Annotated in this window: 95 protein-coding genes and 2 pseudogenes; 41 read left to right on the top strand and 56 right to left on the bottom strand. The window is 49.6% G+C overall.

Features of this window, described 5'->3' with window-relative positions:
* Positions 1-133: 133 nt before the first annotated feature.
* A complete protein-coding gene (locus R6242_RS13180; protein WP_318427525.1) occupies positions 134-1,261 on the bottom strand; it encodes a GNAT family N-acetyltransferase in 1,128 nt (375 codons plus the stop codon).
* Between the two features lie 384 nt (positions 1,262-1,645).
* Here R6242_RS13180 and R6242_RS13175 point away from each other — a divergent pair, with 384 nt between their 5' ends.
* The 10 genes from R6242_RS13175 to nagA all read left to right on the top strand — a co-directional run bounded on the left by R6242_RS13175 (position 1,646) and on the right by nagA (position 10,660).
* Positions 1,646-2,698, top strand: a complete 1,053-nt coding sequence (locus R6242_RS13175) for an oxidoreductase (RefSeq protein WP_318427524.1) — start codon at positions 1,646-1,648, stop codon at positions 2,696-2,698.
* Positions 2,691-3,155 carry a CreA family protein gene (locus R6242_RS13170; protein WP_293938083.1) on the top strand — a complete coding sequence of 155 codons (465 nt, stop codon included), beginning with the start codon at positions 2,691-2,693 and terminating at the stop codon, positions 3,153-3,155. Before R6242_RS13175 ends, R6242_RS13170 begins: the two co-directional genes overlap by 8 nt.
* 451 nt (positions 3,156-3,606) lie before the next feature.
* Positions 3,607-4,395: a transcriptional repressor AgaR gene (agaR, locus tag R6242_RS13165; RefSeq protein ID WP_318427523.1), complete on the top strand. Its 789-nt coding sequence runs from the start codon at positions 3,607-3,609 to the stop codon at positions 4,393-4,395.
* Positions 4,396-4,419: 24 nt separating this feature from the next.
* Positions 4,420-5,709 carry a D-tagatose-bisphosphate aldolase, class II, non-catalytic subunit gene (locus R6242_RS13160; RefSeq protein ID WP_318427522.1) on the top strand — a complete coding sequence of 430 codons (1,290 nt, stop codon included), beginning with the start codon at positions 4,420-4,422 and terminating at the stop codon, positions 5,707-5,709.
* On the top strand, positions 5,706-6,866 hold the full coding sequence (locus tag R6242_RS13155; protein ID WP_318427521.1) for an SIS domain-containing protein: 1,161 nt from the start codon (positions 5,706-5,708) through the stop codon (positions 6,864-6,866). The genes R6242_RS13160 and R6242_RS13155 overlap by 4 nt, the downstream gene beginning before the upstream one ends.
* 18 nt (positions 6,867-6,884) lie before the next feature.
* Positions 6,885-7,364, top strand: coding sequence for a PTS N-acetylgalactosamine transporter subunit IIB (gene agaV / locus R6242_RS13150; RefSeq protein WP_318427520.1), 480 nt, complete (start codon positions 6,885-6,887; stop codon positions 7,362-7,364).
* Positions 7,365-7,383: 19 nt separating this feature from the next.
* Positions 7,384-8,151 (top strand): PTS N-acetylgalactosamine transporter subunit IIC, encoded by a 768-nt coding sequence (gene agaW / locus R6242_RS13145; RefSeq protein ID WP_318427519.1) that lies wholly within the window; start codon positions 7,384-7,386, stop codon positions 8,149-8,151.
* Positions 8,138-9,034 (top strand): PTS system mannose/fructose/sorbose family transporter subunit IID, encoded by an 897-nt coding sequence (locus R6242_RS13140; RefSeq protein WP_318427518.1) that lies wholly within the window; start codon positions 8,138-8,140, stop codon positions 9,032-9,034. Before agaW ends, R6242_RS13140 begins: the two co-directional genes overlap by 14 nt.
* A gap of 62 nt (positions 9,035-9,096) precedes the next feature.
* Positions 9,097-9,528 carry a PTS galactosamine/N-acetylgalactosamine transporter subunit IIA gene (gene agaF / locus R6242_RS13135; RefSeq protein WP_318427517.1) on the top strand — a complete coding sequence of 144 codons (432 nt, stop codon included), beginning with the start codon at positions 9,097-9,099 and terminating at the stop codon, positions 9,526-9,528.
* The gene (gene nagA / locus R6242_RS13130; RefSeq protein ID WP_318427516.1) at positions 9,518-10,660 is read left to right on the top strand and encodes an N-acetylglucosamine-6-phosphate deacetylase; all 1,143 of its coding nucleotides are present in this window, start codon (positions 9,518-9,520) and stop codon (positions 10,658-10,660) included. Before agaF ends, nagA begins: the two co-directional genes overlap by 11 nt.
* 70 nt (positions 10,661-10,730) lie before the next feature.
* Here nagA and R6242_RS13125 read toward each other — a convergent pair whose 3' ends face one another.
* The 4 genes from R6242_RS13125 to dapA all read right to left on the bottom strand — a co-directional run bounded on the left by R6242_RS13125 (position 10,731) and on the right by dapA (position 14,178).
* A complete protein-coding gene (locus R6242_RS13125; RefSeq protein WP_318427515.1) occupies positions 10,731-11,711 on the bottom strand; it encodes a serine/threonine protein kinase in 981 nt (326 codons plus the stop codon).
* Between the two features lie 44 nt (positions 11,712-11,755).
* A complete protein-coding gene (locus R6242_RS13120) occupies positions 11,756-11,974 on the bottom strand; it encodes a Lar family restriction alleviation protein (RefSeq protein ID WP_130108070.1) in 219 nt (72 codons plus the stop codon).
* 163 nt (positions 11,975-12,137) lie between these two features.
* Positions 12,138-13,289, bottom strand: a complete 1,152-nt coding sequence (gene bamC / locus R6242_RS13115; RefSeq protein WP_318427511.1) for an outer membrane protein assembly factor BamC — start codon at positions 13,287-13,289, stop codon at positions 12,138-12,140.
* A 10-nt stretch (positions 13,290-13,299) separates the two neighbouring features.
* A complete protein-coding gene (gene dapA, locus R6242_RS13110) occupies positions 13,300-14,178 on the bottom strand; it encodes a 4-hydroxy-tetrahydrodipicolinate synthase (RefSeq protein ID WP_318427509.1) in 879 nt (292 codons plus the stop codon).
* Positions 14,179-14,836: 658 nt separating this feature from the next.
* Between dapA and R6242_RS13105 the strand changes: the two genes are divergently transcribed.
* Positions 14,837-17,458, top strand: coding sequence for a diguanylate cyclase domain-containing protein (locus R6242_RS13105; RefSeq protein ID WP_318427507.1), 2,622 nt, complete (start codon positions 14,837-14,839; stop codon positions 17,456-17,458).
* Positions 17,459-17,598: 140 nt separating this feature from the next.
* On the opposite strand, the gene R6242_RS13100 is transcribed toward R6242_RS13105, so the two are convergent.
* Positions 17,599-18,222: a LysE/ArgO family amino acid transporter gene (locus R6242_RS13100; RefSeq protein WP_293938055.1), complete on the bottom strand. Its 624-nt coding sequence runs from the start codon at positions 18,220-18,222 to the stop codon at positions 17,599-17,601.
* Here R6242_RS13100 and R6242_RS13095 point away from each other — a divergent pair.
* From R6242_RS13095 to R6242_RS13080, 4 genes are read left to right on the top strand one after another with little or no spacing between them, the layout of a single operon-like run.
* Positions 18,221-18,502: a hypothetical protein gene (locus R6242_RS13095; protein WP_318427505.1), complete on the top strand. Its 282-nt coding sequence runs from the start codon at positions 18,221-18,223 to the stop codon at positions 18,500-18,502. The genes R6242_RS13100 and R6242_RS13095 overlap by 2 nt on opposite strands.
* On the top strand, positions 18,483-19,166 hold the full coding sequence (locus R6242_RS13090; RefSeq protein WP_318427503.1) for an energy transducer TonB: 684 nt from the start codon (positions 18,483-18,485) through the stop codon (positions 19,164-19,166). Before R6242_RS13095 ends, R6242_RS13090 begins: the two co-directional genes overlap by 20 nt.
* Positions 19,167-19,196: 30 nt before the next feature.
* Positions 19,197-19,874, top strand: a complete 678-nt coding sequence (locus R6242_RS13085; protein WP_293938051.1) for a MotA/TolQ/ExbB proton channel family protein — start codon at positions 19,197-19,199, stop codon at positions 19,872-19,874.
* A gap of 2 nt (positions 19,875-19,876) precedes the next feature.
* Positions 19,877-20,287 (top strand): ExbD/TolR family protein, encoded by a 411-nt coding sequence (locus R6242_RS13080; protein ID WP_293938049.1) that lies wholly within the window; start codon positions 19,877-19,879, stop codon positions 20,285-20,287.
* 61 nt (positions 20,288-20,348) lie between these two features.
* Here the strand turns inward: R6242_RS13080 and R6242_RS13075 are convergent, their stop codons facing one another.
* Together R6242_RS13075 and R6242_RS13070 are read right to left on the bottom strand one after the other, a co-directional pair.
* Positions 20,349-21,311 (bottom strand): imelysin family protein, encoded by a 963-nt coding sequence (locus R6242_RS13075; protein WP_318427498.1) that lies wholly within the window; start codon positions 21,309-21,311, stop codon positions 20,349-20,351.
* An 18-nt stretch (positions 21,312-21,329) separates the two neighbouring features.
* On the bottom strand, positions 21,330-21,659 hold the full coding sequence (locus R6242_RS13070; protein ID WP_318427497.1) for a cupredoxin domain-containing protein: 330 nt from the start codon (positions 21,657-21,659) through the stop codon (positions 21,330-21,332).
* Between the two features lie 170 nt (positions 21,660-21,829).
* Here R6242_RS13070 and R6242_RS13065 point away from each other — a divergent pair, with 170 nt between their 5' ends.
* The 4 genes from R6242_RS13065 (at position 21,830) to R6242_RS13050 (ending at position 25,113) form a co-directional block, all read left to right on the top strand.
* The gene (locus tag R6242_RS13065) at positions 21,830-22,042 is read left to right on the top strand and encodes an FmdB family zinc ribbon protein (protein WP_130108310.1); all 213 of its coding nucleotides are present in this window, start codon (positions 21,830-21,832) and stop codon (positions 22,040-22,042) included.
* A gap of 7 nt (positions 22,043-22,049) precedes the next feature.
* Entirely contained in the window at positions 22,050-22,706 is a 657-nt protein-coding gene (locus tag R6242_RS13060) for a DUF502 domain-containing protein (RefSeq protein ID WP_412100133.1), read from the top strand.
* 20 nt (positions 22,707-22,726) lie between these two features.
* On the top strand, positions 22,727-24,532 hold the full coding sequence (aspS, locus tag R6242_RS13055; RefSeq protein ID WP_318427494.1) for an aspartate--tRNA ligase: 1,806 nt from the start codon (positions 22,727-22,729) through the stop codon (positions 24,530-24,532).
* A 98-nt stretch (positions 24,533-24,630) separates the two neighbouring features.
* Complete coding sequence (locus R6242_RS13050) at positions 24,631-25,113, top strand: hypothetical protein (protein ID WP_293938038.1); 483 nt, start codon at positions 24,631-24,633, stop codon at positions 25,111-25,113.
* Positions 25,114-25,222: 109 nt separating this feature from the next.
* Here R6242_RS13050 and glnE read toward each other — a convergent pair whose 3' ends face one another.
* Positions 25,223-27,916, bottom strand: coding sequence for a bifunctional [glutamate--ammonia ligase]-adenylyl-L-tyrosine phosphorylase/[glutamate--ammonia-ligase] adenylyltransferase (glnE, locus tag R6242_RS13045; RefSeq protein WP_318427491.1), 2,694 nt, complete (start codon positions 27,914-27,916; stop codon positions 25,223-25,225).
* A gap of 125 nt (positions 27,917-28,041) precedes the next feature.
* On the opposite strand from glnE, the gene R6242_RS13040 reads away from it, so the two are divergent.
* The 12 genes from R6242_RS13040 (at position 28,042) to R6242_RS12985 (ending at position 44,690) form a co-directional block, all read left to right on the top strand.
* Positions 28,042-31,896, top strand: a complete 3,855-nt coding sequence (locus tag R6242_RS13040; protein WP_318427488.1) for a YhdP family protein — start codon at positions 28,042-28,044, stop codon at positions 31,894-31,896.
* 6 nt (positions 31,897-31,902) lie between these two features.
* Positions 31,903-32,709, top strand: coding sequence for a carbon-nitrogen hydrolase family protein (locus R6242_RS13035; protein WP_412100130.1), 807 nt, complete (start codon positions 31,903-31,905; stop codon positions 32,707-32,709).
* Between the two features lie 195 nt (positions 32,710-32,904).
* Entirely contained in the window at positions 32,905-34,344 is a 1,440-nt protein-coding gene (tldD, locus tag R6242_RS13030; protein ID WP_318427486.1) for a metalloprotease TldD, read from the top strand.
* Positions 34,345-34,711: 367 nt separating this feature from the next.
* Positions 34,712-35,779, top strand: a complete 1,068-nt coding sequence (locus R6242_RS13025) for an enoyl-CoA hydratase/isomerase family protein (protein WP_318427484.1) — start codon at positions 34,712-34,714, stop codon at positions 35,777-35,779.
* A 68-nt stretch (positions 35,780-35,847) separates the two neighbouring features.
* Complete coding sequence (locus tag R6242_RS13020) at positions 35,848-36,528, top strand: Bax inhibitor-1/YccA family protein (RefSeq protein ID WP_293938028.1); 681 nt, start codon at positions 35,848-35,850, stop codon at positions 36,526-36,528.
* Between the two features lie 151 nt (positions 36,529-36,679).
* A complete protein-coding gene (locus tag R6242_RS13015) occupies positions 36,680-38,947 on the top strand; it encodes a PAS domain-containing sensor histidine kinase (RefSeq protein ID WP_293938026.1) in 2,268 nt (755 codons plus the stop codon).
* A gap of 103 nt (positions 38,948-39,050) precedes the next feature.
* Positions 39,051-39,659 (top strand): response regulator transcription factor, encoded by a 609-nt coding sequence (locus tag R6242_RS13010; protein WP_293938024.1) that lies wholly within the window; start codon positions 39,051-39,053, stop codon positions 39,657-39,659.
* A 301-nt stretch (positions 39,660-39,960) separates the two neighbouring features.
* Entirely contained in the window at positions 39,961-41,208 is a 1,248-nt protein-coding gene (locus R6242_RS13005; protein WP_318427481.1) for an ABC transporter substrate-binding protein, read from the top strand.
* A 67-nt stretch (positions 41,209-41,275) separates the two neighbouring features.
* Entirely contained in the window at positions 41,276-42,175 is a 900-nt protein-coding gene (locus R6242_RS13000; protein ID WP_293938020.1) for a carbohydrate ABC transporter permease, read from the top strand.
* Complete coding sequence (locus tag R6242_RS12995) at positions 42,168-43,019, top strand: carbohydrate ABC transporter permease (protein ID WP_293938018.1); 852 nt, start codon at positions 42,168-42,170, stop codon at positions 43,017-43,019. The genes R6242_RS13000 and R6242_RS12995 overlap by 8 nt, the downstream gene beginning before the upstream one ends.
* 76 nt (positions 43,020-43,095) lie before the next feature.
* The gene (locus R6242_RS12990) at positions 43,096-44,187 is read left to right on the top strand and encodes a sn-glycerol-3-phosphate ABC transporter ATP-binding protein UgpC (protein ID WP_318427476.1); all 1,092 of its coding nucleotides are present in this window, start codon (positions 43,096-43,098) and stop codon (positions 44,185-44,187) included.
* Between the two features lie 170 nt (positions 44,188-44,357).
* Positions 44,358-44,690, top strand: coding sequence for a DMT family transporter (locus R6242_RS12985; RefSeq protein WP_318427474.1), 333 nt, complete (start codon positions 44,358-44,360; stop codon positions 44,688-44,690).
* Here the strand turns inward: R6242_RS12985 and recR are convergent, their stop codons facing one another.
* From recR to dnaX, 3 genes are all read right to left on the bottom strand, one after another.
* Entirely contained in the window at positions 44,691-45,287 is a 597-nt protein-coding gene (recR, locus tag R6242_RS12980) for a recombination mediator RecR (RefSeq protein ID WP_318427472.1), read from the bottom strand.
* A 201-nt stretch (positions 45,288-45,488) separates the two neighbouring features.
* Positions 45,489-45,818 carry a YbaB/EbfC family nucleoid-associated protein gene (locus tag R6242_RS12975; protein WP_293938014.1) on the bottom strand — a complete coding sequence of 110 codons (330 nt, stop codon included), beginning with the start codon at positions 45,816-45,818 and terminating at the stop codon, positions 45,489-45,491.
* 102 nt (positions 45,819-45,920) lie between these two features.
* Positions 45,921-47,696, bottom strand: a complete 1,776-nt coding sequence (gene dnaX, locus R6242_RS12970) for a DNA polymerase III subunit gamma/tau (RefSeq protein ID WP_318427469.1) — start codon at positions 47,694-47,696, stop codon at positions 45,921-45,923.
* 14 nt (positions 47,697-47,710) lie between these two features.
* Here dnaX and R6242_RS12965 point away from each other — a divergent pair, with 14 nt between their 5' ends.
* The 5 genes from R6242_RS12965 (at position 47,711) to R6242_RS12945 (ending at position 54,467) form a co-directional block, all read left to right on the top strand.
* A complete protein-coding gene (locus tag R6242_RS12965; protein WP_293938010.1) occupies positions 47,711-47,911 on the top strand; it encodes an oxidoreductase-like domain-containing protein in 201 nt (66 codons plus the stop codon).
* 50 nt (positions 47,912-47,961) lie between these two features.
* Positions 47,962-49,341, top strand: coding sequence for a D-alanyl-D-alanine carboxypeptidase/D-alanyl-D-alanine-endopeptidase (gene dacB, locus R6242_RS12960; RefSeq protein ID WP_318427466.1), 1,380 nt, complete (start codon positions 47,962-47,964; stop codon positions 49,339-49,341).
* Between the two features lie 504 nt (positions 49,342-49,845).
* A complete protein-coding gene (locus R6242_RS12955; protein WP_318427464.1) occupies positions 49,846-51,834 on the top strand; it encodes an ATP-dependent DNA helicase in 1,989 nt (662 codons plus the stop codon).
* Between the two features lie 254 nt (positions 51,835-52,088).
* Positions 52,089-53,108 (top strand): endolytic transglycosylase MltG, encoded by a 1,020-nt coding sequence (gene mltG, locus R6242_RS12950; RefSeq protein ID WP_318427462.1) that lies wholly within the window; start codon positions 52,089-52,091, stop codon positions 53,106-53,108.
* A 123-nt stretch (positions 53,109-53,231) separates the two neighbouring features.
* Positions 53,232-54,467 (top strand): hypothetical protein, encoded by a 1,236-nt coding sequence (locus R6242_RS12945; RefSeq protein ID WP_318427460.1) that lies wholly within the window; start codon positions 53,232-53,234, stop codon positions 54,465-54,467.
* 156 nt (positions 54,468-54,623) lie between these two features.
* Here the strand turns inward: R6242_RS12945 and R6242_RS12940 are convergent, their stop codons facing one another.
* From R6242_RS12940 to R6242_RS12885, 12 genes are all read right to left on the bottom strand, one after another.
* A complete protein-coding gene (locus tag R6242_RS12940) occupies positions 54,624-55,865 on the bottom strand; it encodes a porin (RefSeq protein WP_293938000.1) in 1,242 nt (413 codons plus the stop codon).
* Between the two features lie 298 nt (positions 55,866-56,163).
* Entirely contained in the window at positions 56,164-56,979 is an 816-nt protein-coding gene (gene trpC, locus R6242_RS12935) for an indole-3-glycerol phosphate synthase TrpC (RefSeq protein ID WP_318427457.1), read from the bottom strand.
* A 98-nt stretch (positions 56,980-57,077) separates the two neighbouring features.
* Positions 57,078-58,100: an anthranilate phosphoribosyltransferase gene (gene trpD, locus R6242_RS12930; protein WP_318427455.1), complete on the bottom strand. Its 1,023-nt coding sequence runs from the start codon at positions 58,098-58,100 to the stop codon at positions 57,078-57,080.
* 30 nt (positions 58,101-58,130) lie between these two features.
* On the bottom strand, positions 58,131-58,526 hold the full coding sequence (locus tag R6242_RS12925; RefSeq protein WP_318427453.1) for a lysozyme inhibitor LprI family protein: 396 nt from the start codon (positions 58,524-58,526) through the stop codon (positions 58,131-58,133).
* 204 nt (positions 58,527-58,730) lie between these two features.
* Positions 58,731-59,300, bottom strand: coding sequence for an aminodeoxychorismate/anthranilate synthase component II (locus R6242_RS12920; protein ID WP_318427451.1), 570 nt, complete (start codon positions 59,298-59,300; stop codon positions 58,731-58,733).
* A gap of 170 nt (positions 59,301-59,470) precedes the next feature.
* The gene (locus R6242_RS12915) at positions 59,471-59,731 is read right to left on the bottom strand and encodes a helix-turn-helix transcriptional regulator (protein ID WP_318427449.1); all 261 of its coding nucleotides are present in this window, start codon (positions 59,729-59,731) and stop codon (positions 59,471-59,473) included.
* A gap of 169 nt (positions 59,732-59,900) precedes the next feature.
* Complete coding sequence (locus R6242_RS12910) at positions 59,901-60,956, bottom strand: DNA cytosine methyltransferase (RefSeq protein WP_318427447.1); 1,056 nt, start codon at positions 60,954-60,956, stop codon at positions 59,901-59,903.
* On the bottom strand, positions 60,956-61,213 hold the full coding sequence (locus tag R6242_RS12905) for a hypothetical protein (RefSeq protein ID WP_318427445.1): 258 nt from the start codon (positions 61,211-61,213) through the stop codon (positions 60,956-60,958). The genes R6242_RS12910 and R6242_RS12905 overlap by 1 nt, the downstream gene beginning before the upstream one ends.
* 88 nt (positions 61,214-61,301) lie before the next feature.
* Positions 61,302-63,212 (bottom strand): replication endonuclease, encoded by a 1,911-nt coding sequence (locus tag R6242_RS12900; protein ID WP_318427443.1) that lies wholly within the window; start codon positions 63,210-63,212, stop codon positions 61,302-61,304.
* The gene (locus tag R6242_RS12895) at positions 63,209-63,673 is read right to left on the bottom strand and encodes a hypothetical protein (protein WP_318427441.1); all 465 of its coding nucleotides are present in this window, start codon (positions 63,671-63,673) and stop codon (positions 63,209-63,211) included. The genes R6242_RS12900 and R6242_RS12895 overlap by 4 nt, the downstream gene beginning before the upstream one ends.
* Before the next feature lie 83 nt (positions 63,674-63,756).
* Positions 63,757-64,008 carry an ogr/Delta-like zinc finger family protein gene (locus R6242_RS12890; RefSeq protein ID WP_318427439.1) on the bottom strand — a complete coding sequence of 84 codons (252 nt, stop codon included), beginning with the start codon at positions 64,006-64,008 and terminating at the stop codon, positions 63,757-63,759.
* A 110-nt stretch (positions 64,009-64,118) separates the two neighbouring features.
* Positions 64,119-64,355 (bottom strand): hypothetical protein, encoded by a 237-nt coding sequence (locus R6242_RS12885; RefSeq protein ID WP_318427437.1) that lies wholly within the window; start codon positions 64,353-64,355, stop codon positions 64,119-64,121.
* Positions 64,356-64,492: 137 nt separating this feature from the next.
* Here R6242_RS12885 and R6242_RS12880 point away from each other — a divergent pair, with 137 nt between their 5' ends.
* The gene (locus R6242_RS12880; RefSeq protein ID WP_318427435.1) at positions 64,493-64,915 is read left to right on the top strand and encodes a helix-turn-helix domain-containing protein; all 423 of its coding nucleotides are present in this window, start codon (positions 64,493-64,495) and stop codon (positions 64,913-64,915) included.
* Between the two features lie 95 nt (positions 64,916-65,010).
* Positions 65,011-65,265 (top strand): hypothetical protein, encoded by a 255-nt coding sequence (locus tag R6242_RS12875; RefSeq protein WP_318427433.1) that lies wholly within the window; start codon positions 65,011-65,013, stop codon positions 65,263-65,265.
* Positions 65,266-65,324: 59 nt separating this feature from the next.
* Here R6242_RS12875 and R6242_RS12870 read toward each other — a convergent pair whose 3' ends face one another.
* From R6242_RS12870 to R6242_RS12845, 6 genes are all read right to left on the bottom strand, one after another.
* Positions 65,325-65,594, bottom strand: a complete 270-nt coding sequence (locus R6242_RS12870; RefSeq protein ID WP_318427431.1) for a type II toxin-antitoxin system RelE/ParE family toxin — start codon at positions 65,592-65,594, stop codon at positions 65,325-65,327.
* Positions 65,578-65,802, bottom strand: coding sequence for a TraY domain-containing protein (locus tag R6242_RS12865; protein ID WP_318427429.1), 225 nt, complete (start codon positions 65,800-65,802; stop codon positions 65,578-65,580). The genes R6242_RS12870 and R6242_RS12865 overlap by 17 nt, the downstream gene beginning before the upstream one ends.
* Positions 65,803-65,920: 118 nt before the next feature.
* Positions 65,921-66,091 (bottom strand): hypothetical protein, encoded by a 171-nt coding sequence (locus R6242_RS12860; protein ID WP_318427427.1) that lies wholly within the window; start codon positions 66,089-66,091, stop codon positions 65,921-65,923.
* 25 nt (positions 66,092-66,116) lie between these two features.
* Positions 66,117-66,467: an HTH domain-containing protein gene (locus R6242_RS12855; RefSeq protein ID WP_318427425.1), complete on the bottom strand. Its 351-nt coding sequence runs from the start codon at positions 66,465-66,467 to the stop codon at positions 66,117-66,119.
* A 35-nt stretch (positions 66,468-66,502) separates the two neighbouring features.
* On the bottom strand, positions 66,503-66,889 hold the full coding sequence (locus R6242_RS12850; RefSeq protein WP_318427423.1) for a type II toxin-antitoxin system VapC family toxin: 387 nt from the start codon (positions 66,887-66,889) through the stop codon (positions 66,503-66,505).
* Positions 66,886-67,128 carry a type II toxin-antitoxin system prevent-host-death family antitoxin gene (locus tag R6242_RS12845; protein ID WP_318427421.1) on the bottom strand — a complete coding sequence of 81 codons (243 nt, stop codon included), beginning with the start codon at positions 67,126-67,128 and terminating at the stop codon, positions 66,886-66,888. The genes R6242_RS12850 and R6242_RS12845 overlap by 4 nt, the downstream gene beginning before the upstream one ends.
* 277 nt (positions 67,129-67,405) lie before the next feature.
* Here R6242_RS12845 and R6242_RS12840 point away from each other — a divergent pair, with 277 nt between their 5' ends.
* Positions 67,406-67,702 carry a type II toxin-antitoxin system RelE/ParE family toxin gene (locus tag R6242_RS12840; protein WP_318427419.1) on the top strand — a complete coding sequence of 99 codons (297 nt, stop codon included), beginning with the start codon at positions 67,406-67,408 and terminating at the stop codon, positions 67,700-67,702.
* Positions 67,703-67,705: 3 nt separating this feature from the next.
* Positions 67,706-67,990 carry an addiction module antidote protein gene (locus R6242_RS12835; protein WP_115225741.1) on the top strand — a complete coding sequence of 95 codons (285 nt, stop codon included), beginning with the start codon at positions 67,706-67,708 and terminating at the stop codon, positions 67,988-67,990.
* Between the two features lie 46 nt (positions 67,991-68,036).
* Here R6242_RS12835 and R6242_RS12830 read toward each other — a convergent pair whose 3' ends face one another.
* From R6242_RS12830 to R6242_RS12765, 14 genes are all read right to left on the bottom strand, one after another.
* Positions 68,037-69,098 (bottom strand): phage late control D family protein, encoded by a 1,062-nt coding sequence (locus R6242_RS12830; protein WP_318427415.1) that lies wholly within the window; start codon positions 69,096-69,098, stop codon positions 68,037-68,039.
* Positions 69,095-69,502, bottom strand: coding sequence for a phage tail protein (locus R6242_RS12825; protein ID WP_318427412.1), 408 nt, complete (start codon positions 69,500-69,502; stop codon positions 69,095-69,097). The genes R6242_RS12830 and R6242_RS12825 overlap by 4 nt, the downstream gene beginning before the upstream one ends.
* Positions 69,502-72,528, bottom strand: a complete 3,027-nt coding sequence (locus R6242_RS12820; RefSeq protein ID WP_318427410.1) for a phage tail tape measure protein — start codon at positions 72,526-72,528, stop codon at positions 69,502-69,504. The genes R6242_RS12825 and R6242_RS12820 overlap by 1 nt, the downstream gene beginning before the upstream one ends.
* On the bottom strand, positions 72,528-73,250 hold the full coding sequence (locus R6242_RS12815) for a site-specific DNA-methyltransferase (RefSeq protein ID WP_318427408.1): 723 nt from the start codon (positions 73,248-73,250) through the stop codon (positions 72,528-72,530). The genes R6242_RS12820 and R6242_RS12815 overlap by 1 nt, the downstream gene beginning before the upstream one ends.
* Complete coding sequence (locus R6242_RS12810) at positions 73,247-73,363, bottom strand: GpE family phage tail protein (protein WP_318427406.1); 117 nt, start codon at positions 73,361-73,363, stop codon at positions 73,247-73,249. The genes R6242_RS12815 and R6242_RS12810 overlap by 4 nt, the downstream gene beginning before the upstream one ends.
* An 8-nt stretch (positions 73,364-73,371) precedes the next feature.
* Entirely contained in the window at positions 73,372-73,692 is a 321-nt protein-coding gene (locus tag R6242_RS12805; protein WP_318427404.1) for a phage tail assembly protein, read from the bottom strand.
* A 19-nt stretch (positions 73,693-73,711) separates the two neighbouring features.
* Positions 73,712-74,221 (bottom strand): phage major tail tube protein, encoded by a 510-nt coding sequence (locus R6242_RS12800; RefSeq protein WP_318427402.1) that lies wholly within the window; start codon positions 74,219-74,221, stop codon positions 73,712-73,714.
* A gap of 12 nt (positions 74,222-74,233) precedes the next feature.
* Positions 74,234-75,409: a phage tail sheath protein gene (locus R6242_RS12795; protein WP_412100141.1), complete on the bottom strand. Its 1,176-nt coding sequence runs from the start codon at positions 75,407-75,409 to the stop codon at positions 74,234-74,236.
* 91 nt (positions 75,410-75,500) lie between these two features.
* Positions 75,501-76,061 (bottom strand): hypothetical protein, encoded by a 561-nt coding sequence (locus R6242_RS12790; protein ID WP_318427398.1) that lies wholly within the window; start codon positions 76,059-76,061, stop codon positions 75,501-75,503.
* A gap of 4 nt (positions 76,062-76,065) precedes the next feature.
* Positions 76,066-78,816, bottom strand: a complete 2,751-nt coding sequence (locus R6242_RS12785) for a phage tail protein (RefSeq protein WP_318427396.1) — start codon at positions 78,814-78,816, stop codon at positions 76,066-76,068.
* 2 nt (positions 78,817-78,818) lie between these two features.
* Positions 78,819-79,361, bottom strand: coding sequence for a phage tail protein I (locus tag R6242_RS12780; protein ID WP_318427394.1), 543 nt, complete (start codon positions 79,359-79,361; stop codon positions 78,819-78,821).
* Positions 79,354-80,253 carry a baseplate J/gp47 family protein gene (locus R6242_RS12775; protein WP_318427392.1) on the bottom strand — a complete coding sequence of 300 codons (900 nt, stop codon included), beginning with the start codon at positions 80,251-80,253 and terminating at the stop codon, positions 79,354-79,356. The genes R6242_RS12780 and R6242_RS12775 overlap by 8 nt, the downstream gene beginning before the upstream one ends.
* 3 nt (positions 80,254-80,256) lie before the next feature.
* Positions 80,257-80,607 carry a GPW/gp25 family protein gene (locus tag R6242_RS12770; protein ID WP_318427390.1) on the bottom strand — a complete coding sequence of 117 codons (351 nt, stop codon included), beginning with the start codon at positions 80,605-80,607 and terminating at the stop codon, positions 80,257-80,259.
* Positions 80,607-81,284 (bottom strand): phage baseplate assembly protein V, encoded by a 678-nt coding sequence (locus R6242_RS12765; protein WP_318427388.1) that lies wholly within the window; start codon positions 81,282-81,284, stop codon positions 80,607-80,609. Before R6242_RS12765 ends, R6242_RS12770 begins: the two co-directional genes overlap by 1 nt.
* Positions 81,285-81,494: 210 nt before the next feature.
* Here R6242_RS12765 and R6242_RS12760 point away from each other — a divergent pair, with 210 nt between their 5' ends.
* Positions 81,495-81,962 carry a hypothetical protein gene (locus R6242_RS12760; RefSeq protein ID WP_318427386.1) on the top strand — a complete coding sequence of 156 codons (468 nt, stop codon included), beginning with the start codon at positions 81,495-81,497 and terminating at the stop codon, positions 81,960-81,962.
* 46 nt (positions 81,963-82,008) lie between these two features.
* Here R6242_RS12760 and R6242_RS12755 read toward each other — a convergent pair whose 3' ends face one another.
* The 12 genes and pseudogenes from R6242_RS12755 to R6242_RS12710 all read right to left on the bottom strand — a co-directional run.
* Positions 82,009-82,461 carry a phage virion morphogenesis protein gene (locus tag R6242_RS12755; protein ID WP_318427384.1) on the bottom strand — a complete coding sequence of 151 codons (453 nt, stop codon included), beginning with the start codon at positions 82,459-82,461 and terminating at the stop codon, positions 82,009-82,011.
* On the bottom strand, positions 82,458-82,919 hold the full coding sequence (locus tag R6242_RS12750; RefSeq protein WP_318427382.1) for a phage tail protein: 462 nt from the start codon (positions 82,917-82,919) through the stop codon (positions 82,458-82,460). Before R6242_RS12750 ends, R6242_RS12755 begins: the two co-directional genes overlap by 4 nt.
* Entirely contained in the window at positions 82,916-83,134 is a 219-nt protein-coding gene (gene lysC / locus R6242_RS22295) for an Rz1-like lysis system protein LysC (RefSeq protein ID WP_412100110.1), read from the bottom strand. The genes R6242_RS12750 and lysC overlap by 4 nt, the downstream gene beginning before the upstream one ends.
* Positions 83,061-83,450, bottom strand: a pseudogene (locus R6242_RS12745) (hypothetical protein); the annotation flags it as partial. The pseudogene R6242_RS12745 and the gene lysC, both read right to left, overlap by 74 nt.
* The gene (locus tag R6242_RS12740; protein ID WP_318427377.1) at positions 83,447-83,914 is read right to left on the bottom strand and encodes a YcbK family protein; all 468 of its coding nucleotides are present in this window, start codon (positions 83,912-83,914) and stop codon (positions 83,447-83,449) included. The pseudogene R6242_RS12745 and the gene R6242_RS12740, both read right to left, overlap by 4 nt.
* A 64-nt stretch (positions 83,915-83,978) precedes the next feature.
* A pseudogene (locus R6242_RS22290) lies at positions 83,979-84,215 on the bottom strand (phage holin family protein); the annotation flags it as partial.
* Positions 84,212-84,580, bottom strand: coding sequence for a putative holin (locus tag R6242_RS12735; protein WP_318427375.1), 369 nt, complete (start codon positions 84,578-84,580; stop codon positions 84,212-84,214). The gene R6242_RS12735 and the pseudogene R6242_RS22290, both read right to left, overlap by 4 nt.
* A 4-nt stretch (positions 84,581-84,584) precedes the next feature.
* Positions 84,585-84,791, bottom strand: a complete 207-nt coding sequence (locus tag R6242_RS12730) for a tail protein X (RefSeq protein WP_318427373.1) — start codon at positions 84,789-84,791, stop codon at positions 84,585-84,587.
* On the bottom strand, positions 84,791-85,258 hold the full coding sequence (locus R6242_RS12725; RefSeq protein ID WP_318427371.1) for a head completion/stabilization protein: 468 nt from the start codon (positions 85,256-85,258) through the stop codon (positions 84,791-84,793). The genes R6242_RS12730 and R6242_RS12725 overlap by 1 nt, the downstream gene beginning before the upstream one ends.
* A gap of 90 nt (positions 85,259-85,348) precedes the next feature.
* Positions 85,349-86,008 (bottom strand): phage terminase small subunit, encoded by a 660-nt coding sequence (gene gpM, locus R6242_RS12720; protein WP_318427369.1) that lies wholly within the window; start codon positions 86,006-86,008, stop codon positions 85,349-85,351.
* On the bottom strand, positions 86,005-87,096 hold the full coding sequence (locus R6242_RS12715; protein WP_318427367.1) for a phage major capsid protein, P2 family: 1,092 nt from the start codon (positions 87,094-87,096) through the stop codon (positions 86,005-86,007). The genes gpM and R6242_RS12715 overlap by 4 nt, the downstream gene beginning before the upstream one ends.
* 56 nt (positions 87,097-87,152) lie before the next feature.
* Positions 87,153-87,445, bottom strand: a 293-nt coding sequence (locus tag R6242_RS12710) for a GPO family capsid scaffolding protein (protein ID WP_318427365.1), incomplete at its 5' end; no start/stop codon positions are given.

Raw genomic sequence — 87,445 nt, 5'->3', positions numbered from 1 at the left:
GTTTCAATCGTCGAGCAGACCTGTGCGCTCTGATTCCTCGATTACTCAAAGCCGTGATGCAGGCTAAACCTTGTCCAAGAGGGGTATTTCAAGCCTCAATTGAGCAAGAGACATAATCAGGTACGCTTTTGCGCTAACGCTTAAAGGGTTGGTGCTGTGCTAGCTCGCTTTGCCATTGGTTTACGGCAAGACGCTCTTTGGCTAGGTGTTGATCAATGGCATCCGCAAAGCCAGCGTGGGCCAGCCAGTGCGCCGATTGAGTGCTAACCGGTACAAAGCCACGGGCCAGTTTATGTGCGCCCTGTGCACCCCCTTCAAATGCATCTAAGCCTGCCTCCAAAGCAAATTCAATGCCTTGGTAAAAGCACAACTCAAAATGTAGATTGGCCACAAACCCCGCTGGCCCCCATGCCGCGCCCCAATAACGCCCATATAGCCGATCTGGGCCAACAATATTCAGCGCTGCTGCAATCGGTTGGCCTGCTTGGTAAGCTAATACCAGTAAGCAAGCTTGCGGCATGCTGCTGGCGATTTGTAAGAAAAAAGCCAAACTTAAATAAGGTGTTGAGCGATGTTCCATATAGGTGTTGCTGTAGCAGCGGTAAAAAAAATGCCAGTCTGCCTCACTGATCTCGCTGCCGCGCTTACGGATAATCTTTACTCCCGCATCGCTCACCTTGCGCCGTTCTTGCCGCAGCTTTTTGCGTTTATCGCGGGTGAGTGCGTCGCTAAAATCGGCGTAATCGCGCCAATCGCCACGTAGCCAATGAAACTGCACATCGCAGCGCGGGATAAGGCCACTTTGCAGCGCCAGAGTGGCTTCATTGGCCTCAGGAAACAATAGATGAAACGATGAATCGCCCGCTTCTTGCGCAATTGCCACGGCGGCGGCAAGCAAAATTTGCCGCGTGGCATCGTCGTTTGCCAGCAGCCTAGGGCCAGTAATTGGCGTAAAGGGAATCGCGCTGATCAGCTTGGGGTAATAATCTAAGCCATGGCGCTGATATGCATCGGCCCAAGCCCAATCGAACACATATTCGCCATAGGAATGGGTTTTTCGATATAAAGGCATTGCACCAATGAGCTGCTGTGCTTCATCTCTTACGGCTAGATGGCAAGGCTCCCAGCCGCTACGCCCACCCACGGCCGCCGTTTGCTCTAGTGCGGCTAGATAGGCGTGGCTTACAAAAGGTTGCGTGCCAGCCAGCGCATCCCATTCAGTGGCTGCAAGCTCTGTAATCTGCGAGTGAAGGCGAATCATGCCGTTTCCATGTGGGTGATTGTGGGATTGGACGTCGCTATCAACTAAATAACAACTATTGCCAGCCCTTATACATAAAGGAGGGGGCAGAGTACATAAATAGGCGAGTCTACAAGCGAAGCAACATCATAAATAAGGAGGAGGGCTGCTTGCTGCGCCCAAGATAAAGCAGCGCCCTCCATTTTGCCTACGAAGTGATGGCTGTGGCTTTTTGTTTTAATGGTGAAAGATTGTGTTTTTATTTTGTAGTCATAAGGTAAGCTATTTTTTGTGCTTAAATCTTGCTGTTTTACGAGCTGTATAGGTTGAATAGGGTGGGGTAATTCCACCGGTCCACAGGTAATATGGATTAGGCCGCTGTGTGGATAAAATAAGGGGAAAAACATGCAACAGAATTTAGCAGTAGGTTTGGTTGGTTTTGGCTATGCGGGGCAGACTTTTCATGCGCCGCTGATTACAGCCACGCCAGGCTTAGATTTGTGTGCGGTGGCATCTAGCCAGCCGCAGTTGGTAGCAGATCGCTATTCCGCAGCAAGGGTGTTACCCGATGCGCTGGCGCTGATTAATGATCCTCAGATTGATTTGGTGGTATTGGCCACGCCGAATGCTAGCCACTATCCCTTGGCTTGTGAAGCTTTGGAAGCGGGCAAGCATGTGGTGGTGGATAAGCCCTTTACCTTGACCGTGGCTCAGGCGACAGAACTAGCGCTGCGGGCAAAAGACTCAGGAAAGATTTTGTCGATTTTTCATAATCGCCGCTGGGATGCCGATTTCTTAGGCTTAAAAGCGCTACTTGCCAGTGGTCGCCTTGGGCAAATCGCCCAGTTTGATAGCCAATTTGATCGCTATCGCCCGCAAACGCGTGATCGCTGGCGAGAAAATACCGAGCTGGGTAGCGGCCTGTGGTTTGATCTTGGCCCACATCTGATCGATCAAACTCTACAGCTATTTGGCATGCCCCAAGCCGTGTTTGCCGATTTGCAACAGCGCCGAGCCGGTGCGCAAGCCGTGGACGATTTTCATGTGCTGCTGCGCTATCCAACCATGCGGGTAAAATTATCGGCCAGCTGTTTAGTCAGTGGCGGTGCGCCGCGTTATATGCTGCACGGCAGTTCGGCAAGTTTTGAAAAGCATGGCTTAGACACGCAAGAGAGCCAGCTTAAAGCCGGTTTATTGCCAGACGCAGTAGGCTTTGGGCTGGATCCACTGCCTGGTTTATTGCATCACAGCGTGAATGATCTGGTGAGTAGTGAAGAAATTGTCATGCCGCTGGGGCAATATACAGATTATTACGCTGCGGTTCGCGATGCGGTGCTGGGCTTGGCTAAAAACCCAGTTACGCCGGAAGAAGGCGTATTTATTATGCAAGTACTAGAAGCGGCGCAACAAAGCGCAGCAATCGGGGCTTGGCAATCTATGGGGGCATTTAATGAATAAATGGTGGCTGGTTTTAGCCAGCTTAATGATCAGTAACGTGAGCTTGGCAGAAGAAGTAGGCTCGGTGACCACCGCGTTTAAACTTATCGGCCGCAATCACCGGGTGCAGGTCGATGCCTTTGACGATCCAAAGGTAGAAGGCGTGACTTGTTATATGTCGCGGGCTAAAACCGGCGGTATAAAAGGCTCGTTAGGCCTTGCCGAGGATAAGGCCGAGTTCTCTATTGCTTGCCGCCAGATTGGCAAACTTACCTTTAAAAAACCACTGCCGTTAAAAGAAGAGGTATTTTCTGAATCGGCATCGCTGTTTTTTAAACAAGTGCAGGTGGTACGGATGGTGGACGTAAAGCGCAACGCGCTCATCTACCTCACCTATTCTGACCGCCTAATCGATGGCAGCCCACAAAACAGCGTGACGGCAGTGTCGGCGGGTGAAGTGAAGATTCCGGTGAAGTAGGGGCATGGACTAACTAGCACATCTTAATAAGAAAAAAGCGCGGCGCAAGTCGCGCTTTTTTTTGTAAAAAATACACGGATTTTATGGATTGAAACGAAAGTTTTTAATGTGTAGTGCTTTCGTTTTGGTTTCATTGTAATTGGCTTTTATATTTGCAGCTTAGCTGAAAATTTATGTAGTTTTACTTCTTTTTGATATAGGTACTGCTGATAGTTCTTGGTTTTTTTCATAAATACTCTGTGTTTATCCTGTTCTTTTGCTGTATTTTTTACGTATTAATCCTACATTTATCGTGATTTATTCACTATCTACCTTATGCTAACTAGAAAATATCCACCTTTTAAGTCGCAAATTAATTCGTTGACACGCTTTGTAGTGAAGGAATAGATTGTATTTACTTTCTGCCTGACTTTACTTTTAGCGGCTCAGAAAATGAGCAATAGAGATTGCAATGTCGGATAAAAAATTACCCATAAAACGCATGCAAACGCGGCATGAAAAAATTGTGGATTTATTGCGCCAGCATGCCAGTTGCAATGTTAGCGTGCTGGCCAATGAATTGGGCGTGTCTGCCGTTACTATTCGGCATGATTTAGATGAATTAGAAAAAAGTGGTTGTATTAGCCGCTCATATGGTAGGGCAACGCTTTCTCAAAATTTTTCTTTTGAGCTTGAATTCAGAGAAAAAGAAAATATTCGTTCAGAATCAAAACAATTAATTGCCCAGAGAGCGGCAGAGCTGGTAGACGATGGCGATTCCATTATCGTGGATTCAGGCTCTACCGTAGCTTTATTGGCCCGCCATATTGCCAACAATAAAAAAATTACTTTAATGACCAATGCTTTAAATCTGGCCAGCGAATTAGTTGCTGATACGCGCTTTACCGTCATGATGACGGGTGGCACGTTGCGGGTAGATTCTTATTCTTTATGTGGGCCAGAGGCTGAACAGGCCGTTAGATTACATCACTTTAATAAATTATTTATTGGTGCAGATGGTATTGATTTGCTCGCTGGCGTAAGCACCACCAACGCTCAGGATGCGCAATTAAACCGTGCCATGTTGGCGGCTTGTGATCAAATTATTTTATTGGCTGATTCTAGTAAATTTGGCAAGCGTAGTTTTTGCGTCATTTGCAAAATGCCACGAGTGGATATTTTGGTTACAGACAGTGGGATTAGCGATGAATACCGGCAGGCACTGATAAAGATGGGTGTAACCGTGATTGTGGCGGAATAAAGTTTTTTAAAGGAGTAAGCCTTTATGTCTTATTTAACAAAATTAATTAACCAGCATAAACAAGGGCAGTCAAATGGGATTTATTCTATTTGCTCGGCCCACCCGCTGGTTTTAGAAGCGGCACTGCGCCAAGGTTTGCAAGACGATAGTTATGTCTTAATTGAAGCTACCTCAAATCAGGTGAATCAATTTGGTGGCTATACCGGAATGAAACCGGCTAATTTTAAAGATTATGTATTTGCAATTGCCGATAAAGTGGGCTTTGCAAAGGCTCGCATTATTTTAGGCGGGGATCATTTAGGCCCTAATGCATGGCAGAAAGAGCCTGCCGCGCAGGCCATGGCAAAAGCCGCCGAAATGGTCAGTGCTTATGTGCTGGCAGGCTTTCGCAAAATTCATTTAGATTGCTCGATGTCTTGCGCTGGTGATCCGGTGCCGTTAAGCGATGCCACAGTGGCAAAACGTGCCGCAGCTTTGTGTCAGGTTGCTGAAGGTGCATGGCAAATGGCGGGCGGGGAAGCGCCTGTGTATGTGATTGGCACCGAAGTGCCCGTGCCGGGCGGAGCGCAAGAATCATTAGATGGGGTGGAGGTGACTTCGCCTGCGGCGGCGGCGCAAACCTTGGCCGTGCATCAGCAGGTGTTTGCCGATGCAGGCTGTGCAGCGGCTTGGTCTAGGGTGATTGCCATGGTGGTGCAGCCAGGGGTGGAATTTGATAACCATAAAGTGGTGCGTTATCAGCGTGATAAGGCCGCTGCGTTGAGCCATTTTATCACTACCCAGCCTATGGTCTATGAAGCGCACTCTACAGATTATCAAAGTGAGGCGTCTTTACAGAAGCTGGTGCAAGATCACTTTGCCATTCTAAAAGTAGGCCCGGGTTTAACGTTTGCACTGCGCGAAGCCATGTTTGCATTAGATGCGATCGAGCGTGAGGCCATTGGCGAATTTGCGGCGTCCCATCTAAAAGACACGCTAAGCCAAGTCATGAAAGAGGAACCAGATTACTGGCTGGCTTATTACGAGCAAGCGGGGCATCAGCAATATCTAGATCGCAATTACAGCTTATCAGACCGGATTCGCTATTACTGGCCGCACCCAGAAGTAAGCGCTGCGGTGGCTAAGTTGTTTGATAATCTGCGCCGCCAGCCGCCTCTGCCTACCCTCATCAGCCAGTACTTGCCTGAGCAAGCTAAAAAAATCAGCGCAGGATTATTATCGGCAAGCCCCGAGGCATGGGTGGTGGACAAAATTATGGAAGTCACCGGCCTCTATGCTCGAGCCTGCGGTATGGCGCAGGAGGTGAAAGCATGAAGTACCTTGCTTATGAGCCAAGTAGCCTTGCAGATCTTGGCGCCTTACATACCGCCCGTGAAATTAGCCAGCAAGCTAGGCTATGGCGTGAGCTAACTCATGGGCTGATCCAAAGCAAGCTGGAGTGGAAAAGCTGGATGCTAGATGTGCTTTCTACCCCCAGCCTGCGGATTATCTTATGCGGGGCAGGCACTTCTGCCTTTGCTGGCCGCGCTTTGGAGCCGTGGTTACGCGCGAGTTTTGGTTTATCTGTTGAGGCGGTGTCGACCACCGATATTGTGAGTAAACCGCTGGCGTTTTTAGACCCCGCACGGCCCACGCTGATGGTGTCTTTTGCGCGCTCCGGTAATAGCCCAGAAAGCGTAGCCGCCGTAAAGCTTGCCGATCAGCTCTTGCCTTATTGCCGCCATTTGGTGCTGACGTGTAATCCAGAGGGCGAGCTGGCGCGCTATAGCGTGGCTAATCCGCATGCGTATTGTGTGCTGATGCCTGAGGGCTCAAATGATCAGAGCTTTGCTATGACTTCTAGCTTTAGCTGCATGTTTGTGGCTGCTGCCATGATGCTTTCGCCAGGGATATTGCTAAGCCGGGCGAAAGAGCAAATTGAAAGCGTGGCGGCTTTTTGTGAGGCGCAGCTAGATAGCTGGGCCGTGCAGGCCAAAGCGTTGGCGGGCCAAGGGTTTAAGCGGGTGATTTATCTGGGTAGCGCCGAGATGGCAGGGCTGGCAGAAGAAGCCGCGCTCAAAATGCTGGAGCTCACTGCTGGCCGTATTGCTACTCGGTTTGATTCCACGCTTGGCGTGCGTCACGGCCCTAAATTTATGATCGACGCCCAAAGCTGTGTGGTGATGTTTATGGCTCCAGCCAAATCAGACACCCGCCGCTACGACGATGATTTGCACGCAGAGCTCATCACCAATGGCATAGCCCAGCAGGTGCTGGCTTTAGGGGCAAAAAGCAGCGCAAATCTGCCGCTGTTGGAGATCGATATTGCTGGGCTAGATGATATTTATTACGCCCTGCCTTATCTACTCTTTGCCCAGCTCTTTGCCTTTGAAAGCGCGCTGGCGCTGGGTCTGGCCCCAGATAATCCTTGCCCAACAGGCGAAGTGAATCGCGTGGTGCAGGGGGTAAAAATCTACTCCCATGTGGTCTAAAAAAATTAGGAGAACAACATGGCTGGGCCAAATATTTTACTAACCCGTATTGATAACCGCCTGGTACACGGTCAAGTAGGGGTGACTTGGGTGGGTAGCCTTGGGGCTAATTTGCTACTGGTAGCAAATGACGCTGCGGCGGCCGATCCGATCCAGCAAAACTTAATGGATATGGTGGTGGCAGAAGGGGTGCAAACCCGTTATTTCACGCTGCAAAAAACCATCGATGTGATTCATAACGCGGCGAGCCACCAAAAGATTTTGCTGGTGTGTAAAACCCCGCAAGACGTACTGACTCTGATTAAAGGCGGGGTGCCGGTTAGCGCGGTAAATGTGGGCAATATGCATTTTGCTGAAGGAAAACGTCAGATTCACAAAACAGTGTCGGTGGATGCTGCTGATGTGGAAGCATTTCGCGAGCTCGCTGCGCGGCATGTGATTTGTGAGATTCGCCGCGTACCGGATGAATCAGGCGAACTTGTTTCTAAGCTGCTGTAACCATCAGGGGAGTGACATCATGTTGTTCGAAGCTTTATTGATTGCGCTGTTGGCAGGGGTGGCGGGGGTCGATTTATTCGATGGCCTAACGCATATGCACCGGCCGGTGGTGATTGGCCCCTTAGTGGGGATGATTTTGGGTGATGTGCAAACGGGGTTGCTGGTAGGTGGGACTTTAGAGTTGGTTTGGATGGGCATGGTGCCGCTAGCGGGGGCGCAGCCGCCTAATGTGGTGATCGGCGGCATTATTGGCACGGCTTTTGCCATTTTAACCAAGGCAGAGCCAACGGTAGCCATTGGCGTAGCAGTGCCGTTTTCGATTGCGGTGCAAGGCTGCATTACCGTGCTGTTTACCGCCTTTTCGCCAATGATGCACAAGTGCGACAAGATGGTAAAAGAGGCTAATTGGCGGGGCATTGAATGGGTAAATTACCTAGGTATGCTCACCCTGTTTGTCTTTTATTTTGTGATGGCTTTTTTGCCGATTTACTTTGGCGCAGAAGCAGCCGGTGCCGTGGTGCAAAAAGCACCTAAATGGGTGCTTGATGGCCTAAGTGTGGCTGGCGGCATGATGCCTGCGATTGGTTTTGCTCTGCTGATGAAAATCATGCTGAAAGTCAATTACATCGCTTATTTCATCATGGGTTTTGTGGCAGTGACTTACCTAAAAATGCCAATTTTGGCCGTGGCATTAGGCGCTTTGGCGATCGCAATGGCAGATTACTTTAATACTAATCGCGCACAGCCTCAGGCTGCCCGCAGTGTGGAGGTGGATGATGGGATTTAATGATACCGAAGCCGCCAGCGCGGCCAAAGCCGAGCTACGCATGCAGCAAGCCTTGGCCAGTAGCCAAGTAGAGCGCGATGATTATATCGACGCTACTCCAGCCGAGCCCTTAAGTAAGCGAGATATCAATCGCATGGCGTGGCGCTCCCTTGCCCTGCAGGCCTCTTTTAATTATGAGCGGATGCAGGCGGGTGGCTGGTTGTTCACGATTTTGCCCGCTTTACGCAAAATCCATAAAAACCCTGATGATTTGCGCAACTCGGCACAAATGCATATGGAGTTTTTAAATGTGCATCCCTTTGACGTGACTTTTTTATCTGGCCTTGTGCTGGCTATGGAGCAGAATAAGGAAAAAATCTCCACTATTCGCGCGGTAAAGGTGGCGCTGATGGGCCCCTTGGGGGGGATTGGTGATGCGATGTTTTGGCTAACTTGGTTGCCTATCTGTGCGGGGATTGGCGCGGCGCTGGCATTAGAAGGCAGCTTGTTTGGCCCTGTGGTGTTTTTATTGCTATTTAATGCGCTGCACTTTGGTTTGCGATTTGGGCTGGCGCATTACGGCTACCGCGCTGGCTTGGGGGCGATCAGCGCCTTAAAAAACAGTACCAAAAAAATATCGCATGCCGCATCCATTGTTGGGATGACGGTGATTGGTGCGCTGGTGGCCTCTTATGTGCGGCTTGCTACCCCTTTAGAGATTCACGCGGGTAAGGCCAAGATTCTGCTGCAGACCGATGTGCTGGATAAGCTGATGCCTAATCTGCTGCCACTGCTGTTTACTTTATTGATGTATGGCTTGATGAAAAAAGGCTATTCACCCGTGAAGCTGATTGGCGTAACGGTATTGTTTGGTTTGGCCGGTAAATTGCTTGGCTTTTTGTAATCGACGTTTGATCTAGGCGTTGGCCCCGTATGGGTTAACGCCTGCTTTAAAAGGAAGAGAAAATGATTGCCTTAATTTTAACGGGCCATGGCCGTATCGCCAGTGGCATGCAAGAAGCCATTATTCAGGTGTTTGGCGAGCAGGCGGCCTTATGCGCGGTTGATTTTCCTGAAGGCAATAGCACCGCAGTGCTAGAGGCCACATTAAGGCAAGCCATCACCAGCGTGGATCAAGGTGAGGGGGTGGTGTTTGTAGCAGATCTGCTGGGTGGCTCGCCGTTTCGTATCGCAAGCACCATTGCTCAGGAGCACAGCGATATCGAAGTGGTTGCGGGGCTTAATTTACAAATGTTTGCTGAAATGCTGTTTGAGCGTGATGAGATTCACGATGTGGCCCAGTTTCGCCAGCGGCTGGTGGCAGCAGGTAAAAGCGGTGTAACCAGCCTTGCCGAGCGCTTAGCCCGCAAGCGGGAGGGGGCGGCTAATGCCTTGTAAAACGCAGCGTTTACGGGCGGCAAGGATATTAAGCGAGCACGGCTGGCTGGAAAACGCCGTGCTTGAGATCGCGGCCGATGGCAAGATCGCGGCCTTATTAGTGGGGGGCGATTTTGATCTTGATCTGGGTGACAACTGGCTGATGCCCGCGCTGATTGATAGCCATGTGCACGGTGCTGCGGGGTTTGACACCATGGACGCCAGCAGCAATGCACTGGATGAAATCTCTATGCATTTTGCCCGCTTTGGTGTGGGGGCCTTTTTGGCCACTACGGTGACCGCACCGATGCCAGCCATTGCGGCCGCTTTAACTGAAATTCGCCGCAGCCGCGAGCGGGGTTTGCCTGGGGCAGAGTTGCTAGGCAGCTATTTGGAAGGCCCCTATTTTACCGCCAAGTGCTGTGGTGCTCATCCGGTGCAATGGATGCGGCCCTTGGATATGAGCGAGCTACAATCTTGGCTGGATATTGCGGGTGATTCCCTGCATACGGTTGCGCTGGCACCAGAATTGGCAGGTTCGGATGAGGCCATTGCATGGCTGCGCCGCAAAGGCGTGCGAGTACTGATTGGCCATAGCGACGCCAGCTACGATCAAACCTTGCACGCTTTACAGATGGGCGCGCAGGGTATTGTGCATTGCTATAACGGCATGCGTGGCCTACATCACCGTGATCCTGGTGTAGTTGGCGCAGGGCTTACCACCGATGGCTGCGATGTAGAGATGATTGCCGATGGACATCATGTGCATCCTGCTGCAGTTAAAATTGCGCTCTCTTGCTGTGGAGAAGAGCGCCTACTGCTGATTACCGATGCCATGCGCGCCACCGGCATGAGCGATGGCGCGTATCAGCTGGGTGAAATGCAGGTGACTATGCAAAATGGCGTGGTGCGTACTGAAGCGGGCGGGCTGGCAGGCAGTACCCTGCATCTGATCGACGCCGTGCGCCACGCCCAAAAATGGTTGGGTTTGCCGCTAGAGCGTGCATGGGCACTGGCCAGCCGTAACCCCGCCAGATCACTGGGGCTGGCCGATTTGGGCAGTATCGCCATAGGTAAAAAAGCCAGCTTAACGCTGATTAGCCCAGACTTAGCCGTGGTTGGTACATGGGTGCAGGGGCGGCGGGTGGTGTAAGGTGCATGGACTGGTGCTTTGTTATTTAGATCCCATCCCCTTTGTTAAAAGGCTGATGGGATCTGCTGGCTTAAACCACTAAGGTGGGTTCATCCATTAGGGCAATCTGTTCACGCAATTCTAAGATGCGATCTTGCCAGTAGTGCTCGGTATTAAACCAAGGAAAGGCGGCGGGGAAGGCGGGATCGTGCCAGCGGCGGGCTAACCAGCCGGAGTAATGAATCAGTCGTAGCGTGCGCAGCGCTTCAATTAAATGCAGCTCACGCGGGTCAAAATCGCAAAAGTCTTCGTAGCCGATTAAGATATCAATCAGTTGTCGCGTCATTTCGCTGCGATCGCCCGATAGCAGCATCCATAAATCCTGAATAGCAGGGGCGCTGCGGCTGTCGTCAAAGTCTACAAAATGCGGGCCAGCATCGGTCCAGAGCACATTGCCAATATGGCAATCACCATGCAGACGGATTTGCGCCACATCGCCAGCGCGATCAAAGCTGCGGCGAACACCTTCTAATGCCAAGGCAATAGCGCTTTCCCATGCGGGTTTGAGCGAGGCAGGGATAAAGTCGTGGCTAAGCAAGAAGTCCCTTGGGCCAATACCAAAGGTGTCGATATTCAGAGCAGGGCGATGGGCAAAGGGCTTTAGCGCGCCAACGGCATGAATGCGGCCAATAAAACGCCCCATCCATTCTAAGGTGGAGGCCGATTCCAGCTCGGGTGCACGGCCGCCGTGCTTATTGAAAATGGCAAATTGAAAGCCTGCAAATTGATGCAGAGTTTGGCCCTGATGAATAATTGGCGGCACCACCGGCAGCTCTCGCCCAGCCAGATCCAGTGTAAAGGCGTGCTCTTCTAAAATAGCCTCGCTACTCCAGCGCTCAGGGCGGTAAAACTTAGCGACCAAGGGCGGGCCATCATCTTGGCCCACTTGATACACGCGGTTTTCATAGCTATTAAGCGCAAGCAGCCTGCCGTCGCAAGGCAGGCCAAGGCTATCGATTGCATTCATGACGCAATCGGGGGTTAAATTTGCGAATGGAGGTATCGTATTCATCCCCTGATTGTACGGCTAAAGCGAACATCGCGGGGAGGAGTGGCTTATTTCAGCTTGTTCCACAGCACAATAGCTTCTTTTTTAGTGGTGCCTTGCTGAGAGATGGCGCTGCAATTACCGTTTTTGCCAAACTTAGAGCATTGCACCCAGCAGCGGTTAGATCCCGCTTTAGTAACTTCGGGTTTAGAGCCGCATTTTGGGCAAGGCTGTGGTTCGCTATCGTTGGTGGATGGCTTGCTTTGATATGGCCTTGAATTGAGCATGGAGGTCGCGCCTTAAGGTAAAAAGAAAAATGCCCGCAGCGGCGGGCATGGGTTTAGCGAGATACCGCTTTAAATAATACTAGTTCAGCCAAGCGCACAAATAGCAATCAAAGCGCATCCAGTCTGGATGATCGTTGCCGTGCTATTTGCGCGCTGGCGGCGCTTATTTTAACTCGCTGAGCAGTGCAGAAATGATCTTGCCATTGTCGTCGCCTTTGATTTTTGAAGTCACGGTCAACTTGGTCTGGTTTAGGCCTTCGGTGAGGTGCACTTCATATTCATGCGCTTGTTTTTGCTCTGGCGCAGCGTCTTTTTTCCAGAAAGCCAGCTTGCTTAAGAAGCTGCTATTGTCTTCGCCACCGATATCCGTATCCGCACGGCGAATCATGTAAACGCCTTTGCTGCGATCACGGTCATACACCACATAGCCAGAGCGATCTAGCGCCAAGCCAACACGACGCCAAGCACGATCAAAGTTGTCGGCGATGGTCAGTGCTTTGCCATTGTCGATCAAGCTAGCACTGGCGGGCGCTTGGTAAGGTTTTGCAACTACGGCTTGCGCGGTGGCTTGGTCTAGGCCAAAGCGTTGTAGCAGCAAGGAAAGCATTTCAACTTCCATTTCTGGCTCAGGCTTTCTTTGGGTCCAGATGGTTTTAGCATCATCACTATTTTTAGTGATTTTGGCGTCGCTGCTGCCGTCCTTGCTATAAACCTCGAGCATGCCGCGGTGCGAGATGTAGATCTCGGTGGTGCCAGGCTCACTGCCACGCTCGACGCGGGTGCGATAACGGTCTAGTTCACCGGTAGACAGGATGCGGTCTGATATTTTAGACAGCATACGGGTCACCAAGTCTTTAGGCAGCTTGGCACGGTTTTCTAGCCAATCTGTTTCCATAATTCCAATGGCGGGGTTATCTAAAGTGAGCAAAAAGCCGTTATCTAGCCAAAATTCATGGATTTCTGGCCAAAGTTTTTCTGGGTCACCTTTTACAACTAACCAACGTTGATTACCCGCCTGCACAATCTTGGCACGGCTGCTGTCCCCTAGTACGGCGGCTGGGGCTGCACTGTTGGTCGTGCTCGGTGCGGCGGTGGTGCTGCCTAAAACCGTATTGGCTTGCACATTAAAATGGCTATTGCTTGCTGGCGCGGTGAGTTCTGGCGGGAGCTCTAGGGTGTTTTTGCCAATATTGTCACTGCCACTGCGGTAATCCACTTTCTTTTGCATCATCAGTTGATCTGAGCTGCAACCTGCCAAAGCAATGCACAGGCCTAATCCAATAAGACGTGAGGATGTTTTTAATTGATGCATCATTGGCTTCTTATCAGTGGGTTAGTCCGGCGGCAGTCATGGCATCAGATACCAAGGCTTGCGCACTGTGTGAAAGGGGAGTGAGAGGCAAACGAATACCGGCTTGAATGAAGCCCATTTGCTCTACCGCCCATTTCACTGGAATAGGGTTGGCTTCAATAAATAAGTGCTTATGCAAATCTTGCAGTGGATCATTCAGTGCGCGTGCACCTGCTGCATCGCCTTCAATGGCTTTTTTACAGAGTAAATGCATTTGTTTGGGGGCGATATTACCTGTAACAGTAATCACGCCATGCCCACCGATCAGCATAAAAGCCATGGCAGAGGCATCGTCGCCAGTGTAAAGCGCAAAGTCTGCTGGAGCACGTTTTACTAAATCGGCAGCGCGTTCTAAATTGCCCGTGGCATCTTTAATCCCAACGACAAACGGCAATTGAGCTAAGCGAAGCGCAGTATCGTTGGATAAATCGGCAACGGTACGCCCTGGCACGTTATAAAGAATGGTGGGCAGCTCACTGGCTTCAGTGATTGCTTTAAAGTGCTGGAACATGCCTTCTTGAGTTGGGCGGTTGTAATAAGGCACAACCGATAGACCATAATTTGCGCCTGCAGCCTTGGCGCGTAGCGATAGGTTAATCGCTTCGCGGGTGGAGTTAGCGCCTGTGCCTGCAATCACAGGGACACGGCCAGCAGCTTGCTCAACCACAACCCGTATAATTTCAATATGCTCGTCTACATCAACCGTTGGCGATTCTCCCGTAGTCCCTACGGCAACAATGCCGTCGGTACCTTGCTCGATATGCCAGTCGACGAGTTTTCTAAGACTCGCGAAATCGAGGCTTCCATCCTCGAACATGGGGGTGACAATCGCCACCAGACTACCTGTCAACATGAGCCTGTAATCCAGTCAATTAAAACAAAGGCCTATTCTAACGTAACGAGGAAGCTGCAGGAAACCTGTCAGTGATGGCTTTCTGTATGATTTATGTATCCTTTGTGAGGACTTAGCGCTCGTTTTTGGCTTCCCCCCTATAAAATCCAAGGCTTAGCAGGCTCATGGATTTATCTCTGCAAATGTCTATTTCAAAATTTTTCATAAAAATTGCCATGATTAGCCCACGTTTTTCTCATTTTTTACGCAAATATTGAGCGGTGTCTTACACGTTTTCTTTAAAAAAAAGCGAAAAAGTGAAGGGAAGCGATTTGTTTTTATTTATCTATACTGACACTAGGGTCTGTTGACGTTTCATTCACGGCTGCGTTGGCTGTAGTTTTGGGACTGAACAAGGTCATTAACGCGGTGTGGCACCAAACTACAGCTAACAGGCTGGCTTTACAGTCACTATTTAATGGGGCATCTGCTTGGCTTAGCGTAGCTGAATCAAACGTCAACAGAGCGCCTAGGCTTTGTGAAACAGGGCGGGATTGTGGTGTGGGTCATTAAAGCTTTGCGATATTTAGGGTGGCGGGAGGCGTTGGGCTTATGCGCTCTACTGCTCCTTTATGCTTTGCATATACGTTCTTGGCCTGTGTATGGCTTGTTTTGTGCGATGTATTTTCTGTTGCGCTGGCAGGCGCGCCCCGCTTTTCCCACTACGGCTTATAACACGCTGGCCTTGGCGGTGTTATTACTGGATCAAAAAGCAAACTGCTGTTACGCCAATCCACAATTTTGCACCTTGGCAGCGCTTTCTCAATCAGACGCTTTAGGAGATGGTTGGTTAGCCGCCATCCATCCAGAGGATCAAGCGAGCGTGTTGGCTGCGCAGATTAATCTGCAGCAAGAGCTTCCTTCTGTGGTTGAATTTCGCCTGCTTGATCAGAGTGGCCGTATCCGTTGGGTTTCCTCCTTTATGCACGCTGTGGCAGGCTGTACGGATGTGGCTTATCAGATGATTTTATTTGATTACACCGAGTTTAAACAGACGCTCATTGAGGCAAGGGTGTTCTTAGAAGAGCAAAGACACAGAAGCTTAGATCTAGAAAGTATCTTGAATAGCTCAAAAGATCCTATTGCAGTTTTGGATTTACAGTTTAATTTTTCATTTTTTAATCAGGCCTATGCAGATCTTTTTTTTGCTTTGTATGGAATTATTTTAGCAAAAAATGATTGCTTTTTATTATGTGAATTTAGCTCTGCAGATGATCGATCTAATCTAATTACTTTTTGGGGGAGAGCATTACAGGGTGAATCTTTTTCGACGCGTAGCGAGCTATATGGTGAATCTTTTGTATCTGCAACTAATGTGCAAGGGAAACGTGCGGCTTTATTGGTGTTTGATATGTCTTTTAACCCGCAGTTTAATGATGCAGGTGAACAGGTTGGGGCGGTTAGTGTTTTACATGATGTTACGCTCTCCTCTAAAACTGAGTTAGCCCTGCTTCGTAGTGAAGAGTTATTTAAAGCTGCGACTCAATCTAGTTTGAATGCGATTTATGTTTTAGAAGTAATAAAAGATGAAAGTTGGAATGTGAAAGATTTTCAAATAACCGATGTAAATCCAAACGGGTTTGACTTTTTTTGCTTTAAAAAACAAAAAACACCAGACTGTTTGTTGCTAGAAGCATTAAAAAATATCAATGCCGCTCACTTATACCCAATATGTTGTGAAGTTTTTTTAACTAAAAAAATGGTAATGAGCGAAGAGTTTAGTCTGAATCCTTTTTTCTATGGGGCATGGTTTAATTATCAAATAGTTGCTGTTTCTAATGGAGTGGTCTTAACCATTACCGATGTAAGTCAGCGCAAAAAATCAGACTTGGCGATGGCGGCGTATAGCGATTTGCAAAAAGCAATTCTAGATTCAGCAGGCTCGGCCATTATTGTGACTGATCTTAATAATACTATCCGTTTATTTAATCGTGCTGCCGAAAAAATGTTGGGTTATCAATCCCACGAATTAATTGCTAAAGAAAAACCAGCGCTTTTTCACCAATCCACTGCAGCGGCTGAGTTGCTGGCTGATTTTTGCAAGGAAATAGGGGAGGAGCCGAGCGAGTACTTTGATGCGTTTGCTCAGCAAGCAAAGCGATATGTCCAAAGGGATTGGATTTATCAGCATCGTGATGGGCATTGCTTCCCAGTTGAGCTAACTATGAATGTGGTGCGTGATTTGCGTGGAGAAATCACTGGCTATATGGGAATCGCTAATGATATTAGCATACGAAAATTGGCAGAAAGAAAGCTACAGCAAAGTGAGTCACGCACTTCCGCCATCTTAGATAGTCTGCATGATTGTGTATTGATGATGGGTTTTGATGGTGTCATTAGGGATGCAAATCCTGCTGCGTTAAAGTTGTTTGCTTTTGATCAGCTAAAGGGCTGCTCTTTAAGCGCTTTGTTTCCTACTTTGGGTGAAATTAATAGTAAGCGCGGCGTGGCCAAAGAATTATTTGTACGCTTGGGGGTAGATACGCGGCGGGTGAGTGAGGTGGTTGCCGTGAATAAAGATGGCTTAGAAATGGTGATGGATATGGCGCTGGCTGTAGTAGAGGTGGATGGTGAGCGTGTGTATATCGCCACCTTGCATGACCTTACTCAGCACAAGCTTGATGAGCAAAAAATGCAAGATACCATCGAAGAACTGGAAGCTTTGCAGGTGAGTTTAAGTGCAAGTCATGAGCAATTATCATCTGCTAATGCAGAGTTATCTAGATTGGCGCATATGGATGGTTTAACGGGCTTGGCTAATCGGCGTTTATTTGATCAAACCTTGGCTCAAGAATGGGCGAGGGCAGCTAGGAGTGGGGCACGTCTTGCCTTGGTGATGCTCGATGTGGATTACTTTAAACGATATAACGATCATTTTGGCCATCAGGCAGGCGATGAATGCTTAAAACAAGTCAGTGCGGCTTTAACTGCCGCATTGCATCGCCCAGGTGATTTTGTCGCGCGCTATGGGGGGGAGGAATTTGTGCTGGTGCTGCCAAACACCGATCAAGACGGCGCAATTCAGGTGGTTGAGATGGTGTTAAACCAAATTCGTAATTTACAAATTGCGCATCAGACCTCTGATGCGGCAAAAGTGGTAACTATGAGCGCGGGTATTGCGGTGATGTTGCCATTGCAGGGAGTTGATTTTTATTGTCTTGTGGAGGCGGCAGATCAAGCCCTTTATCAAGCCAAGCATTTGGGGCGTAATCGTTATTTTGTGGCTGGCAATAAAGCTTGAGTGGCTTTGCTGAATCCTTCACAAGATAAGGGGATAGTGCGGTGTGTGACTTGTGGATAAGTCCTGTAAGGTATTGATCTTGAAGGGCTTGAGTGTGGCTGATTAATTTTTAATCAGCCACACTTTTTTTATGGCCTATTTTAGAGTAAACCCGTCATTTTTATCAGTGAATAGGCGATTGCTAACATCATAAAGCCAATGGCGATATCCAGAATACGCCAAGCTTTGGGGCTGCTAAACAAATGGCTTAGCTTGCTAGAGCCATAAGCTAATGAAAAAAACCAAATCGCAGAAAAGCCGACGGCGCCCATAACAAAAAATGGCCGCTCACTGGCGAGCTGTTGCGCCCCAATCGAGCCAACGAGTACCACCGTATCAAGTAGGGAGTGGGGGTTGAGAAATGAAAATGCCAGCCCTGCCAAAATAACCTTGCTTGGCGTACCAAAGGCGCGCTCACGGTGATCGTCAGCCAGCGTGCTGGGGTGCAGTGCATTTTTAAAGGCATTAAAGCCATACCAAAGTACAAAAACCGTACCAAAAATGGCCATCCAGCGTTGTAAATTGGGCATGGCGGCTAATAGGTGCCCCATTCCTGCAACGCCGAGCGACATTAAAAATAAGTCGCATAGCGTGCACATTAATGCAGTTAAGAAAATATGCTGTCGAGTGAGACCTTGGCGCAGTACAAATGTGTTTTGCGCGCCAATGGCCATAATCAGGCTGGCTGATAATGCCGCACCGTTTAGGATGGTGGCGATGGTCATGTTGGTGCCTGCTGATAGGTTGGATAATGCTCTGGGTGGTGTTGATGGCGTTTTGTATTGCTTTCAAACAAGCTTACTTAAAGTATTGTTTATCCGTCAATGTGAGGGATTCTATATAGGCGCAAGAATGAGGACTGTGGATGTGCTTAAAAGCGGTTGTAACTGGCCAAATTTGGCGTGTTTTAGTGTGAATTTTTTTGTGCTGTTTTTATTTATTCATGCAAGTAATTCTTGTATGAAGGATCGTTCTCGATTAATATATGAGAATGATTATCAATAAAACACTCACTGTTGCGGTGGCGCTACTCGGTCACGCTGCTCTGCTTTATGGCCTGACAACAATGTCGAGTAGCCCAAAAAAGCCTGAGCAGGTGGTGATGTTGCTCGCTCCTGCTCCAATCCCTATGGGGGAGGACGTGCCGCCATCACCCGCTGCAAAGCCTCGGGTGCTTACACCGGCTGCTAAGCCGATGCCGGCTCGGCCTGCTGCGCCAGCCGTGATTAAAAAAATCAGCCCTGCCGAAGCGCCGATCCAGCAAGCAACAGGACAAATGGACGCTGCAGTTGCGGTGGCAGCAGCGGCCCCTGCGCCTGCCGCCCCAGCTGAAAGTGCCGCCGTAGCTGCGGGTAGCAAATCAAGTAAGCAGCTTAGTGATGAAGCGCCTGTGACTTCTCCTCTGTTTAACGCGGCTTACTTAGCCAATCCACGCCCTGCCTATCCATCTCAATCGATGGCCTTGGGAGAAAAGGGGCGAGTGCTGCTGCGGGTAAAAGTAAGCGAAGCAGGCCTGCCTTTAGAGATTGAATTGGCGCATAGCAGTGGCTATCGCCGCTTGGATGATGCTGCAAAAAAAGCCGTTGAGCGTTGGAAGTTTGTACCTGGCCGCCGTGGTGATACCGCCATTGTGATGAGTGCCATGGTGCCTGTTGATTTTGTTATTTAATTATTTGTATTTTTATAAAGAGAAATGGCAATGAATTTGGCTTTAATTTGGCAGTCTGGCGATCCAGTATTAGTTTCTGTATTTGGCTTATTGTTGCTGATGTCGGTTGTCAGCTGGTGCTTGATTTTATTGCGCAGTAGCTTGCTGATTCGTATTAAACACGGGCAAAAACTGTTTTTAGCTGCGTTTTGGAAAGCCTCTGACTGGAGCGAGGCAACTGGCCTTGCTGCCCATGCTATTGCACCAGAGGCGAAGCTAGCCCGTGCGGGGTGGGAAGGCTTAAGCCATTACCGTAGTAATGCAGGTAAAGGCCTTGGCCTAGCTGTGTCACTGGATGACTTTTTGGTACGCACGCTACGTACCCGTTTAAGCAAAGAAAACGCACGTCTTGAGCTGGGTTTGTCATGGCTGGCAACAGTGGGTTCTGTTTCTCCTTTTGTGGGCTTGTTTGGCACGGTCTGGGGTATTTATCACGCGCTGGTGGCCATCGCAACCAAAGGCGATGCGTCTCTTGCAACGGTGGCAGGCCCAATTGGTGAGGCGCTGGTTGCCACTGCCGCTGGCTTGGCTGTGGCGATCCCTGCAGTGGTAGCCTACAACGCGTTTGTACGAGCTAACCGTGTGATTGCGCAGGGCCTGGATGGCTTTGCCCATGATCTACATGCTCAGCTACTCAGCGCTGCTGCTGTTGAAAAAGAAGGTAAATAAGCATGGCTTTTGGTGGTTTTGATCAAAACGATAATGCCCCGATGTCAGAAATCAATACCACGCCTTTAGTGGATGTGATGCTGGTGCTGCTGGTGGTATTTATTGTAACTGCGCCGGTCATGACGCATTCGATTCGGGTGGATTTGCCCAAGGCAAAAGCTGAAGTGACACAAGTCCCGCCTGCGGTGCTGCGCGTGACGCTAACAGCAGAGGGGCAAATTGAATGGGAGAAAACCCCGATTAAAGCGGAAGAATTGCCGATTCGATTTGCCACCGCAATGGCTAAAGACTCCCAAACCGAGTTACATTTACTGGCAGATAAAAGCGTGCGCTATGAGTTGATTGCACAAACCATGTCGGCTGCAAGGCTGGCGGGATTGAGTAAAATTGGCTTGCTGACCGATGGCAACTGATAAATAGTAAAAAAGGGTGGCCGTGAGGCCACCCTTTTTTTGCCAAGTAAGGCCGCCAAGCTTAATCTCCGTCAGATTCAGCTAGGCTTAGGTTTAACTCTAGTGATTGAGCAACTTCATTCTGCAGCCGTTGGCTGATTTGTGTAATGGCTTTACTGCAAGGGATGCGTTGCCGGGGCTGGCTGAATTCAAGCTTGCTTGGTAGGGCATGGCACTGTTGCTGGGCTTGGTGTAAATCCGTAGCAAAGCGCTGTGCCAGTGCGGCGTCTCCTCTATCCTTTATTCGTTTAATTATGGCGTTTTGGGCAAGGGTAAAGCCATCTAGCTGGGCCAGTAATTGGGTCTTGCTGCTGCCTGAACGCCACTCTGCATATTGCTGGGCTACCGCGCTACTAGGTAGGCGTTTTAGCATGCTGGCTAGGCTTGTCAGCATCAAGTTGTTGTTCTCTAGTAGCAGGTTTTGGCGAAAGAAAGGATTCTCAGCGGCCAGCTGCTCACGGTAGAGTTGCCAGCCCGCATCCAGTGTATGGGTATTGCTGGCTACTTGTTCAGCCAGTTTAACTAGATATGCGCAGCGCTCTGTTTGTTTAAGCCTAGTTAACTGCTGCTTGGGCTGAGCATTGCCCCATAGTAGATACTCGATGGCAGGCAAGCCGCGTGTGGCGGCGTTGCTGCTGTCTCCCCCCTTAATTGCCGATTCAATATCATCTGGGCGGGTGGGGCGAAAATCTATTTTTCTGCCTAAGCGCTCAAGTAGCATCGGCCCACCAGGCGCGCCGTCCATGCTGCGCCAAGCGTGGCTACTGGCCAGCCAGCTAAGCCTTACCTTGCTTAGTGTCTTGTTGTCCTGTTGCTGGCAGAATGCTGCTGTGTTTTCTGCAAGTTGATCGGCAGTCTGGCTTAGGGCTTGATGACGGGGAAGATAGGCCTGATCCAGCCAACTTTGCGCCCAATCTGCATCAGGGGTGGTCTCAGCACTAGCCCATGTACTCATTAATAATGCGGCAAGGAAAATGCGTCGCACAGCAAGCTCCAGTGGGGGTTATTTAATGAGTAGCGTGCCTTGAGCGGATGGCTGCGTTTCATGGAACTCATCCACAAATTTATAACTGCCCGCCGTAAGCGCTTTAATTTTTATTTCTTTGGTTTTACCCGCTGCCACTACTTTTTCAATTTTCAATGGTTTGCTTTCAAACTCCATCGCCGATTTGCCTGCATTAATAATCACTAACGTAATAGCTTTACCTGCGGGAGCTTCCAGTGTGAGTGGTTCAAGCACGCCATCGGTAGAGGTCAGTTTGAGTATTACCGCATTGTCAGCCAAAGCAAGGCCCGCCTGTAGCAGCATCAGTGCGATCAGGTATTTTTTCATTAGCAGTGCCCCGTAATATGCGAAATGAGAACTGGAATTATAGTCAAGTAGCTTGAATGCGCCAGTAGTAAGGCATAAGAGCAATATAATTTGCATTCTGATGCCCAGTCACTTCGACCAGAGGTGCTGGACGCGGTATAATCGGCGTTTTTTGTGTGAGCTAACACGTAATGCCTATTTATGCTTATCGCTGTGCAGCTTGCGGTCATTCTGACGAGCATATTCAGAAGATGTCGGATGATGCGCTGATTGTATGCCCGACTTGCCACGCGCCTTCCTATGAAAAACAGCTGACGGCAGCCGGTTTTCAATTAAAAGGCAATGGCTGGTATGTGACAGACTTTAAAGGCGGATCGCCCGCTAAATCGCCTTCAGATGGCTGATAAATCCATGCTAATGACGCATTTTAAAAAATACTTGCTGACAGGATTACTGGTGTGGGTGCCGTTGGCCATCACACTCTGGGTTTTGCAGCTGATTATTGGCACGATGGATCAGATCAGCGCCTTGCTGCCCGCTTCGATGCGGCCTGATTCATGGCTATTACATGCTTTACAGGGGCCATTGCCGTTTTTAGAGGGCTCGCACCATATTCCTGGTTTTGGCGTTATTTTAACGGTATTGGTGCTGTTGCTAACCGGTGTTTTTGCGACCAATGTATTGGGTTTGCGTTTATTACTGGTGGGCGAAAAGCTGCTGAATCGCATCCCCATTGTCAGATCTATTTATAGCAGCGTGAAGCAGGTATCAGACACGCTTTTTTCTGATTCTGGTCAAGCATTTCGTCAGGCGCTTTTGGTGCGGTTTCCGCATGCAGATGCTTGGACTATTGCTTTTATGACGGGGGTGCCAGGTGGCGAAGTGGCCACGGTATTGGAAGGCGAGTATGTCAGTGTGTATGTGCCGACTACGCCTAATCCAACCTCGGGCTATTTTATAATGGTAAAAAAAGCCGACGTGATTGAGCTGGATATGAGTGTCGATGAAGCTTTAAAGTATGTTATTTCTATGGGTGTGGTCACGCCTAGTATGAAAAACACTGATTAAAATTAACACGAGAAAACTAAATGCGTACTGATTACTGTGGTCTTATTGATAGCCGTTACCTTGGGCAAACTGTCACCATTAAAGGTTGGGCGCATCGTCGTCGTGACCACGGTGGCGTGATCTTTATCGACTTGCGTGACCGTGAAGGCTTGGTGCAAGTGGTGATTAACCCAGACACTGCAGAAGCCTTTGCCATTGCTGATTCTTCACGTAATGAATACGTATTGGAAATCACTGGTCTGGTTCGCACTCGCCCTGAAGGCGCGGCTAATAAAAACCTGATTTCTGGCGAAATTGAAATTGTTGCCACAGATATCAAAATCCTGAATACCGCTGTAACGCCTCCTTTCCAGATCGATGATGAAAATCTCTCTGAAAATGTGCGCCTGCAAAACCGTGTGATCGATTTACGCCGTCCAGTCATGCAAAAAAACCTGCGCCTGCGCTATCGCATCGCCATGCTGATCCGTAATTACTTGGATGGCCTTGGTTTTATTGATATCGAAACCCCAATGCTCACCCGCTCCACTCCAGAAGGCGCGCGTGATTATCTGGTGCCTAGCCGTGTGCACGATGGTCAGTTTTTTGCTTTGCCACAATCGCCGCAGCTGTTTAAACAGCTATTGATGGTGGCGGGTTTTGATCGCTACTATCAGATCGTTAAGTGTTTCCGTGATGAAGATCTGCGTGCTGATCGTCAGCCAGAATTCACTCAGATCGATATCGAAACATCGTTCCTGAATGAACACGAAATCATGGACATCACTGAATCGATGGCCAAGCACGTGTTTAAAGAAGGGATTGATGTTGAGCTAACAGATTTTCCACGTATGACTTACGCAGATGCCATGCGTTTATACGGTTCAGATAAGCCAGATCTGCGAGTCACTTTGCAGTTCGTTGAGCTGACCGATATGATGAAAAACGAAGAATTCAAAGTCTTCCGTGGTGCTGCCGACATGCCAAATGGCCGTGTGGTTGCGCTGCGTGTGCCAGGTGGTGCTGCGATTAGCCGTAAGGAAATCGACGAGTACACCAAGTTTGTGGCGATTTATGGCGCTAAGGGCTTAGCTTACATCAAAGTAAACGATGTAACTAAACTGACTAACACTGAAGACTCTGGCTTGCAGTCGCCGATTGTGAAGTTCTTGTCTGAAGCGGGCCTAAAAGAAATTATCGCGCGCACTGGTGCAGAAAACGGCGATTTGATTTTCTTTGGTGCAGATAAAGCCAAGGTGGTGAATGAAGCCATTGGTGCACTGCGTATTAAAGTGGGCCACGAGAAGGGCGAGGCGGGTGGTTTCTTTGCCCAAGGCTGGAAGCCAATGTGGGTGATTGATTTCCCAATGTTTGAGCACGATGAAGAAGCCGATCGCTGGACTGCATGTCACCATCCGTTTACCGCGCCGCAAGACGGCCACGAAGATATGCTGGATACCGATCCAGGTGCATGTATCGCCAAAGCCTACGATATGGTGCTGAATGGTTCTGAAATCGGTGGTGGCTCGATCCGTATCTACCGTGAAGAAATGCAGTCTAAAGTGTTCCGTGCTTTGAAGATTGATGCAGAAGAAGCACAAAACAAGTTTGGTTTCTTGCTAGAAAACCTGCAATTTGGTGCACCTCCGCACGGTGGTTTAGCTTTTGGTCTGGATCGTTTGGTGACTTTAATGGTGGGTGCAGAATCTATCCGTGATGTCATCGCCTTCCCTAAAACGCAACGTGCTCAGTGTCTGCTGACTGATGCGCCAAATAGCGTGGACGAAAAGCAATTGCGTGAGTTGCATATTCGCTTACGTCAGAAAGCAGAAGTTGCTGCGAGCTAAGTCGTTGATTGTTGTAAGAAAAGCATCCATATTCAGTGGGTGCTTTTTTTTGGATTAAACTATAGTATATTAATCTTTGCTTTCACATTCGGTGCAAAATGGAAAGATTTGGGGCAGATTCGTTCCATAGTTGTGGGCATCCAATCTTACCTTTGGCTGATGTTGCTGGGGATGAGAGTGAGTATGCACCGCGCTCTGGTTTTTTTTGCAGCCGCTGTATGCAAGCGGCGCAAGTGCCATTTGACACCCATATTTATGTGAATTTGCAGCAAGTTGCACCTGGAATGGCCGCTTTTGTTTTGGAAGTGACGCATAGTGGGCCAGAATTTGCGGAGTTTTTGGCCGCCTTAGGTTTTGCGTTTCGCCAAGCCTCAATAAACGAGTTGGAGCCTGGTGGAGAGGTCGGTTTGCAGCCAGTTTGGCGCAAAGAGTTTTGGTTTGAAGTGAATCTTCAAGCCCATTATGTGATTGCCCTGATGGCACGCATTAAGGAGGAGGCCTACTTGCTGGCTGATTACCTACCTAACGGCACTGCTGCCGTGCATTTTTCGGATTTCCCCGCCGTATATGAAGACGTTTAAAGTTTGTTTAATCGCTGTCAATGTATTGTATTTTTTTTAGGGCGGGAGCCAGCCGCCATCTTTTTTGCAAATGCCAGTTCTGGCAGCAAGCCCCCGCGCTAAAACAGTATTAGCTCTGCTCGATAAGCTCTCCAAATAATGTTTGCCAAAGTAGCCTTACCGCCGCCAGCTGTGGCTGGATGGGGAGCAGCATCTTGGGGGTGAGCTCGGTGCCATTAAGGCGGCTGCTGTGTTGCAAGCGGCGTAATTCTCGATAGCCATCGGCGGCTAAATGCGCCGCGTCTAAGGGGATAAGTCCTTGCTGTGCGGCGGTGGCTAATAGCGCGATATTGCCGCTGTTGAGGCAAAATTCCTGATGCTCTTTGGCGTGTGCAAGGATCAGGTATTGCATGATAAATTCGATATCTACAATGCCGCCACGCACATGTTTTACATCCTCTGGGTGGGCGGGGTGCGTTTCTAGCATGCGGTCCCGCATGGTGCGCACATCAAAGCGTAGTTTTTCTAGATCTCGTGGCGCGCATAAAATATCTTCTCTAATCGCTTCAAAAGCGTTGCCTACCACTTTATCGCCAGCGCAGTAGCGGGCACGGGTGAGAGCCTGATGCTCCCACACCCAGGCCGATTCTCTTTGATATTGTGAGAATGTACCAATGCTAGAAACCAACAGCCCCGAAGCGCCATTAGGGCGTAGCCTTAGGTCGATATCATAAAGATGGCCTGCAGGTGTAAGCGCGGTGAGCCAGTTGACCACCCGTTTGGCAAATTTTGCATAGATCTCGGTGGCGTTAGGATGATCGTCTTCATAGAGATAAACGATGTCTAAATCCGAGGCAAAGCCCAGCTCTTTACCTCCCAACTTGCCATAGCCAATTACGGCAAATTGGGGCTTAGGGCGGTGCTTATTGGGTAATTCTTGCCAAACTTGCTCTAAAGTGACGGTCAGCATTAAATCAGCTAAGTCAGATAAATGATCAGATAAGGTTTCTAAAACCAGTAAGCCACCTAAGTCTTGATTCACTAATCTAAATATTTGCGCGTGCTGAAAATGGCGTAAGCAATCCATTTTGGCTTCGGTGTCATCGCTTAAGCCGTTAAGCTCTTGCCGCAGAATTTTGCCAAGCTTAGGCCAATCGGGTAGTTCTTCTAGTAGGCGGAAATCGAGTAACTCATCCAATAAAATAGGGTGACGTGTCAAATATTGGGATACCCAAGGGCTGGCACTGTAAAGGCTGGCCAAGCGTTTTAGGGTTTGTGGATGCTCAGCTAAAAGGGCTAAATAAGACTCGCGGCGGCTGATGGCTTCGAGTAAATCTAAAATGCGGGTAAAGGTGGCGTCTGGGTTATGAAAACCAGCCGACACTTTAATTAAGGGAGGCAAGATGCTGTCAACGCGTTTGCGGCAGCGATCTGGCATTTGTAAATAGCGGTTGCTGCTTTGTAAAGCGGCCAAACGGCGGTTAATTTCAGTGGGGTTTTCAAAGCCTAATGCGGCTAAATCGCTGCTATCACCGTCTTGGGCGGATTGCCAAATAGCCGCTTGGGGGTGGGCATCTCCTTCGTCAGGCGGCAGCACAAATACTTGCTCAAAATGCTGCGAAACTCGGTTGCGATAGAGCGCTAGCTGCTCGCTAAATTGTGCCCAATCAGTAAACTGCATACTGTGCGCGATACGGGCTTGGTCTTCTTCATTTAAGGGCAGCATCTGGGTTTGTGCATCGTCCAGATACATTAAGCGATGTTCTAAATTGCGTAAAAAACAATAAGCTTCTTGTAGCTCTGCCACGGCGGCATGGCTAAGCGTGCCTTGCTGAGCGAGCTCATCTAAAATGGCTTGCGTGGGGCGAAGCTGCAGGTTTTTATTGCGCCCACCACGGATTAGCTGAAAAACTTGGCCAATAAATTCTATTTCACGAATACCACCTGGCCCTAGCTTAATATTGTCGATTTTGTCTTTGCGTGCTACTTCGCGGCGGATCTGGCTGTGCAGTTCACGCATCGAATGGTAGGCGCCGTAATCTAGGTATTTGCGATAGATAAAGGGGATGACTAGCTGCATCAAGCCCGCTTCATCTCCCGATAGGGCGCGCGCTTTAATCCATGCGTATCGCTCCCATTCGCGCCCTTGGGTGAGTAGATAGTTCTCCAGAGAATCAAAGCTGCAAGCCAGTGGGCCAACGCTACCAAAAGGGCGCAGCCGCATATCTACTCTAAATACAAAACCATCCTCGCTGATATCGCCAATCAGGCTGATGAGACGTTTGCCAATGAGGGCAAAGTATTCTGAATTACTGATCTTGCGTGGGCCGGTGGTTTGGCCGTCTTCAGGGAAAATAAAAATAAGATCAATATCAGAAGAAACATTCAGCTCGCGCCCGCCCAGCTTACCCATGCCAACGATAATCAATTCTTGAACTTGGCCCGATGCTTCACCTATTGGCTGGCCATAGCGTGCGTCTGCTTGCGATACCCAAGCTAGGGCGGCGCTGAGGCTGACTTCGGCCAAATCACTGATGGTGTGCATCACCTCTTGCAGCGTGGCTAGCTTGGCTAGTTCACGGCTGATGAGTCTTGCCATCACGGCTTGCCGTAAGCGGCGTAAATGCTGCTTAAGGGCGTTGTCATCTAAATCTTGCAAGTGGCTTAGCGCTTGTTCCATCGCTTGCCTTGTGAAGGGCTGGGCAATATTTGCCAGCGTGGCCTCGGCTAAATCTGGATGCCGTAGGAATAGTTGTTGCAGGTATCGACTATGGGCCAAGGCAGGGGCAAGTAAGGAATTCGCATTTTGCATGAGATCATTCATCGGTAGCTGCTCAAAAACGGTTAAAATCATAATTCCCTAACTGATGGGCTCTGTTGACTCTTGGCTTACTGCTTAAATCTTAACAAAGCCTGACTAAGCCTAACATAGCACTGCCATATTTTGGCATGCCCGAGTCGCTCGAAATGCCTGTTTTCTCTCCTTATTTGCAACGCTTCATCTCTTTTATGCACTGGCATTACCGCCTTTTGCTGCGCCTGCTTGCTGCAGCGGGTTTGTTACTGCTTGCGGTTATTTTGGCTTGGCAGTTTTATGTTTTGCCTCGCCTCGATGAGTATCGGCCATGGCTGGTGCAAAAGCTGGAAAACGCGACGGCAAGCCAAATCAGTATGGGGCGTTTGTCCGGTGGCTGGCACGGTATTCATCCTTTTGTGCGGATTGACGAGTTTAAAGTGCATAAAGGCAACCTACCTGGCTTGCAGCTCACCTCGGTCGATGCGGATCTATCCTGGTGGTCTTTGCTGCGCGGAGAGTTGTTATTTAGCCGCTTGGCCACCGTTGCGCCGCAGCTTACTTTACGCCGAGATCAAGCGGACACGTGGTTTGTTGCGGGTTTTCAGGTGCAAGCGGGGGCCGCTAAAGACGACAATCGCTTTATTAATTGGTTGCTAGCACAGGGCGAGTTAACCATCACGGGCGGCCAGCTTAGTTGGCTGGACGAGAAAACCAGTGCGAGCAAACAAGTCTTCACCGCTCTAGATTTAGATATCAAACAACGATTTGGTCGGCACCAATTTGAGGTTTCCGTAAAACCACCCGTAGCCCTTGCAGATACTCTGGCTTTGTCGGGTAATTGGCGTGGCAATGACGTGGGTGAATGGCGGGATTGGTCGGGCCAGCTCAAGCTCGATTTCCCGCGTGTGGATTTAAAACAACTCTTTGAGCAATTGCCCGCGCCGTGGCTGAGCCGTTTGACGGGGGAGGGGGGCGTGCGAGCCACGCTGCATTTTGCGCAAGCGCGCATTGAAAAAATTGATACGCAATTAAAGCTTAATCAACTCGCTGTGGCTTGGCCCGATGCTCCACAAGCTTTGTATTTGCCTATTTTTGAGGGCGGTTTTATTTGGCAGGATGATCAGCGCGAGCAGTCCTTACGTTTAAAGGCCGCGCATATCGCAACCTCTAGCGGTGATCTTTGCCAAACGTGTAGCGTGAACTATCGGCGCGATAAGGCGGGTATGCAGTATTTAGATGGCCAATCCGTCCGCCTCAATGGATTGGCAGCGCTATCGGCATGGTTGCCCGCTGATTTTCAAGACGCCAGCCTAAAGGGAAAAGTGGATCAGTTTAGTGCCCGCTGGCAAGGCCCATGGCAGAGCGCCAAGCTATTTAGTGCAGAAATCGATGCCAAACACTTAGAGCTAGCTTTGCCACAACTGGGGCTGCCTCAGCTAGGCCGCTTTGATTTAAGCGCAAAGTTTGATCAAGCAGGCGGTAAGGGCAGCCTAACGAGTAATGATCTATCGCTGACGATTCCAGCGCAATTTCTGGAGCCTTTACACTTTGATAAGGCGGGGTTCGCTGCTTCTTGGCAGCGAGCAGGTAAGGGCTGGAAGCTGGATGTGGCTAAGGCAGCCTTTGCTAATGGCGACACGGATATTCGTGCCAATGCCCAATATCTATGGCCAGGCTCCGGCTTAGGTTACTTAGATTTAAAAGGTGATATTCGTGAGCTGCCAGCTAAACGTGCCTATCTCTATTTGCCTAGAGCCGCAGGAGATGAAACCTTAGCGTGGTTAAAAACATCGCTATTGAGCGGCAAGGCGGTGAATGGCCGTGCCCAATTGCGCGGTAATTTGCAAGATTTTCCTTTCCGTAATCCAAAAGATGGTGTGTTTAGAATTACTGCCGATGCAAAGGATGTGGGGCTTTCCTATGCAGATGATTGGCCAAGCATTGAGCATATTGATGCTGCGCTCGATTTTCATGGGGCGGCGATGGACATCCACGCTAAAAAAGGCAAGATTTTTGGCGCAGAGCTACGTGATGTGGCGGTATCGATTGCGGATATGGATAGCGATTCGCCGCTATTAAAAGTGAAAGGTAAGGCGCAGGGGCCAACGAGCGAGTTTCTACAGTTTGTGCATCAAAGCCCCGTCAAAGAAAGTACCTCAGGCTTTACTGATGATTTAAAGGCGAGTGGCAATGGCGAGCTGGTTTTGGAGTTGTCCTTACCCTTAGAAAACACCGATGCAAGCAAGATTACTGGCGAATACCACTTTGTAGATAATCAGCTCGATTTTGGCGGAGCCGTGCCTTTGCTGGCTAAAGCGGCGGGGCGGATTGCATTTACTGAACACACGCTCACGATTAAAGACGCAAAAGCGCAGGCTTTAGGCGGGGCACTAAAGCTCTCTGGTGCTAGCAACGCCCAAGGTAATTTACTGCTGAATATGAATGGACAGGCCGAGATCCAAGACGTGGCTGATCGCTATGGCTTGCCATTTAAGCAGCGCTTACACGGTAAAGTGCCCTATCAGGCAAGCCTGAGTGCAGGGCAATCGCAGTTTGCCTTAAGTGTTCAGTCTCCCTTGCAAGGCTTGGCTGTTGATTTACCTGCACCTATGGCAAAAACGAGTGGGGAGAGCAGGCCAATGCGTTTGCGTATTAAAGGGGGGACGCAAGAGGCAACTCAACTTGAATGGGCTTACGATAAAAGCCTGCAATTACAATTATTACTGGGTAATCCGCCAGCACAAGCTGCGTTGGGAAACCAGCCGCCGATAGAGGCTGTTAGTAAGCTGAAAGGGCAATTGGTGTTGGGCGCGGGGGCTTTGCCCGCCATGCCTAAGGCAGGGATCAGTGTGTCTGGGAACTTGCCTGAGCTGAATGTGCAAGCTTGGCTCGATTTAGCGGACGAGATTAAAGCAGAGCCAGCAGGGGCGCGCCCCTCACCTTTTGCTGTGGATCTACGCATTAATCGTCTGATGGGCTGGGGAAGACAGCTTAATGAATTTAAGCTCAAAGCGCAGGAGCAGAACGATGCAAGCTGGAAAGGCTCGGTTGATAGTAAAGAGTTGGCGGGCGCTTTTGACTGGAGTGCAAAAGATAAGGGCAAGTTAAGTAGCCGATTAAGCAAGCTTTGGTTGCCTTTCCCTGTTTATGGCACGGTGTCCCTTGCTACGCCTTTACAGCAGTTGCCTGCCCTTGATTTGGCCGTGAACGATTTCCGGTATAAAAATTTTATTCTGGGTAAGCTGGATGTGAATGCAGTTCAGCAAGGAGAAAACTGGCGTTTGAATGGGGTGAGCATCAGTAATCCAGACGGTAAGCTAAACATGAGCGGCGTCTGGGCAAAAAGCCTGAGCCGCACCAGCGGTAATTTTTCGATTGAAACTGAAAATTTTGGCAAACTACTTACCCGCCTAGGCGTGCCGGACACCATGCGCCGTGCTCCCGCTAAATTAAGTGGCGACGTGGCGTGGGATGGCGAGCTGTTTCCACCAGATTTGTCCACCTTGCAAGGTAAGCTGCGGGTGGATGTAGAAGCGGGTCAGTTCGCTAAGATTGATCCTGGTGTGGGGCGCTTATTATCGATCTTAAGCCTGCAATCCTTGGCGCGCCGCGTGCAGCTCGATTTTAGAGACGTGTTTTCGGAGGGGTTTGAATTCGATTCCATTCGGGGCGATAGCGTGATCGACCGAGGCGTGGCGCACACCGATAATTTGGTGATTGCAGGCCCAGCAGCACAAGTATTATTTAGAGGGGATGCTAACTTTATGGCCGCCACACAAAATTTACGTGTGCGGATTGTGCCGGTGATTGGGGATAGCGTGGCGGTGGCGACAACGATTATTAACCCTGTAATAGGGGTGGCAACTTTCTTACTGCAAAGGGTGTTTAAAGACCCACTCGGCCAGTTGGTGGCTTACGAGTACGACATTACCGGCAGTATGTTAGACCCACAAATTAAAGGGGTAAGCAGCCCATTAAGTCGCCTGCCCTTTGCCAGAAATAAATAGGAGCCAATGATGAATACACTGATTGCAGCAGCGATTCAAATGGTCTCTGGGCCTGAAGTAAAGGCCAATTTAGCCACTGCCGCACGCTTAATCGGCGAGGCCGCTCAGCGTGGGGCGCAGTTGGTGGTGCTGCCTGAGTATTTTGCCATTATGGGCAAGCAAGATAGCGATAAGCTGGCGGTTAGAGAGCCGTTTGGTGATGGCCCCATCCAATCCTTTTTGGCCCAAGCCGCCATAGAGCACAATATTTGGCTAGTTGGCGGTACCGTGCCATTGGTGTGCGATGATGTTAGCCGCGTAAATAATAGCTGCCTTGTGTATTCGCCCGCAGGGGAATGTGTGGCGCGCTATGACAAGATGCATTTATTTGGTTTTGATAACGGCACTGAGCGTTTTTGTGAGGCCGATACCATTGCCGCAGGCCATCAGCCAGTGGCTTTTGATACGCCATTTGGTCGCATTGGTTTATCGGTTTGTTATGACTTACGTTTTCCTGAGTTTTTTCGCGCTATGTTGCCGCTCGATTTTATTATCCTGCCTGCGGCTTTTACCCAAACGACCGGTGAAGCGCATTGGGAAGTGCTGCTGCGCGCCCGTGCTATCGAAAATCAATGCTATGTGATTGCCTCAGGGCAAGGCGGCGAGCACATTACCGGCCGCCATACCTTTGGTCATAGCATGCTGATCGATCCATGGGGCAAGGTGCTTGCCTGCCAAGCCAAGGGCGAAGGCGTAGTGCTGGCTGAATTAAAATCGAGCCAAATGGATAGAGTAAGACGCATCCTGCCGGCGCTGACGCATCGCTTGCTTTGAATTGAATAGCAAAAGGGGTTTGGATGCAGAGCATACAAAGATCACAGGAAAAAAAACTTAAGCCTTCCCTGTGTGCCTATTATCTTGTGCCTACAGATCTTTTTTGCCTTAGAGGGATTTCTCGCCTTCCCTGCCTCTTGAAGATAGTGTGTAATACCTTTCAATAATCTGATTCACCCTTTGCGATGACACTCAATGACTCATTTAGAAACCGCCCGCCAGACGCTGCTCACCCCTTTTAACCTTGATGATGCCAAGCTAGATCAAGTATTTGGGCAGATGCTAACGCACGATATTGATTACGCTGACCTGTATTTTCAATATAGCCGCAGCGAGGCATGGAGCTTAGATGAAGGTATTGTGAAGTCAGGTAGCTTTAATATTGATACCGGCGTGGGGATTCGTGCCGTTTCGGGTGAAAAAACCGCTTTTGCCTATTCTGACGATATCAGCATGGCCGCCTTAAGCCAAGCGGCTACGGCAACGCGAGCGATTGGCCGCCAAGGCGGGCAAAATACCGTGGCGTTGACGCGTGATGTGCTAGGCCATGCCTTGTATCAGCCCGTTGACCCGCTGGCCAGCCTTGATGAGCTGGCTAAAGTGGCCTTGTTAGAAAAACTAGAGCGTACCGCCCGTAGCTTAGATAAACGCGTGGTGCAAGTGATGGCCAGCCTAGCTTCTGAGTTTGAAGTGGTTTACGTAGCGCGCCACGATGGGCATCGCGCGGCCGATGTGCGCCCAATGTGCCGTCTTTCTATTCAAGTGATTGTGGAAGAAAACGGCCTGCGTGAGCAGGGTAGCGCAGGCGGTGGTGGCCGTTTTGCTTATGGCTACTTTGACGATGCTGTGGTGCTGGATTACGCTAAAAAAGCCGTGGATCAAGCGGTGCTCAACTTACACGCTCGCCCAGCACCAGCGGGTGAAATGACCGTAGTGTTAGGCTCGGGCTGGCCGGGTATTTTATTACACGAAGCCATCGGTCATGGTTTAGAAGGCGATTTTAACCGTAAGGGCTCATCGGCTTTTAGTGGCAAGATTGGTCAGCAAGTTGCGGCAAAAGGCGTCACCGTGGTGGACGATGGCACGATTACTGATCGCCGTGGCTCGCTCAATATCGACGATGAAGGCAATCCAACCCAGCGCACCGTCTTGATTGAAGACGGCATCTTAAAAGGCTATTTGCAAGACAGCCTGAATGCTCGCCTGATGGATATGCCGCTAACAGGTAATGGCCGTCGTGAAAGCTTTGCTCATCTGCCTATGCCACGCATGACCAATACCCTAATGGAAGGCGGCAGCGTGCCACCCGAAGAAATCATCGCTTCGATCAAGCGTGGTCTGTATGCCGCTAATTTTGGTGGTGGGCAGGTGGATATCACCAGCGGCAAGTTTGTATTCTCTGCCGCCGAAGCTTGGTGGGTAGAAGACGGCAAGCTGATGTATCCAGTGAAAGGCGCAACGCTGATTGGTAATGGCCCTGATGTACTCACCCGCGTATCGATGATTGGTAACGATATGGCGCTAGATCCTGGCGTGGGCACCTGTGGCAAAGAAGGCCAAAGCGTGCCCGTTGGCGTGGGCCAGCCAACCTTACGTATTGATGGCGGGCTAACCGTAGGTGGCACGGGAGGCTGATCTATTTTTTAAGACCAGTACATCGCAGTGGCAATTAGCGGGAGCCTCGAAAAACCCATCTTTCGTCATAATACTGCGTTGCGTTTTAAAAAAATCTCCTTACATATCAAACATATGCAGCGTCGGTTTTTTTAAAATGCGCCTTGTCTTATTTAGAAATATAGGTTTTTCGAGGCCCCCTAGCCTCTAGCCAAAACCCAAATTTTGAAACACAGAGGGCACAGAGAACACGGAGTTTCACGGAGAAAAATTAGTTTTCTCGTATGTTTTTCTCCGTGGCACTCTGTGTTCTCCCTTTCCTCCGTGGTTTAAGGTTTGGGTTTTATATTGGGCAGCACTCCCCCTTGTTTTAAAGAGAGATATAAAGATGGTGCATTTTCAGCAGATCGCGCTGAGCAATGGTTTGTTCTTAGGTGAAATTTTATTGGCGTCAGCGAGGTTGAATGCGCAAAGCCTAGCCATGGTGTTAAAGATTCGTGAGCAAATAGAAAGCTGGCGTCATGATGAAAAAGTTGTGGCGGTGTTGGTGCGTGGTGAAGGCGAGCGGGCTTTTTGTGCGGGAGGCGATATTCGTGCACTTTACCATGCCATGAGCGACGCGGCTTTTGTGCATGAGGGGGATGATTTTTTTCGCCATGAATACGATCTTTGCCGTGAGTTACACCGCTTTCCAAAGCCAGTACTCGCTTGGGGAAATGGCATTGTGATGGGCGGGGGCTGGGGTATTTTTGCGGCTGCCAGCCATCGTATCGTTACCGAATCTAGCATTTTGGCGATGCCAGAGATCAGCATTGGCCTGTTCCCTGACGTGGGTGCCAGTTTTTGGCTACAGAAATTAGAAGGCAAGATTGGGTGCTTACTTGCGCTAACCGGTAGCCGCTTAAATGCGGCTGATGCGCTGGCATTTGGCGCGGCGGAGTTTGCTCTGCCAGCAGCTACGTTTGATTCACTAATAGGCGTGCTGCAAGATTTACCGTGGAGCGGGCAAGGCAAGCAAGATGCAGAGCTGGCCAGTGGCGCTTTATCGGCGCTTTCTGCCGCATGGCCTTGCTCCTTGCCTGCATCGGTGTGGTTGCCGCTGGCCGATGAGGTGGAACGCATCTGTGCGGGAGATGATTTGCTCGCTATTTGTGAACGCATTCAAGCTTATCAAGGGGATGCTCCTGCCTTACGCCTTGCCGCTGAGCTGCAAGCGGCAGGCTCGCCGACTTCTATTTTTCTGACTTGGGAAATGGCGCGGCGAGCACAGACACTTTCTTACGATGAAGTGGTAGAAATGGAATGGCTAGGTGCAAGAAATTGTTTGCGCCACGGTGATTTTCATGAAGGTGTGCGTGCTAAACTGATCGACAGAGATGATCAGCCAAATTGGTCACCTAAAAAATTATCCCAAGTTAAATTGGCCGATATCGAAAGTTTCTTTAACGCAGCTTGAAACTTTTTTCAATCATACCAATCTACCTGACATACGCGGCCAGTCCGTGAGAATGGAGACACACGATAATGGAATTAAATAGCGTAGGCTATGGCAGCTCAGTACTGTCAACCGAGCGTAATCGCGTATTACGTAACACTTATTTTATGTTGGCGCTGACCATGGTGCCAACCGCAATTGGCGCTTACTTAGGTGTTGCCATGCAATTCCGCATGTCGCCAATGATGGGCTTTATTGTTTTTATGGCTGTTAGCTTTGGTTCTTTTTATGCCATTGAAAAAACCAAAGAAAGTGCAGCAGGGGTATTTATTCTGCTGGGCTATACCGGTTTTATGGGCTTGTGGTTATCGCAAATGCTGCAAAGGGCATTAAGCTTTAGCAATGGCGCAGAAATGATAGGTTTAGCTGCAATTGGCACGGGTGCTATTTTCTTTACCTTGGCCACAATTGCAACCGTTACCAAGAAAGATTTTTCCTTTATGGGGAAATTCTTGATGATTGGTTTGGTCGTGATCATCTTGGCGGCTCTGGCTAATATCTTTTTCCAAATCCCTGCGCTGTCGCTGACTATTTCAGCTGTAGCGGTGATGATTTTCTCTGGCTTTATTTTGTATGACGTTAGCCGCATCGTAAATGGTGGCGAAACCAATTATGTTAGCGCCACACTGAGCCTTTATCTGAATGTCTACAATCTATTTACTAGCCTGTTGCATTTAATTATGGCTTTTACTGGTAATAGCCGCGATTAATTTACATGGCTTTGTTTTTACTGAAATCTAAGTTTTAAAAAATGCCGGAGCAGTGTTTGCTCCGGCATTTTTTTGTTATAAATCAGTGGGCTTTTACGCTCAGGGTTTTACCCTATGGGGGAATAAGCACAATGCACCCTATCCTCCACGCATGATTTCTTCCTTAATTCGCCGAATTGGCCAACATTGGCTCTGGTGGCTCGCTTATATATCGATCATTTTGGTCTTGTTGGCGTTGGCTAGCTTTGTTTGGTTAGATTATCGACAAGCGCGTAATGCTCAAGATACCGTCTTGTCCCAGGATTTACTTTGGCAGGAACAAGGTTTGCGTTTGCATTTACAAACCAATCAAAATGCGATCGAAAACCTAGCCTATGGCATTGCCGCCAATGCATTACGTGAAGAAGATTTTAGGGCAAGGGCGGATAGCTTATTGCGCGCATCACCAGAAATGCTTTCGGTTGATTATGTTAGTTCATCCGGTAATCGGGTTTGGGGGTTGCCTGCATATAGCTCGCGCCCTCAAAGCTTGGTGCCGCTGGATGATCCAATATTGCTTGAAGTGCTCGATGGCGCTGCAACCTTAGGCTATGTGTTGTATTCAAATGTGATTATGGCGGGCGAGCCTAAAGTCGCTCAGATTGTGTTGGTGGTTCCGGCATTTCGTGGCACGGTTTATTTAGGCTCGGTTTTAGCCTCCTATGCCTTACCCGCTATTTTGCAGCAGCGCGTGCCATGGTGGATGGTGCAGCGCTACGATTTATCCTTGTTAGATAGTAGTGGTAATGTGCTTGCTCCCCGTGATGCTCGCCTCAGTATGTCGGGTGTTAGCCGCTCAGTAGGCTTTGAGCCATTGGGGCATGGGCTTAAATTACGCGCCAGTGTGCGGCATGAAAAAACCTCGGTAACGCAGCTTTGGCTGCTCGGTGTGGTGTTTGCTTTATTGGTGGCATTGATTTTTGCGCTGCGTTTACTTAGAAAACGCATGCAGCAACGCCAACAAGCGGAAGACGCACTGCGTGATGAAATGCGTTTTCGTGCGGCAATGGAAGACTCCTTAACCACCGGCTTATTGGCGATTAATCCGGCTGGGCATTTAATTTATGCCAATTTGGCTTTTTGTAGCATGGTGGGACGCAGCCAAGTTGAATTGCTAGGCAAGGCCTCGCCTATGCCGTATTGGGCCCCTGAAGAGCTCAGTGTCTGTGCTAGTGCATGGCAATCTTTATTGTCGGGAGAATGCCCAAGTAATGGTTTTGCCTTGCGCTTTATGCGTCGAGATGGCGAGCGTTTTGATGTGCGGCTTTATTCATCACGCTTGGTAGATGGCCGAGGCGAGCATCGTGGTTGGATGGCCTCTTTATATGATGTAACAGAAATCAAGCGTGAGCGTGAGGCGCTGGCAGAATCACGTAAACAGCTGCTTACGGTACTGGAAGGCTTAGACGCTGCGGTGTCCGTCTTTGATGTGAGCAGTGGCGTGGTGCGCTATCGTAATCGTCACCATAGCGATACCTTCCCGCTGTTTGCCGATGGCGAGTGCTGTATGTGGCCGCTGCTGCCGCAGGGCGTATCAGAAGCGGAACGGCTTGATCCCGTAAGTGGGCGCTGGTTTTTAGTGCAGCGCCGCCGAATTCAATGGGTAGATGGTCATGTAGTGTGGCTAGAGATTGCGGCAGATATTACTGAAAGGCGGCTAGCAGCAGAAGAGGACCGTAGCCGTGAAGAAAAATTACAGCATACCGCCAGATTAGTCAGCATGGGCGAGCTTGCTTCTAGCCTTGCACATGAGCTGAATCAACCTCTGGCCGCGATTGCGGGCTATGCTGCAGCAGGTGAAGAGATATTATCGCGGGATGAAAAAAATTCGGTACGGCATATCTTGGTCAAAATGGGCGAGCAAGCACGTAGGGCGGGGCAAATTATTAGCGGGATTCGTAATTTCTCATCAAGACGTGCATCTAAAAGTGAGGTGTGTGATTTTACTGAATTATTAGCCGTGCCAATACAGCTATTAGAGCCCATGGCCAGAAAATACCATAGTCGGATCCTGATTGATTTAGATGATGATTTGCCCAAAGTGATGGGTGATGGCGTGATGTTGGAGCAAGTGCTGTTTAATTTATTAAAAAATGGCATGGAAGCGATGCTTGATACCCCAGTAGCGCTGAGGGAGATCAGAGTCAGTGCCGAGGTCGGTAAAGATTGGCTAGAGGTGTGTGTGGCTGATCGTGGTTCAGGGATTTCAGATCCTAGTAAATTGTTTCAATCTTTTTACACCAGTAAACCCGAGGGGATGGGGATTGGCTTGAATATTTGCCGCTCTGTGATTGAGCAGCATCAAGGGCATTTAAAGATTCAAGCGAATCCTGGTGGCGGCAGTTGCTTTATTTTTCGCCTCCCTATTGTTTTGTCTTAATCACTGATTGAGCTTTTACATATAGATTGAATAATTATGTGAGAAGTGATTACGTTTATTTTCTTGAGCTTTCGAATTATTACTATCTATTAAAGGTAATTGTATGCGACCTATTGCTGTAATTGATGATGACTCTGCTGTACGTGATGCACTACAAATTTTATTTGAAGCGCATCAATGGCCGGTGTTTGGTTTTGAGTCTGCAGAGCACTTTCTGAATGACGCCGATGCGGCAGATTATAGTTGCTTAATTATTGATGTTCGTATGACTGGCATGAGTGGTCTGGAGCTGTATAGCGAGCTAAAAACGTCCTTTTATTTGCCGCCAGTTATTTTCTTAACGGGCCATGCCGATGTACCCATGGCCGTTGCTGCAGTAAAAGACGGGGTAATGGATTTCTTGGAAAAGCCATGTGACTATGGCTTGTTGGTTTCTAGAATTGAAGCATGCTTGGCAAGGGATGAAGAGGCGCGTAGTGCTTGGAATGCCCGCCAATCCTTGGATGAGCGCTTAGAAAGTCTTACTCCGCGTGAGCGTGAGGTATTGCGCGAGCTATTAACTGGGCGGCTCAATAAGCAAATAGCCGATGAATTAGAAATCAGTATTAAAACGGTTGAAGTACATCGTGCCCGTATCTATACCAAGCTAAAAGTGCGCTCAGCAGGAGGCTTAGCCGCCTCTTTAAAAGGGGTGCAAATTTCTGAGATTTAAGCCTGGGCCTACGGTTCGTGTTGTTGCTTATTAGTGAAGCGCAATAACGCGAACTGCTTTAAATATGCCGACTTAATAGGTGTAGCTTGGTGTTGTTAAACGAAGCCCAACAATATGTAAAGTCCCAAGCTAGTCATTTATATTCACATTCAAAATAAACTTTACTCCAACTTTAATAGGGTGTTCGCCCTAGGTTTATTGCCCAATCGTATTTTGCCTCATTTGAATTACTCTTGCCGTTGGCATAAAGTAAGTCCAGCGTACAGATGCACTTAAGTGCGTATTCAACAAGAGGAAATCGATGATGAAAAAACTGAAGGTGAGTTTACTGGCTGCTAGTTTTTCAATTGCATTTTCTGTGCACGCTGCCGATGTAGAGGTCTTGCATTGGTGGACTTCTGGCGGAGAAGCTAAAGCCGCCGTAGAACTTAAAAAAATGCTTGAGGCCAAAGGCCACAAGTGGAAAGATTTTGCAGTAGCAGGTGGGGCAGGGGATAACGCCATGACGGCGCTTAAAACCCGTGTGGTATCTGGGCAGCCACCGGCTGCAGCACAAATTAAAGGCCCATCGATTCAAGAATGGGGCGACGAAGGCGTATTAGCATCCCTAGATGATGTCGCAAAAAAAGAAGGCTGGGATAAGCTTCTTCCTCCTGTTGTGGCAAATGTGATGAAATATAAAGGCAGCTATGTTGCCGCGCCAGTTAATGTGCATCGGGTCAATTGGCTGTGGGTGAACCCTGATTTACTCAAAAAAGCCAATGCCAAAGTGCCAACAACGTGGGATGAGTTTTTTAAAACCGCCGATGCCTTGCAAAAAGCGGGTATTCAGCCCTTGGCCTATGGCGGCCAGCCTTGGCAGGATGCTACCGTGTTTGAAGCCGTTGCACTGGGCGTTGGTGGCAGTGATTTCTACAAAAAAGCTTTTATTCAGCTTGACCCCGCCACGCTACAAAGCGCCAATATGATTAAGGCGCTTACAACCTACAAAAAACTAAAACCTTATACCGATAAAAATGCGCCTGGCCGTGAATGGAATCTAGCCACGTCTATGGTGATTAATGGCAAGGCCGCGATGCAAATTATGGGTGACTGGGCTAAGGGTGAGTTTTTAGCGGCAGGCAAAGTACCTGGTAAAGATTTCCTCTGTGTTCCAGCGCCTGGTACAGCGGCGGCATATACCTTCAATATCGATAGCTTTGCGATGTTTAAATTGCCGAATAAAGAGGCTGAAAAAGGGCAAAAAGATTTGGCGGTTACCTTGATGAGCCCAGAATTTCAAGAAATATTTAACTTAAATAAAGGCTCGATTCCGGTGCGCCAAGGCATGAATATGAGTAAGTTTGATGATTGCGGTAAAAAATCTGCCGAAGATTTTAAAGCAAGCTCTGCTAAAGGATCTTTACTACCATCTTGGGCACACGGTATGGCAATGCATTCTGCTACGCAGGGTGCGGTGGCTGATGTGATTTCGCAATTTTGGAATAATGATGCGATGACTGCTCAGCAAGCAAGCGTTAAATTGGCTGCGGCAGCAAAAACAAAGTAAACATGTAGACCCAAGGGGCGGCAATGCTGCCCCTTGCTGATTGCATTATTCGCTGCTGGAGAATCCCATGTCTATATCGGCTCAAGAGGCGCATTACGGCTTCACAGAGCGCTGGCTGCCGCGCCTCGTTTTAGCGCCATCCTTTTTATTAACGCTAATCTTTCTATATGGCTTTATTGTTTGGAATGGTTATTTATCATTTACCACTTCGCGCTTAATGCCCAATTTAACTTGGGCAGGATTAGCGCAATATCAAATACTGTTTGAAAATGAGCGTTGGTGGGTTGCAGTTAAAAATCTATTTATTTTTGCGAGCTTGTTTATTGGTAGTGGCATGGCGATTGGTATTGGTTTGGCTATTTTTCTAGATCAAAAAATACGCGGTGAAGGCGCATTGCGTACTATTTATTTGTATCCAATGGCTTTATCTTTTGTGGTAACGGGTACGGCTTGGAAATGGATGTTAAATCCTGGCTTGGGTTTAGAAAAACTCATGCACGATTGGGGATTCACCAATTTTACTTTCGATTGGTTGGTCAATTCAGATATGTCGATTTACACCGTGGTGATTGCAGGGGTATGGCAATCGTCTGGATTTGTCATGGCCTTGTTTTTGGCAGGTTTGCGTGGGGTTGATGATTCAATTTTAAAAGCAGCGCAAATTGATGGGGCATCTTTGCCCAGAATATATTGGAAAATAATTCTCCCCGCTTTAAGGCCCGTATTTTTTTCTACCTTAATGATTTTATCGCATATCGCAATTAAAAGTTTTGATTTGGTCATGGCCTTAACGGGGGGGGGGCCAGGGTTTTCGTCCGATGTGCCCGCCACCTTTATGTATGCTATGGCATTTACCCGCGGGCAAATGGGAGTGGGCGCGGCCAGCTCAATGATGATGCTGGCTACGGTAGCAGCCTTAGTAGTGCCTTATCTTTATTCCGAATTGCGAGGTAAAAGAAATGGCTAATACACTGGGCCGAACCCTGCTTTATAGCGTGCTGTGTCTTGCTGCTTTTTATTATCTATTGCCACTCTATGTGATGTTTATTACTTCAGTTAAAGGGCTGGAAGAAATAAGAAGTGGTAATTTACTTTCTTTTCCTACGGCCATTTCTTTTGCGGCTTGGGGTAAGGCATGGTCATCCGCTTGTACAGGGGTAGAATGCCGCGGTTTATCTTCTTATTTCTTTAATTCAGTACGAATGGTGATTCCTGGCGTATTAATCTCTACCACTCTTGGAGCGATTAATGGTTATGTATTGGCTAAGTGGCGCTTTAAAGGTTCTGAAATTATATTTGCCATGATTTTATTTGGCGTATTTATGCCGTTTCAAGTATTGCTGCTGCCTATGGCGCAGACCTTAGGCTGGATGGGGATTGCTAGCTCTACAACGGGGCTGGTGTTTGTGCATGTGGTCTGTGGATTAGCCTCCACTACTTTATTTTTTAGAAATTACTACGTGGGTATTCCTGATGAGCTGATTAAAGCTGCACGGCTAGATGGTGCTGGATTTTGGCGAATATTCTTTAAGATTGTTTTGCCCATGTCGACTCCTATTATTATGGTAACGCTGATTTGGCAGTTTACTAATATTTGGAATGATTTTTTATTTGGCGTAGTCTTTTCGGCTGGGGATAGCCAGCCGATTACTGTGGGTTTAAATAATCTGGCGAACACTTCAACTTCGGTTAAAGAATACAACGTAGATATGGCCGCTGCCATTATTGCCGCCTTGCCCACCATTTTGGTGTATGTCTTTGCTGGTAAATATTTTGTGCGTGGTTTAACCGCCGGTGCAGTAAAAGGGTGATGTTTTTAATCATAGAGGATGGGCAAGGTTTATTTGCCCACGCGGCACGGTAATTTAATACCGGAAGGATTTAATAATGGGCGCACTGGCAATTAAAAACATCATCAAAAGTTTTGGTGATATTGATATTTTAAAAGGCATTGATATTGCCATTGAAGCAGGCGAATTTCTAATCTTAGTGGGGCCTTCTGGCTGTGGAAAATCCACGCTAATGAATATTATTGCTGGCTTAGAAGCGCCAACCAGTGGCGAAATTTATATTGCGGGGCGAAAAGTAAACAATGTCCCGCCAAAAGATCGGGATATTGCGATGGTGTTTCAAAGCTACGCGCTTTATCCCACCATGAGTGTAAGACAGAATATTGCATTTGGTTTAGAAACACGGGGCGTGCCTAAAGCAGAGCAGGATGAAATTATTGAGCGTGTATCTAAAATGCTGCAAATCACCCCGCTTTTACATAGAAAACCAGCTGAGTTATCGGGCGGGCAGCGGCAGCGGGTGGCAATGGGCCGTGCTTTGGCTAGAAACCCAATTCTATTTTTATTTGATGAACCATTATCCAATTTAGACGCTAAATTACGCGTGGAAATGCGCACAGAAATTAAGCAATTACATCAACGTTTAAAAACCACCATTGTTTATGTAACGCATGATCAAATAGAGGCGATGACGTTAGGTGATAAAATTGCAGTAATGAAAGATGGGGTGATTCAGCAGTTTGGTAGCCCACAAGATATTTACGAAAAACCTACAAATTTATTTGTGGCGGGCTTTATTGGTTCACCTTCAATGAATTTTATTCCCTGCCATTTGGCCGAGCAAGACGGTGTAATTGGGGTGAGTTTGCAGTCAGAAAGTGATATTCAATTTTTAGCCGTTAAACAGAGTGCAGAATTACAAAATAGAGTAGGGCAAAAGATATTATTAGGTATTCGGCCTGAGCAATTGGATGTAGCAGAAAGGGAAGCCAACGGCTTGGACTGTCTGGTGCAATTAACCGAGCCAACAGGGCCGGATACCATGATCTTTACTGAAATAAACCACAGCCCCGTTGTGGCTCGTGTGCATCCAAGAGCTGTTAAACGGCCAGGCGAGACGCTGCGTTTATCTTTGGATATGAGTAAGGCGGTGATTTTTGATTCGGAAAGCGGATTAAGAATTGAGTAGCATGGTAGCTTGTTGGACTTAACCGCCGCTACTGAAACGGCGGATTAGGCTAGACATGTGCCCTGTCTTCGTTATAGAAGCTTCAGTTAAGCAGCCGGCTAGTAATTATTCGCCCATTACAACAAGCTCACTTATCGTAAGATGGTGGGCTTGTTTTTTGGTGTTTATCTATGAATGCATATTTATTATTAGCGCTGGCAATTGTGGCGGAGGTGGTGGCCACTTCGGCGTTAAAGGCGACTGAAGGCTTTAGCCGCTTGATGCCTAGTTTGGTAGTGGTGATTGGCTATGGCGTGGCGTTTTGGCTGCTGTCTATGGTGCTAAAAAGTGTGCCAGTGGGGATGGCTTATGCCATATGGTCGGGGATGGGTATTGTGCTGGTGACGGTGGTGGCCATGTTGCTCTATGGGCAAAAGCCAGATTGGCCCGCGATTATTGGTTTAAGTTTGATTGTGAGCGGCGTGGTGGTGCTACAGCTGTTTTCTAAAATGTCGACGCATTAGTTAAACGCTGCGCCGCTCTAACATGGCTTGGGCTAGCGTACCTGCATCGACGTGCTCTAGTTCGCCGCCAACTGGCATGCCACGGGCGATACGGCTGACTTTTAGCCCGCGTGCGCGCAACATTTCGGCTAAATAGTGGGCGGTGGCTTCGCCTTCGGTGGTGAAATTGGTGGCTAAAATCACTTCTTCTACAATGCCATCGCTGGCGCGCTCTAGCAGCCTTTGCAAGGCAATATCGCTAGGGCCAATGCCATCCAGCGGGCTAAGTCGGCCCATCAATACAAAGTAGCGGCCATGAAAAGCCAGTGTTTGCTCCAGCATCATCAGATCCGTTGGCATTTCAACCACGCAAAGCAGATTGTGCTGGCGTTTATCATCGCTACAGATATCGCACAGATCCACTTCGGCAAAGGTATTACACAGGCTACAGTGCTTGAGTTTGCCCAGTGCATTATTCAGCGCCGTGGCTAAATCCGCCGCGCCTTTTTGATCGCGCTGCATCAAATAAAAAGCCATCCTTTGCGCGGATTTTGGGCCAATGCCAGGCAGGGTTTTTAAAGCACTGATAAGTGCATGCAGCGATGGAGGCGTGGACATAGTGCTCTTTACGTGCAAAAAAATATGAATGAGTAAAGTCTAAATACAAAACCCAAATCTTGAACCAAAGAGGGCACGGAGAGCATGGAGTTTCACGGAGAAACAACCGTTTATTTTGGGTTGCTCCGTGGGCCTCTATGTCCTCCTTTTTCTCCGTGGTTCAAGACTTGGGTTTTAATTCTTTCGGCTGCTTAATAAGGATTAAAACGGCATTTTAAAGCCGGGTGGCAGTTGCATGCCGGCGGTAAAGCCCGCCATTTTGGCTGCAGATGTGGTTTCTGCCTTACGCACTGCATCGTTAAAGGCTGCGGCGATCAGGTCTTCTAGCATGTCTTTATCATCGCTAAGCAGGCTGTCATCCAAGCTGACGCGTTTGACCACATTGGCGCAAGTTATTACCACTTTAACCATGCCTGCTCCGGCTTGGCCTTCTACTTCGACTGTTGCCAACTCGTTCTTGGCTTTTTCCATGTTTTCTTGCATTTGTTGGGCTTGTTTCATCAGATTGCCCATGCCGGCTTTACCAAACATTGTTGTTACTCCTTGGTTAAACTGCTTACAGAAATTAAATAAATTGCTGCGTGGGCAAGAGCCCACCCTACAAAATCTTTACAGCATATGTTGCTAATTGCTTTATAAGGGCTTGATTGAATCAGGGATCACCGTTGCGCCAAAATCCCGAACTACTGATTGTACAAAGGGATCGTTTTGAATCGATTGCGTTGCGCTGGCAAGGCGTGCCATTTTCTCCCTTAAGGCGATGGCTGCAGGGGTGTCGCCACTGGCCGAGCCAAGGGTGATGGTCAGTAAAATATCCTTGCCAAAGTGATTGCTGAGCGCTTCACGTAGCTTTTCTTGATAAGCACGGCTTGCTACTGCGATGTGCTCTTCACCTACTAATAATTCGATCGAGCTATCGGTATAACCCAGCAATTCGGCGTTTTGCGCGAGCATCCCTGCGGCACCCAGCTTAAGCTGCAAGATGAGTGCACGCCAGTCGCCTTTAAAAGGGGCGGCTTGAGCGGCGGGTGCTGGCGCGGCGTGTTCTTCCTCGTGCCAAGGCGGTGCATCGTAATGCGGCTCATCGCTGATCGGTGGGCGTGGCGCTGCTTGCTGCGGGGCAGGTGTAGCTGGGCTTAGGCGTGGTGCCAGGGGGGCGGTTTGCTCTGGCTGCTCTACATTTGCCGGAGGTATTTGATTAGGTGTTGAAGCCGCTGTTTGGCTCGATGTCACAGAAGATGCTTGATTAGCCGCCGCTGGCGATATCAAATTAGGTGCTACTGGCGATATTTGACTAGCCACCGCTGGCGATATCAAACTAGCCGCCGCAGGCGCGAAGGCCAGCATGCGCAGTAGCGTCATGCTAAAGCCCGCGTATTCATCGGGGGCAAGCGGCAAATCACGGCGGCCATGCAGGGCAATCTGGTAATAGAGCTGCGTGTCTTCGGGACTCATGGCCAGGGCAAGTGCGGCAATTTGCTCACGCTGGGGCAAATCGTCTGCCAATGCTTTAGGCACGGCTTGGGCCACGGCAATTTGATGCAGCAAATGGGCTAGCTCATGCAGCGCAGATTCGTAGGATAAACCTCGGCCAGCAATGGCATCGGCGCTGGCTAAAACCGCTGCGCCATCTCCCTTGATCAGTGCTTCTAAAATATCAAATAAATAACTTTGGTCCACCGCGCCTAGCATGGCGCGCACAGCTAATTCGCCCACATCGCCGCCACCATAGGCAATGGCTTGATCTAATAGGCTGAGCGCATCGCGCATCGAGCCATTGGCCGCATGGCCTAGAATATTCAGCGCACCCTGCTCAAAAGGGATGTTTTCTGCACCTAATACCTGTTGCAAATGGCCGGAAACTTGCTGTGGCGTCATTTGGCGCAGGGAGAATTGTAAACAGCGGCTTAATACCGTGATGGGGACTTTTTGCGGATCCGTAGTGGCTAAAATAAATTTAACGTGGGCAGGCGGCTCTTCCAGCGTTTTAAGCATGGCGTTAAATGCATTTTTTGACAGCATGTGTACTTCGTCGATGATGTACACTTTGAACCGCCCGGCGGTCGGCGAATACTGCGCGTTGTCGAGCACTTCGCGAATATTGTCGATACCGGTGTTGGAAGCCGCGTCAATCTCCAGTAAATCAACAAAGCGCCCTGCATCGATCTGCGTACACGCCGAGCACACACCGCAGGGTGTGGCGGTGACGCCGGTTTCACAGTTCAGCGCTTTTGCCATAATCCGCGCGATGGTGGTTTTACCCACGCCGCGTGTGCCGGTTAAGAGATAGGCGTGATGTAATCGATCATTTTCGAAGGCATTTGCCAACGCTTTGATCACGTGTTCTTGCCCAACCAGTTGGGAGAATGATTTGGGCCGCCATTTGCGTGCCAGTACTTGATAAGCCATAGATGAATTCTACCATGATGCAGCCACTTGATAATCAGTTCGAAAACGATCCACCACCCGAAGCGCCGATAGAGCCAGAGTTTGAATCCTGCTGTGGAAGCGGCTGTGGGGATAGCTGTGTCTTTGATATTTATTATGTTTTACGCGCTCAATACCTTGTTGATTATGCCGCTTGGCAAGCGCGTCAGGCCGCTCACAAAAAGGGATCTTCTTGAAAAATACCCAAATAAGCTTAAAAAAATTATTTCTCTTTTGCGCGCTAAGCATGGGTCAAGCCCACGCTGCCGAGCTACCTGCTGAAATTTTAAGCGCCCTTAAGGCGGCTAAATTGCCCGCTGAGGCTTTAAGTTTGGCGATTGTACCGCTGCAATCGTCTTTACCGGCACTCTATTATCAGGGTGATAAGCCCGCCAGCCCAGCATCTACGATGAAACTGGTGACAAGCTACGCTGGATTGTCGCTTTTAGGCCCAGCTTATCAGTGGAATACGGAAGTCTACTCAAGCGCCAAGCCGGTAAATGGCATTTTAAACGGCGATCTTTACATAAAGGGGTACGGCGATCCAAAACTGAATTTAGAGCGGTTTTGGCTAATGCTGCGCGATTTAAAGATCGCAGGTGTCAGAGAGATCAGGGGCGATTTAGTTCTTGACCGCAGCTATTTTAGCCAAGGCGCAGATACAAGCGCCTATGACGATGATGGCGAAGAGCCGTATCGGCCTTTTTTAGTCACGCCTGATAGCTTACTTAGTAATTTAAAAAGTGTGCGCCTGTCCTTACGTAGCGAGGCCAGTGGGGTTGTTGCATCGCTAGAGCCTAATTTGGCCACCGTGCAATTAGATAACCGCCTCAGTAGCGGCCCTGCGGGTAATTGTGCCGCATTAAAAAGCAAACTCCAGCTCAACATCGATAACCAAGGCAGTAGCGCCAAAATTAGCTTAAGGGGCAGCATGCCTATGGGCTGCAGCACTGAGCGCTATTTGGCGCTGCTCGATCACCCTAGCTATACCGCCAGCTTATTTCGCAGCCTATGGGCGGAGCAGGGTGGAGTAATTACGGGGGTGAATCGGGCTGGCGTAGTGCCAAGTGATGCGCAACTCTTATTAACGAATCGCTCGCCAGATTTGGCCAGCGTGATTCGCGATATTAATAAATTTAGCAATAACACCATGGCGCGGCAGCTTTACCTGAGTTTGGGCGCTGGCGAGGTTGGGAAAGATTCTTCCGCCAAATCTTTTGCGGCGATAAGCCGCTGGCTAAGCAGCCGTGGCAAAACATTTGATGAGCTAAAGATGGAAAACGGCTCGGGTTTATCTAGGCAAGAGCAAATCAGTGCACGGCATATGGCGGATTTACTCATTGATGCTTGGCAAGGCCCATACGCCGCAGAGTTTATTTCCTCCATGCCGCTGGTGGCGCTAGATGGCACGATGAAAAAACGCCTCGCTAGTATGGCCGGTGAAGCGCATATCAAAACCGGCACTTTGCGCGATGTTCGCGCTGCAGCGGGTTTTGTAAGAGACAACAAAGGCCAAACTTCGGTGGTGGTGGTGTTTATTAATCATCCACAAGCGGCAGCGGGGCTGCCGGTGATCGATGCGGTGCTGCGCTTTGCGCATCTTAGGGCAGATGAAAATAAGCATTAAATTAGTAGCGATAAGCATGTAGCGATCCGTGCAAGCGCCGTTGGCGTGGCTTAGCGCAAGCTATTCACATTCATGTGTTTTTTATTGAGTCACTGATGTTACGCAACAAGATCCAAAAATAAGTAGTCCACTAAAAACACAAAAAGCACAAACAGATGCCGTATGGCCATTGTTTTTGAATTGATTTGGATCATGATATTTAATATCACATAGTGATTAAGCAACTCATCTACGCATCATGCTAAAAAAACAGAAGGAAATTATCCTTGTTTGACCCATTTTTTCGTGAATATAGTGTTTTTCGTGAACAAGTAGTCTTTATGCGTAACATCCGTTAGCCATTAAAATGAAGTGCTTATTAGGGTCTGTTGACGTTTGAAGAGTATGCGTGGTTATTTTTTTCATGGACTAAATGTCCTTGTGCGTAACATCAGTTAGTAATCAATTTACAGGCAAGTGCCGTCATCTTGTTACAATCCTGTCTTTGCTTTTTGGTTTTCATTTATGTCCCTTGATGCGGTTTTTGCCGACGACGGCCCCTTTGCCGATGCTTTTCCCGGCTATAAATTGCGCACGCAGCAATTAGAAATGGCGCAGGCCGTGGAAACTGCCATCAAGAACCAAGGCCAGTTGATTGCTGAGGCGGGTACTGGCACGGGCAAAACCTTTGCTTATTTGGTGCCCGCACTGCTGTCTGGGGGCAAGGTGATTGTGTCTACGGGGACTAAAACACTGCAAGATCAGTTGTTTGCCCGTGATATTCCAACGGTGCGTAAAGTGTTGCAGGTGCCGGTGACGATTGCCTTATTAAAGGGTCGTTCGAATTATGTTTGCCATTATCATTTGGCGCGCACCGAGCAAGAAGGACGCTTTATGCGCAAAGAAGATATTGCCGATTTAGTGAAAGTGCAGCGCTATACCAAGACGGCTATTTCCGGCGACAAGGCTGCCTGCCCAGGGGTTGCAGAAAACGCGCCGATTTGGGGCCATGTTACTTCTACGCGGGATAATTGCTTAGGCCAAGAGTGTCCAAGCCACAAAGATTGCTTTGTGCTAAAAGCGCGTAAAGATGCGCAAGAGGCCGATGTGGTGGTGGTAAACCACCATCTATTCTTTGCCGATGTGTGGTTAAAAGATGAAGGCGCGGGAGAGCTGCTCCCCGCCTGTAATACCGTTATTTTTGATGAGGCGCATCAGTTGCCTGAAGTCGCCAGCCTATTTTTTGGTGAAACACTGACTTCGGGGCAACTGGTTGATTTAGCCAGGGATTCGCGGGCTGAGGCGCTGGTGGCGGCCAAAGATTTTATTCTGCTCCCCGCTGCGGCAGAGGCTTTAGAAAAAGCGGTTAAAGATTTGCGCTTGGTGTTTAAGTCCGATGCAACGCGCTCGCCACTGCATCAGTTGCAGCAGCAAAATCCAGAATTTATGCCTGCTTTAGAGCTTGTTGCTGAAAAGCTGGCCATGCTCTGCGATTTGCTTGGTAAGCAATCTGAGCGGGCAGAAGGGCTAGAAAATTGCCAGATTCGGGCGCTAGAAAGCGTGGCGATTCTCAAACGCTGGATGGCTGGGGATGATGAAGAAAGCGTGCATTGGGTGGATGTGTTGCAGCATGGCTTGATCTTGCATGCCACGCCGCTGAATATCGCCCAGTTGTTTCAAAAGCAACTTAAATCTCACCCGCGTGCTTGGGTGTTTGCCTCGGCCACTTTGGCGGTAAATGGGCATTTCAACCATTTTAAGCACGAGCTGGGGCTTTGGGATGCGGTTGAAGCCACTTGGGAAAGCCCTTTTGATTACAAGCAACAAGCCGTGCTGTATGTGCCGCAAGATATGCCGGAGCCCAATGCGCCAGATTTTACCAAACAGGTGATGGAAAAAGCTTGGCCGCTGTTGTTGACTACCCAAGGCCATGCCTTCTTGCTGTTTACCAGCTTACGCGCGATGCGTGAGGCGCATGAAATTGTGCAAGAAAAGCTAAAGGCTGCAGGGCTAGATTGGCCGGTGTTTCTGCAAGGCCAAGGCTCGCGTACCGAGCTTCTGGATAAGTTTCGCCTAGCACCCAATGCTATCTTAGTAGCGAGCCAAACGTTTTGGGAAGGTATCGATGTAAAAGGTGAGCAGCTTTCCTTAGTCGTGATTGATAAGCTGCCCTTTAGCCCGCCGGATGATCCGGTGCTGTCGGCGCGGATTGAGCAGATTAATAAATCGGGCCGCAGTGCCTTTATGGATTATCAAGTGCCGCATGCGGCGATTACCCTAAAACAGGGCGCGGGGCGGTTGATTCGGGATGAAACCGATATTGGTATTTTGATGATTGCGGATAAGCGCTTAGTTGAAAAACAATACGGAAAAATGATTTGGAAAAGCTTGCCGCCGATGTTTAGATCTAGGGAATTGGCAACGGTACAACGATTTTTTGAAGTGAAACGTCAGCAAGGCTTAGAAGCAACAGAAGTAAAGGGCCCGACGCCTGCCACAGACAGCTCGGAGTAAAAAATGCCCTAAAGCTGATTCATGGCGGGTTTATGCAGCATTCTATCAATTTACCTGAGTTATGCCTCTTGCTCATTGTTGTGGTTTACCTGAGATGATCGATATGAAGGGATATATGCAATATATGGCTTTGTTTGAGCAAGAGACATCATTAGGTCAATTTAAGCTGGATATAACACCCCTCGCCCTTTGTGGGAGAGGATTGGGTTTAAGCAGGTCACTCTAAATAACAATATTTAAGGTAAATTGCCAGAATGGCTGTAAAGAAAAAACCACAGGGCGGATTTGCTCGTTTACTTGGGCGCTTAATGCTGCTGTTAATTGGCTTGGCCTGCGCTATTGGCGTGTGGATATATCAATACGCCAGCACGCCGCTTGTATATAAAACGCCGCAAGACTTTGTTATTGAATCGGGCGGGGTAAAAAAGGTAGCCGATCAACTGGTCAGGCAAGGAGTGATTGATCAGCCCATCCTCTTTTTGCTGCTAGCCCGCATAAGCGGTAAAGATAAGCAGCTTAAAGCGGGGAGTTATAATTTAAGCACCGTGCTGAGCCCGTGGCAGCTATTAGAAAAGCTGAGCAATGGCGACACCACCACGCTGACGTTTACTTTGATTGAAGGGGCAAACTGGCGTGATCTGCGCAAGTCACTAAATAATAATCCGCATCTACGCCATGATACGGCCCTATTAAGTGATGCAGAATTGTTGGCAGAGCTGGGTGTGAGCGCAATTAGCCCAGAAGGCTTGTTTTTTCCTGACACCTATCATGTGGATAAGGGCAGCTCAGATTTGAAACTGCTGGCCAGATCCCATCAGCGCATGCAAGCTAAATTAGATAAAGCGTGGGCAGAGCGCTCCGCCAATGTGCAGCTTAAAACACCTTATGAAGCCTTGATTTTAGCTTCTTTAGTCGAAAAAGAAACCGGCCGCGCCAGTGATCGGCCCTTGGTGGCGGGTGTATTTGTGAACCGTTTGCGTATTGGCATGCGCTTGCAAACCGACCCCGCCGTGATCTATGGCGTGGGGGAGTCACTGGATGGACGTTTACGCAAAGTAGATTTACTCACGGATACGCCGTACAACACGTACACCCGTAGTGGCTTGCCACCCACCCCGATTGCTATGGTAGGGGATGCTGCACTTAAAGCTGCACTCAATCCTGCGCCCACAACGGCCCTTTATTTTGTAGCAAAAGGCGATGGTAGCTCGGTGTTTTCTAATACTTTAGACGAGCACAATAGTGCAGTGCGTAAGTATATTTTAAGCAAGTAGGGGCGCGGCATGCCGTGCCTGCACGTCGTGCCTTCCCAGCCTCTCTCTTTTATTGCCCCAGCAATGGCTTGATTTTTGCACTGCAGCATCTAAAACAGATACATATTGTTTTGGAGCACAGCCATGCAAGCCACCCCTCGTATTTTGTCTCTGATTCTTTGCTCTGCTTGGACGCTAAATAGCCAAGCAGGCGTATTTGATTTTACTGCCACGATGAATGGCCAAGTTGGGCAGGGTAGCTTTGCCACTGCCGAAGAAGCCGCCAATGTTTATTATGAAGACAAGCTAAAAACCATTTTCCCTAGCTATCAGGGCAATGAGGCGATTAATAGCGTGCTTAATTTTCGTGGTATGCCCATTCAATTGGCGTTCCCTCAGCAGGGTAAAACCACGTTGACTTTCCAAATCCCCGCATTGGAAATCAATGAATCATTTACCGGCAATACACGTAACGAAAGCCGAGATTTATTAAAAGAATATCTAAAAAATCATACTGATTTATTAGAGAAAATGGTGCACCATTTAGTCTCTGTATCCCCCGTTGATCCTATTGCAGGCAATCCAAATAGTTTAATGTCGCGTGCTGTGGCAAATGATGCCAAGCTAATGTGGTTTGGTGCCAGAAATACGACTGCGGTGGTGGCGCAAGGCGCTGAAGGAAGCCACCGCTTTGGTATTGGCGCTAATTTCAAACATATGCGAAGTGATGCCGTTGGCAACGCCAAAGAGATGGAAAGCGATAGCTACAACCTGCCTATTACTTACGCTTATCAATTCCCTGAAGCGAATCATGAATTAATTATTGATCTGCCGCTAGGCTATACCTCAACCGATGGAGCAACGGGCTACGATGGCAGCCTAGGTGTTTTTTATCGTCGGCCGATCTTTGAAAACTGGGTAGTGAGTATTACTGGCTCGGGGCGGGGTACGTTTTCTAGGGAATTAGCTGGTGCAGCTGTAATGGGCTCTGGGGCAATTGGCTCTAGCTATGTATGGCGTGGGGATGATTATGCAATTACCTTGGGTAATATGCTTGGCTATTACAAGGCATTGCAAATCACTGTAGATGGTAAATCATTTGATCCTGGAATTGCCAATACGGTATTTAATAATGGCCTACTTTATTCTCGGGATAGCCCTTGGCGCTTTGGCGCTGACCCACTGACTTGGGAGGCTTATATCGTGGATAGCCGATATAGCGGCACAGCGTTATTTAGTAATTATCAAACTGAGGTTGGTTTTACTTTTGGCACCATGCGCCCAGCGCATTCTAAAGATGCGGATTTAAGAATTGGTTTGAGTTTTACTAAGGGTGAAAATGTGCAAGCTTGGCAGGCTAATTTTGGGGCGTGGTTTTAAGGGATAGCAATCTAAATAGTTAAAAGCCTTAAATCAGTACACGAAAGGGCAAAGAAGCGACAAGCTTAAATTTGATTTTGATTGATTTATAACAAAAAAGACCTCCAAGCGAATTGGAGGTCTTTTGATTGATAACTTTCGATTTAATCTTAGTTCTTAGAACTTACCAACCAGACCCAGTGCAAACTGATTCATACCGTTGCTTTTAGCTAAAGCAAAGCCAGATGCTGAAGTGAAGCTAGCATTAGTTTGGTTGTGTACTTTAGTGAAAGAAGCGACTGCTTGTACATATTTGTGAACTTGATAACCTACAGCAACACTCGCTTGTTGGCCGCCAGTTGCTGTTGTTGTTGTACCATCTACATCATTGGCTTTAGCGTACTGAACTTGAACTTCCAAAGCATCTTTTTTGTAGCCAGCGATCAAACCAAATACATTTTGTGTTTGATCAAAGTTCTTAGCAGCAGTTTGGCCGCTTACGCTGGACGATGTGCGTTCGAATACTGCACCCGCGCTAAAGTCCATATAGTTAACTTGACCACCAAGTTGGTAAGCTTCAAGTTTTTGCGTGCCACCTAGGCTGGATGAAGCCAGATTTTGCGCTTTAGCGCCGCTTGAACCATCCAACTTCCACGCTGCATTGCTCAGCGATGTGTAACCAAAGCCAACATTGAACATGCTGTGCTTGTAAGCAATACCTAGAGCAACTTGGCCCATTAGGTCTGTTGCAGGTGTATTGCTTGGAACAACCACTTTAGAAATGGTAGCTGGCGTTGTGGTGGTGGATAAAGCAAACTCAGTTGAACCAGAAGAGATCGAGTTAGTTGAGTCTTTACCAAAGTTGTAGCTTAAGTTACCGCTGAAACCAGACCAATCTGGTGTTTCGTAAGCAACCATATCACCTTGACGTGCACCTAAGCGATTCAGAATTTGCTTAGAGCCGTAAGTTGATGATGCATCATTCAGATTGCCGTATAGGGTAGGAACAATTTGTTTTAAAGACAATTTGTAAGCATTGTCATAACGACCCAGACGCAAAGTACCTACTTGCTTGCCGCCGATCCCTACAAATGTATTACGGCTACCGATTTCTGCCTTGTCATCGGTGTTGTCACCGTTATTGCCAAGGTAAAAACGGCTTTCTACTTGTGCAAGAGCAAAAAAATCATTGCCTAAGTCGTATTTAGCTTTAAAACCCAACTTTGATGTTTGATCCATCAGGCGGGTTTGGCTGTCTGCAGTGGGTGCCAGATTCTTGCCCGTGTTGTTTTCTACTGAGATTACTTCAACTGCAGTAGCTGCAGTGCCGTAAATGCTGAATGGGCCAAGTTCGACATCCGCAAATGCTACAGGTGCGGTAAATGCTGCAGCAACGGCAAGGGCGATAATCTTTTTCATAATCTGTACTACTCCCAAAAAAACAAGTGATAGAAATGGCGTGACCATTTCTGCATTTACAAAGATCACGGCACTTTTATTAAAAAAAGCCATTTTTTATTCTTTGGCGGCATTACGACGTCAGTTTATCTGTCTTACCGGCTAAGCCTTTTTAAGGGCAAAGTATAAAAAAGAAAATATTCATGAACGACTAATGCACGCATTTAGAAAGCAGCTGTCCGTTTGGAGCAACAAACTGCTTTCGAACAATGCCAAGTTTAGGGGAGATTTATTAAAAATATATGACAAAAATATAAGTTTAAGCCCTTACGAAGCCTTTGTAAGTAGGGCCAAACGTAGTATCTATGCAGCTTCCAGGGTGTTCGGCACGCATAAAGGTTTCACCGACCAAAAAGTTGTTTACGTGATTTTGTTGCATAAGAGCAACATCACTAGGGGTAACAATCCCGCTTTCAGTAATCACAATTCGGTGGCTATCTATCAAGGGAAGTAGCTTTAGGGTGTTTTGTAAGGACACTTCAAAGCTACGCAGATCACGATTATTAATGCCTAAAAGAGGCGTTTTGAGTTGCTGTGCCAGCTCCAGCTCAGCTTCGTTATGCACCTCTACCAGTACAGCCATGCCTAGAGCTTGTGCGATGGCTTCAAAATCTTGCAACTGCACTAAGCTTAGCTCGGCGGCGATTAGCAAAATACAATCAGCGCTCCATGCCCGTGCTTCAAAGAGTTGGTATTCATCAACCATAAAATCTTTGCGTAGCACCGGTAGGCTGCAGGCGGCGCGGGCGGCTTGCAGGTAATCCAAATGGCCTTGAAAGTAAGGCTCATCGGTAAGTACGGAAAGGCAGGCCGCACCGTGTGCAGCGTAATCTTGCGCATGCTCCGCCGGTTGAAAATCAGCCCGAATCACGCCTTTAGATGGGCTGGCTTTTTTGATTTCCGCAATAATACCCGGATGGCCAAGTGCATTTTTGCTGCGTAAGGCGGCGGTAAAATCACGTAGATCAGTATTGGCTTCTGCTTGCTTACGGATTTCATTTAGCGGCAGTATTTTGCTGGCGGCCGCGACTTCTTGGTATTTGGTGGCCCAGATTTTTTTTAAGATGTCGGACATGAGTGGCTCTTTTTTAGGCATGTAAGGGGCGTGAATAGTGATATGAGAGCTGGTCTTTTGTGTGCATAGGGCGCGCAGCAAGGGGCGCCCCTAAGTATTTAAAAAGTGTGGCTAAATTGCACTAAGGCATCGAGTTTGGCGCGGGCGCTGCCATTGGCAAGCATTTGCCCAGCCAATTCAATGCCGCTTGCTAGCGTATCGGCTTTGCCTGCGGCGTAAATAGCGGCCCCCGCATTCAGCTGAACAATGTCGCGGCAAGGGCTGGTGGTGTTGGCGAGTACTTGTTCGATGATTTGTTTAGATTGCTGTGCATCGTTCGCGTGCAGCGTTTTAATGTCGGCAAGTTCAAAACCAAAATCGCGCGGATCAATTTCAAACTCGTTAATTTGGCCATTTTTTAGCTCGGCCACTAGAGTTGGCCCAGAGATAGAGATCTCATCCATACCATCTTTGCCGTGCACAATCAGCACATGCTTACTGCCTAATTGTTGTAAAACACGCGCCTGAATGCCGACCAAATCAGGGTGAAAAACACCCATCAACTGGTTTTCTGCACCGGCTGGATTGGTCAGTGGGCCAAGGATGTTAAAAATGGTCCGCACCCCTAGTTCGCGACGAATCGGGGCAACGTATTTCATGGCGCTATGGTGATTGGGGGCGAACATAAAGCCCAAGCCAATCTCATCAATAGAGCGGCCAACTTGCTCGGCATTTAGGTTTAAATTAACGCCAAAAGCCTCTAGTACATCAGCAGAACCTGAGCTGGAAGAAACCGAACGCCCGCCGTGCTTGGCGACTTTTGCCCCCGCTGCAGCCACCACAAAAGCGGCGCAGGTCGAGATATTAAAGGTGTGCGCACCATCGCCACCGGTGCCACAGGTATCAATTAAATGGCTGCGATCTTGCACTGCAACATGGGTGGATAGCTCGCGCATTACGGTGGCTGAAGCCGCAATTTCGGAAACGCTTTCTACTTTTGTGCGTAGACCAATCAGTAGGGCGGCGGTTTGTACGGGCGTCATTTCCCCCGTCATGATTTGCCGCATTAAATACAGCATTTCGTCATAAAACAATTCATTGTTATCGATCAGGCGATTCAGTGCGGCTTGAATGGTAATCATCAAAGTATCCTTGGCTAGCCAGAAGGCGGCTTATTGCACATAAAAGCGCGACAACTCGTCTGCGCGGGCTCGGTCTAGATCAATTCGGCAAGACTGCTCTGCCACTCCCGCACCGCTGCCGCCAGCAAAACTTTTGCCTATCCATGCGCAATGGGCGTGTTGGTAGCTGCGATAAGCTTTGCTGGCTTGATTAAATGCGGGCAAAGCTTCAGGGCGGCCAGTCACGCGGTCTAGGTTCTTCATCATTGCGCGGGCGGCGGTTTCTGCATTTTTACGGTCTTGCTCGGCCTGTGGCGCAAGTTTAGCCAAGCAGTCTTTAAGTGCGATTTGATTGGCGGCTTGACACTCAACTTGCGCTGGGGGAGAAGTCTCAGCTTGTACGCTGAGCGCGACCAGGGTGAAAGTAAGGGCAAAAATAATGCGCATGCTCATCCTTATCTGATGGGGGGCGGTATGGAGAGTGAAAAACGTAGCCTACGAAAATCACAACAAACGCGAACAACCCTCGCAAATTTGCGATCCAGTTCAATGACTTATAGAGCTGGGGCTATTCAAGCCTGCAAAATTGCTTAAGCAAAGGTTGTGAGTATTAAACTTTTTCGCGGCTAAACGTTTGTTTGATGATGCGGATTACGCCCACTCTTTAATGAAGTGATCAAGCATCGCATGGCCGTGTTCAGTCAGAATGGATTCAGGATGGAACTGCACGCCTTCAATCGGCAGCGTTTTATGCCGCACCCCCATAATCTCGCCATCGTCTGTCCACGCCGTGATTTCTAAGCAATCAGGCAAGCTAGCGCGCTCAATGGCGAGCGAGTGGTAGCGGGTGACGGTAAATGGGGAGGGTAGGCCGCTGAAAACGCCAGTGTTGTTATGTTGCAGTGCGGAAACTTTGCCGTGCATCAGGGTCTGCGCATGCACAACCTTGCCACCAAAAGCTTGGCCAATGGCCTGATGGCCGAGGCAAACGCCCAAGATGGGCAATTTACCCGCAAAATGATGGATCGCCGCAAGCGAAATGCCCGCTTCAGAGGGCGAACAAGGGCCAGGGGAAACTACAAGATATTTAGGTTTTAGCGCTGTAATTTCTTCAATAGTGATTTCATCATTGCGATGCACCACCACCTCTTGACCTAGCTCGCCAAAGTATTGCACTAGGTTGTAGGTAAACGAGTCGTAGTTATCTAGCATAAGCAGCATGATGGGGTTAAGTCCTTGATTTTATTGGTCTGAGTTTAAATGCTGCTTATTTGTTATCCGGTATTTTATCCGGTTATTTTTATTTTAAGCTTCTGGACGGCGGTGTACGCCCCTGTCTTGTAAATTATCGCAGCACAGGGGCGGGTCGTCCAGCGCACAGGGAAATTGACTTATTTTGTTGAGTCAGTATTTCGCTGGGCATTAACCTGTTTATAAATACAATCTGTAATTTCACCTTCAAGCCAGCCACTCACTCGCCCTAGCTTTGTTGGTTTTGGAAAGATCCCTTCTTTGACCTTATTGTAAAAACTGCTTCTGCATAACCCAACCATTTCAAGAACGGCAGGGAGGCGGATAATTCTTACTCTTGGGTCGGTATGAATTGGGGTGTGATTGATGTTTGAGTTATTGAGCATATTAGTGACTTCCATTTAAGTTGCCGGGTTGAGGGATTGGCCCTGCGAATTCAAAACCCGCAATGCCGTAAGTTAATCTTTCAGGGTTGGCGATATATAAAATCTGCCAGCTTTGTGTTGGAGTAGCGCGCCACCAGTAGTGGCCGCTCTCGGTTAGATCCTTTATCCGCAATATATCCATTACCTACCTGCGATTTTTTTGGCCTTTCTTTACTAGGAGTTCTTCACCATTAAAAGATGGACGTCCTAAGATATGTTGTGCTGTTGCTGCCACTCGCGGAACTTGTCCATTCCCAAGGGCTTTAATTCTGTCCACCCGATAGGCCAGCCCATTAACCACTCGACCCACTCGGGGTTCAGTTGGCCACTCTCTGCTGATACACACATTGATAGGCCTATTTGTTTTTTTATTGCTATTCGACGTTGGATGCACGGGTTGGAAAGATTCCCCCTGTCGTGATGATCGCTGGCGGTTGGTGTAGGCCACATTTTCACCGCCGTTTGAAGATCTATTCGATTGCCTACTCTTGATGGCCCAGATCCGTTCTTGCTTGAAACGCGTGGCGTTGGCCACTTTGTAGGTGTATTTACTTGTTGAGCTAGGCTTATCCCGTTCATCCCCTTTGTTATTTTTCCTCCCCTCGCCCCATCGGGTGCTGATGGAGTGCTCCACATTTTCACTGCACTTGCTAATCCCATGCCGGCATTCTTTGAGCTGCCCGGACGATTGTAATTTCCACATACTGTTGGAGTGGGCCAGAATCCAGATGCGGTCGCGCTTATGGGGCGCATCAAGGTCGGATGCTGATATACAACCCCATTGCGCGTCATACCCCATTTTGGCAAGATCACTGATGACCAAGGCAAGGCCTCTGGAAACAAGCATTGGTGAGTTCTCCACGAGGACGAAGCTAGGTCGTACTTCACTGATAATTCGTGCCATTTCTCGCCAGAGTCCAGACCGTTCCCCATCAATTCCAGTTCCAGATCCCGCTGCGGATATATCCTGGCACGGGAATCCGCCAGATATGACGCCAACAATTCCCTGCCACGGTCGTCCGTCAAAACTACACACGTCAGACCAAATTGGGAAAGGCGCGAGGCAGCCATCATTTTGTCGTTGCGCCAGAACTTGTGCGGCGTAGGCATCACGCTCAACGGCGCAGACAGTGCGCCATCCGAGCAATTTACCCCCGAGTATTCCGCCACCAGCGCCTGCGAAAAGAGCCAGCTCATTCATTAGCCCTGCCTATAAATTTTGTGTCCGGCTATGCGCTGGGCTTTTTGTTTCATGGCGTTATGCCCTTGCCAGTCCTTGGCGCACTCCTCGCAGCAGAACACCGCATCATTGACGGCGACCGCGCTGCACCAGCGGCATTCCCCGCTTGGCTGAGGGGTTTTATCTTTGTTTAGCTTTGCGCTGGCGTAGTGGGCCGCTATGGCGTTGCAGCGCATCAGCTCTGATACATCGCTGGCTTGGTCTATCTTGTCGCTCATGGTTCAGATTCCTGTTTAGATCGATGAATGATTAAGCTGCATACGTCATGCTTGATGTGGTAGGCGTAGCAGTGCCTTGGTCGTGCGTTTAGTTTTGGTTTTTGGCGTCTATGTAGGCCTGTGCAGCGTACTTTTGGGCGTTTAATCTGGCCCGCTCTCTTAAGTCGGGTGGGGCAGGCTCTCGTTTTATTCCGATATCATTTAATGATTGATCCAAGGATGCGGAAACAGTTAAAGCCACATGACCTAGGGTCGAAGGCTTCGCCCTCTCCCGACGCTTGCGCTTCGCTTCAGCGAGAGAAACAACACCTAAAAACAAGGTTTCTTGTTTGGCTTTTTGTTGTTGCTTGATGCTGGCCACTTCGGCAGGGCTGTATTCTTTATGTGTTGCGCCTTTAAGCCCACCTTTCTTGGCGGTGCAGTCTTTACCTAGCCGCGCTTTGCCTTTTGCGCCCCATTGCACCGTCCAGCCTTCTTGATGTGTCAGCACTTGGCCACGGATGCTTTGCACCCCGCAAATGACTTTAACCACTTCACCGTAGCCATTGACTTGCTCACGCTTCACCAGCTCGAGTGGGTCTTTTTCCATTGCGAGCATATATGCGCCAAAGTCGCCTATATTGGCCGCTGCCCAAGCATCGCCTAAAACACGAGTCGGGCAGGTGATCGCGCCGCCAAGATGTAAGTCCCTTAAATTGGTCAGCGCACCCAATACGTCGGCACGGCCTGTGCGCATGGCTTGCATGGCCTCGGCTATACAAGGTTGAATATCGCCATCAAGCAAGCCCTTGGCCGCTTCAATGACTGCGGGTGATGAATCATGGGCAATCAGTTGCTCTAATACGGCTTCGGTATCCTTTTGCACACGGCGGGCTTCGCGGTAATGTGTAACCGGTGCAGTACCAAATAATTGAAACTGCCTCCGTCCTAAAATCCTCGCCCAAATGGTGGCGCGTTGAGCACCATTGATGGCGTCTAAACATGCCTCGATATCCCAATCGACCTTATAACCGTCGATGTTTTTTGCAATGTAGGCAATGGCATACGCCACAGCGGCGTAAGCCATATCCTGCCCCTTGCGTGGCTTGATTGGGTCGATTTTGACGCGCACTTGTTGTGCTTTTTTTTCGTGCGCTTCGGCGTGCAGATACTTGTCGCGGATGATCTTTAAGGCTTCGCTGGCCTGCTGTGGTTTGACGAAGAAAACCAAGTGCCAATGCGGCGTGCCGTCTTTGTGTGGCTCTAAAGTACGCAGCCCCATAAAGTGGATATCTGCCTTGCTAAACTGAGTGCGGCATTGCGCCCAGCAGGTAGTCAAATAGCTGGCGGTTTGTTGCTGGCTAAAACCATTCCATTTTTTATTGAGGATCAGTTTTAATTGCGGTTTTTCACCCACGCTGGTGCAGCGGTGGTAGCAGCCTGGCGCGGTTAAAGTAATGGCATAAGCGCGGTAGCCTAGGGCTTGGGCACGTTCGGCCATGCCCTTTGTTCTTACGATTAACTCGGTACGCTTGTTTTTACCGTTGGCCATGCTGCCTTCCATCACGTCGGCCATATCAATGACTTCACCATCGGGCGAAATAATCACTGTTTCAGCAATGGCGGCGGCGCTTTGTTGAGCACGCACCACCATGCGCTCTAAATTCCAAGGGCTGACATAGGCTTGGCTTTTGCCTAAGCCGATACCGTAGGAGTAAGCGCGGGCTTCTGCGGCACGAATGGCGAGCGTGCGTAAACGGCGGCTCCACCACTTGTCACTCTTAAGGCGGGCGGCCAGCTCGATAGCGTGGCAGCGCTGGGCGGGTTTCATGGTTGGATAATCTAAGTGCTTTACGCCGTGCTCTGGGAGCGTGATCCAGCCACGCGCTACCACCATTTCTAATAATTCGAGCGGTGCTTCAATACCGGCACAGCGGGCGGCAAATTCTTTAGCCTTAGCACGGCATTGCTTATCGTCGGCGGTTTCTAGCCATTCTTGCATATTGAACAACTGGCTCATTTCATCACCGCCTTGGCATACCAAGCGTTTTGCTGGGCAACATCACCCTCGGCAATTAAGCCTCCAAGCAAACTACGCACTTGCGGCAGAACGCTGGCATCCAGCGGCAGCTCATATTGGCTTAGGCGTGTGATCCGGCCCCTGATGGCTGTATCTAATTCTCTTAACCAAGCAAGATGATTTAATAGCTCGGCCTCTTCTTCGGCATTTAAACGGGGTAGGGGGCGGGCAGCTTGGGGCTTGATGGAAGCGAGGACTTCTTCGCCATCGTCTGCATAGCTAAAAGCTGGCCGCTCTTTTGGGCTATCACCTTTGGGCATGGCTGGATAACAACTCACCATCGCCAACACCATCTCACGTCCTTCGACGTGAATCTTCTTTGCATTGCAGCGTTTAGGCTCCAATGTATTGATGACTCTGGGTGTAAAGGGTTGGGCTAATTGCTCTGCGGTGGCGGCCATCGTTTTATCCAGACGTAACAAAGCCCTGATGGCTGTTTAACAGGCATCAGGAGACTTATTGAATGTGGGGTTTTATTGCTGCTTTATAGTGCTAGGGGGAGTTGGTCTTGCTTAAACTTATCGTCGTTGGCCGGTGGGAATTCCGTCCATTTAAAGACTTCAAAATCTTCGTTGTACTTAGGCATCCAGGCCTCGGTGATCTGGAAACCAACTTTTAATCGAGCGCCGCAACTTCGGCAGCTAATTTGGGCGGTGGTGGCAGTTGGAGTAATCCGGACGCTGGTTCGTGTGTGGGTTTTAGAATTACAGTATGGGCAATGAATCTCTACGGCCATGATGATTACTCCAAAGCTAACAAAAATTACAAAAGCAAAGTGGGGAGCCACAAACGACTACCATTCGTCGGGTAAAGCGCTTATATTTCATTGCGTCACTTAGGCAGGCGTTAAACCATTGCCGCTTGTTCTACATGGGTTAAGATTGTGTCTTCGATGTTTTCTAGCTCTTCTTCGGGTATTTCGATCCCGCGAAATGCCAGCCCATCTAAGATAAGTAAGCGGCACATAGAAGCAACAGATCTTGATTCTTGCTTTGCGATAGAACCCACAACGGGGTGCTCAATTTCTTTTAATCGTAAATTAATGCCTCGGCGGCTGAGTAGGCCGCGCGGCGCTCTGGGCATCGTCTGATCACCTGCCTCGTTTTCTATCATTGTTTAAGTTACCATTAAGGTTGTTTAGAGTGTCACTAAGCGATACATCAGAATTTATGAATTCATTATCCACAGCATCCTCAGGGTCGTCAACAGAAAGCGATCGAATGAATTTGGTTTCTGCTCGACTGAGAGAGGAGAGAAAGCGTCTAGGCTTATCTCAAGAAGTGGCTGCAAAGGCGCTTGGAGTCTCAGTTGGCTCTCTTTATACATATGAAAAGAGCAGAGCTAATCCCCCTGTTTCGGTACTTTTGCCATTTTCTGATTTAGGTGCTGATGTTCAGTACATTGTGACGGGAGTGCGTAGCTCTGCGAACTTGCCTGATACTGAGCAAAAGTTAATTTCTGCTTTTCGTGCAGCACCTGAGCCGGTGCAAGCTGGCATCTTGGCCATGCTTCAAGTCGTCCCTGCTGCCGATGAGGCTACCTCAGAGAAGACACAAGACGTAAATCCAAAATTCATGGGTAAGGTAGGGCAGGTTATTGAAGGTAATGTGAAGGTAAAAGGTAAGCAAACCTTTAAATTTTAAATATGCATGGCTAAATAACGGCTACCTGATCGTAAGCACTGCCGTTGAAGCGATCAAACCCGCAATCTTGCGGGTTTTTTTGTGGTTTAAATAAAATGAAAGATCAATCATTCTTGGGTGAAGTGGGTATGGTGGCATTTAAAAACATAAAGATTGAGCACAAGCATTTTCACTATGCGGCCTCCCCCCGATTACTCTTGGTCGCCTGTATATTGCTGTCTTTTGCGCTGGGTGTGGTGACAGGTAGGGACTATCTCCCTGTTCGGTATTCGCCAGAGGACAAGCCCGCCATGACAGAGCAAAAGGTTGACTCACTGGTACTTACAATCAATGCGAGTTCTGCGGTATAGGTCGCAGGCAAAAAAATAGCCCCTTTTATAAAAAGGGGCTTTGTGGTTTTATTCAGAGGCTATTTGTAAACTTCACGTCGGTTGCCTATCTTCACAACGAGGATGCGCAGTGCGCCATCTTCTATACTGCTAATAAGCCGGTAATCACCGACGCGATACTTCCAGAACTCGCCCAGTTTAGAGCCTTTTAAGGCTTCACCTATACTGCGCGGATCATCTAGAGTTGCTACTCGTTCTCGTAAAAAAGCCGTAATCCGTCGTGCGACTTGCTTATCCAGCTTTGCCAGATCTTTTAGAGCTTCGTCATCCAGTTTAATCAGCCAAGCCAAGTTTGTGCTCCACTTCTTCTAAGCTATAGGTTTTACTTTCCCCTGAGCGTATGGCAATTAAGCGTTGTTCGGCCAGATAGAGGTCTTCTAAGTCATCCAAATGTTGGAGGATGGCCTCTTTGGCGTAAAATGTTTTAGTTCTGCCGGTACTCTTCGCTAAAAAATCTAAGCGGCTTTCGATCTCGGCAGGCAGTCTGATTGCTAACATCGCTTTCGTCCTTTAGAGTTTGCTATACATATATAGCACAGGTTTGACTTAAGCTCTAGTCTGGTTTTTACCTGCTTATTTCACGGGTTTGTTAGGTGCCAACATAGATGGCTTCTGATCATGTTCCTAGCTCTGTAATAAGCTGCTCTGTGAGCATTAAGGCAGTATCAATTTGTTTCTGTGATTCGGCGTGATAGCGCTGTGCCTCTTCCGGCGCAAAGCCAAGCTCAGCAAACAAGTTGGCACCAACTGGGGTCATATGTTGAATTGTGGTGTCAATATTTTTCATGGCGTTGTTTTCCTTGATTGAACCATTAGGCAACCAGTCGAGCTGCCGTTGCATCAACGTGTACGGCATCGAATGCACAGTAAAGACCTCGGCCATCCTCTCCCGCTTCAATAATCCCTGCATCGCGTAGCTTTGTAGCATCTCGATGTACCGCTTTGACCTCTCGATCTAATTTTTTGGATAGCTCGCGCACAGATAGCTTGTCGGATTCAAGCAAGGCATGGAGTAATGCCCAGCGGCCACCGCCCAAAGTATCAAACAATTCTTCTGCACTATTGAAGGCGACAATCTCGCCTTGAACTTCACCATTCATTGCAGCAATGGCGCGGCGCGTGATTTCCGCGCTGTCCATTATGGTGATTGTTAGTGTCTTCATATTTGGCGTGCTTCAACAGTGATTGCAGTCATTACTTAAACTTTAAGTATTGGCGCTGGGTATTGAGCAATAGAGCTATCTGCCGTAATGAGCGTGATTCCCTCAACTGTTGCTTGAGCAATGAGGATGCGATCAAACGGGTCTTTATGAATGGCGGGCAAGTTATCTACAGAAACGGCATGCTCGCTGTAAATGGGTAATTCTTGATAGCCATTATCAAGCAGGCCACGGCGTAAAACGCGTGCGTTTACTCTAAAATCTTCCCTACCTAATCCATTTTTAATGGTAATTTCCCATAACGACGCGGCACTAAAGAAGAGTTGGTTTTTTTCATCACTCAATAGGACGCGTGCGCTCTCAGGTAGTTTTTCGGGAGCGCTTGCTGCCCATAGCAGGATATGCGTATCCAACAAATACTTCACTCGTCAGCCCCACCGAATAAAAGCTCAATTTCTTTTGCAGCCATCGTGTCGAAGTCATCCGGCACCAAAAACTGCCCAGACATAAACCCTAACCTTTGCATGGTTGGCGGGGCATCAAGGGGCGTGACTTTGACTAGCGGTTTTCCGGCTTTCGCAATAATAAAGCCCCCACTCATTTTGGCTTGATCGACCAGCTTGGATAAGTTGGTCTTCGCTTCGTGCATATTGATCGTTAGCATAAGTACCTCATCTTTTTAAACTAAGCTTAGTTAGTCTAGTTTAATGGTTAACGAAGTACAAGTGAACAAAGGCTTACCCGTTTACTTCACTGGCTTTCACTTCCAGCTCCAAAGCCGTGGTGTAGTCGCTGTCGCTTAAGCTATGCACTACGCGGGTAATGATCCAGTCTTGCTTATGATAAAAAGGGGCTTGGTTTGAGTATCAAGCTTAAGCATTTATATTTTCCATTGATCGACTTCCCTTGCTGTTTTGTATCCAATTGAATACACTCAATTGATGAACACATTTTACAGCTCTGATGAATTCAATAAGTGGCTGGCTTCTTTGAAAGACAAGCTAGGTAAGGCCAAAATATTACAACGTATTCGCCGTGCTACGAATGGCAACTTTGGTGACTGTGAGCCGGTTGGCGGTGGGGTCTCTGAGATGAAGGTCGATTATGGCCCTGGCTACCGTGTTTACTTTACTCGGCGTGGTGCAGTCATTTATTTATTGCTGCTGGGTGGAGATAAGTCCACACAACCACGTGACATTGAGCGTGCCAAGGTAATGGCCGCAAGCCTTGAGGAATAAATCATGACTATTTTTACCCCATTTGATGTAGTAGATCATCTTGATGATGAAGAAACTATCAGCGCTTATTTATCTGAAGCACTTGCTGATCCTGATCCCGCCATGTTTTTACTGGCCATCAAAGACGTGGCTCGCGCCCGTGGCATGACGCAACTTGCTAAGGACTCAGGATTAGGCAGAGAGAGCTTATACAAAGCGCTTGCTCCAGGGAGCAAACCCCGCTATGAAACGATCATGAAACTTTTACATGGTTTGGGCATTAAATTAAATGCAACACCTGCTGCATGATAAAAGAGTAAGTGTAAAACGGCGGCCAGATGGTCGCCGTTTTTGTTTACTCGCTCACTTCACTGGCTTTGACTTCCAACTCCAAAGCCGTGGTGTAGCCGCTGTCGCTTAAGCTATGCACCACACGGGTGATGATCCAGTCTTGCTGGTCGATGATGGGCTTAAAGCCTGACACGCTGGCGGGCAGTTCTGGAAACAACTCGGGGCGGCCATAGGCTAGCGTTAAGGAGAATTGCGCTACACCACGTTGCAGTTTTTCCCATTCGGCTTTTGCGGCGCGTTCGGCATTAGTTTTGCTGGCGTAAACGTGTCTTAATGTTTTGACGTTATCGTCCGCGCCTTGGATGACTTCGCCTTGCCCTGGGCCTGCGGGTTTCTTTTTTCTGGGTTTGCGTTTGACCGTGGTGCTTTCTTTCTTGGCGGTTTTGGTGTTTTGCCATGTGGCTTTTACGCCGCTATACGCGCCTCGATCCGCAATACCAAAGCGGTGGCCGTCGCCAGATTGGCGGGTGATCTGTACTTTGCCTAGCGGTTTGCCCCTGGCGGTGGTGGCTTGGCCCGCTTTCATAAAAATTAGGCGGCTATTTTTTACTGTGGCAATGGCATCAAACATTTTAGCGATGCGGCTTAAGAAGCTGGCGTCGCTTTCATTGGTTTGGTCAATATGGCTGATGGCCTGATTGGCTAGGCTGGGGCCGATGCTGTGCTCAATCTTATTTTGCTTGCTGATGGTTTCTACAATCTGCCCCAGCGTGGTTTTATGCCACGATCTTTCTTTTTTAACGGATAGGCCAGCGCGTAAATCGGCACTACGGGCGCGAATGGTAAGCTGATCCGGTGCGCCGCTGTGCTCGACTTCATCCACCGTATATTGGCCTTTATCGACTAGGCCACTATCCGACCAGCCTAGCGACACGGTAACGATGGCACCGCGTGGCGGGATATCGAGCAGGCCGTCGCTATCGTCCAGCACTAAATCTAGTTGATCCGCTTCAAAGCCTCGGTTATCTGTCAGGCTAATTGATACCAGCCTATCGTTGATCAGCTTAGTAATATCCTTTGCGCCGACCATGATTTTAAACAGCGGTGTTTTATGGTTTTCGCTCATGGCTGCCCAATGGTTTCTTCGAGCTGATCAGCAGTGATCCGCTTTAGGCTTAGGTTGAATTCAATTTGACGGGCGCTGCCATCTTTGTAAAACAGGCTGCGGGTGGTTTTAATCGATTCGATGACGTACTCGCCATAAATCCAGCCTGTGCCCTCAATTAAAAAATACGCCTCTCCCGTATCGGCCATTTCTTCCAGTGCCAGCAAAGAAACCTCGCCCGCGTTGAGTTCTTCGTACAGCGTGCCGCTGAGTGTGATGGTTTCTGCATCTGGCCCTAAGAACTGATTGGCGGGGCCAATGCCGATACGCGTCTGGCTGGCGTGCCGCCATGATTTGGATTGCTCCAAACTTTGGTAAGGCGCGCTGGCCAGCTCAAATACAAACATGCCTAAGACCATCATCATTAGTCGCTATCTCCTAAGCGTGAACGGCTACGCACCTGCTTCTGGCGCTCGGCTTTGGCAATCTCTCTGGCCACGAGCTGGGCGAGCTTTTGTTCGTCCATGCCAGGGGCGGCGTTGATCGTGATCTGGATTGGCGCTGCTTGGCTGGGGGCATAGCTGCTTTGTACAGACATGGGCGGGCGCTGATCTAGCTTGACGTCAGCCATCGCCCCCAGACTGGTGCCGCCAATGATTAAACCGCTGGCCGCGCTTATCATTTGGCTAGTGATATTCTTTATGGTGGCCAGCGGTGCATCTTTACCGTCGGTTAAGCCTTGATCCAAACCCGCCACGGTATGCCGCCCGATCTGGGCAAAGACGCGGGAAGGTGAGTGGATATCGAGCGCCTTTTGTACTGGCTCGGGTAGCATCTTGGCTAGCTCAAAGAACTTCCCTTTTAGCCAGTCCCACTTACCGGCGATGCCTTGCCATAAGCCTTCAACAATTTGTATCCCAATGGTCACGATTTTAATGGGCAGGCTAATAAAGGCGGCCAGCACTTCTGCGACAATCACAACAATATTGGCGAGGAATTTACCAAAGCCACTCCCGCTCTTGCTTGCGCCGTCTAAGCTTTCTTTCGTGGATTGAATCGGGGTAAAGAGCTTACTTACCCATTCCCAAGCCATCTTAAAAGCGCCCACCATCCAATCCCATATCGGCATAAGCGGCTGTAATGCCGCCATTAATGGCGTAAAAGTTTGTACAAATAGGGCTTTTAAGGGGGCGATCCCTTCCATAAAGCCTTGCCATAGGCCAGTAAAGAAGGCTTTGATGGGTTCCCAATATTTGTAAATGAGGAGTGCCGCTAAGGCGATGCCCGTCAAGATTAAGCCGATAGGGGTGGTGAGTGCCAGACGGCCAACAAAAGCCAAGGCTTGACCAAATTGCATGAGGGCTTTAATGGGCAGCTTGATTAGACCTATCCCCCCATTCAGTAAGCCTTTTCCCCCTTTTACGGCAAGGTTAGCCCCACCCTTTGCCGCGTCCTTGCTCATTCCACCTAGACCGGCAGTCCGTGCGTATTGCATGGCCCCCGAGGCTTTACTGGCCGCCATTGCACCTTGTGCACGAATGGCCCGCCAAATAGAGGCGGTATATCCTTTGACGGCGGTATTGGCTCGGCCCATTGATCCGGTCATAGACTGGAATATGGCTTTGGGGCTGGTCTGGTTCAGTGCTTTCAATGTGGCACTTAATTTTCCATAGCTGAGGGTGGCGGCTTTGACTAATTGTGTGCCCAAGCCCATTTTGATATTCAGCAAGCTAAGCCCGTAGCGCAGCATCACCATTGGCCCCAGCGCGGCGGCCAAGGCTAAAGTAAAGCCGCCCATAACCAGTAATGCTGCCGAAATGATGGCAAATAGCCTGACTAGCTTTTCTGTTAATTCTGGGTTTTCTTGCGTCCATTTTTTAACCGCACCCACCACCTCGGTTATTTTTTGGATGACGCCACGCAAGGGGCCGTCGTTTGTTTCATAAAGTTGAATATTCAGGTCTTCCCACGCCGAGCTTAATTTCTTTACATCGCCGCTGGCATTGTCTGACATGATTTTGGCGACCTGAGCCGCCGTGCCCTTTGCGTTTTCTAACACTTTGATGTACTCATCAAGCGCACCAATGCCTTGCTTCTCAATGAGTTCAGACACGCCTGTGCCCGCTTCAGTGCCAAAGACTTGGCTTAAAATAGAGAGCTGATCAGCCGTCCCCATTTTTTGAGTGGCTACTGCAACCTCTTTTAAAAGGCGTGGAATAGGCCGTACATTGCCTTGTGCATCTTTGTACTGCACATTCAGCGCTTTCATTGTTGCCGCCGCTTTGCGGGTGGGCGCTGCAATTCTATTTAACATGGCACGCAGCGTGGTTCCTGCTTGACTGGCTTTAATCCCCACATTACCCAACAGCCCCGCCATAGCCGCCGTTTCTTCAAGCCCCATCCCGGCTTTAGTGGCAATCGGCCCTACGTACTTCATGGTTTCGCCTAGCATTTCTAGGTTTGTATTAGACGTTGTGAAAGTCAGGGTTAAGACGTCGGCGACTCGTTGCATTTCTGAGGATTTGATTTTAAAACCACTCATAATGTCGGAGGCAATATCTGAGGTGCGGCCCAGATCCGTTCCGCCTGCCAGTGCCATATCTAAAACGCTGGGCATGGCGGCTTGGATATCTTTAGATTTAAAGCCCGCCATTGCCAAATAGCCTTGGCCTTGTGCCGCTTCTGTGGCGGTAAATTGAGTGTCAGCCCCTAATTGGCGGGCTTGCTGGCGCAAAGCTTTTTGTTCTGGTGAGTTTTTGTCTTGCCGTGTCAGTGCCTGCACGCGTGACATTTGAGCGTCAAAGTCCATTCCGACGCCTAATACTTTACTCATGCCGTATAAAGCGCCACCACCTGCTGCGGCCATACCGGCACCGGCCCCCGCCATTTGATTGCGTACATTCATGCCTTTTTCATAAGAGGCTTTGGCGGCGTGCATGCGCTGAGATTGCTTGCCTAGGCGTTCAAGCTGCTGTTGTTCTCTTTGCAGGGCCGCTGTTGTGCTGACTGCATCTCGTCTTAGTTCACGCTGATGTTGTGAAAGTCGCTCCATCGGCACCCCTGCGACACGTAACGCGGTGCCAAGCTGTTGCTGCTTGGTAATCAGCTGAGTGTGTTTTTCGGCCAATTGGGCGGCCTCTTTTTTTGCGCGCTCAAATTCGGCCCGCATTTTTTTAGTGGGTTTTTCTGTTGCGGCGAGACTGGCCCCTAGCAGGGCGGCTCGCTCTTGCGCGGCCTTCATCTTGCCGGAGGCCTGTGTCATATCTACTGATAATTGTCTGAAAGATTTAATGCTAGATTGGGTTTTATCCAAGTCTTTCATTTTGTTTTTAAGCTCGCCAACTTGCTTAGATACCGCCTTACTTTGCGTGAGCACGCCTTTAAATGGCGCGGTAAATTTATCAATGGCCTTTAAAACGACTTCGAGTTGTAAATTCCGCGCCGCGCTCATTAGTGCTCCTTCAATTCTGCTAAGCGTTCCAATGCAATATCTTTGTATTCCTCGCTCAGTTCACAGCCCAGCCAGTCGTAGCCCGCTGATTCAGCGGCAAGCAAGGTGGAGCCTGAACCGGCGAAAGGGTCAAGAATGACGCCGCCAGCGGGGCAGATTTTAATGAGGTCGCGCATTAAATCGGTGGGCTTGCCGGTGACGTGGAACTTGTCTTTTTGCTTCACCACTTCTTTGTAAACACCGCGCAATACCCCGACGCCTCGATCCAGCGGCATATCGCCCTTGCTGCCCCAAACGATGTATTCCGCTTGATTTCTAAAGCGCCCCATCTGAGGGCGCACGCCTTCGCCCTTGTCCCAGACAGCAATGCCGCGCCAAGTAAACCCTGCCACCTGTAAAGCGTCGGTGGTGAGCGGCAATTGTCGCCAGTCGGTAAATAGGCAAATGGGCGCACCGTCTTTCATGACGCGCAGGCACTCAGACAGCCAAAGCGTCATCCAGCGCAGGTGGGCGCGTTGGTCACGGTGATCGCCGGTAAATTCTGGGTAGTGTCGCGCCGTGCCGCCGTTCTGATATTTGTCTGAGGTGTTGCGGTTTTTAGAGCCAATATGCACGCCACCCGATGCGTAAGGTGGGTCAGTAATCAGCGCATTCACCGATAAGGCGGGCAAGCGTTCTAAAAAGGGCAGGCAGTCTCCCGCGTGTAATTTATTTTTAATCATGAATCTGGGCTTTGCCTTTTTCTGGCGGCTTCACGCCATTCTATTAATTCCGATATCTCCATGCCGTCCATAGCCGAAGGCGGCCAGTGGAACACCATCGCGATATCGGCCATTGCATCATTTACGCAAGCGGGTAATCCGGTTTGCTGGCCTTCGGCAATAAAAAACCAGCCGCTATCCCTGCCAGTTGCAAGAGGTCGGCGGGGTCTAAGTTGTTGACGTCTTGTGTGGTTAACGTGGGGGAGCTAATGCGCGGCAATACCTTGGCCAGCGTTTCCACATCCATCTGCAATAGCTCGCCCAGCTTTACGCCGCGCAACTCACCGGCCTTGGGTTTGCGTAAAGTAATGGCGCTGATGGTTTGGCTGCCCCGCGTAAGAGGGGTGTCTAGCTCGACGGTGTTTTCTGGGGCTTCGATGCTTTTATTTTCTGGGGTGGTCATGGTTTATTTTTTCCTAGGTTTACAGGCCAATCGCGGCGCGTAGTTTGGCGAGGCGGTCGGTGCTGCCGATGGTTTCAATCATGTTGACCAGATCAATCTCGATCAGCATTTCGCCGTTCATTTCAAACTTGTAATAGCTTAAAGAGCTGGAGACTTTGAACTCGGTATCGTCGCCAGGCTTTGCGCCGCCCATATCAATTTCTTTGTGACGACCGCGCACGGTAACTTCCACCGCGTCCACTTCTTCCGAGTCTTCCCGCTGGTAAGCACCGGCAAAGCGCAGCAGCTCGGCGTCGTGGGTGGCCGCGCCAAAGCTGAGCAGAATCTCGCGCATCATGCCGCCGCAAGTGAACTCCATTTCGAGCTTTTCCATTCCCAGATCAATATCAATCGGGCCGCTCATGCCGCCGCCTCGGTACTCTTCCATCTTGCGGCTGAGTTTGGGCAGGGTGACTTCGGTTACTTGCCCAACAAAGTTTTCTCCATTGAGGAATAAATTAAACAGTTTTAACTTACGGGGTAATGCCATGCTGTTCTCCCTTTAGCGGCCTACGTTGGCGGCAAAGTCCATCAGGTATTTGTCGGTAATGCGCTGGATAAAGGTCAGGTCTTCCAGCGGTGGCATCGGCGTGTAGTCGTAATCAATGGTTAACTTGCCCGCCTTAAGCGCTTCCTTATCGTTGGCATCGATATCTAGCCAGGCATTGAAGCCCATCAAATACCCAGCAGAGACTAAGGCACGGCCTTTGGCGTTTAGCCCTTCTAAAATATCCTTGGCAAGACTCGGCGTCATCGGCTTATCAACTGCCCACATATGCGCCTCGGCCATCGTGTCGGCCAGCACTTGGGCGGTGCGGGTGTAGCTTTCAAACTTGAACAGTGGGTCGGCGCTGAGGGTGTGGCTGCCCCAAAAAATAAAGCCTTTGGCGCGCACCAGCGTGGTGAGGTCGGCGGCATTTAGTAAGCCTGCATCGGTATCAGGGTCTTGCAAGTCCCAGAACACGTCTTGGCTTAAGCCGGTGACGCCGTTAATCACCACATTAGAAAGGGTTTTGTGCCAGCCGGTTTCTTTGTCGATCTTGGCGCGTAAGCCCATCGCGTAGGCCACCGCCAGATCTAAGCCCTGATCGCCCTTACCATCAAAAAGAGGATTGCTAAAGTCTGGCCAGATCAGCATCAGCTCGCGCTGGCCAAAGTTTTTGCGATACTCAAGGGCGGCTTCTAGGCTATTGCAGCCTCGGGCGCTGATATAGGCGAAGGCACGTAGCTTCTGGCAGATGGTTGCCAGCTCGTTGGCCACCAGCAAAGTGTCGTAGCCTGGCACGCCTAAGATGCGCGGCTTAACGTGGACAGTGCTGTTAGCCGATAGCAACGCTTGCAAGCCAGTGAAGCGGCCTTGTTCATCGGTGCCGCCGATGATGTTCTTCTCGGTTTCTTTTTCGTCTGCACCTTCTTCTACCCGCACCATCACAATAATCGGGCTGGTTTGTTTAGAGATGGCGCGTAAGGTGCGTAGCAGCGTGCCTTTGCTTCCGGCTTTACCAATGGCTTTTTGTACGTTGGTAATCAGTACGGCTTGATTGAGCGGGAAGAAGTCTTTGTCGGCATCGGATGCCGTGCAGACCGCACCAATCACAGCGGTGCTAATGGTTTGAATGGTGCGCGTGCCTTCGTTGACTTCGAGAACGCGCACACCATGGTGGAATGAATCGCCCATGATTTCCTCGGTTTGAATTGACCGAGCCATGATGGGCGATTCTGTTTTATTTGGCTTTCACTGGGGATTGTGAAGCCTTGAACGACAACGCTTAGGCGGGTGTTTCGCTTAAAACCTGCGCCAGCAAGCTTTCAAGTCGTTCTATTTTCTGATTTAAGGCGAGCAATGGATCGTCAGCGGTGGCCGCCGGTGGGTCTAAAACCAGCGGGATGGGCTGAGCGCCTATGATCCATTTTTTACCATTCCATACCGCCCCTTCAAAATACGGCAGCAGGGTAAAACCTTCGGGGATAGGGCCTAATGTATCCAGCAAACGCGCCGCACCGTCGCTGGTTTGGTAAGCAATCATCTTTCGGTAATCTTCAATCAGCGCCCAGCACTGATCTGCCTTATTCCGAATAATGGCCTTGTTTTTAGCGGGCCTGAGCTTAGGCGCATCCAGCACCGCCCCAGCGGGCAAGCCGCAATCTTTAGACACCCACATTTCAGCCTTACCTATATATTCCAGCGTGCGGGTGTCGTGGCAAAAGCAAGCCACGATGCCGTCATGGCTGGCAAAACCGTCTTGATCGAAAGAGACCGGCTGCGCGGGAAGTGTTTCTGGCTGCTGGTCTGGGCGGGTGTTGTTTGGTTTGATTGTATTTTTAAGCATTGGATTATCCCCACCGAACGATGTAATTGAAGGCAATATTGTCTGGGTGTGTTCGGCCTGTTGGCCCATCGACCGTGGCCCTTGCCCTCGCTATCACATAATTAACACCTGGCTGCCCGCCGCCGCCTGAGTAGGACAGCCAACCGCCATCATCAAAAGGCACCGTGTGTTGGTGCTCGCCCACATTGGCGGCTTGATAGCTCAACACTTCCCGCCCTGGATCAATGCCGCGCCCCGCGTCCCAGCCTGAGATATACATGCCGCGTAGATCGGGAAGGGTTGCACCGTATAGCGAAGCGAGGACGGGCGCTTCGGCTGGATTAATGCCTTGGCCCTGTAAAAAAATCCAGCCAGAAGGCGGGGTATTACTGGGCCATGGAACGGGAACGCCAACGGGCAAACCGAAAGAGCCATCGACGAGCCTGTCAGCAGACCGGCAAGAGTCCACGCGCACGCCAAAGGTATTGACGCCATTCCAGCCCATGATGGCGGGCTGTGCGTTGACCCATGGCATTTCTGCATCTCGGTTATTAACTGCTGAGCCAGAGGGAGACTGACTGGCACTTGCATCAAAAATAACGTGCCCTCCGCCGTAATTTTTCCAGCGCAGATTGTGAACGACTCCGTCAAAGTCCCGTGCTGGGTCTGCAATGCTGCCCGCTGGGTCGCGCGACTTCAGGTAATAGGTATGCAGTTGGCTGGTGAGCACACGGCCATCGCTGATCGACATAATTTTAGGCGGCATTTCGCCTGTGCCATTTGTGGTAATACCAAAGTGCAATTCTCCCCAGTTTGCCGCCTCGCCCGCGCCTTCTGCCCAGATGGCGGCAACATTGGAGACGGCGGAAACATCCCTGAACGTATCCCAAGTAATCGCCCCTAAAATTTGGGAAGCGGCGGAGGGGTCTTTTTTTTCAAACTTAATAACAGAGTGATCCCCATTCCCTGCTGTTCGGGTCAGAGTAAGGTGTTTAGAGGTGAACGCGCCACCTTTGGCCTCCATTGTCCAAGTGCCCAGAGGTAAGCTCGCTTCCCCAACGTGCTGAAAAATCATGCTGCCAAAATAATCAAACCCCGCTCTATAAACACCAATCTTGCTCATGATTGAATACCCGTTGCTGTATTGGGTATTGATTGAAGTAAGCCACGCTGTTTTATCGTCTAGAAGGGCGGGTTGATTACTGTTATGGAAAACGCCTTGTATCCAATCATGGTTCGCCCGTTCAGAGATTTGTCCTGTTGCGCTGGAGTTAAAGCAGCCAGTCAGTGATAAGCCTTTGCCACCTACGTCTGTCAATATTGGGTATCTTTCATCCGCTTCACTTTTGAGTGTGTAGGTATTTGCTAGCTTGCCACCTAATCGCGCCGCATCATAGGAGACGCCTTGTCGATCTGTGGTCACTAAAGCCCAATTCAGATTCCATGTGCCATTGTAAGCAGCACGAGTAAACACGCGGGCATCGTTGTATAGCGTGTATCGCTGAATGGTGATTTTTGACCCCGCTGTAAAAACCTCCAGCACGCCAGCGAAAGGCGCAGGGTAGTTTTTCCCTGAAATAGCCCCCGCATTTCCAGCCTGATACCAAACACCATCTGCGTTATATTCATTTAAGTCAGCGGTTGAAGGCAGTGATTGCATGCCTTTTTGATAAGGCTGGAGTTTTTTATTGACCCATCTAGCGGACACTTTAAACAAATCGTCTGCGGTAGGGCTGGGGTCTGGTGCAGAAATAGGCACAGACACGGCCAGCGCTGAGGATGTCAGGTTAGAGGTGCCTAGCTTGCCGTCTCGATCTCTTACTTCTGTTTGCAGGCGTACACGCCCTTTATTGTCAATTCGGCAAACGGTGGTGGATGCTGTCCTTTCTGCGCCTGTCGCCGTGTCACAAGCAAGATTATTCAGGGAGCCGACTTCGCGGCTGGCCCCGTCGACAATGGCCCCAACCGCATCTAAAGTAAGGTCTTGGTTTGCGATGTGTAGGTAGGGCGCAAACGGGGCCTGATTTCTGCGAATCACCAGCCGATAACCCAAAATCGCTTCCTGTGCGACGTTTAGATTTTCAACGGCGGTTTTGGGGCCGGTAAACGTCTTATTGCCTGCAATACTTTGATTGCCGGTTAAGGCGACTTTGTTGTCGTCCGCGTATTTTTTCGCTTCATCGCGTCCACGGCTGCCCTCTTTGACGGCGGCGGCGGTGAGGTCTTTCTTTAGGCCCGCGTTGGTTTTATCGGTGATTTTTTTATTGTAGTAATCTTTTGAATGCGGGTCGTCATCGGCAATATGCTTCTTCATGGTTTCTTCGACCAGCTCAATGCTGGCAATGCCAATATCTTGGCTAACGCTGATCGTAACGGCGGCGGTGTTGCTGACAACAAACACCATGCGCAAAGTTTGCACCTTGCCCGAACCTTCGGCTAATTGCGGCTTATAGCTGGCGGGGCAATTGGCCACGGCGATTAAGCCGCCTTTGTCGTCATACAGGCCCATTTCTCGAATCCACCAGCCGCCGACGTTTTCTTTAATGATGAGTTCAGCAATCACCGTATTTTTGCCCGCTTCGGATTTAAGCGAGTTTAAAGCGCTGCGGTAGTTTTCTTTGATGAGTTTGGTTTGCTTGTCATTGGGGACGGTGTCTTTGCCCGCGCCATCACCCACGGCCATTGTTTCAATATGGATGGTCTTTTTTTGCGCGGTGGCTTCGACAATCTGGGCCGCGCCGTAGGTGGTTAGGATTGCAAAGTATTGTTGGCTCATGGTTATGCGGCTGCCTTGGGGTAAATGTTGATGACTTCGCCTTGGTATTGGCCGACGCCGATGTAAATGAAGCCGCGTGGCTCGACGCTGATATTCATTTCTATTAAATGGCGTGATAGCGGCTTGGCTTCGTCAATTAAATAGTTCAGCTCGATCTGGGTTTCTTCGGTCATCCCCTGGTCTATGGTTTTGACTTCGAGTTTGAAAGTGCCACGCGGGCCAAGTGGCTGCTCTTCCCACCATTCGGTGATCTCTAGGCGATAGCCCAGCGGCTCGACGATGCGTTTGAGTGCGCCGATGGTGCCCTTGTGCTGATGCACAAAGAACGATTGGCGGATGACTTCGCGTTGGGTTTCTTCTGGCCACTTTTCGTCCCATCTGTCTACTGAAAATGCCCACGCCAGATAAGGCAGCGCTGTCTTGGGGCAGGTGTCGGCATTCCAAAGCGCAGCCAGTAGAATCGGCAGCTCTTGCCCAGGGATACAGCTTTCAGCGATAGCGCGTTCTAGCTTGCTAGAGCCAGAAGGCAATAAGGATTTAGTCATCGATGCCGCCGACGCTGATCTCGGTTGCGGTGCAGTGCGCGGCTTGGGTTTCATCAAGCACCACATCTTTAGCCGGCGACACGAGTTCAACACGCTGCACGCCTTCCACATGCAGTGCGGCAAAGATGGCGGATTGGCGAATATCGCGGCCCATGCGGCGCTGGGTACTGATGTATTTTTTAAGCTGGGCGTGGGCGGCTTCTAAAATCGGGCCTTTTTCTGGGCCTTGATAAAGATATAAAACGGCAGTGACGGCGTAATTGACGATGCGGGCCGACTGCACACTGAGCCGGTCGCCCACGGGGCGCACGTCTTCACCCGATAGCAGCAGCCTGACTTTAGTCAGTAAATCAGCGGGGGCGCTGCCGTCGCCATCATTCGCCAGTACGCTAACGACCACTTCGCAGGGTTCGGGGCTGATAGCACTGGCGTCGGCCACGCGGGCGTCAGCTGATAAAGCATGAAAGATATAGGCCGATCTTGGCCCCGCCACGCTTAAGCCTTCAAAAGCCCGCTGGCCGCGTGCGCGGAGTGAATCATCGGTTTCTAAAACCGCATCGGTAGGAGGCACGGCGTTTGGATTGGCGGGCGTAATGACAAAGCGCTGCACATTAAAATTAGCCACCAGATGGTCTAAATCATTCCCCTGGCTAAACGCCAACATGCAGGCCGCGCCGCGCTCGTTAATCTTTTGCCGCTGGATGAGTTCGCGGTAAGCGTTTTCTTGTAACAGCTTGGTGAGCGGTTCAGATTCCAGACTCAGTACGGCGGCTGCATCGGGATAGAGCGCCAGCAGCGCCGCTTTGCGCTCCTTAAAAATCGTTTCAAAATCCAGCGCCTCGATCAGGTTCGGCGGGGGCAGGCGGGAGAGGTCTACTTCTTGGCTTTTCATGGCTTAGGCTCGTAGAGGAATAGAAAGCGCCACCGGCTGCTGGCCGCGCGGGCCATCGATGCGCTCGGCTTCCAGCGTGACGCTGAGTGCGCCGTGTTGTTCGCCCAGCGTTAAATTGACGCGCTGGGCGCGGATACGGGGTTCCCACTTTTTAAGCGCGGTGGCGGTGGCGGCCATCAGGCGTAAGCGGGTGGCCCCGTTTAAAGGCTGATCGATCAGCGCGGGGATTTCAGAGCCATAGTCGCGGCGCATTAAGCGGCTACCCAGCGGCGTGGTGAGTACATCGGCCACCGATTGCTGGATATGGGCCAGATTATCAATCGCATGGCCGCTGTGTTTATTGAGGCCCGCCATTAGCTTGGCCCGCCGGTGCTGTCATTACCTCTTTGCACGTCGGAGTGGTTGTGATCATGGACAATGACGTTATTACTCATGAGCGGCCCACCACTGTGGTTAATTGGGCCGGTGATCGTCGTTGCGCCGCCACTCTCGCCACCCGTGCCACTCATGCCTGCGGCGTAGCTAAATGCGCCGATGACAGCGGCTTTGCCTTCAAAGTCACTGTCGCCTTTAACGCTCAGATTCCCGCCGACGGTGAGGTTGCCGGTGGTTTCGGTTTCTGGGCAGTCGGCAGTGATTTTTACGGACGCTTGAATGATGGCGGTTTGAATACCGGTGGCGCTGAGTGCGCCGCTGTCGTGGTTGTAGCTGACGAGCGCCCCATCCGGAAAGGCGATGCAGGAAACGCTAGCATCATGGCTGGGCGGGGCAAAGGCGTCTGAAAATAGCCCAGGTAAAAGCACGCCCGCGCCCACTTCGCCCGATTGGCTAAATAGCACGACTTGCTCGCCAATGCTGGGCGGGTTCCAGATCCGCACCTTGCCCGCTCGGGCAGTAAGCCACGGCAGCCAATCGGTCAGCAGCTCGCCACTTTGCACACGGCAGAGGGCGTTGGAGTGATCCACTTCGGCCACGGTGCCGATGCGGATCATGCTTTCTAAAATTCGGGAGTGTTCGGCTGTTTGATTCATTGCGTCATAGTGCCGCGCCAGTGCGCGATGTTCACGCGCTGGCGGGTGTGAGGCGAGGTTTTACAAGGGTTTGTTAAAAAGTAGGGTGTTTTTGTAAATGATGATTGGACTAAATTAGATGTGTCTTATTACGTACTTGTAATTAAGTAGCTTGTTTCTAAACACTAAAAGCCAGATTATTTTTCTACTTTTTCAAGATAAAGACCTGCGATGAAGCTTAAATTGTTTTGTATTCTGGCTCTTGTTTCTACCAGTTTGATGGCGGAACCTGCACCTAATGGTCGTCCGGATTATAACGGTGACCAAGGCAATGGTGTCGGCGGTCAAGGTGGGTATAACGGCGGTAGTGGTAGTCGCCCAGATTACAATGAAGGGAATCACGGAAGCAGTGCCCGCCCAGATTATAATAATGGGCATGACCATCAAGCGGGTAGTCGTCGAAAGATTTTCATTTTACAGGCGACCTATGGCGCTAGAGGCGGGCGATGTGATTTCACCCGTAAGCTGGCTCGTTCTGCTAATGATAAATCGTCTTATCGATTTAGAGCGGGGAATCAGTGGTGTGGTGATCCTTCAGATGGCTATCAAAAAATGGCAACGATTGAATATTCCTGCGGTGGTTATAAAAAAAGAGCTTTTGTGCGAGAAGGGCAATCTGAAATGCTACGCTGTAACTGATTTTAAAAAAATACCTCAATGATTTGAGGTATTTTTTTGCCCTAAATTAACGACTAATTTGCTGGGTGATTAAGTCAAGAATGTAGGCGTCGTCTTTATTGTTAAAGCCTAGCAATACGCGGGCGGCGTATTTGTGTTTGATGGTGCCCGTTTTATTGACGCGGCCAGATAATCCAAATTGATGGATTTGCGCAATGCGGGCCGTGCTGGGTGAGAAGCGAACCACCGCGCCGGTGGCGCTGCTTTGGGTCTTTAGGTGGCGGGCGGTACGCAGCTTGGCAAACATCTGCCTTTTAATGCGCCCCTTCTTTTTACGCTGCTGAGGCAGGCGCGGGGCGTAGGGCGTGCCGTCTGGGTTTTGTTGAGCGGCAATGTGGGCTTGCTGGCGCTTGCGTAGCTCGGTAGCGAGGCTCTTATTCATGCCGCGTAACTCTTTAGCGCTTAGATTGCCCAATAAGCCCGCCGCCCAGCCTTCCAGCTCCTTAAAATTGTCGCTCATGGCGTTGGCCACGGCTGATCGCGCAGAAATAGCGCCCAATCTTTGCCCGCGTATTCATCCAGCGGCGGCTCGCCGTAATGGGTAATGACGGGCTTTCCGTCTATCTCTCGCACCACCACGCGTTCGGTTAAATTGATCTTAATCGAAAGGTCGATGGTGTCGTGGTTCAGGATATCCGCTTCAAAGCTAATGCCATTCTGGCGCTTGTCTACATTACTAAAAAGCTCGGGCTGATTGCTGCTAACCCAAGCCAGCACCGGCACCATGATGGTGTCGGGGTGGTCGGCGTAATCTTGAATGATGGCGTTTAGGGTGTATTGATACTCAAATGAAAGCGACTTGCCCGCCGTGGCAATCAGATTGCCTTCATCAATAAAGATGGCGAGCTTGTCGGGATTGTGGGCGAGGTGTTGCACGGTGGCAGAAAGGTATTCGCGCAGACTGGCGGGCTTAATCATGGGGTGGCCTTAGCGGCTTGCTGGCATTTAAGCACCATATCGACCTGCGCCGCGCAGCTATGCCACGCGGCTTCCAGATCATCAATCGCTTGATTCAGCTCGCCGTTGGTTTGGGCTTGGCTCGCTGGCAAGCGGCAGGCTAGCACGGCGGGACAGCCAATCTTGATAAGCTGCACCGCTGGCGATTTCGGGGCGCTGGCGCAGGCGGATAACATCAGCAGGCAGGCGAGTATCAGCCCAATCCCTGACTTCTTTGCTTTCATGTTTAAGTTGCTCCATAGCGCGTTTGTTTTTAAGGAGGGCGGCGTTGACGCTTTCAAGGCTGCTGCGTAAGTCGGCCTGTGCCATATCGTTTGCTTGGTTGACCTTGTGCATATTTTGTAAAAGGGCCGAATTGATGGCAGCTTCTTGTTGGCTGGCTTCCAGCTCCATACGTAGCGCGGTCATTTTGTAGCGATGGGACGCATTATTTGCAATTACGCCAATCAGTATGATTAACAAGGCAATGAACGGTATTTTAGAAAAACTCATGATTTCAGCCCCGCGTAATAGGTTTTATCGCCTGCAAACTTGGTCAGCACTTGCCGCCGGTTGGCCCCTTTACGAAAGCCAATATGCACCCAAGCGCTGTACGTATTGGGGGACTCTAAAATCAATTGATCGAACTCGATGTTAGAGGCGGCTAATGCCCTTGCAATCGTTCTGGCCGTGCCAAATTTCGGGCAGCGGATATCCACCGCGCGGGCCTTGGCGTGATCGCTGCCCGCACTGCCGCCTACCTTGGTATTAAGCAGCGGGCAGCGCCAGCCGCTAGTAATAATGATGGGATTGCTGCCGAGCTGCTTTCGGACTTTTTCGAGTTGCGCGCAGGTGTACGCCGCGTTTTCGAGCAGGCTTACGGGCAGGCTGTTGTCGATGTTGTACAGAGCTGCGGTTTGGCTGGCGGTGAATTCGCGCAGGCTGAAGTGTGGGGATAGCTGGGGTGAGGTGTTCAAGGTGAGGCTCCTTATTTAATAATTTCTGAATAGGCCACGCCAAAGCGGCCCATAAATCACTGACGTTGCCGCGCTTAAAGCAGAAATAAACACCGCTAAACAGCAGTAAAAAGCTATGTGTGGGACTGGTGGCCGTGATGCCCATCAGCAGGCGAATGGCGGTTAGGCCGTAATAGACGGTTAAGCCATAAGCAAAAATAGAAATACCTAGGCTATGGGCTTTGCTGTTTCGATTGAATAGGGCAATGCTGAGCGCCGCAAAGAGGCTGGCCAGCACGCTGATGAGTAAATAAAGGTTCATTTTTTGCCCCCGATATTGAGTAAATCCTCGGGGTGTTCAGCTCGCACAATCAGCCATTGCAAAAGCTTCATACTGATTGCGCCCGCAATCAGTGCGCCGATGCCTTCGCTCACCACAATTGAAGCGGGCAAGGGGATGGCGATCAGATCCGTCACGAGTTTTGCGGCGACACAACCGGCCACAAAGGCGGTTAAAAAGAACACAATCTTCTGTAAAACGCTGAGCTTTTGCGCGGTCATGATAAACACCACCGCCCCCGCAAAACTGCCCATGAGTACGTCGGCGTGTATCCCTGAAAATAGCCCCGCAATCGTGAGTAAAAACACGGTGAAAGAGGCGGCGGTGCCGGTGAGTGGTTCGGTCATGGTCTTAGTCCCAAAGTTGAATAATGGTTTTTTTGGATGCGGGCGGGATGGCGTCGGGCAGCTCGATCAGGGTTCCCATGGGAATCAGCGGCCCCAAATCGGCGAGCCGGTGATTGGCGGCTAGGGCCGCTTCGGTTACGCCTGCGGTTTTGCCGTAAATACGCCAGCAAATGTCATCCAGCGTGTCGCCTTGCTTGGCTACGACTTGCATCAGATCAGCTCGACACTGGCGCGGTTTGAGCCGAGTAAATCCCGAATAGCCCAACGTGCGTCGCGGCGTAGGTCTTCGATAGGGTCGAGCAATTTGTCTGCCTTGTCGTGGCCGTCGCCGGTGCTGTCAAAATCACGGTAACGCTCGATCAGGTTGGCCCTGGCTAAGCAGTACACGGCGCGGATGTAATGGCCGACTAAGACGCTCTGGCAATCCAGTGTTTCGCTTTCAACCTCGGCCAAGTTCTGGATGCCATCGGCCAGATGCTTGGCTTTAAATTTGCGTAGGTCTTGATTGGCGCTGGCCATCGCGGCAACCAGCGCCAGCCTTAGCCTTGGCTCGGTGACCGTGCCATCGATGCGTAATGCTAAGTGCGCGTCGGCGATATCGATATCTGGCCAGAAACCGCTGTTTTTAATCAGCGGCTCTAAGCTTTCGCCGCTTTTTTGTGCTGCAATAAATCCCATGATCTGTCCTTAAGAGGTGGAGGGGGATTTGAAAGAACCTTAAAAGGCTTCGCCTCCCCCTGCCTCTTGCTGCGGGGTACGCTCGGTCGGCTACTTTTCAGCGGCCATGTTCTTCATTTCCCGCTTTAGCCGTTCCAGATCCTTAATCACGCCGCACTTGGGATGCAGCGCTAATGCTTGCTGGAAATAGTCGGCAGCAGCGGGTTTGTTGTGCTCGGATAAGCCGTAAGCGATGGCCTTAAACAGCTTGGCTTTCACTTGGTCTGGCATATCTTCGTTTTGGGTCGCGGTGAGCACTTCTAACAGGCCCGCCACCTCGATGGATTCGCCCTGACTACGCCAGCCCATCGCGGTATCGGCCATCTCCTCCACCACCAAGCACGCCAAAGTGCGCTGGTACTGATCCGGTAAGGTCAGCTTATGCTGCAAGGCATAACGCACAATCGGCAGCGCGTCGGTGAAGTTGCCGGTGTCGATCATCCACACCATGACCGTCATTAGCACTTCATCCTGCGCACCGCCTTGGGCGGATAAAGCCCCGCTGATCCAAGGCGCGTAATCGGGCAACATCTCGTGCTTAGCGTCGATCTTGCGGTTAAGGGACTGGATCTGTTTCAGCCGTCGCTTGTCGCCCGCCAGCTTGTGCAACATCAGCGCGTAGCCGCTGGCATTCACATGGGCACCTGAACCGCTCTCTTTTGAGAGCTGAGCCGCCGTCATGCGTAGCAAGTGGGCTTTTGCGGGACTCACTTTCCTGCCTCTGCGGGTTTTTCTTCCGTGCGCTCTTCGGGCAGTAGCTCGATGTTTTCAATCAAGCAGCCCGCTTCATAGGCTTCAATCACGTAAGCGTCGTTGGAGCTGGTGTAATCGGCAATCTGGTCATAGTCTGGCTCTTCACGCACATGACGGCGGCGGCCACCTTCTTGCCAATACAGCGACAAATTAGCCAACGGCAGAATCATCATTTTGTCTTTCGGGAAGAAAGGCACGGTGACGGCGGTTTTGCCACCAATGCGCTTTTGGCTAATCAGCATATCCAGCGCCATTTCTTCGGTGGGCGCGTGCTCGCTATTGATCTTGGGAAAGTATTTATCCGCCAGCATTTCGCTGGAGACGATCACCACTAAATTAGGGTTTTCGCGGTACTCGGGGTGAATCAAGGTATTCACCGCATCAAACACCAGCGCGTCAAGGTTGCTGTACTCGCCTTTTTCGGTCTTCCATGTAACGTCGTCTTCACCCTTGACTTGGGTTTTACCAACAATGATTTTGTCAGGGTGCTTCTCTGTGCCTGTCATCACATTGGTCGGCGCGTTGTCGCGGTACTGCTGGAGCCAGCCTTTGTTCACGTCTTGCAAGAGCGGGAATTTCTCGCGGTCGGTGTCTTCGGCCACCGATACACCATTAAAGCCGATCATGATTCGATCAAGTGCTTGCTGATGGACGATCACGTCGCGGATCTTGGTCTGGAAGTTTGGAAACTTGGCCCACATATCCAGCTTGGCATAGCCGATGCCGGTATCAAAGTTGGTTTGTACACAGCGATAGCGGCCAGAACTTAATCCCGTTACATCACGTGTTTTACGCGGATTTTTTTTAGTATTGGTGCGGCCTGCAATCGTGCCGGTCACGCCTAGCCCCAGTTTGTCGCCTTCCATCTCCGTGACGGCTGGCATATTGATCTTACCGAGGAAGCTGCTCGATAGTTTCACACGGGTTTCTAGTTTTTGCTGAATGGATGGATCAACCGTAAAGGTTTTACTTGCAGCGGGAACATTATTTAATTCAGCAATCTTTTTTTCAAAAGCGCTATAGGCAATTCGCGTTTCATTGCGCATGGTGTTTCCTTGTTTTGATATTCATTATTTTCATTGAATTACGGCATAGCGCCCAATCAGCAGTCTGTCTCTAAAGACCCTGTGCCGCCGGTTGCTTTGTCACGACTTCCGGAAAAATGCGCTGGCTCGTTTTCAATCTTTGCTTTGAATTCGCGCAATTCGGTAATGCTGGCGTTTAATTCATCCATACGGCTATTAAGCGTGCTATGGCCTTCGGCTGTTTCAGCTTGATACTCGGCCACGGCTTCAATGGCTTGCTGAATATCTGAGAATTGCTGATTGGCTTTTACTTCTTTTTTGGCAAAGATTTTTTTAACTGAATCTAAAATAGACACGGTGGGGGCTTCCT

It is taken from the genome of Iodobacter sp. CM08, assembly GCF_033446605.1.
In the GTDB taxonomy this organism is placed as follows: domain Bacteria; phylum Pseudomonadota; class Gammaproteobacteria; order Burkholderiales; family Chitinibacteraceae; genus Iodobacter.
The sequence above is the reverse complement of the archived record's forward strand: the minus strand, read 5'-3'. Positions and strand labels throughout refer to the sequence as shown.

What these genes read in the sequence shown, in the direction of transcription:
- glnE (WP_318427491.1), bottom strand. Translation starts at nt 27,916, where the DNA reads ATGAATGATCTCATGCAAAATGCGAATTCCTTACTTGCCCCTGCCTTG.
- R6242_RS13160 (WP_318427522.1), top strand. Translation starts at nt 4,420, where the DNA reads ATGTCTTATTTAACAAAATTAATTAACCAGCATAAACAAGGGCAGTCA.
- R6242_RS12860 (WP_318427427.1), bottom strand. Translation starts at nt 66,091, where the DNA reads ATGAAAAATATTGACACCACAATTCAACATATGACCCCAGTTGGTGCC.
- bamC (WP_318427511.1), bottom strand. Translation starts at nt 13,289, where the DNA reads ATGATGCATCAATTAAAAACATCCTCACGTCTTATTGGATTAGGCCTG.
- R6242_RS12810 (WP_318427406.1), bottom strand. Translation starts at nt 73,363, where the DNA reads ATGGCCGATATCGCGATGGTGTTCCACTGGCCGCCTTCGGCTATGGAC.
- R6242_RS13105 (WP_318427507.1), top strand. Translation starts at nt 14,837, where the DNA reads ATGTATTTTCTGTTGCGCTGGCAGGCGCGCCCCGCTTTTCCCACTACG.
- R6242_RS12755 (WP_318427384.1), bottom strand. Translation starts at nt 82,461, where the DNA reads ATGAGCGACAATTTTAAGGAGCTGGAAGGCTGGGCGGCGGGCTTATTG.
- mltG (WP_318427462.1), top strand. Translation starts at nt 52,089, where the DNA reads ATGGCTGTAAAGAAAAAACCACAGGGCGGATTTGCTCGTTTACTTGGG.
- R6242_RS13090 (WP_318427503.1), top strand. Translation starts at nt 18,483, where the DNA reads ATGAGAATGATTATCAATAAAACACTCACTGTTGCGGTGGCGCTACTC.
- R6242_RS12795 (WP_412100141.1), bottom strand. Translation starts at nt 75,409, where the DNA reads ATGGGCGATTCATTCCACCATGGTGTGCGCGTTCTCGAAGTCAACGAA.
- R6242_RS12845 (WP_318427421.1), bottom strand. Translation starts at nt 67,128, where the DNA reads ATGCTAACGATCAATATGCACGAAGCGAAGACCAACTTATCCAAGCTG.
- agaV (WP_318427520.1), top strand. Translation starts at nt 6,885, where the DNA reads ATGGCTGGGCCAAATATTTTACTAACCCGTATTGATAACCGCCTGGTA.
- R6242_RS13025 (WP_318427484.1), top strand. Translation starts at nt 34,712, where the DNA reads ATGGTGCATTTTCAGCAGATCGCGCTGAGCAATGGTTTGTTCTTAGGT.
- R6242_RS12730 (WP_318427373.1), bottom strand. Translation starts at nt 84,791, where the DNA reads ATGCAAGTCGTAGCCAAGCAAGGCGACACGCTGGATGACATTTGCTGG.
- lysC (WP_412100110.1), bottom strand. Translation starts at nt 83,134, where the DNA reads ATGTTATCCGCCTGCGCCAGCGCCCCGAAATCGCCAGCGGTGCAGCTT.
- agaR (WP_318427523.1), top strand. Translation starts at nt 3,607, where the DNA reads ATGTCGGATAAAAAATTACCCATAAAACGCATGCAAACGCGGCATGAA.
- R6242_RS12910 (WP_318427447.1), bottom strand. Translation starts at nt 60,956, where the DNA reads ATGAATGAGCTGGCTCTTTTCGCAGGCGCTGGTGGCGGAATACTCGGG.
- R6242_RS12770 (WP_318427390.1), bottom strand. Translation starts at nt 80,607, where the DNA reads ATGGCGGGCCTCAATAAACACAGCGGCCATGCGATTGATAATCTGGCC.
- R6242_RS13140 (WP_318427518.1), top strand. Translation starts at nt 8,138, where the DNA reads ATGATGGGATTTAATGATACCGAAGCCGCCAGCGCGGCCAAAGCCGAG.
- R6242_RS12815 (WP_318427408.1), bottom strand. Translation starts at nt 73,250, where the DNA reads ATGATTAAAAATAAATTACACGCGGGAGACTGCCTGCCCTTTTTAGAA.
- R6242_RS12885 (WP_318427437.1), bottom strand. Translation starts at nt 64,355, where the DNA reads ATGCCCAGAGCGCCGCGCGGCCTACTCAGCCGCCGAGGCATTAATTTA.
- R6242_RS12765 (WP_318427388.1), bottom strand. Translation starts at nt 81,284, where the DNA reads ATGAATCAAACAGCCGAACACTCCCGAATTTTAGAAAGCATGATCCGC.
- R6242_RS12945 (WP_318427460.1), top strand. Translation starts at nt 53,232, where the DNA reads ATGCAAGCCACCCCTCGTATTTTGTCTCTGATTCTTTGCTCTGCTTGG.
- R6242_RS13035 (WP_412100130.1), top strand. Translation starts at nt 31,903, where the DNA reads ATGATGAATACACTGATTGCAGCAGCGATTCAAATGGTCTCTGGGCCT.
- R6242_RS13155 (WP_318427521.1), top strand. Translation starts at nt 5,706, where the DNA reads ATGAAGTACCTTGCTTATGAGCCAAGTAGCCTTGCAGATCTTGGCGCC.
- R6242_RS12990 (WP_318427476.1), top strand. Translation starts at nt 43,096, where the DNA reads ATGGGCGCACTGGCAATTAAAAACATCATCAAAAGTTTTGGTGATATT.
- R6242_RS13050 (WP_293938038.1), top strand. Translation starts at nt 24,631, where the DNA reads ATGGAAAGATTTGGGGCAGATTCGTTCCATAGTTGTGGGCATCCAATC.
- agaF (WP_318427517.1), top strand. Translation starts at nt 9,097, where the DNA reads ATGATTGCCTTAATTTTAACGGGCCATGGCCGTATCGCCAGTGGCATG.
- nagA (WP_318427516.1), top strand. Translation starts at nt 9,518, where the DNA reads ATGCCTTGTAAAACGCAGCGTTTACGGGCGGCAAGGATATTAAGCGAG.
- R6242_RS12875 (WP_318427433.1), top strand. Translation starts at nt 65,011, where the DNA reads ATGAAAGATCAATCATTCTTGGGTGAAGTGGGTATGGTGGCATTTAAA.
- R6242_RS12880 (WP_318427435.1), top strand. Translation starts at nt 64,493, where the DNA reads ATGAATTTGGTTTCTGCTCGACTGAGAGAGGAGAGAAAGCGTCTAGGC.
- R6242_RS13015 (WP_293938026.1), top strand. Translation starts at nt 36,680, where the DNA reads ATGATTTCTTCCTTAATTCGCCGAATTGGCCAACATTGGCTCTGGTGG.
- R6242_RS13080 (WP_293938049.1), top strand. Translation starts at nt 19,877, where the DNA reads ATGGCTTTTGGTGGTTTTGATCAAAACGATAATGCCCCGATGTCAGAA.
- R6242_RS13065 (WP_130108310.1), top strand. Translation starts at nt 21,830, where the DNA reads ATGCCTATTTATGCTTATCGCTGTGCAGCTTGCGGTCATTCTGACGAG.
- R6242_RS12800 (WP_318427402.1), bottom strand. Translation starts at nt 74,221, where the DNA reads ATGGCATTACCCCGTAAGTTAAAACTGTTTAATTTATTCCTCAATGGA.
- R6242_RS12865 (WP_318427429.1), bottom strand. Translation starts at nt 65,802, where the DNA reads ATGTTAGCAATCAGACTGCCTGCCGAGATCGAAAGCCGCTTAGATTTT.
- R6242_RS12955 (WP_318427464.1), top strand. Translation starts at nt 49,846, where the DNA reads ATGTCCCTTGATGCGGTTTTTGCCGACGACGGCCCCTTTGCCGATGCT.
- R6242_RS12900 (WP_318427443.1), bottom strand. Translation starts at nt 63,212, where the DNA reads ATGAGCCAGTTGTTCAATATGCAAGAATGGCTAGAAACCGCCGACGAT.
- R6242_RS12915 (WP_318427449.1), bottom strand. Translation starts at nt 59,731, where the DNA reads ATGGAAGTCACTAATATGCTCAATAACTCAAACATCAATCACACCCCA.
- R6242_RS13070 (WP_318427497.1), bottom strand. Translation starts at nt 21,659, where the DNA reads ATGAAAAAATACCTGATCGCACTGATGCTGCTACAGGCGGGCCTTGCT.
- R6242_RS12840 (WP_318427419.1), top strand. Translation starts at nt 67,406, where the DNA reads ATGAACACATTTTACAGCTCTGATGAATTCAATAAGTGGCTGGCTTCT.
- R6242_RS12825 (WP_318427412.1), bottom strand. Translation starts at nt 69,502, where the DNA reads ATGATGATGGTCTTAGGCATGTTTGTATTTGAGCTGGCCAGCGCGCCT.
- R6242_RS12780 (WP_318427394.1), bottom strand. Translation starts at nt 79,361, where the DNA reads ATGACTAAATCCTTATTGCCTTCTGGCTCTAGCAAGCTAGAACGCGCT.
- R6242_RS12805 (WP_318427404.1), bottom strand. Translation starts at nt 73,692, where the DNA reads ATGACCACCCCAGAAAATAAAAGCATCGAAGCCCCAGAAAACACCGTC.
- R6242_RS12985 (WP_318427474.1), top strand. Translation starts at nt 44,358, where the DNA reads ATGAATGCATATTTATTATTAGCGCTGGCAATTGTGGCGGAGGTGGTG.
- R6242_RS12995 (WP_293938018.1), top strand. Translation starts at nt 42,168, where the DNA reads ATGGCTAATACACTGGGCCGAACCCTGCTTTATAGCGTGCTGTGTCTT.
- R6242_RS13175 (WP_318427524.1), top strand. Translation starts at nt 1,646, where the DNA reads ATGCAACAGAATTTAGCAGTAGGTTTGGTTGGTTTTGGCTATGCGGGG.
- aspS (WP_318427494.1), top strand. Translation starts at nt 22,727, where the DNA reads ATGCGTACTGATTACTGTGGTCTTATTGATAGCCGTTACCTTGGGCAA.
- R6242_RS12820 (WP_318427410.1), bottom strand. Translation starts at nt 72,528, where the DNA reads ATGAGCGCGGCGCGGAATTTACAACTCGAAGTCGTTTTAAAGGCCATT.
- R6242_RS12785 (WP_318427396.1), bottom strand. Translation starts at nt 78,816, where the DNA reads ATGAGCCAACAATACTTTGCAATCCTAACCACCTACGGCGCGGCCCAG.
- dapA (WP_318427509.1), bottom strand. Translation starts at nt 14,178, where the DNA reads ATGTTGACAGGTAGTCTGGTGGCGATTGTCACCCCCATGTTCGAGGAT.
- R6242_RS13120 (WP_130108070.1), bottom strand. Translation starts at nt 11,974, where the DNA reads ATGCTCAATTCAAGGCCATATCAAAGCAAGCCATCCACCAACGATAGC.
- agaW (WP_318427519.1), top strand. Translation starts at nt 7,384, where the DNA reads ATGTTGTTCGAAGCTTTATTGATTGCGCTGTTGGCAGGGGTGGCGGGG.
- R6242_RS12750 (WP_318427382.1), bottom strand. Translation starts at nt 82,919, where the DNA reads ATGATTAAGCCCGCCAGTCTGCGCGAATACCTTTCTGCCACCGTGCAA.
- R6242_RS12975 (WP_293938014.1), bottom strand. Translation starts at nt 45,818, where the DNA reads ATGTTTGGTAAAGCCGGCATGGGCAATCTGATGAAACAAGCCCAACAA.
- dacB (WP_318427466.1), top strand. Translation starts at nt 47,962, where the DNA reads ATGGGTCAAGCCCACGCTGCCGAGCTACCTGCTGAAATTTTAAGCGCC.
- R6242_RS13005 (WP_318427481.1), top strand. Translation starts at nt 39,961, where the DNA reads ATGATGAAAAAACTGAAGGTGAGTTTACTGGCTGCTAGTTTTTCAATT.
- dnaX (WP_318427469.1), bottom strand. Translation starts at nt 47,696, where the DNA reads ATGGCTTATCAAGTACTGGCACGCAAATGGCGGCCCAAATCATTCTCC.
- R6242_RS13180 (WP_318427525.1), bottom strand. Translation starts at nt 1,261, where the DNA reads ATGATTCGCCTTCACTCGCAGATTACAGAGCTTGCAGCCACTGAATGG.
- trpC (WP_318427457.1), bottom strand. Translation starts at nt 56,979, where the DNA reads ATGTCCGACATCTTAAAAAAAATCTGGGCCACCAAATACCAAGAAGTC.
- trpD (WP_318427455.1), bottom strand. Translation starts at nt 58,100, where the DNA reads ATGATTACCATTCAAGCCGCACTGAATCGCCTGATCGATAACAATGAA.
- R6242_RS12895 (WP_318427441.1), bottom strand. Translation starts at nt 63,673, where the DNA reads ATGGCCGCCACCGCAGAGCAATTAGCCCAACCCTTTACACCCAGAGTC.
- R6242_RS13000 (WP_293938020.1), top strand. Translation starts at nt 41,276, where the DNA reads ATGTCTATATCGGCTCAAGAGGCGCATTACGGCTTCACAGAGCGCTGG.
- R6242_RS12905 (WP_318427445.1), bottom strand. Translation starts at nt 61,213, where the DNA reads ATGAGCGACAAGATAGACCAAGCCAGCGATGTATCAGAGCTGATGCGC.
- R6242_RS13095 (WP_318427505.1), top strand. Translation starts at nt 18,221, where the DNA reads ATGTTGGTGCCTGCTGATAGGTTGGATAATGCTCTGGGTGGTGTTGAT.
- R6242_RS12790 (WP_318427398.1), bottom strand. Translation starts at nt 76,061, where the DNA reads ATGCTTAAAAATACAATCAAACCAAACAACACCCGCCCAGACCAGCAG.
- R6242_RS12920 (WP_318427451.1), bottom strand. Translation starts at nt 59,300, where the DNA reads ATGCTGCTTATGCTAGATAACTACGACTCGTTTACCTACAACCTAGTG.
- R6242_RS12890 (WP_318427439.1), bottom strand. Translation starts at nt 64,008, where the DNA reads ATGGCCGTAGAGATTCATTGCCCATACTGTAATTCTAAAACCCACACA.
- R6242_RS13060 (WP_412100133.1), top strand. Translation starts at nt 22,050, where the DNA reads ATGCTAATGACGCATTTTAAAAAATACTTGCTGACAGGATTACTGGTG.
- R6242_RS12855 (WP_318427425.1), bottom strand. Translation starts at nt 66,467, where the DNA reads ATGAAGACACTAACAATCACCATAATGGACAGCGCGGAAATCACGCGC.
- R6242_RS12835 (WP_115225741.1), top strand. Translation starts at nt 67,706, where the DNA reads ATGACTATTTTTACCCCATTTGATGTAGTAGATCATCTTGATGATGAA.
- recR (WP_318427472.1), bottom strand. Translation starts at nt 45,287, where the DNA reads ATGTCCACGCCTCCATCGCTGCATGCACTTATCAGTGCTTTAAAAACC.
- R6242_RS13085 (WP_293938051.1), top strand. Translation starts at nt 19,197, where the DNA reads ATGAATTTGGCTTTAATTTGGCAGTCTGGCGATCCAGTATTAGTTTCT.
- R6242_RS12715 (WP_318427367.1), bottom strand. Translation starts at nt 87,096, where the DNA reads ATGCGCAATGAAACGCGAATTGCCTATAGCGCTTTTGAAAAAAAGATT.
- R6242_RS12925 (WP_318427453.1), bottom strand. Translation starts at nt 58,526, where the DNA reads ATGCGCATTATTTTTGCCCTTACTTTCACCCTGGTCGCGCTCAGCGTA.
- R6242_RS12725 (WP_318427371.1), bottom strand. Translation starts at nt 85,258, where the DNA reads ATGGGATTTATTGCAGCACAAAAAAGCGGCGAAAGCTTAGAGCCGCTG.
- R6242_RS13170 (WP_293938083.1), top strand. Translation starts at nt 2,691, where the DNA reads ATGAATAAATGGTGGCTGGTTTTAGCCAGCTTAATGATCAGTAACGTG.
- R6242_RS13100 (WP_293938055.1), bottom strand. Translation starts at nt 18,222, where the DNA reads ATGACCATCGCCACCATCCTAAACGGTGCGGCATTATCAGCCAGCCTG.
- R6242_RS13125 (WP_318427515.1), bottom strand. Translation starts at nt 11,711, where the DNA reads ATGAATACGATACCTCCATTCGCAAATTTAACCCCCGATTGCGTCATG.
- R6242_RS12830 (WP_318427415.1), bottom strand. Translation starts at nt 69,098, where the DNA reads ATGAGCGAAAACCATAAAACACCGCTGTTTAAAATCATGGTCGGCGCA.
- tldD (WP_318427486.1), top strand. Translation starts at nt 32,905, where the DNA reads ATGACTCATTTAGAAACCGCCCGCCAGACGCTGCTCACCCCTTTTAAC.
- R6242_RS12735 (WP_318427375.1), bottom strand. Translation starts at nt 84,580, where the DNA reads ATGACCGAACCACTCACCGGCACCGCCGCCTCTTTCACCGTGTTTTTA.
- R6242_RS13010 (WP_293938024.1), top strand. Translation starts at nt 39,051, where the DNA reads ATGCGACCTATTGCTGTAATTGATGATGACTCTGCTGTACGTGATGCA.
- R6242_RS12965 (WP_293938010.1), top strand. Translation starts at nt 47,711, where the DNA reads ATGATGCAGCCACTTGATAATCAGTTCGAAAACGATCCACCACCCGAA.
- R6242_RS12940 (WP_293938000.1), bottom strand. Translation starts at nt 55,865, where the DNA reads ATGAAAAAGATTATCGCCCTTGCCGTTGCTGCAGCATTTACCGCACCT.
- R6242_RS12760 (WP_318427386.1), top strand. Translation starts at nt 81,495, where the DNA reads ATGAAGCTTAAATTGTTTTGTATTCTGGCTCTTGTTTCTACCAGTTTG.
- R6242_RS13020 (WP_293938028.1), top strand. Translation starts at nt 35,848, where the DNA reads ATGGAATTAAATAGCGTAGGCTATGGCAGCTCAGTACTGTCAACCGAG.
- R6242_RS13040 (WP_318427488.1), top strand. Translation starts at nt 28,042, where the DNA reads ATGCCCGAGTCGCTCGAAATGCCTGTTTTCTCTCCTTATTTGCAACGC.
- R6242_RS12775 (WP_318427392.1), bottom strand. Translation starts at nt 80,253, where the DNA reads ATGAAAAGCCAAGAAGTAGACCTCTCCCGCCTGCCCCCGCCGAACCTG.